Raw genomic sequence first — 115,343 nt, 5'->3', positions numbered from 1 at the left:
AGCCCGCTTTATTGTCGCAAGCCCTATTGCAGGGCTGTATTTATATGCGCTTTATTATTACCAAGATGCGCCTCTCCCTTCGTTTAACCCTTTATTTATTAGCTATATTATTGGGGCCAGCATAGTGCAAATTATTGCCACGGGGCTCATGGTGAAGTTGTTTAAAATGAACAATTTTGCAGTAGGCGCCGGCCTTGCTAAAAGCGAAGCGCTAATGGCGGCGATATTAGGGTTACTATTTTTTGGTTCGGCGCTTTCATTTTTAGGTTGGATTGGTGTATTTATTGGCGCACTCGCTGTATTGCTATTAAGCGGCATTGCGAATGTGAAACATTTTAGCTTAAAAACCGCCTTAACAGGGCTTGCCTGCGGTACTTCGTTTGCGTTGTCATCGTCATGGATCCGCGAAGCGAGTTTAAGCTCGGGTATAGCTTTTCCTTATGCACCAGCGTGGGTTTTGTTACTGATTATTAGCTTGCAAACACTGATGTTATGTATATACATTGCTTTAAAAGAGCGCCATACCTTTAAAATGATTTATCAATATAAGAAAATGACAAGTGCAGTGAGTGTATTTAGCTGCTTAGGATCGGTCGGCTGGTTTAGTGCCATGAGCTTACAGCATGTCGCCTATGTAAAAACGCTCGGTCAAATAGAAGTGTTTTTTACCATGTTAATCTCGATTTTATGGCTAAAGCAGCCGCTAAAGCGCCAAGATAGTGCGGGGCTAGTGCTGATCGCAGTGGCTGCCATCTTGGTTATGCTGCCAAGTAGTTAAAAAAAGCGCAGGTATAAACCTGCGCTTGTTTTTTAATCTAACAATTAATGACTAATTTTTAAGGTGATGACACCACAAATAATCATTAACACACCAGCAATACGGCCAAACGTGGCTGCATCACCGTAAAATAATATACCCACTAAAAACGTACCAGCAGCACCAATACCCGTCCATACTGCGTACGACGTGCCCATAGATATTTGCTTTTGCGCCAACCACAACATAAAGCCGCTCGCGACCATAAACGCAATGGCAATCGCTATGCCCTGCCAACGAGTTTCAGGGGTTTGAGAAATTTTTAACCCTATAGGCCAGCCAATCTCAAGTAACCCAGCAATAATTAAATACATCCACGCCATTAAATATCTCTCTTTTTCAATATCACTTCATACAAATCGTGACGGCGGTCTTTTAAGTTACGCACGGTACCTTCACTGTGAAGAATTTTTAACTTATCCATATCTAAGTCGCTAAATAATAACATTTCTGTATTGGTGGTGGCTTCATTTAGTGTGGCATCGTGCGGAAATGAAAAGTCCGATGGGGTTAGTACCGCCGACTGTGAAAACTGCACATCTAAGCTTTCTACTTCAGGTAAGTTACCCACAGAGCCTGCAATAACCACATAACATTCGTTTTCAATGGCACGTGCTTGGGCACAATGGCGTACACGCAAGTAACTATTTTTAGTGTCAGTCCAAAATGGCACAAATAAAATATCCAAACCTTGGGTGGCCAAAATACGTGACAACTCAGGAAATTCGACATCATAACAAATTTGAATACCTACACGGCCTGCATCTGTATCGAATACAGCAATTTTATCACCGCCTTGGATCACCCAATCGTTTTGTTCATGCGGGGTAATATGAATTTTACGTTGCTCGTCTATTTTACCGCTGCGATGGCATAAATAACTAACGTTATATATTTTATCGTCTTCGGCAAGCGGCATTGAACCGGTAATAATGTTGGCGTTGTATTCTATCGCCATACGCGACATGGCGTTTTTAAAGGTCTCTGTGTATTCGGCTAAATACCGAATTGCCTCGGTTTGATTGCTTTGCTCGGTTAATCCCATCAGTGGCGCATTAAAAAACTCAGGGAATAAAATAAAATCGCTTTTGTAATCAGATACCGTATCAACAAAGTATTCAACTTGCTTAAGCATTTCTTCAACCGATTCAACACAGCGCATTTGCCACTGCACAGCCCCTACCCGTACGATTGATTTAGTTGACTCAATAACGGTGTCGGTTGGCTCATACATAATGTTATTCCACTCAAGTAATGTGGCATAACCTACTGATTCTTGATCCTCTGGAAGGTACTTTTTAAGTAAACGCTTTACCTGAAAATCGTTAGCCAATTGAAAGCTCAATATAGGATCGTATATCTCTTTTTGATCGACCTTAGCAATGTATTCCATCGGGGTCATTTCACTGCTGTGATTGTAATAACGCGGAATACGCCCACCCGCTAAAATAGCGCGTAAATTATACTGACGGCACAATTCTTTTCGCGCATCATATAAACGGCGTCCTAAACGCATGCCACGGTATTGCTCACTAATAGCAACATCCAAACCGTATAAAGCATCCCCTGTGGTGTCGCTAAATACACGGTCGTGGCCATCGGCAATATCTTCATAGGTATGCGGGTTTGAAAAACGTGCATAATCCACTTGGACACTCAGCGCTAAACCCACCAGCACGCCATCATCAACAATACCAATTTGCCCTTCAGGGAACTGATCGATGAGTCTAAAAATAGTATGGCTTGGCCATGCTCCGCCTAGGTCGGGGTAAGCTTCGTCCATCAAGGTTTTAATTTGTGGGTATTGTTCTCGGGTTAAGTTACAAATTTCAAGATGGGTTTTTTCTGCCGACATACGCAACTCCTTGGGGCATGTAAGAATCAAAAAAGCTGAACACATGCTCAGCTTTATTAGGTTTATGCGTTTTTATTCGCGCTTTGCGCTACTTTAAACTGCGATAAAAAAGTGTGGTTACGCGCTCTTTAGGTAACCAATTTGCATATTCAAGGCCAAGTTCTGATAATGGATCGGCTTTGAGGACTTGCTCTAAACTGGCATCGTTTTGCATAGCATTAAGCATAACATCTTTCGCTTTTTGTACCAGCTTACGATACGTCATTAGCCCTGAACGGTCGCTTATCGGGCCATGCCCTGGAATAACGGTTGTTTTTTCATCAATTTGTTTAATCACATCATCAACCGCCGCTAAAACACCATTAACACTACCGCCACTATCTACATCAACAAAAGGTAAGCTTCCAAAGTTAAAATATATATCGCCCATGTGCACTATGTTGTCGTTACTAAAAAAGATAACCGAGTCGCCATCTGTGTGTGCATTTGAGTAGTGCACAACATGCGCATGCTCATTGTTAAAGTGCAGTTTTAAATCATGGCCAAAACTAATACGCGGTAAGTAATCAGAACCCTCACCATGTTTTTCTTTTAAGCGTTTGTGCACATTGTCGTGAGCAATCACATGTGCGCCCGCTTTGGCAAAGTTCTCGTTACCCCCAGTATGGTCACCATGATGGTGTGTGTTAATTACAAACTCGGCACTGCCTGGCTTTAATTCGCTAATGGTTTTTTTAATATCGTCGGAAAGCTTGGCAAACTGATCGTCAATAATATAAATACCATCATCCCCCACGCTTGCGGCAATGTTACCGCCTTGGCCAAATAACACGTAAACATGTTCACTTAATTGTGTAGCCGTAACAGGGTTTTCATCCGCAAATGCATGATTGCTTAACAGTAAACTGGTGATTAATGCCGGTAGTAATTTTTTCATTTTTGTTTTCCTATAATTGCTTTATCTGGGTTATAAAACGTTATTACTACTTATTTAGCTCACTTTGCATCCAAGGCTAGTCGTTCATTGGTGTAATTTCAATTTGATGCATTAATGCTTGCGGTAATAATGGCGTGTGCTTACCTTTTAGATATTCATCAAAGCCAGCTCGGTAAAATTCAGAAAGTGGGTGCCCTGATTGCCCACCCGGAATCGTTAAAATAGCATTCTTTAAGTGCCCAGGCTGAACAATAAAACGCTGTGATGCGCCAAAACTACGTTTTTGCACCGCTGGCATATAACTGTCACCAAACCCGGGCGCTGTTGGCATGTTAAGTAACTTACTTAGTATGGGCATTTGTTTAGCAAACGGGTGCTCAATCGCTAATTCGTTTACTTTTCCCCACTGCCAGTTTTGTATGTTATTACCAAACCGTGATGTTAACTGCGTGAGTGTTTGCTCAAAGGCACCCTGTAATTGCTGCTCCCAATTAGTAAACTGCGGATTAACCCAACTTGTTGGCTGAGCCTTTATTAACTGCCAAACAGCAGGCTCTAAATCACGTTTCACATATTTTAATGTGCCATCTTGCTGGTTGAGTGTTGTCTCAATACTGCTAAATAGAATATTAATCAGTTCATCACGATACGTCTTTACTAAGGTATACCCTATTGATTGCGGGCAAGCGCATTGCTGCCAGTTTTCGAGGGCATTTATGTGATCTTTATAGCGCGTGGGCTGCTTTTTTAACTGCTCAAGCAATAAGGCATGCCAAGGCATTAAAAATCGTGCTTGGTTATCTAACTGCAACTGATAAAAATCACTTTCATTAAAGCGTTGTTTTTCAAATAACCTATCACGAATTTGCGTTGCACGGGCTCCAAGCGCATAGCCGCCATTACCAAAACGGACGTTATCATCAACAGATACCACTCGAGAATTACCTGTCCATAATCGCCCGTTTTCAGGATTTTTAATAAAAGGTCGATCGATTTCGTTTTGCTGCCAAAGCGCAGAGTAATCTTCTTCTTTTACGGCTAATTCATTGGGTGTTGTTCGCGCAGGTATGCCGCCCATATTTTTCCATGCTGCATTTCCTTGGTCATCGACCACCAGCAGGTTTTGCACAGGAATGCCTACGTCACTTGCAATATCAAGCGCATCATCAACAGTCTGTGCTTGCTCAAGCTGTAATAGCTGCATATTAACGGCGTATGGTTGATGTGCAGCCCAGCTCAGTGCGTAAGGCTTTTCATTGATGTATTTTACCGGACCATATTCACTGAGCGTAAGGGAGTAACTTTCTACTTTGCCACTGGGTAATGCAATGGACTCATCTACTTGCCACATTTTGCTATCGCTATTAAGCGCAATCCAATCGGCGGTATCTAAATACCCGTTGGTAAACCCCCATGCAACGTTGTTATTTGTGCCTACTACAATCGCCGGCGCTCCCGGAAGCGAGACACCCGTTACCTGCATGGGTTTATTATTTAATGAATAGTTTAATTGGGCTCGATACCAAATAACCGGCACAGCCATTGATAAATGCATATCATCAGAGAGCATCGCAGCCTGAGTGTTGGTTAAATTTGAGGTGACAGCCCAATTATTACTACCCACTTCCAAGTTAGCGGTAATGGGTTTAATCGCGGTGATTGGTTGCGATAAAAGTTCGGGGATTGGGTTATGCAAAAGAGCGAGCTGACTGCCATCCAATGCGGCTTGATATTGACTAGGCTGAGTTAAAAAACTTACCATTTCAGCCCCGTACTGCTGCTCTATTTGAATTAAAGCTTGGTCGCGCTCAAATGTAGATGACTGTAAATCAAGGTACATGCTAAAAATAACTAGTAAACTGTCTTCACTTTGCCAAGGCTTTTGCTCAGCCCCCGTGAGTAAATATTCAAAACTTGGGTACCCTACTTGTGCAAGGCCTTCATTTACACCTTGGGCATAACTGCGTAGCAGCTGTTTGTCGGCCTTCGGGAGGGTTTTTAAAATAGCTTGGCTGCGTTTACGTAATTGGTGAAAACGCATTTTTTTATCAAGCCCAAGCGCGGCTTCACCAAATAGCTCGCTTAGCTCACCTGCGGCATTACGTCTAAGTAAATCCATTTGAAAAAAGCGGTCTTGCCCGTGAGCATAACCTAAGCCATAGGCAGCATCGTGGCGAGTTGCTGCAGTAATAACAGCTTGGCCAAGCGTATCACGAGCGACTTTAACGGGCTGTGTCACTGCATCGCTTCGGCCTTTGCCATCAAGGGTAGGTAAACTTAGAGTCAACACGCCGTAAACAATTGCAGTACTGGCGAGCGCTAAAATCACAACAATTAATAGCAACCGTTTGATTACTTTAAACATAAACATACCCTTCAACTTTTTCAATAAACTATTATTAGCATATATTCATATTCATTCTATTAAAAACACTACGAAAAGCGGGTAAAGGGTGAAATAAACATCAAAATCCACGATAATACACAGTTCATGTATTGTGCAGACCTAGTTGAGATCAAAATGACTGAAAAAACATTTATTAAAGGTAAAGACCGCGATTTAGAATCGTCTATCTCTACCATGCAAAACAAGCTAAAAGCGCTAAATATTAATATTGAAGAAGCGCTGTGGCTTAACCCTGTAGCAAACTGTTATTCAGTTCATATAAAAGATAGCGACTGCGGTGTGATGTTTACTAATGGTAAAGGTGCCACTGATAAAGCCTCTATCGCCTCTGCGCTAGGTGAATATTTTGAGCGTTTAAGCTGTAACTACTTTTTTGCTGATTTTTACTTAGGCGAAGAATTTGCCAATGATGACTTTACTCATTATCCAAACGAGAAATGGTTTAAAGTTGAAAACGATGAAATACCACAGGGTATTATGGATGAAAGCTTATGGGATTATTTTGACCCAGAGCGTGAATTAACCGCATCACACCTTTATGACTTTAACTCTGGCAATTTTGAACGTGGTATTTGTTCTGTACCGTACACTCGTCAGCGCGACAACCAAGACATTTATATTCCGGTGAATGTGATTGGTAATATTTTTGTTTCTAATGGCATGAGTGCCGGTAATACTAAATTTGAAGCCCGTGTTCAGGGGTTATCTGAAGTATTTGAGCGCGCTATTAAAAACCGCATTATTGCCGAAGGTATCAGCTTACCAATCGTGCCTGAAGAGGTGGTAAAACAATACCCTAAAATTCATGAAGCCTGTGAAGAGCTGCGTAGCCATGGCTTCCATTTACGCATTGCGGATGCATCACTAGGCGGTAAATATCCAGTAATGAGCGTCACGCTTATAAACCCTGTTGATGGGTCAGTATTTGCTTCTTTTGGTGCTCACCCTTCATTTGAAGTAGCGCTAGAGCGTACCGTTACCGAATTACTGCAAGGTCGTCGCCTAGATCAACTTGACGTATTCCAACCTGCTACATTTGATAACGACGAAGTCGCTACTCCTGAGAACATTGAACTGCACTTTATTGATTCAAGCGGTTTAATTTCACATGACTTTTTCCGCTCTGAAGCAGATTTTGAATTTGTACATTGGGACTTTAGTGGTTCAACTGAGCAAGAATACAACTTCTGTACTGATTTAATTCATAGCATGGGTCACGATATCTATATTATGGATTACACCCACTTAAACGTGTATGCATGTCGTATTTTAGTTCCTGGTATGTCAGACATTTATCCTGTAGATGAGCTAATTTGGCGCAACAATAATGAAGGCGCTAAATTCCGCGAAGACTTCTTATCGCTTGATCAGTACGATAGCAAACAATGGATGGAAATTTACGACAACCTCGAAGAAGCAGGCCACAGCGATATTATTCGCGCAGCTGAATTCATTGGCTTAGCAACCGACGCCGATACACCTTGGCACACACTACGCATTGGTGAGCTTAAAGCACATTTATGCTTAGCGGCGGGTAATGAAGAAGCTATTGACTGGGTTGATTGGATTTTGCATACCGGCCAAGTAAACGACGAAGCGATGCGTCACTTTCGTTGCTTAAAAGCAATCCTTGAAATTAAATATGATGACGAGCGCGAATATGCAAGTTATCAAGATGCATTAGGTTTAATGTTTGGTAGCGACAATGTTACGCTTGCTATTGAAATTGCTGAAGGTCGTAAATTATTTAACGGCTTAACTTTCCCAGGCTTATCGCTTGAGGGCTTTAAAAAGCATGCAGCACTTCTTGATGGTTACCGCAAATTACACGTTGCAAAGCAACAACATTGGGCGCGCGAAATTAGCGACTCATAACCACACCTAAACTACTAATCATAAAAATAAAATGGCGCACTTTTAACTGCGCCATTTTTATTTCTTCGATAAATTGACTATAGTTAGCCAGTCTTGATTAACAACTTAATTACATTCTATGTCCCCGCAGCGCAAAAACAAACGCACCCGAATTAATAACGCTAAGCTGGCTTTTTTATTATCGCTGGTGTTGATAATCACTATCAGCTTGGTGCTTGATCACGTCAATTATCACCGTGAGAAAGATGCTTATCGATTACGCACTCTGTCGCAGGTAAGTACCTATAGAGCACAACTTGAAGCTGTATTAGTGTCTAATATTCAACTCATTCGTGGCTTAGCTATTGCTGTTGCCGCTGAGCCAAACTTAGATCAAACTCGCTTTGAACAAATTGCAGCTCCCCTTTTTGAAACCTCAAATGAGCTACGTAACATTGGCGCGGCGCCAGACATGGTAATAAAAATGACCCATCCGATTAAAGGTAACGAAAAAGCGATAGGCCTTAATTTTTTGGAAAATAAAGCACAGCGCGAAGATGCCATTAAAGCAAGAGACACGAATACGATCGTGATGGCAGGTCCACTTCAGCTTATCCAAGGCAACGAAGCTTTGATTGCGCGCGTACCAGTATACTTGCCAGAAAATAACGCCTTTTGGGGATTGCTCTCAGTGGTACTCGATATAGAAAAAGTTTATGAAAATTCGGGGATCATTGAACTACAGCAAAATTATAATATAGCAATACAAGGACGTAATGGATTAGGTAAGCAAGGTGGTTTTTTTTTCGGTGACCCCTCTATTACTGATCAAGACCCTCTAGAATTTACTTTAAACTTTCAAGGAGGTGTTTGGCAGCTTTATGTTATACCCAAGCAAGGCTGGCAACCAGTGAGTTCTTCGGTCTGGCCTTTACGGTTCATTATTTTAACCGTGTTAGGCTTGCTCATTTCTGCCTTTTTGTTTTATCTAAAAATACTCAACCGTGAACAAGAAAGCGAAAGAATGCTTGAGGTGATGAGTAATTTAGCACAAGTCGGTGCATGGTCGTTTAACTTAGAAAAAAAACACGTGTTTTGGTCAGATATGACTAAAAAAATACTTGAATACCCATTAGATGAGCAACCAAAATGGTCAGAAAATTTAAACTATTTTAAAGAAGGTGAAAGTAGAGAAAAAATCGCTAAACTGGTTGAAAGAGCAATTAAGCATGGTGAAAGTTACGAAACTGAGCTTGAAGTGATCAATGCAAATGGTCAGCCTGTATGGGCACTTGTTCACGGTGAAGCTGAACATAAAAATGGCCGTTGTGTAAGAATATTTGGTTCATTACAAAATATTGATGCCCGTAAAAAAGTAGAATTAGAAAATCGTAAAATTGCTCGTTTTAACGAAACCTTGGCCTCCTTAACGGTGAGTGATGAAATATTAAATGGCAAACTAAGCCAATCTAAAGAATTAATCACGCAGTCTATTTGCCAAGCCCTTGAGGTAAACTGCGCCAGTATAAAATTGTTTAACCAACAAAGAACCCAGCTAATTCAATTTGCGAGTTTTAATCGTTCAGGTAGCGAAAATAATATTCCGTGGCTGCAAGAAACTATTCCTGACTTTTTTACCGCAATAGAACGAAAAGCGATATTTTGTGTTGATAATGCTCAACAACATCCCTACTTAGCCCCCATCAAAGAAAGCTACCTTCAACCGTTTTCAGTCAAGGCGATGCTGTGTGTTCTTATTCCTGCAAGCAGTGGCTCTATTGGAATAGTATGTGCTGAGCAAGATATAGTTAGAACATGGAGCCATAATGAAGAAAGCTTTTTAATTGCTGTAGGGGCTTTAATTGGCAGCCTTTACGCTAGCCAACAACGTATAGAAACAGAGGCACAACTAGTCAGGGCAAAAGAAGCCGCAGAACAAGCTGTGATTGCAAAAAGTGAGTTTTTAGCCAGTATGAGCCATGAAATTCGCACACCCATGAATGGGGTGTTGGGAATGCTTAATATTGTTAAAGCAACCCAATTAGATCAACAACAAAAGCGTCATATTAAACTTGCGCAATCATCTGCAGAGTCATTATTAGAAATTATTAATGATATTTTAGACTTTTCTAAAATAGAGGCTGGCAAGTTAGACATTGAAAATATTCAATTTAATTTACCTCACTTACTGGGTGAAGTGGTTGAGTCATTTGCATTAAGAGCCGAGCAAAATAACACCACGTTAATTTTGGATGCAACACATATCACTAGCAGCGAATTTATTAGCGATCCAAATAGATTACGTCAAATTTTAAGTAACTTAATTGGTAATGCCGTTAAATTCACCCAAAACGGTGAAATATTGATAACCGCTAAAATTGCCCACACACTTGACGCCACAGTTTTAGAATGTGCAATCGCTGACTCAGGTATAGGAATCAGCGCAGAAAAACAGCCCCATTTATTTGATTCATTTACTCAAGCAGACACATCAACCACACGCCAATATGGTGGCACAGGCCTGGGTCTTGCTATTGTCAAGCAGCTGTGTGAGCTCATGGGTGGCGAAGTGAATGTGAGCAGTACACCAAATAAAGGCAGTACATTTTCCTTTTTTATAAAGATAACCCCTCAATTAGTTCAACAGCACGAAGCATATCAAGCAATTAAAAATAAGCGTATTTGGGTTATTGATGATTGCTTACTTAATACCACTATTGCCAAAAAACAATTAACTCGCTGGGGGGCTAAGGTCAGCACGATCTGCGATTACCTGTCTATAAGTGCCTACATTAATAGCCATGAAGATACCCCACCAAACATTGTGCTTGTTGACAGTGCTTTATTTGAACCATTATACGAAGCTCAAGCACTCGCACTTAAGCAGTTTTTAACAAAAAGTAATAGCCATTTAATTATTATGGCTCCCATGAGTTATACAAATAAAAGTGCCACATTTTTAACCGAAGAAACCCTCGTATTTAAACCACTCACCCCTTTTGATTTACAAAATGCGCTGACTGCAAAAAGCTCTATCGAGCAAACACACGTTGGTACACAACTAAAGTCGCTTGCTGCCACTGAGGTTATGACAGATACACTGGCGGCGCATGTTTTATTAGTAGAAGATAATAAAATTAACCAAGTTGTTACCGCTGCTTTTTTAAAACAGTTGAACGTGACATTTGAGATTGCTGAAAATGGTGCTGAGGCAATTGAAAAGTTGAATCAAAACCCAGCTAACACTTATCAATTAATATTAATGGATTGCCAAATGCCTACGATGGATGGCTATCAAGCAACTATTGCCATCAGAGAAGGCAAAGCAGGCAAGGTAAATAAAAACATAACAATAATAGCGCTTACCGCAAACGCAATGCAGGGTGATAAAGACAAATGTTTGGCCACTGGTATGGATGACTATTTAACTAAACCCCTCAATGCCACAACTCTTCATTCTAAGCTCCAGCAATGGCTTACAAGCAAATAACAGTGTAAGCTAAAAATAGGATTTATTAGGTGAGATAAGGTATGCAATTGCAATTATCAATGGAGCAACAACGCGTTATTGGTTGTTTATTAGAAAAACAAAGCACAACACCTGAGCACTACCCTTTATCGTTAAATGCATTAACAAATGCCTGTAATCAAAAATCGAATCGCGCGCCAGTTGTTAATTATACAGAAGAGCAAGTTCAAATAACCGTTGATGAGTTAATCAGTATGCGATTAGTCACTGTAAATGAAGGGCTGTCTGGGCGAGTTAATAAATACGATCATCGTTTTTGTAATACTGAGTTTAGTCACCTGCAATTTGATCTACAGCAAAGGGCGATTATTTGTTTATTATTATTGCGAGGCGCACAAACACCTGGCGAATTAAAAACACGTTGTAGCCGCCTTGCCGACTTTGCTCGTATTGATGATGTTGAAAAGTCACTTGAACAACTAATTCAAAGCAATCATGTTAAAAAGATGCCGCGCGAATCAGGTAAACGGGATTGTCGATATATTCATTTATTTGCAGATCAATCATCTGTGAACGAGGCTTCACTTGAGGCACAAACACACACTGATGATATAAAAAACACTGAGCTAAATGACTTACTTGCAGAAATTGATGAGCTAAAAGCCCAGCTTAAACAAATAAAAGCTCACTTAGGGCTTTAATTCATAAATATGAAATCACATAATAGTTGTTCTATATAGAGCGTAAAAATTATTTAACTAAAGGAGCGGGCCATGCGCGCCGAGATTATGGCTGAAATGAAAGTTCAGCCTTCGATTGATGTAAACGCTGAAATTAAACGCCGAGTGGATTTTATTAAAGCACGTTTAAAAGCGGCATATTCAACCTCACTTGTACTAGGGATCAGTGGTGGTGTAGATTCAACGACCTGTGGCCGTTTGTGTCAACTTGCTATTGATGAGCTTAACCAAGAACACCCTGACACTCATTATCAATTTATTGCTGTACGCCTACCTTATGGCGTTCAAGCTGATGAAAGTGAAGCGCAAATGGCGGTTGATTTCATTAAGCCGAGCACCCGCATGACGGTAAACATTAAACCCGCAACCGATGCACTGCATGAGCAGACAATGGCAACTCTCGCGGGTACCGAACAAACACTCCCTTCGCAAGATAAAATCGATTTTATTAAAGGTAATGTCAAAGCTCGCCAACGCATGATTGCGCAATATGAAATAGCCGGCTTTTGCCAAGGCTTAGTGGTCGGTACCGATCATAGTGCTGAAAATATTACTGGTTTTTACACTAAATTTGGTGATGGTGCATGCGATTTGGCTCCTTTATTTGGCCTATCAAAACGCCAAGTTCGTGCATTAGCAACCACATTGGGTGCGCCTGCGTTTTTAGTTGAGAAAGCACCAACAGCGGATTTAGAAAGTGATAGACCAGGACTAACAGACGAAGAAGCACTTGGCTTAAGTTATGAAGAAATTGATGACTTTTTAGAAGGTAAAGCAGTTTCAAGTTATGTAGAAGAAACGCTAATTGCAATTTACCAGCGCACGCAACATAAGCGCCAGCCTATTCCAACAATATACGATGCTTTTTAAATCAATATTATGAGCGTGATTTAACTGATCGAGCCGCTTGTATTTTACGTAAACATGACGTGAAAATAAGTGGCTTAAATTTTTAAACGTTAACCTTAACGCTTGCCAACAGAGAGTTTTATATTTTATGACCCCCCCTATTTTGATTACTGGTGCAGCACAACGTATAGGGCTTGCGCTGGCAAAGCACTTTATAGCCCAAGGGCAAGCGGTCATTATTACTTATCGGACCCGTCATGAGGCTGTTGATTCGTTGGAACAGCAAGGGGTTACCTGCCTTTATGCTGACTTTAGTACTGATGAGGGCATTAATACTTTTATTACGTTGCTTAAATCACACACTGACTCACTCAGGGCAGTTATTCATAATGCATCAAGCTGGGACTGTGAAGCTAACAACCCTCACTTTGAGCAGCTATTTGACAATATGATGCGCATTCATGCAAAAACACCGTACTTGGTAAACTTACATTGCGCAGATTTACTATTAAATTATCAGGCGTCGCATGCTAAACCCGCTGACATTATTCATTTGACTGATTATGTAGTGGAAACAGGCAGTCCAAAGCATCTTGCTTATGCGGCCAGTAAAGCCGCACTGGATAACTTAACTAAATCATTTAGCGCTAAATACGCACCTAACATAAAAGTGAATTCAGTCGCGCCATCATTAATTATTTTTAACCAACATGATGATGAGCAGTACCGCGCTAAAACTTTAAAAAAATCATTAATGGGTATCGAACCTGGATGCCAAGAAATTATCAATAGTATAGACCTACTACTGAACAGCCATTACATCACAGGGCGTGCTTTACCTGTTGATGGTGGTCGCCATCTTAAGTAAGTCATCTAATAAAACTGAGAAACTTATGCATAACGAATTAAAAGAAAGCTATCAAAAAATTATAACTGCTGTAGGTGAAGACGCTGAACGTGAAGGGTTACTTGATACCCCAAAACGCGCTGCAAAAGCGATGGAGTACCTTACTCAAGGATATCGTCAAACGCTTAACGAAATCACGAACAATGCGGTATTCACCTCTGACGCTGACGACATGGTATTGATACAAGATATCGAGCTTTACTCTATGTGTGAACATCATTTACTCCCTTTTATTGGCCGCTGTCATATTGCTTATATCCCTGATGGCAAAGTATTAGGCTTATCTAAGTTTGCGCGTATTGTTGATATGTTTTCGCGCCGTTTTCAAATTCAAGAACAGCTTACCCATCAAATTGCAAAAGCGGTTGAGGAAGTAACTGGTGCAAAAGGTGTGGGTGTAATTGTTGAAGCAAAACACATGTGTATGATGATGCGTGGTGTAGAAAAGCAAAACTCAAGCATGCGTACCTCGGTAATGCTAGGAAACTTTAGAGCCGATCCGAAAACACGTAATGAGTTTTTACAGCTGATCAAAGGATAATGTATGGCAAACGCAATTATTAATGTGACTAATTTACGACTACGCACATTTATAGGTTTTAATCCTGATGAGCGTGAAAAAAAACAAGATGTGGTCATTAACCTTGAAATTCACTACCCTGCTGATCAAGCTTGTGAAACAGATGAAGTAGACCAAGCACTTAACTACAAAGTGATTACTAAAGAGGTGATTAGCTTAGTAGAGCAAGGACACTTTTTATTGTTAGAAAAACTAGTTGCTGAAATTCTTGCTGTTTGCCACTCACACCCAAGTGTTAATTATGCTAAGGCTCGAGTAGATAAACCTCATGCGTTGCGCTTTGCCGATTCGGTTTCTTTAACCCTCGACTGGCACAAATAATCCAACGGCAAGGGCTATTACCGCTAAATAACGTAACCCCTTGCCGAGCGTTACCAGCACTAAAAATGTAGTAAAGCGAACTTTAAACACGCCGCCAATAACGGTTAGTGGGTCGCCAACGATGGGCAGCCAAGCAAATAACAGGCTATAAACACCATATTTATTAAACTGCTGTTGTGCTTTTTTAAGCCCTTTTTCAGATACTGGAAACCATTTTTTATCTTTAAAACGCATTGCCTGCGTCCCTAACCAATAGTTAACACAACTGCCCAGTACATTACCCAAGGTTGCTGCAAACCAAATCAGCCATAAGTTAGTATTGCCTTGCATGATCATGCCACTCATCAATACTTCAGACGAGCTAGGTAATAACGTGGCAGATATAAATGCTGTAAAAAATAATGTTATATAGAGCATTTTTTCCTTATGACTAAAAACTAAACCCAGCAATTAGCTGGGTTTGACGATTTTTTTTACTTAAAACCAAAGCGCTGAATAATAAAAACAGTTATTTTATCAAATTTAAGCTAAGGGGATAATTAAACTCTTTGCCATCATTGGCTTTCACGCTTGCGATAACCACCATCACAAATGAAAAAATAGCCACCATAGGTAACAGTAGTAAACCAACCGCTGCAAAAATTAGTAAAAAACAAACAAAATAAGCTATAGCCATAGTAATTTGAAAATTAAGGGCTTTTTTTCCATGTATATCAACAATTGGCATTTCATCTTTTTTAATTAACCAGATAATAAGAGGGCCGAGTACCGACCCAAATGGCACAATAAACCCCGCTAATGCACTTAAATGACATAGCATTGCCCAGGTGCGGTCATCTTTATTGACGACTTTAATCTCTTGATTTTGTTCCATTACACTCTCCCTTCTCGTTTTTATTTTGCGCTAAAATGATATTCACACTCATTAGCCACCTTAATGTAAATGCTTATTTATCCAATGCAAAGCATTTGTGTATATTTAAAAATAAAAAAGCGCAGCAAATAGCTGCGCTTATTGATATTGCCAGACCAGTTACTTATTCACACCCGCTAAATCAAGCATAAAAGCATAATTTAAGGCAGTATCTTCTAAGCGTTTGAAGCGACCTGATGCACCTCCGTGCCCTGCTTCCATATCGATTTTAAACAGTAGCTTATTATCATCTGTTTTGTAATCTCGCAGCTTAGCCACCCACTTTGCAGGCTCAAAATATTGTACCTGCGAATCATGTAAACCAGTAGTAACTAACATATTTGGGTAATCTTGCTTACTGACCTGATCATAAGGTGAATACGATAACATATACTCATAGTATTCTTTCTCGTTAGGGTTACCCCACTCACCGTATTCGTTGGTTGTAAGTGGAATACTTGCATCAAGCATCGTGGTCACTACATCAACAAATGGAACTGCAGCCACCATACCTTTATACAACTCAGGAGCTTGGTTTGCCACTGCCCCCATTAACAAGCCACCCGCACTGCCACCTTGAGCAAATATTTTATCTTTTGCACCATACTTTTGCTCAACCAATGCCTTGGTAACATCTACAAAGTCGTTAAAGGTGTTCTTTTTAGTCAGTAGTTTACCGTCCTCATACCAAGGGCGACCTAGCATTTGTGAACCACGAATATGCGCAATGGCAAATACAAAACCCCGATCGAGCAAACTTAAGCGAGCGCTAGAAAAGGTAGGATCCATGGTCGCGCCATACGAGCCATAACCATATTGTAGCAGCGGATTAGTCCCCTCTTTTTTAAACATGTCTTTGCGATAGACTAGGCTTACCGGTACTTTAATACCATCTCGTGCAGTGACAAAAATTCGCTCTGATGCGTAATTATCTGCACTAAAATCACCGAGTACTTTTTGTTGTTTAAGTAATGTTTTATTGCCAGTAGCTAAATTAACATCATACGATGAAGCGGGTGTTGTCATACTGGTATAATACACACGTAATGTATCGCTATTTAAATCATTGTTACCGTAGGTGCTAATTGTATAAGCACTGTCGTTAAAACTAAGCGGTATCTCTTTACCCGTGGTTAAGTTACGAGCAATAATAGTCGACTGACCCATTTCACGCTGCTGATACACTAAGTAGTCGTTAAATAAGTCGATGCCTTCTAATTTTATATTATCGCGAGCGGGGATCACCGTTTGCCAATTTGCTTTATCACCGGCTTTATCAATATCAACTTTCATAAGCTGAAAGTTAACCGCATTTAAATTAGTGACAATGTAGTAAGTATTACCCAGCTTAGAAATTCCATACTCCAGATCCGCTTCACGTTCAATCAAGCGTTTTGGCATAGCCTTAACATCATCAGCACTTAAAACCGATACACCTGACGCAGTTGTACTGCTGTGCCAAATATAAATTTCTGAATCGTCTTTGCTTTTGCTTATACCAGTGTAATAGCTTGTGTCTGTTTCTTCGTAAACCAGCTCATCATCGCTTTGTGGGGTACCAAGTGTATGACGATAAACTTGATAACCTAGTAAAGTTTGTAAATCTTTTTTTATGTAATAAAGCGTTTTGTTGTCGTTTGCCCAAACAACACTGCCATTCGTACCTTTAAGCGTATCTTCGAGTAATTTACCAGTGCTTAAGTCTTTTATTTTTATATCATAAATACGACGACTTACGGTATCTTCACCATATGCCATTAAATTGCCGTTTGGACTTACATCTAAACCACTTACGGCATAATAATCATGTTCCTTAGCTAGCTCGTTTACATCTAAAATAACCTGCTGGTCAGTGCCTGCAAAATCACTACTACGTACATAAGTTGCGTATTCGTTATCACCGCGAGTTTGTGATGAATAATAATAGTTACCGTTTTTAACTGGCACTGAATCATCGTCTTTTTGAATTCGCCCTTTTAGCTCTTCAAATAACCTAGTTTGTAACGTTTTTGTGTGCGCAAGCATTGCATCTGTATAAGCATTTTCAGCCTCAAGGTAACTAAGTACCTCAGGATCTTTTCGCTCATCATCACGCATCCAATAATAATTATCGATACGCGTGTCGCCATGGACTGTCATTTTATGCGGTACTTTCTTCGCAATAGGCGGCATTACCGCGATTTGAGATACAGACTGTTCAGTAGGCGTGTTTTGTTTAACTTCAGGCGCTTTGTTACATCCACCTAAAATAGCTAAGGAAATAAAAGTAAGAACAAATGGGGTATGTTTCATTGATTGGAATCTCTGTAAGTTTTATTTTTATTAAATATACCTAATATTTAATAACACGGAGATTTAGTTTGTGAAGCTATGTAAAAAGGGAGCCGAAGCTCCCTTTAAATAACATTTAAGTTAATACACTACTTTTGCTTACGACGACGCATAAAGGCAAACGGCGCTACAAGTAATGTTAACCAAGCTAACGAACCTGAAGAGCTTTTCTTAGTAGGCTCTGGAGTAACAACTACAGGTGGTACTACTTTAGTAACGGTTATTGTTACCATTGCAGGCTCTGACACATTACCACGAACATCAATCGCAACAACTTCCATTTCTGCAGATGTATCACCCGCTAATAAAGTGGTATCTGCAACCACAATTTGACCTTCTGCATCAACAGCAAGACCAAGGTTTGTATTAGATTGAACATAGTACTCTGAAATAGCTAAGTCTAAGTCTGATTCTTCAATAGTAAGCGCACCTACTACAGTTCCATCAGCTGCATCTTCAGAAACACTAAACTCACCACCAACCAGCGTTGGAGCTTCAACGTCTGGTAACTCTAGGTCTTCAGCTGCCATTACTTTAATAATGTTAGTACCTGAACCTTGCGATAATGCAAACGGGCCCGCTTGCAGAAACAACCGCTTTCTCACCAGGTTTAAGTGAAGAAATTGCTTCACCTGTCTCATAAGAGGTCATTTCAACTGCTGGTTGTACGCCAAATACTGTTGAACCTGTTACGCTGTCTGTTTCACTGTAAACACCAGTTTGGTAACTAGGGTAGCCTACCGATACTTTGAAGTTCATTTGCTCACCAAGAAGCGAAGCATCAATATTCATTAACTCTGAACAACCTGAGAAAGTAACTGTGTCTTCTCCTGCAGCATGGAAAAGCGGCGTACCCCATTGCCATGCATCATTACCAGCGCCATCAGTTGTACCAATTAATGTGCGGCTACGACCTGGGAATGCAGTTGTGCGACCACGGTCATTTAAGTTTTGCATGAACTGATCAGATACACCGTCATTGTTGGTATCTATTTCAATTCTATAACCCGCTTGGAAAGTATGAGTTAACGGATCTCGTAGTTGTATTGATGACGTAATATAAATTCCTGAATCACAGAAATCTGCATTGAATGCAGAGAATGTAGTAGACAGGATATTAAATTCAGCATCTTCAACTGATTTTTCTGTCCCCATTGCAACAATACTTTCAGCTTGTGGAGAAATTTCAGTTTGACCTGTATTTTCAATAACCAATGCCATTTCATTGTTAACAATTTCAGGTGAGTAGCTCAACTGAGTCGCAGCTTTTGGCATTGCATGATAAACAACATGTAAATCGTGATCGCCATCTGTAGATGCATCATCAAATACTAACGCACCATCAAACTCTACTGATGTTAATGCAGCACTTCTTGCTGCAATATCCTCTTCACTGAATGGATTTTCTAATTCCCATGCAGGTAATTTACTTGGATCAACCGTCATTGTAATATCAAAGTTAATCGCTTGACCTGCCGGTACTGTTATAGATTCAGGGAAATCCCAACTAACTGCGCCCGTATCAATATCATTTTGGTAGCGCGCTTCTGTGCGAAGATTATAAGTTTTTGCATCTGCAGAGAAGTTCTTAACTGTTACTGTTTTAGTAATTGAACCTGTTTCCGCTAAACTTACTAAACCATAAGATAGTGCAGCTTGTTTTGTGTCAAACTCACTATTATGGACCCATGCAGCAACTGGCAAGTTAGCCGCCTTAGTCACATCAACTAAACCAGCACCTATCATACTAATTGGCGCAAGCTCTGAATCAGGATTAATAGCTAGAGGCTCATTTGTTACGTTTAAGTTTGCTGCATTCATGATTGTTGCTTTAATCTCAAACGCATTACGCTCAGGATGCGCTTCACGGATCATTGCAACAGCGCCTGCTGTAATTGGGCCAGAGAAAGATGTGCCTGAAACAGGGTTTGTGCCTGTTTGCGTGCCTGCTGCTGCTACATCAATGCTCGTACCTGGCGCTGTAATTTCTGGTTTTAATAACCCATCCATAGAAGGACCACGAGATGAGAATGTTGCAACCGCACCTGCCGTTGTTTTAATTTCAACGCTAATATCAAATGTTGCAGGGCCGCCAGCTGCTAATTGTGCTTTTAAAGCAGCGCCTGCAGCAAAATTAATACCTACGTTTTTAATAGTTACGTCCGCATCAGAACCACCCATAGGTGCTGGGGTACCATCGTCGGTATTATTCGCGATCATTACAAACTCGGCACCATTTGCTTGTGCATTCAATACTTTTTGCGTAAAGGCACATGCACCACGGTCGATTAATACTGCTTTGCCTGTAAAGTCAACATCTGCAGCAAATTCAGTACAACCATCCTGGTTTGTATCAGGATAAACTAATTCAATATCTGCACCTGAAATAGCAAAATCTTCTTGAGGACCAAAACCTGATGCCTGGATATTACCTTCAACGCCAGCAACAGTACCTGATGCCACACCGATTTCAGTTGTTGGGTGAGTCATAGCGCCAACAGATAGTGCGTTAGGTGTAGTACTTGGACCACCAACACGGAACGGATTATCACCATCGTTACCAGCAGAAATAACCATATTCACACCTAAATCAACTGCACGTTGAACTAAGTACTGTGTACCACCACCCGTGTAAGTGTCACCAAATTCACCACCAAGAGACATATTCATTACATCAACACGGTCTGAAATATCGCCATCACCGTTAGGATCCATTGCAGCTTCTAGAGCAGCCGCTTGCGCATCGCCAGGACAACCGCCGCCACATACTGAGTAAGCGTAAAGTTCAACGTCAGGCGCAATACCATTTACAGAGTTTGCAGATGATGTACCGTGATTAGTTGGATCACCCGTTGATGGCGAGTTAGCGGCATCATTTTCAATAGGGTCGGCATCATCACGTATAAAGTCGTAACCACCTTGTACAATGCCTTGTGGCCATGCAACTGATGTTGGATCTGCCTGTGCGGCTAGGTAAGCTTCAACAGTGCCTGCGCCACCGAAAGCAGCATGAGTGTAATCGATACCCGTATCAAGTACAGCAACACGCTGACCTTTACCACTTGCAATACCATCAGTAATTAACGGCTTGGCATTAATATATTCTGAACTGGCTGCAACATGTAACTCACGATCGAACATTGGTAAAACTCTAGCAACACGATCATCTTTTGCAATTTTTGCTAACGCTTCAGGGGTTGCTTGAACAATTAACGTTGGCGCTAAAATTTTAGTTTTGCCAATTACCTTAGCATTAAAATCTAGGCTGCTAAGCTCAAGCGCCATTATGTCCTGTAGCTGCTCAACCTGAGCAGTTACTTCACGGTTAGATGATACTTGGTAGGTTCCAGCAGCAACTGCATCAACTGAGGTTTTTGCTTTTAAAACAATCATGTGGGCTGAAGGCGCTTTTTTATCAGCTGCCAATTCTTTTATTTGCTCTACTTGCTTGTTAGTCATTGTAGTATTTGGCAAAGTCGCAGCATTGGCAAATGTTGCCACAAATGCACCCGATACAGCTGTCGCGATTGCTGTTCTTTTAATTATATTATTAGACATCGTTTCCCCTAGGATAGTTTATGTATTATTGTATTTACTAGTTTCAATTCCATTGATTGATAACTACGAATATAAAGCGTCAGCCTTTGCGTCTGCAACAGCATTGCTACATTAAAATTACACAAAAAAACAACCACCTTGAAAAATCACCATAAAACATTGATTTAAAAGGAAAACAAAACACATTCAGTTTGTAAAAAATTGTAAACAAAAAGATTTAAATAGAGAGATAAATGAATAACGATGTAATTAATATTTTAACTATGGCCAAAGTCATTCAAACAGCCGTTGCCCCTGTTTTTTTAATTACAGGTATTGCGGCAACACTTGGGGTGCTATCCAACCGTTTGGCACGTATTACAGACAGAGCCAGGCAGTTAGAGCGAAAATTAAAAGTTAGCACCGATGAAGAATTTAACTTGTCTCTAACTACAGAGCTTAGAGCGCTTCTTAAGCGCTCCCGCTGCATACATATTGCCTTTAGTTTAAGTGTATTAAGTGCATTATTAGTCTGTGCTGTGGTTATGCTGTTATTTTTATCGCACATACAATCGATTAATTTAGGCGTCACTATTGGTAGTTGTTTTGTTGGTGCAATGGCATTGCTAATATGTGCATTTATGTCATTACTTGGCGAGGTATTTTTAGCAACCCGCAGTATGCGTCGAGGAATGATATTTGCTGATATTGATATAAACGACTAAAGGCATTGCTTTAACTTGAATTAAAGCGTTAGCTAATATACAAATACAATCAAATAACCGTCAAAGGAGTAGAGTAAAGTGAAATTGAAGCAAGTATTTATCGGGGCATTACTATCTACATGTGCACTTAGTGTATCTGCAAATTCTGCGTTTAAAGAGCCTAGTGATGCAATTGAGTATCGCCAAGCTGCATTTTCTATGATTTCAGTTCAAATAGGCGATATGGGTGCTATGCTTAAGGGTAAAATTCCTTTTGATGCAGAGCAATTCAAACAGCGTGCAAATAACGCGGCGGCATTATCTAAAATGCCTTGGGAGGCATTTTACGCAGGCACTGAAAAAGGCGATACATCAGCACTTCCTGCGGTATGGTCTGAAAACGATACTTTTATGAAAAAAGCGACAGCGTTTCAGCAATATGCTGATGAACTTGCTGTAGCAGCTCAAACAGGTGACAAAGCGGTCATTGGTAAAGCATTTGGTGCATGGGCTAAAGGCTGTAAAGATTGCCATAAGCAATTCAAAGACTAATAAACACTGTGTATTAAACAATAAAAATGGCGCTGTATTAGCGCCATTTTTTTAACTAAGCAGATAACTTAAAGGCTCACTTCCCCAAGTACTCATAATTAAAACCAGTAATAGTAAAAATAAAACCCATGCAATCCATGGTGACTTTGTCTCAGGCTCTGAGCTTTGTGTTGCCAGTGCTTTATTACCGGTGATCATAGCTTTTACCAAAGGCTTGCCTTTTATTTTATAAGCAATAATAGCCACAACATGCAAAATAATCGCATAAAATAAAATATCAAAATTGATATGATGCAGCCAGTTAGCGAAATCAATCGTATCACTCGATACATACTGCGCTAACGGGCCATCAGTTAAAATACCATCACTGCTCATTAAACCACTAACCAGCTGCGTAATAATCAGTATAAAAAATAATAACACCATATAACTGCCTGGTGCAGAATGGCCCACATCATTTGTTTTTTTGCCACTAAAAGAAGCAAGCACCGATTTAGGAGAATGCAGTAATGCCGATATTCTTGCCGTTTTACTGCCTATGAGACCCCATATAATCCGCGTTGAAATAAGCGCTAAAGTAAAAAAGCCAACCACAAAATGTAGCTCTATCATGCCCTCTTCAGCACTAAAATAAAGCGCAGCAATACTCAATACTAATAACCAATGAAAGCTTCTTAAAAAGCCATCCCACACTTTTACCTTGAACATTGCACCTTCCCTAAAAAACAGTATCATCTAAAACGCTAACTATTTTAGCATCTTAATCTTAAGGTATCCCGATGAGTCTTTCTACTATTACACAGAGTAAAACACATGCAGTCCATTAAAAAACCGATACTAAAAGGCTTTTTAGATATGCTGCCATTATGTTTAGCCGTTATTCCTTGGGGTATTTTATGTGGCTCGTTGGCAATACAAAATGGCTTTACTCCTTTTGAAACTCAAGCTATGTCGCTATTGGTATTTGCTGGCTCGGCTCAACTGGTTGCTATTGAGTTAATGGCTGGTAATACCCCTCTGTTAACCATTTTATTTACCACATTTATTATTAGCTCTCGTCATTTTTTATATGGCTTGGCGGTTCGTCACAAAGTGATTGAGCAACCTATGCGTTGGCGCCTTCCAGTCAGCTTTGTATTAACCGATGAACTATTTGCTTTTTCGCATCATCCTCGCGCCTACCAGACTAAAACGCGCCTAATTTACGCGCTCAGCGCAGGCTTTAGCTTTTACATTGCTTGGAATATTTGGACACTGTTCGGTATTTTAGCCGGTACTATACTCCCTGATCTCACCAATTTAGGACTCGACTTTGCGATTGCTGCAACCTTTATTGCTTTGGTTATCCCAGGAGTTAAAAATTTAGCCACACTTATCACTGTCATTGTTGCAGGGATCTGTGCCACTTTATTAAAAAGCACAGGCTTTGAGCTGTGGTTGGTATGCTCAGCACTACTCGCGATGAGTGCAGGTTACGTTGTAACTAGAATAGTAAAAAATAAGGACACTAAATCATGATGACGACTATTTTACTTATGGCATGTATTACCTTTTTTACCCGTTATTTATTCTTACATCGCGCGCTACCATTTAAAGTAGGGCCTAAAATGCAGCAGTTTTTGAGCTTCAGTGCACCTGCGGTTCTAACAGCGATTTGGGTGCCTATTGTATTTATAAATGATGGTGGCATTAATCTAAATTGGCAAAATCCTTATTTAAGCGCAGCGATTGTAGCCATTATAGTTGCTTACAAAACACATAATATTTACCTAACCACACTTGCTGGTATGGGGTTATTTTTGATTTTAAATTAACAGTAACGCCATAGCAGTGTTCACTATTTCGACTTTGTTAATCACCAAGCAAAGGTTAGACTATGCCAAATAAACAAATAATAGCTTAATAATATGCACCCATTTCATCAACTAAGTGCAACTAGCCTGCAAGGCCAACCTATCGATTTTCAAGAGTTTGTAGGTAAAGTTGTGTTAATAGTAAATACTGCAAGTGAGTGTGGATTCACTTATCAATATAAGTCATTGCAAGCATTACACGAAAAGTATGCCTGCCAAGGTTTAGTCATTATAGGTTTCCCGTGTAACCAATTTGGCCAGCAAGAACCCGGAGACGCGAATCAAATAGCGCAAGGTTGCTTAATCAATTACGGAGTTAGTTTTTTAATCTCAGAAAAAGTGAACGTTAATGGTCAGCATACACATCCGGTTTTTCGCTATTTAAAATCTGTATTACCGGGGTTGTTAACACGAAAAATTAAGTGGAATTTCACAAAATTTTTGATTAATTCAGATGGCTCACCGATTAAGCGCTACGCGCCCTTTACTAAACCTGAAAAACTAGAAAAAGTAATTGAAAAAGCATTGCTCGCAGCTAAAGTGTGAGGCATAAAAATTATAAAGAGGCATAAAGCCTCTTTATTACCAACCCACAGAGCTTTAAATGCTACCTAAGTAGCAGTTAAAAGCTAATATGTCGGCACTGATTTGTACTAGCGACAACCTAATCAATATAATCGTTTAAGTCATCTTCACCTAGGTTTTTACGCAAGCGTTTTTGCTCAAGGTAATCCTCTAACTTTCTTTTCACCTTTTGCTTTTTCTTGTCGTGTTGATTACGCCCGACCATTTCGTATTCGTCTTCAACAAAATCATCATCTAGCGCATCGTAACTAAATGTCTTACCCACAACCCACTCCATAAAGTGTTTGAGACCAATTACGGATTCTTGTATCGCGATAATTGGTGAAATTAAAATGTTCAACGCAAATTCATTGTACAAATTTCCGTCAAAATAAAGCCACATCGCTATCCTAAATAGTCTCTGTGTCAGTATTGTGAATAAATAGCGCTAAATTTGAATTGTGGAAAGTGAGAGTTTTTTATCGTATCGATAAATTTTATTTATTAGCATTTAATTGTTGGTTATTTTGACCAAATTTTAGCTTTTTCAATGACTTTACTTTCAACTTCAAAGCAGCTTAAAAATCACAAACCACTGTTTTTAAACACTAAAAACTATTGGCACCAAACTTGTTATAAGTTAATTATCATCAGCAAAAAACAGAGAATAAACATGAAAGAATTATTATTAGTTAGCGCAATTATGTGCGCCCCCGTCGCCATGGCTCATAACGATAACAGCTCTTCAATTTCATTTAGTAACGACGAATGTAACGTTGTATTTAAGAACGATGTGCGCATCAAACCTAATGAGTTAGAAATTGTTAAAGCCAATAATCAGCGCATGCTATTTACCGCTGAAGGTGAGCTGTCTATCAATGGCGAGCAAGTAGCATTAAATAGTGCACAGCGCCAAGCACTGACCAACTACACAGATAATTTACGCGTGCAATTACCTGAAGTGGCCAATATTGCCCTTGAAGGGGTTAAAATTGCAGGTGTTGCATTAGAAGAAGTCGCCAATGCATTTAATATTGATGGCCTCGATAACATTGCAACCTTGATGGACGATATTCAACAAGAAGTAGAGGGTACCTTTTACCAACAAGGTACATTTGTCATGGGCCAGCAAAGCTTCACTCAGTTTGGTGAAAACTTTGAACAGCAGTTTGAACAACAAATAGAAACTGCCGTTGAGTCGGCCGTAATGCAATCAATGGGCAGTATTTTAGTAGCATTAGGCTCTGAGCTAATGGGTTCAGGTGGCGACATGCAAGCCTTTGAAGAGCGCATGGAAAATATGGGCGCACAAATAGAAGAAAAAGTAGAGATCCATGCAAAAAAACTTGAACAGCGTGCAAATACACTGTGTGGTGACTTTATTGAAATCGCACAACAAGAAACTCAACTTGCTGCGCAAGTGCCTGCATTAAAAGGCTACGAGTTATTTACTATAAAACAGCACTAACTGCTCAGCATTTTAATTAATCTCCCTTTGCGGCATTTGCTTTTAAGCTATGCCGCATTTTGCGTTTTTACCCCACCAGTCCCATTTAACTCAAATAATAGACTGTTGAGTGGATCTGCTCTTGCTGTGCAGAGGCATTTTGTGGCTTCATAGTAAAATACAAACCAAAGTATAATCTTCACTTCGCTCTAGATCACATAGAATGCCGTTCGAGCTGATGATTGTAAGCCCAAATTGCAACATATTAAAAACACCCCTTTTTAAGTTTCAAATTCTGAGGCGGTGCGATCCCCAGTTAGACGCGTTTTAAAACGCAACTAACTCCAAAGTGCCTAGTAACCTAGGCACTTTTTTTATAATTTAAAAGCCTAGCAACACTCTTTTTTATCGTTTATTTTAATGCTCTTCTCGGATAAATAATTAACTACCTATAAATAGCATGTTAAATCTTTGAACGAAGTAAAACCCACCCCAAAAATACAAAATAATTTAATCTGAATAACTATTCAAAACAATCTATTTATAAACATATTAAAATAAAAAAAACTGAAAAAAACCCCATAAAAAAGTGATGTAGCACAAAAATATAATGAATAAATATACAAAATCAAAACAAACGCCATTAAATAGCAAATCAAAAAAAACACTTTCAGATTAAAAAAACTAATACTTCACCAGCAATTTTTATCGCTTTATTTTTAACCAACCTATGGGCAAAATGCACACGTTTTCAACAGACACAACCTTGGAGCGAATACAATGAACCCAATTAATACATTAAACCAAACAGCCACAACTTACGTTGCAGTTAAACCAACTAATCGCAAAGCGAGAATGTTAGCTAAACTTAACCGTTACGGAAAAAAATTAGCACTTGGCGGTGCAATTCAATACAAATAGTCACCCAACCATGATTTTTGTATTGTTGCAGCAAACACCCAACCACTAAATGAAGTTTCTTCTTTAGCTCCATCTGTTTGCTGCCAGCTCCCTCTTCATAGCTAAAAATCATCTTTAATTTTCATAATTTACAAAAAAAACCTCATTTACGCTCACTTTTTAAGCAAACGATCTTTTTGCTATTTACACAGGCAACTCACCTAAGTATTATCCTGCATCACGACGTGGAGAGATGGCAGAGTGGTCGAATGCACCGGTCTTGAAAACCGGCAGGGGTTTATAGCCCCTCTAGGGTTCAAATCCCTATCTCTCCACCACTTAATTGTATTAATTGGTTTTTTCCGATTGATAACACGCTAAATAATGCGTCGGAGAGGTGTCCGAGTGGCCGAAGGAGCTCCCCTGCTAAGGGAGTATAGAGTTTGTAGCTCTATCGAGGGTTCGAATCCCTCCCTCTCCACCATTACTGATTACAAGCCACTTAATTGTGGTTTTTTTGTGCCCAAAAATAAGCTTTGCTGCTAATTGGGAGGGTGAGAGCCCTCGACTGGGTTCGATAAAGTGTCTGGAACAGTTTAGGCCGCTGCAAGCGTCGCGTAGCGATTGATTACAGGGCTGTAAGCAAGTCTATCCCTCCCTCTCCACCATTACTGATTACAAGCCACTTAATTGTGGTTTTTTGTGCCTAAATTTTAATAGCCTCTATTAATTTGCACTTTTTATAACGCAGTCGCAAGCGTATGCTAATAAATTAAACAAATTGTATGGTGTCACAACTTAGTGCATTATAAATGGTACTTTAAACCAGCTTAGGTTTAACCATGGCGAAGCTAATATTACTACTGTATTGTTTGGGTGCCTGTGCTGTTAGCATGGCAAATGAAGTGACGGTTTATAAATGCACCATTAAAGGAGTGCCTACTTTTAGTCAAACTCCTTGCGCTGAAGACGCTCAAGTGATCACGCTTAGAAACGTCAACATCATGCAAACAAATACGCCACAATCTGAGAACACACCAGTTGCCGATACTTCTGTTGACGATTATCTAGCGGTGCAACAAATAGAGCGTGATATTGTGCAGCTTGAGCTTAAGATTAAACAATACCAACAAGAATACGCACAAAAAAAACAGCAAATCGATTACATGACCCAAGATAAAGCAAATCGCTTAGGGGCCAGCTCAATTGCGAATGCCATTACCACTGAAACGGCGGCACTTAAGCAGCGATTTGACCCACAAATCAAGCAAGCACAACAACAAATAGAAGCACTCACTCAAAAAAAACAGCAGCTTAGTCAGCAACCTTAAGTATGTGCTTCACAAGATCAATAAATGTTTGTATCTCTGACTTTGTATTATATATGTGAGGTGAAACACGGATGCCGAGTTTACGCACATCAACACTTATTTTTGCAGCCTCTAATGCCGTTAATACACTTTGCTGATGCTCAGAAAACTGCAAAATAGCGGTGCCACTACATTGCTCTTTAGCGCTAGGTGACATTAAAAAAGCGCCCAATAGCTGCTGAATTAACTCAAGTAACATCAAGTTGTGCGATCTCACTTGTTCAACGCCAAATTCAACAATATATTCAATACTATGAGCGGCAATAATATAAGGAAGTACCGAGGGCGTACCGCCCCAAAACCTTAGTGTTTTAGCGTTATATTGAAAATGCGCAATATCAAACTCGAATGGGTTTTGATGTGAAAACCAGCCAACATCTTTTGGTTCACATTGTGTTATTTGCTTTGGATTTACCCATAAATAAGCAGCTCCTGGCCCTCCGCATAGCCACTTCACACTTGAACCAATCATAAAGTCGGCATTTAACGCCGTTAGGTCTATAGGAATAACCCCTGCCGATTGCGCCACATCAATTATTGAGAGTGTATTCGTGACTTTACTCAGCGCCACAATATCGTTTATGGGAGCTTGTACACCCGTATTAGAATAAACATGGCTGACAAACACACCATCAATCTCTGGAGTTAAATATCGCTGCCATACCTGTCTATCACTCAAGTCTTCATGCTCAGGGATGTAGCGTATTTTTGCACATTCAGGCAATGCTTTTTGCATTACAAACCCCATACTGGGAAAGTCAGCCTGTGCCATTAATACCGTACACTGTGGTTTATTAAATACGGGGTGTGACATAACCAATTTAGTTAAACCACTGGATAAATTAACCTGAGGACAAAATTGCTCACTAGGCGCATTAAACAACTGCCCTAATGCCTCAGTAAATCTTTCAATGGCGGGTAACCACTGTTGCCATGGCTCTTTTACACTTTCTTGCCAAGGAGTAAAAAAATGTTCAGTGGCATTTTCTAAGCTCGTTTTTAATGGGCGGCCAACAGAGTGGCTTAGTAAATAACAACCCTGTGGCATACAAAAATCATTTTTAGCCATATTAATTAATCCACTGTTTTAGCGTGTTTAAATCATCAAAGCGCGTATTTATGTCGTCACGCTTTGCCGCGGCACGCCTATCTCTTAACTTAGCTAATGAATCAAGCAGTACCGGTAGAGGAGGTCCACTGGCAGTGACTTTACTCATATGCTGTTGTTGCATGTGCTGTGATGGCTGAGCAATAAACTTTTCCACCAACTGATTATGATGACCGATAGCGGTGTCGCCATGTAATTTACACACTTGAATAAATAGTTTGCCGTGCTTTTGAAACCACTTTGTATTTTTATATTGTTCGGCCTCTAAAAAATCATCCATTAGGCTTTGCATACGCATGGCTTCACGAAGTATTTGTTGATCCTCTGGCATCATATATAAAAATTTATCCACCAGCATTTGCGAGTAACTCGGCTCATTGGCACTGCAAAGCCCTAGCAGCATATCAATAACATTAATACCGGCAAAGTCTCCCGCATTTGCACCACGGTAAACCTCTTTACCTACCCTGTAAGGCTTGTAATATGGGCGTACACAATTAAAAAAACGTTCGGTGTCTAGCTGAGTGTATAAGGCGTTATTCGACGCTATTACATCCATTAATGCCGTTTTAACCACCTCAAGTAGTTCAGCCGTGACAGGGTGTGAAATGCCTAATGGCAGTATTTTTAATAAAGCATCACTCGCACGTTTATACGCTAAAATACCTTGGGTGTTGTAATCTAAAAAAAGGGCTTCATCATCAAGATTTGTAAACCGTTTATAGGTGCCATTAATGGCTTTATTATGCGTAGTTAGATGCGCAGTAGCAAAACGAGGGGTTACTCCAATAGAAGCACCAATATGCATAGCAAGCGCCGATGCTTCAACTAATGGTGAGGTTGTTTCTCTGCTCGGCTCTGTGATCTCATGCCTGCGACAAGCGGCCATGAACAAGCCCACATTACCAAGTAAATCAAATGCGCTATCAAATCCTTCGTCGGTATTACCTTCGGCTAATAAGTCGCTGATCAACGCATTACCTTGCTCCTTTAGTGCCAGCTTTAAGCTATCACCAACCCCCTCAACATTAGCCTTATCTGCTTGCTGCCAATACAACTCCTCTAATTGAGAGTTTAGGGCAACAAACTCAGACCTAATCCAATTATCAAATTTAGCTGTGTAAGAACTCATGACTACATCCTGTTATTATTATGTCTTAATGCTAACAAAAACCCCTGAGGGTAAAACGTCAAAAAAAATAGTAAAAACACCTTTAGTTAGCAATAATCACTACCAACATTAAAATAATTAATAAGATCTCATAGTCATGTTAGATAAAAAAGATCAGCAGTTACTGGTTGCCTTACAATCGCATGCCCGCATGTCGGTTTCTGAATTAGCCAATACCATTAACCTATCAGACACCCCTACTCTTAGGCGTATCAAAAAGCTTGAGCAGGAACATGTAATTACGGGCTATCACGCTGCAATTAACCCTAAGTCGCTCAACCTTAATGTGCTGGTTTATGCTTTCGTGCGACTAAGTCAAAACTCGGTGAGTGCGGCACAGCAATTTGAGCTGCATGTAGAAAAACTTCCCCATGTACTTGAGTGCTCTGTGATCTCAGGTAGCCACGATTATTTACTGAAAATTATTTCTCAGGATTTAGAAAGCTATGAGCAGTTTGTAAAGCACCAGCTGGGGAGCTTAAGCTGCATCGCCAATATAGAGTCAACGGTAGTACTCAAACAATCATTTAGTAAAAAGCAGCTACCACTTTAAAAATAATACTATTTACTGTCGATTCGCTATACTAAAATATCATTATAAAAATAATATTTAACAAGGATGCATGTGAAGATTTTTGGTTCAACATCCAATTCTTTTGTTTTTTACATATCGTTTGCGGTTGCTTACTTTATAACTGGTAATTTATTAACTAATTTTGCCTTTCAATCACAAGTCATCCCTATCTGGCTCCCTGCAGGTATTGCCCTAGTTGGCTGTTTTATCTGGTGGTGGCGCTTTATCCCTGCATTATTTATTGCCTCTGTCTCCTTTAATTTAAGTACCAGTGATAACGTTATCTCTGATCAAGTTTTAATTGGCAATACATTAGAGCAGGTGTTACTAATCGGCTTTGGCGCTGTGCTGCAAGGGATGATTGGCGCAGCTATTTTAAAATACTGGCTAGGTCATCCGCTGTTCTTAAAGAAACGCCAATCAATAATATATTTTATTTTTATCGTTGGTATTGTTGTTAGCCTAATATCGGCCAATATTGGCGTCTATGCTTTAAGTCAGTTTAACCCTGCTCACAGCATTGATAATCATTGGAGAAATGTTACTTTTTGGTGGCTTGGTGATTCTCTAGGCGTGCTGATCGCAACCCCCTTTTTATTAGCGTTATTACAACCTAAATTTAAACGCCATGATGTTACCCCATTACCTACTATCGCAGTATGCTCGGTATTATTCATCTCAGTAGCCTTAACCACTAAGCTATATAACCAAGAGACTTATTCAAATTCAATACAAATTGCCAAGCGCGAAACATCTATTATTGAAAACAGTTTGCTGAGCAATTTAAACCTCAGCCAAATAACCGTACAAAGCCTTGCAAGCCAAATACAATCAACGCCAACTTTAAGCAGGCAAGAGTTTAATAGCTACAGTGCCCAACTATTGGCTGAGCATTCATTTATTAAAGCATTTTCATGGAATCGTAAAATTGATCCCGCTCAGGTCAGTGACTTTAACAAACAGCTTAATGAAATTTATAACGCATACAACTTTGATCCAAGCATTAAAGGGGCACCATTATCAAACAATGACCCATTGGTGGTTATTACCTATATTGCCCCTTTTGCAGAAAACCAATCAGCGATAGGTTTTAATCTTAATTCTCGAAAAGATCGCCGTGAAACTTTGCTCGACCCACGTATCAAAATTCGCCCGATAGGGACTAAAATAATTCAATTAGTTCAAACACAGCAATCTGAACCCGCGTATTTATTATTTGCTCCCGTGTATCAACAAAATAATGAGGTTGCCTCAATTAAAGGTTACGCAACAGGTGTATTTTTAGTAAAAAACATACTTGCTCAGTCGCTTACGCAAGCACAAAATAAAATGTTTAATATCGCTATTTATGAAGCCAATGCTATCAATCCGTTTTATTCAAATGCCGAAAATATTCCAACCAAAAGCAATAAGCTTACAACTATCAAAATTGATTTTGCAGGGCAAACATGGTTCGTTGATTTAACCATTAAAGATGAATTTCTACCGCATCAAACTAATAACATGACACTCTTTTTGCTTATTTTACAGGTCATTGTAAGCTCACTCATTTTACTGATATTACTGCTGTTTAATAACCAGCACCTTGCACTCTCACGCTTGGTAGCAGAGCGTACACGCTCGCTGGTTAAGGCTAAAAAACAATCTGATTTAGCAAATCAAGCTAAAAGCCGATTTTTAGCAAATATGAGTCATGAAATTCGCACTCCGCTTAATGCCGTGATTGGCTTTTCCACTCTAGCTAAAAATGAAGATAGTCCTGAAATTCTTTCTGATTATTTAAATAAAATTAATTTAGCGTCTAAATCATTGTTAAGTTTAATAAATGATGTACTCGATATCTCTAAAATTGAATCACAAAAGCTCACCTTAGAAGTCGCTCCTTTTGATTTGAATGCGCTTCTTGCTCGGATCAGTAGTATGTTCGAGCAAAGCGCAGAACAAAAAGGCATTCTCTGGAAAGTTGATAACCAATTACCAACCGACATTTGGTTTGAAGGTGATGTTATGCGAATTGAGCAAATTTTATTAAACCTATGTAGTAACGCCATTAAGTTTACCCATGAAGGTGAAGTAAGTGTTAGCGCATACAGCAAGGAGATCACCAATAGACGTCGTCAAATTACCTTGACTATTAAGGACTCGGGCATCGGTATTGCGCTATCAGAGCAAAGTAAGTTATTTGATGCGTTCACCCAAGCTGATAGCTCAACATCACGTAAATTTGGTGGGACAGGGCTTGGTTTAGCAATCGCAAAAGAACTTAGCTTATTAATGTCTGGAGATATCAGCGTACAAAGCGAGCCAGGTAAGGGCTCTACTTTTACTCTGTCTGTCGAGTTAAATACATGTGCAGCACAACAAGTAACGTCAAAGCACACACACCAGCATGTTAATTTAAGTAAACTAAAAATACTGGTTGCAGAAGATAACAGCGTCAATCAATTAGTCATAAAAGCAATGCTTAGCTCTTTAGGGATTACACCATCACTAGTAGAAAATGGCGAATTAGCAGTAGAACAAGTTAAAGTAAATGACTTCGATTTAGTATTAATGGATTGCCAGATGCCGATTATGGACGGTTACCAAGCCACCGCCTTGATACGTCAAATGAAAAGTACTGAGCAATTACCAATTATTGCCTTAACTGCTGATGTAATGCCTGAAGATAAAGCCAATGCCTTAGCAATTGGTTTTAACGAACATCTTGCAAAACCTCTCGAACTCGATAAGCTCATACAGTGCCTATCTCAATATATTGCGCCAGATAAACCATAAAGATTTATCGAAAATAGAAAACCAAATATGGCTGTCGCACTATTACCAAAATTAATCAGCAACCCACTTAAAAAATAGTAGGCAAAGCATTATGAGCCACTTTTCACATCAATGGTTTAATAGCATCAACCAAATTGACGCAACACAATGGCATTATTTTTTTGGTAATGACCCTTTTACTCAACACGCTTTTTTATATGCACTTGAGCAAAGCCAATGTGTAAGCGCAAAAACAGGTTGGCAGCCTCACCACTTAGCCGTTTATGAAGACGATAAACTAGTTGCCCTTGCCCCTGGCTACTTAAAAGCGCACTCCTACGGTGAATATGTATTTGACTGGGCATGGGCTGAAGCTTATGAAAAAAATGGCTTAGATTATTACCCTAAATGGCTGTGCTGTATTCCCTTTAGTCCGATTGAGGGTCAAAGAATACGTATTATGCATAGCAATCCAAAGTTAGTGTATGAGTATATAACAAAGCAACTTAATACCCACTGCGCAAAACAAGCCTGGTCAGGCTGGCATGTAAACTTTTGCGATAAAGCACAAGCCTCACAGCTAAATGATGCAGGTGCCATGCTGAGAACCGGGGTACAGTTTCAGTGGTTTAATAATAGCTTTAAAGATTTTGACGATTTTTTAAAAACCTTTAATGCCCGTAAGCGCAAAGCAGTAAAAAAAGAACGCGCTAAAATATCACAGCAAAATATCACCATTGAATGGCTGCAAGGTGAGCAAATCACCACAACAGTGATGCAGCTTTTTTGTGAGTTTTATCAACGTACTTATTTAAAACGTTCAGGCCATTTAGGCTACTTAAACAGCGATTTTTTTAGCTTGCTACACGCCTTAATGGCTGAAAAATTGCTCATTATGCTAGCCAAAAAAGACCATAAAGTGATTGCCGCCACATTAAGTTTAATTGGTGACAATACCCTTTATGGGCGTTATTGGGGAGCAAGCGAAGAGGTTGATTCTCTTCACTTTGAGCTGTGTTACTACCAAGGAATTGAATATGCGATTAAGCATAATATTCACTGTTTTAATGCCGGTGCTCAGGGTGAGCATAAAATAGCACGCGGCTTTCAACCCATCACTACTTATTCTGCTCATCATATTATTCACCCCGATTTTAATCATGCTATTGCAGATTACTTAAAACGCGAACGCCAACATATCGATATTTATAAACAACAATGCAGCACTTTATTGCCGTTTAAAAATGAGTAACTGATTATTTGCAGGCATCGCAGTATCGCTAAGTAACTTAAGCCCAGATTGCACTGCAAGTTGCTCAACCGCTTCGAAATCACGAATACCACTAAGCGGATCGCGACTTTGCAATAAACTATTAAATTCATCATTACTGGGGCTGGTAAACTCCCCTTTATATTTGAAAGGGCCATATACACACACCACCCCTTGCTGGTTTAAGTGCTGATTTACTCCAGCAAAAAAACGCGTAATTAACTCCCAGCTCACTATGTGAAAAGTGTTAGCAGTATATATCGCATCCACTTTATTTACTGGCCAAGGATCGTTTAAATCAAGCAATAAAGGCGGATGCAAGTTTGCCAGTTGCACCTCATCATGCCATAACTTTATTCCTTGATGATTAACCTCTCGATCACTGGTATACCATTGTAAATGTGGCAATTTTTTGGCAAAGAAAACGCTATGCTGACCCGTCCCCGAGCCTATCTCAAGTACTGATGCTGCATTTTGCAATGCAGGCTGCAAAGCCTTAAGTATATGATTTTTATTATTTTCGCAGGCTTGTGAAAACGGTTTGGTCATACTGATGCACCTAAATTGCAAATGAATGCACAATAGTAAAACAAATTTCAACTATTCTGTCGTGAGTAAATTGACCAAAATAATAAAATAACTTTAATTTCAATATGTTAAATTATATTTACCGAGCTGGTACGCTATATGCTTTTATTAAATTACTCACTTAATGAGTACTAAACGACAAAAGGATAACATTATGTATATTTCACCCTATACCGCCGTAGACGCTGTAATGGCAATTACCGATAAAAGCTTAGATAAAACGAGTCATGAAACAGATTGTAGAGCAACGGTTATCGACTTACTTTCTCATGTAAAACATACTCAAAAGGCACAAAACAAACATGAAACAGACCAAATATTTATTCTTGGCTACAATTAAAGTTCTGTTTAGCCTTATAACTGGCTGTTTATATAAATACATTATTTAAGTCGACTTAAAATCCGTTTAAGTCGACTTTTTAGTTTTAATCCCACTTGTTAACTTGCCTTGACGCCCTCTACTTTTTAGCTATACCGTTGTAAATAGCAATAACAGCACCATATCTTTTTTTATAGCGTAGTTTAATGTCATATATTCTCTTTTTTAGGAGTACTAATGAGTAACTTTAGAACAGAATCAGATAGCATGGGCACACTCGACGTACCCGTTAACGCACTTTATAAAGCACAAACCCAACGCGCCATTAATAACTTTACGATTAGCAACCTCACCATGCCACAGCAATTTATTATTGCTTTAGCGTATATAAAACAAGCCGCAGCATTAACCAATTTAAAGCTGGGCCATTTAGATAAAACAAAAGCAAATGCAATCGAGCATGCCTGCCAAGAAATTATTGATGGTCAGCATTATGAGCATTTCCCCGTTGATATTTTTCAAACGGGATCAGGTACCAGCTCAAATATGAATGCCAACGAAGTTATTGCAAGTTTGGCTTCAAAACATGCTAATCAACCTATTCACCCTAACGACGATGTGAATATGGGACAAAGCTCGAATGATGTTATTCCCACTGCAATCGCCTTAAGCAGTGCTATCAGTGTTGATAAAAAATTACTGCCAGCACTAGCAAACTTAGCCGGCGCCTTAGAGCAAAAAAAAGCAGACATCGGTCATATAGTTAAAACTGGGCGCACTCATTTAATGGATGCAATGCCAGTGACCTTTGAGCAAACACTCAGCGCATGGCAATCGCAGGTAAAGCACGCAGCCAGCGGTATTGAGCATGCACTAATACGTGTTTGTGAACTGGCCCAGGGGGGAACAGCGGTCGGCACAGGTATTAATGCCGACCCACAATTTGCCGCTCTATTTGCCAAACAGCTAAGTGAAACAGTAGGGATTAACTTTATCCCCAGTGATAACTTTTTTTATAATATTGGATCGCAAGATGCCATTGTGGCTTTATCAGGGCAGCTGAAAGTCTATGCCGTTGCGCAAATGAAAATAGCCAACGATCTACGTTGGATGAATTCAGGGCCGCTTGCGGGACTTGGTGAAATAGAGCTTGAAGCATTGCAGCCTGGTTCATCCATTATGCCTGGCAAAGTGAACCCGGTGATCCCAGAAGCCGCTGCAATGGCTAGTGCGCAAGTCATCGGTAACGACGCCACAATTACCGTAGCAGGCCAAGCTGGCAACTTTGAGCTTAACGTAATGCTACCCGTGATTGCTTATAATATCCTGCAAAGTACAGAGATACTTGCTAACAGTGCGCAAGCACTAGCGGATAAAGCCATAACTAGCTTTAAAGTTAATCAAGCACAGATTGATAAAGCGCTGACTAAAAATCCTATTTTAGTTACTGCACTCAACCCAGTTATTGGCTATGAAAAAGCAGCAAAAATTGCCAAACAAGCTTACCAGCAAGCAAAGCCAATTATTGATATCGCCGAGCAAGAGACAGACCTATCTCGCTCAGAATTAGAGGCATTACTGAATCCAGCTAAATTAACCCAAGGTGGGTTAATGTAAAAACGCCATTAATGGCGCTTTAATATATTGATAGTAGAGTTTTTATTGCCGTAATAAATGCACCGTGTATGATAGTGATGAATAATTCATCACTATCAGGAACGATTATGCGTACTCCATTACTCGCTCTACTACTACCGCTTTGCTTAACAGCTTGCTTAGAAAGCACCTCAAATGAAACTGAGCAAACTAAAACCAATACGGTAGAAAACACGTCTACGCCGATACCACAACAAAAACTACCACAAGCGAATAGAGAAAATAAAATAGCACAGCAACTACCGGTTGATGCTGCAAAGGAAGTGTCGCTTGATGATATTAAAACAGCAAAAAATAAATTAAATAACCTCATAGCAGATAAACAATGTTCAACTAGTTCACAGTGTAAAGTCAGTGCTGTTGGTAGCCGTGCCTGTGGTGGACCAAGTGATTACATTGTGTACTCTACACAAAGCGCACCCCAAGAGCAGGTTTCAGCCCTAAGCGATACTATCACTCAATTAGAAAGTACCTATAATGTGCAAAAAGGCATGATGAGTATTTGCCAACATTTAACTGCGCCAAGCACTCAGTGTGTTGAAAATAAATGTGTTAAACTTGAAGGCTCTGCGGTAAGTGTATTTTAAGGATTAGATTATGAGTTGTTTGTCATCCGTAATTAAGCTATCAGCTACCTGTGTTGTTATGACTATGCTGCTTAGCAGTTGCAGTAGTGCACTAACATCAAGCAAAGCTCAAAACGCGAGTGAATCTGTTTTAAATACTCAACTTAATGAGCTTACAAGTAATAAAAGCTGTACAGCCAGCTATCAATGTTAGGTGTTTGCTCGCGTGTCTGTGGGGGGCCGAGTAAGTATGTTGTGTACTCAACATTAAATCACTCTCAAGAACAAGCAGAGCAATTAGCGCAAAAAATCACTGAGCAAGAACAACTAGATAATGCAATGCTTGAGTTCAAAGACTGTTCACCAGTGTTAGAAGTCCACTCTTTATGTATTGATAATCAATGTAAAACAGTTAACTACCAGTAGCAGTTCGTTTCGGTGTTAATCTAATAGTGGTATTAACACCGAAATAACCACCACCATGAAAATACACACACCTGCCTTAAAAATGTATTCCAGTGGCATTTTTTTCTGTACCCAGTAAGCATATATAAAACGCACGAAGTAGCTTGCCGCCGTGCCAAATAAAGCAAACATGAGTAAGTAGGCAATCAATAAGATATTCACAGCGGCACTTTTTTAGAAAATAATAGCCCCAGTGTAAGTATTTTACATAAAGAAGGCAAAAGGGTTACTTAGTCTTTTTTGTATGCTCAATGAGTAACTCTGCTACCTGTTGCTTTACCGCTCTTTTATCATCTACTGCCACTTCAAACCGGCTAGCCAATTGCGCTATTTCGTCATCATTTAAATTAAACGATAGTCGTTGCCGTGTTTTTTTAGACTTTACATCAAGACCTAAAATTTTACGGATCATATCTGAGGGAGTGAGCTCTTGATCGATAGCTTGTTTTTTTATCGACTTTTGTACCTCACTACTCAAATCAAATGCCATTTGCGTGGCGCGCACAGCTTGCTCTTGGCGCAACCACTTGTCTTTAGCATCACTCACTGAGCATCTCCAGGAAACAAATCAACAATATCGCTAATTGGGCGAGTTAACGTCAGTGAGACTTCTGTTTCACCTCCCTCCCAAATCTCTATATTAACGCTATGCCCTTCATCAGGAGAGGCTAAGCAAATCATTTCGCATGGTTCACCACCTTCTTGCTCATAGCGAGGCAGCGTTTGGCCACGAAAGTCTTTATTATGAAAATAACAAACATAAGGCGATTCACTTTGCTGATAGCTTTTCGCTAAAAATTGCATAAAACGCTCAGGGGTATTTTGTACCGTGATATGTGTTAATGACTCTTCATCAAAAATACGCGCAAATTCATCAAGACCAAAGATCTCTTCAACTTCATCACGCTGAATTTTTATAGAGAAGTTTGCCCACTGTTCACCATCATTTTGCTCTATTTGTAAAAACACCACTTGGCCAGTGTTAGTTTCAAGTACAAATTCAGTATCACTGCTGTGTTGGTACTGATACGTTTGCACATCAATAACGCGCAACGTTTGACCTTTAAGCCATGAAGGATAAGCAAACGAATCAATGACAGTAAACATGTCGCCTTTTTTAAGGTCACTCGCATGATTAAGCTGACGTTCTGGCTTTTTTTTAGATTTGAAAAAATTAAACATATAAGGTGCCTCTGTAAGCAAAAAAGGTAACGGAGCGAAACTCGGTTACCTTTTTGATATGGTTCTAAATGTTAACTATTTTGCTTCGCTTTAATGCGCGCTAAAATATCAGCACTTTTTGGATTCGTATCACCAATACCTGCTTCAGCCATTTTAGCTTTTAAATCGTCGCCATTAACATCTGCTTCTAGAGACTTTGCAGCACCTAATTGATCAGTACGGTCTTGTTGGCGTTGCTTAATACGCTCAAGCGACTGACGCGCCGATGTCATTGATGAATTATTAGTATTAAGCGTGCTATTTACAGCCATTGTCGCTTGTTGAACGCTTTCTGTGGTTTTAACCATAGTAAGCTGACGCTGGTTTTCTTTAATTGATTTTTCAGCATCTTTAACTTGCTGCTTCAATGTCACTATGTGATTAGTAAAGCCCGCTAATACTTGCTCGTGTTCGGCTTTCTCAGCTTCAAAGTCACCAATTTTTTCTGCAATTTCTAATGCTAATGCTTCATTCCCTTTTTCAAGGGCTTGACCTGCATACGCTTCGTGCTCAGCAATTGATGCATCTACTGCGCTAATTTTACGCTTAGTTTGCATCTCTTTAGCCATTACTTCTGTCAGGCTTTTTTTAGCACGATTCAGTGCATTTTGTGCATCGGCAATTTCTTGTTCAAAAATACGAATACCATTGGCATCAACAATTGCTTCGCCTGCTTCACGTGCGCCGCCACGTACTGCTGTAAATAATTTTTTTAAAATACTCATAATCTTAACTCCACTAACTAGCTACTAATCGTTTAAATATAAGGTCACGGCTTCTAGTGCATCTATAGCGTTATCAGCTAATGTCACTAGTTCGTGGGTAACATCATCTAGAGATGAATTTACCGACAGTGCACCAAAAATCGCGTATTTATTATCGATCTTAGCAAATGCACTCAGTGGAATTGGCACGTTTAAACGCAGTAATGTTTCGTTTAACTCGTTGCGTAATTCACTTTTTACTTCATCTTCGTCAAACAAGTAGCTAATACATAGTAATTGCTCTTGTGTTTGAGTAACAAAAATTGGAAGCTCGTCATTTCCATCAACAATGACTTGTAAAACATCTTGCTCACCTGGATTGGCAATCAAGAAAGACTCAAAGTTAGCACCCTCGGTTTCAAAAGACGCTAATTTTATTGAAAGTTCATTTAATTCCATGTCTCTGCCTTTTCGTCATATGACATATTATGTCTGAGTTAAGATTCGCATGGTCGACATATTATGTCAACCATGTTTTATTAATTTTTATACAATTCACTTTCTATTTGCCAAGCTGCTCGGTAGTAATCATATAAGCGACCAGAACCTAACCTATTGACTTCAATATCGTTCACTTGTTCAAAATAGTTATTAGGAAATGCAAAACTCGCTAATAAATATTTTTTACTAATCCACCGAGATGGCACTGGCATATCAGTTATATTGCTAATACGGGCACTAGGTGATTGCCCCATTTTAGTCGCAATAGTCCATCCCCATTGACCAAACGAAGGAATGTTTTGCTGATATTGCTCTACATAATCAAAACCTGCGGCTTTCACCGTTTTAGCAATACTTAAAAATGCCTTTTTCGCATGATAAGGCGATGTTGACTGTACCGCCATAGCACCATCAGGCGCTAATAATTGGCGTACATGATTATAAAAGTAATCGCTGTACATCTTATTAAGATCAGGGTGATTAGGGTCTGGCAAATCAATTAAAATAGTATCGAACTGCTTTGACTGATCCAGTAACTTTTCGACTTCTAAAAATGCATCGCCCACAATAATATTTGCTCGCGGGTCATGCATCGATTCATTATTGAGTGCTACCAACCGCTGTTTAATCTCTTCTGGCGGTGTGAATTTATCGTCTTCATGGCCAAATAAATTCAGTAGCTGGCCATCTAAATCAATTAGTGTGACTTCTTTGACTGGCCACTTTAATACATCACGCATGGCTAATCCGTCACCGCCACCAATAATCAAAACACGGTCATGACGATTAGATGCGAGCATTGCAGGATAAACAAGCATTGAGTGATATATTTGCTCATCAATGCTTGAGAACTGCAAACGACCATTTAAATATAGATCAGTAATTGGCTGAGGCTGATTTTTACTTAAACGCTCTGTTAGCACCACATGTTGATACTTAGTCGCCTGAGAGTAAATAACTTTATCTTTGTATAGTACGTTACTTAGGTTATCCATCCAGCTACTACCAAACTGCAAAATAAAAGCGAATAACACCAGCAGTAATATATGGCAAACCAATAACAACTTAGCAAAGCGTACATAGCTATGGTAACGCCATAAAAAGGCAAGTCCGGCAATAATATTAAATAGCGCTGTCCAAGCGGCGGCTTGCATTATTGGCATCGCGAGCATAATACTCACCCAAATTGCCGCGCCAATACCAGCGCCAATATAGTCAGCCCCATATATAGTGCCGGCGTTATTTTCTAAAAAACGTCCATAAATATGCTGGCGAATACGCGCAATAAGCGGTATTTCCATACCAATAAATAGCCCTAATATTAAGCCAAATACATAAGGTAAAAAGCGAGACCACTCTTGCAGCTTTTGAAACACGTAACCATTAAGAATGACGTCAGGTGGAATATTAAAAATACTTGATAATAAATGAGGGAGGGAATAACTCACGGCAATAATGCTGGCAATGGCTAATATACAGCCCATACCTATGAGCGCAATAATACTCTCTAGCCAAGCAAATGCGGTGAAGGCATCTTTAAACCAACGCGCTAAAAATGCACCCATCCCCATAGCTACAATCATAGTGCCTATCATGGCGTAAATTGCACTCTCAACTGAGCCGAGTACTCGGCCAGCGTAATGAGAAAGTAAGTATTCATAAATAAGGCCGCATCCTGCGAGTACGGCCATAACAGTGATCAGTAAAATATCATGCCCAAGTAATTTAAATTTACTTGGGGAAGCTTGAGTTGATGACACGTGATTATGCACCCAGTAGTGTGGCCATAGTGATCCCGACAGCAAATGACACAGCTGCAGAAATAGCGGCAACACCCACATTCTTTTGACGATTCACTTCATCTGAAATATTACAGCCAGCAAGAATGATTTTAATCGTCAGTAAGTGCAGTAAAATGAAAGCAACCAAACAAACAACGGCGCTTAGCGCCCAGTAAAGTAAACTCGCATTAATATTGTCAGCAGCATAAGGAGCAATGCCTGTTGCAGCAGTAATGGCTAATGCACTCCCAATTAAAAAGCCTGCATAACGAACACCTACTGCTAAATTACCATCAATAATAGCCTGTTGTAGGCAGTCGCCACTTTTGTTGGTACGCTTAAATAGCTGCACGCGATATTGGCTTACTAAAAGTAACACCACACTACCAATGACAAACGCAGCAATAACAATAGGAATGCCATGCCAACCTTCAGTAGCAACCCACAATAGTGCAGAGCGGATAACCACTGCAACACTTACTACATGGCCAAAATCAATAATTGACGCAGTAACGTTACCTTTGACTATTTCGTTATGTAAGCTCACTTTACGCAGCGCCACTTTATCTTGAAAAAAGTGACCCAGCTTTATAAGCAGAATTGCTAATGCACCATAGCCAAGCATTAACAAAGCTTCTTTTTGTAACGTAGCAGCAAACGCACCACTACTCACGCCCGTTAATACAATCGCAAGTGCGACTAAACCAGCGGCAAAGCTTATTCCAAATGCAAAGTTATCGCGCTCAGTAATTTCGTCATTGGCGTGTAAATTAGATACCCAACCTTTAATATACTTTAAACTCACAAATAGTAAGATGATAATTGCAAAGTCCACAGACAGTGCTTGCAAAGACCACATAGTTATTCCATTAAATTCATACATATTATTCTAACTCCAACGTTATTCTTTACTTACCACGACTTACGCCGCGCGAGGTTCTGCTACTGCTGTTACGAACCGATCCTGAATTATTGCTATAACTACTCGCTCTTGAGTAACTGCTGCGACTTTTAGGCGGCGTATAACTGCTGCGACTCAAACCTGATGCACCTGTTTTTTTACTCGCATAAGGACTAGTGAACTGCTTGCCTTGGCGTTGGTAAGATTGTCGTGTACGTATTTCTAATGCACTTTGGGCTTTTATTTGTTTAGGGCTTGAGTAACGAGTACGACCATAGTCATTGTAGTAACTATACTTACGGCGTTTACTCCAACTTCCGTATTCAACTCGGTCAAAAACATCACCCAAAATACGGTACATGCCGTACCATTGCCAAAAGCTAATACCACTACTATTCGTTTGCCAATTACCATAGTTAGGATTACCTACCATTTGGTTACCGACCCCTTCGCCTTCAGCTTTTTGGCTTATAGCACCAACTCGTGCCAAAGAACCATTCGACATATCCGCAAGCATATTAATAGGATCGGTTAAGGCATCAGAAAATAACGTTGGCTTGGCGGCTTCACGCAATAAATCAATATTGTATAAAGTGTCTTCGTAAGGAGGAATTAAGTAATTACCCTTAATATCATCAAGGCGTTGGGTTAAGCCACTATAAAGGGCTCCCTGGCGTGTGGCATCAAGGCTAACTACATCAACAACCTTACTGAGTTCAGGTTGCTGTTGTTTAAGGATACGACTGTATTCTTTAAGAATAATCGCATTACGTATACTACCATTATCAAGTGCTTTACCAAGCTGAGTAAGCTCGACATCGGCCTTTTTAATGGACTCTTGAATTGTTTGTTGTAGCTGTTCTTCTTTAGATTGACAACCAATCAGTGCTGTAAACAAACAAAACAGGCTGAGAAGTTTCCAAGCTTTTATATTCGACATTCATGTCACCTGATTTACTAAATTATCCTAGATAGTTTTACACAGGACAGTTATTAAACCAACAATGAAATTGCAACAAGATGATAATTTAGGGACTAGTTTAAAGGTACAAGGAGAATAACTGAGATCAGTAAAGGGAGAATGCTGATGGTAATACTTCAAAACTGAGGGCTTTAGGCTTAACACTGACTTGGATTTGGAGTACGTATACTACTTTGCAGCGACAGCGCATTAGTATGTCGTGGAATTGGGTCTGTTCAATTCTCTTCCTTTAACCTAATACCTTTCACCTCGAACCTGCATTTTCACTTTCCTGCATACGTAAAAAAACCCGCTACATCACTGTAACGGGTTTCTCTTATTTGGAGCCTGGTAATGTCCTACTTTCACATAGCAAATGCTACACTATCATCGGCGCTGTTTCGTTTCACTACTGAGTTCGGCATGGGGTCAGGTGGGTCCAAAACGCTATTGTCACCAAGCAAATATGGTGTAAGTTCGATTTAATCGAGCTTACTAAAATTTGGAATTCTGATAATAAAAGTCTTCAAGTATCTACTTTAGTTATATTAACTTCTTGCTTAAACTGTCGCATAAAACGCGTTTGGCGTTGTATGGTTAAGCCTCACGGGTAATTAGTACAAGTTAGCTTAATGGCTCACACCACTTCCACATCTTGCCTATCAACGTTGTCGTCTTCAACGGCCCTTCAGAGACTTTAAAAGTCTAGTGAGAACTCATCTCGAGGCCTGCTTCGCGCTTAGATGCTTTCAGCGCTTATCAGTTCCGAACGTAGCTACCGGGCAATGCCATTGGCATGACAACCCGAACACCAGCGGTTCGTTCACTCCGGTCCTCTCGTACTAGGAGCAACCCCTCTCAATTCTCAAACGCCCACGGCAGATAGGGACCGAACTGTCTCACGACGTTCTAAACCCAGCTCGCGTACCACTTTAAATGGCGAACAGCCATACCCTTGGGACCGACTTCAGCCCCAGGATGTGATGAGCCGACATCGAGGTGCCAAACACCGCCGTCGATATGAACTCTTGGGCGGTATCAGCCTGTTATCCCCGGAGTACCTTTTATCCGTTGAGCGATGGCCCTTCCATTCAGAACCACCGGATCACTATGACCTACTTTCGTACCTGCTCGACGTGTCTGTCTCGCAGTTAAGCTGGCTTCTACCATTACACTAACCGTACGATGTCCGACCGTACTTAGCCAACCTTCGTGCTCCTCCGTTACTCTTTGGGAGGAGACCGCCCCAGTCAAACTACCCACCAGGCACTGTCCGTAACCCCGATTCAGGGGCCAACGTTAGAACATCAAAACTACAAGGGTGGTATTTCAAGGACGACTCCAACAAAACTAGCGTCTCATCTTCAAAGTCTCCCACCTATCCTACACATGTAGGTTCAATGTTCAGTGCCAAGCTGTAGTAAAGGTTCACGGGGTCTTTCCGTCTAGCCGCGGGTACACAGCATCTTCACTGCGATTTCAATTTCACTGAGTCTCGGGTGGAGACAGCGTGGCCATGGTTACACCATTCGTGCAGGTCGGAACTTACCCGACAAGGAATTTCGCTACCTTAGGACCGTTATAGTTACGGCCGCCGTTTACCGGGGCTTCGATCAAGAGCTTCTCCGAAGATAACCCCATCAATTAACCTTCCGGCACCGGGCAGGTGTCACACCGTATACGTCATCTTGCGATTTTGCACAGTGCTGTGTTTTTAATAAACAGTCCCAGCCACCTGGTCACTGCGGCTCCCGTCCGCTTAGAGAGCAAGTCTCATCACAGATAGGAGCGTACCTTCTCCCGAAGTTACGGTACGATTTTGCCTAGTTCCTTCACCCGAGTTCTCTCAAGCGCCTTAGTATTCTCTACCTGACCACCTGTGTCGGTTTGGGGTACGATTCGGTATAATCTGAAGCTTAGAGGCTTTTCCTGGAAGTATGGCATCAGCAACTTCGTCACCTTGGTGACTCGTCTCGTGTCTCAGCCTAACAGCAACCCGGATTTACCTAAGTCACTAGCCTACACACTTTCACATGGACTACCATCGCCATGCTTGCTTAGCCTGCTCCGTCCCCCCATCGCAATTATACCAAGTACGGAAATATTAATCCGTTTCCCATCGACTACGCCTTTCGGCCTCGCCTTAGGGGTCGACTTACCCTACCCTGATTAACATGGGATAGGAACCCTTGGTCTTCCGGCGTGCGGGTTTTTCACCCGCATTATCGTTACTCATGTCAGCATTCGCACTTCTGATACCTCCAGCAAACCTCCCGGTTCACCTTCAACGGCTTACAGAACGCTCCCCTACCACTCAAAATAAATTTTGAATCCGCAGCTTCGGTGCATAGTTTAGCCCCGTTACATCTTCCGCGCAGACCGACTCGACCAGTGAGCTATTACGCTTTCTTTAAAGGATGGCTGCTTCTAAGCCAACCTCCTGGCTGTCTGGGCCTTTCCACATCGTTTCCCACTTAACTATGACTTTGGGACCTTAGCTGGCGGTCTGGGTTGTTTCCCTCTTCACGACGGACGTTAGCACCCGCCGTGTGTCTCCCGGATAGTACTTTACGGTATTCGGAGTTTGCAAAGGGTTGGTAAGTCGGGATGACCCCCTAGCCTTAACAGTGCTCTACCCCCGTAAGTATTCGTCCGAGGCTCTACCTAAATAGATTTCGGGGAGAACCAGCTATCTCCCGGTTTGATTAGCCTTTCACTCCTAACCACAGGTCATCCCCTAACTTTTCAACGTTAGTGGGTTCGGTCCTCCAGTTGATGTTACTCAACCTTCAACCTGCCCATGGCTAGATCACCGGGTTTCGGGTCTATACCTTGCAACTATTCGCCCAGTTAAGACTCGGTTTCCCTACGGCTACCCTAATCGGTTAACCTCGCTACAAAATATAAGTCGCTGACCCATTATACAAAAGGTACGCAGTCACAGAACAAGTCTGCTCCTACTGCTTGTACGTACACGGTTTCAGGTTCTATTTCACTCCCCTCACAGGGGTTCTTTTCGCCTTTCCCTCACGGTACTGGTTCACTATCGGTCAGTTGGGAGTATTTAGCCTTAGATGATGGTCCACCTATATTCAGTCAAAGTTTCACGTGCTCCGACCTACTCGATTTCACTTAAGATGCGTTTTCATGTACGGGACTATCACCCTGTATCGTGGCACTTTCCAGAGCCTTCCATTAACACATAATAAGCTTAAGGGCTGTTCCGATTTCGCTCGCCGCTACTCTCGGAATCTCGGTTGATTTCTTTTCCTACGGGTACTTAGATGTTTCAGTTCTCCGCGTTCGCCTCGTTAACCTATGTATTCAGTTAACGATACCTGCAAGCAGGTGGGTTTCCCCATTCGGAAATCCTAGTCTCAAGCGCTTTTTACTAGCTTGACTAGGCTTATCGCAAGTTAATACGTCCTTCATCGCCTCCAACTGCCAAGGCATCCACCGTGTACGCTTAGTCACTTAACCATACAACCCAAACGGGTCTTTGTTATGTGACAGTTTAACTTCGCCAGAAGTTAATATTGAATACTAAAGTAGATACCAATTAACTATTCTATTGAATAATTAATGGCATTTTTTACTTTTGAAAACTCTGTACAAATAACATTGTTATTTATACGAATTTTATTATCAGCTTTTCCAAATTTTTAAAGAGCAGAGAATCAAAAACTTCTCAAAATTAAACACACTCTATTCTCAGGTGATTGTGCCACCCGATAAAAGAATATTTATTTTTAAGAAGTAAAGTGGTGGAGCTAAGCAGGATCGAACTGCTGACCTCCTGCGTGCAAGGCAGGCGCTCTCCCAGCTGAGCTATAGCCCCACATATGCTGGTCTTACTGTTTGTATACCGACTTTGTTTCCAGACAAGACATGGTACAACGACGTTTAGTTCACTAAACGAGGCGTGCCATAACGTAGTATGGGAGCAAAGTGGTGGGTCTGAGTAGATTTGAACTACCGACCTCACCCTTATCAGGGGTGCGCTCTAACCAGCTGAGCTACAGACCCAAACAATAAGTGTTGTTCTCTTTACAATTAACAATCATCTGTGTGGACACTACGAACAAATAAGTTCTAAATCGTATAAGGAGGTGATCCAGCCCCAGGTTCCCCTAGGGCTACCTTGTTACGACTTCACCCCAGTCATGAATCACTCCGTGGTAAACGTCCTCCCGAGGGTTAGACTATCTACTTCTGGAGCAACCCACTCCCATGGTGTGACGGGCGGTGTGTACAAGGCCCGGGAACGTATTCACCGCGTCATTCTGATACGCGATTACTAGCGATTCCGACTTCATGGAGTCGAGTTGCAGACTCCAATCCGGACTACGACGCACTTTAAGTGATTCGCTTACTCTCGCGAGTTCGCAGCACTCTGTATGCGCCATTGTAGCACGTGTGTAGCCCTACACGTAAGGGCCATGATGACTTGACGTCGTCCCCACCTTCCTCCGGTTTATCACCGGCAGTCTCCTTAGAGTTCTCAGCATTACCTGCTAGCAACTAAGGATAGGGGTTGCGCTCGTTGCGGGACTTAACCCAACATCTCACAACACGAGCTGACGACAGCCATGCAGCACCTGTATCAGAGTTCCCGAAGGCACCAAACCATCTCTGGTAAGTTCTCTGTATGTCAAGTGTAGGTAAGGTTCTTCGCGTTGCATCGAATTAAACCACATGCTCCACCGCTTGTGCGGGCCCCCGTCAATTCATTTGAGTTTTAACCTTGCGGCCGTACTCCCCAGGCGGTCTACTTAATGCGTTAGCTTTGAAAAACAGAACCGAGGTTCCGAGCTTCTAGTAGACATCGTTTACGGCGTGGACTACCAGGGTATCTAATCCTGTTTGCTCCCCACGCTTTCGTACATGAGCGTCAGTGTTGACCCAGGTGGCTGCCTTCGCCATCGGTATTCCTTCAGATCTCTACGCATTTCACCGCTACACCTGAAATTCTACCACCCTCTATCACACTCTAGTTTGCCAGTTCGAAATGCAGTTCCCAGGTTGAGCCCGGGGCTTTCACATCTCGCTTAACAAACCGCCTGCGTACGCTTTACGCCCAGTAATTCCGATTAACGCTCGCACCCTCCGTATTACCGCGGCTGCTGGCACGGAGTTAGCCGGTGCTTCTTCTGTCAGTAACGTCACAGGATGCAGGTATTAACTACATCCCTTTCCTCCTGACTGAAAGTGCTTTACAACCCGAAGGCCTTCTTCACACACGCGGCATGGCTGCATCAGGCTTGCGCCCATTGTGCAATATTCCCCACTGCTGCCTCCCGTAGGAGTCTGGGCCGTGTCTCAGTCCCAGTGTGGCTGATCATCCTCTCAAACCAGCTAGGGATCGTCGCCTTGGTGAGCCATTACCTCACCAACTAGCTAATCCCACTTGGGCCAATCTAAAGGCGAGAGCCGAAGCCCCCTTTGGTCCGTAGACATTATGCGGTATTAGCAGTCGTTTCCAACTGTTGTCCCCCACCTCAAGGCATGTTCCCAAGCATTACTCACCCGTCCGCCGCTCGTCATCTTCTAGCAAGCTAGAAATGTTACCGCTCGACTTGCATGTGTTAGGCCTGCCGCCAGCGTTCAATCTGAGCCATGATCAAACTCTTCAATTAAAAAGTTTTATGTCTTTCGACAGCTCAATGAATTCTGAATTTATTTAATATCTTTCGATATTGAATTGACTGTGCTGCAATTCCTACCTAAATAGTTATTGCTGTTGGTCACTCAGTTTCAATTGAGACTCTAAATTTGTTTGCCTCACTTAGTAAACTAAGCTTGGCTGTTAGAACTCAATCTGTACGAGTGCCCACACAGATGATTGCTTTATATTGTTAAAGAACGTTGCGACGTTGTCGCTAGGGATGCGTATAATACATCCTTTATTTTTCGAGTCAACACTTAATTTTAAACTTTCTTACGATGATTTAAACTTAAGTTTTATTTAACTCTCTGAGTAGTTCGTGCCTCGCTATGCGTTGGCGTTCCCCGTCTCAGTGGGGTCGCATTATAGGGAGAACAGATTTTTACGCAAGTACTTTTTTAAAGAAAAACTAAAAAAACACACTGTTCGGTTAGTATCTGAGCGAAAGCAGGTGAAACTGGTAGTTTTATAATCAATATAGGCTTTGCTGGCACTAAAATAAGCGCTACTGTTACACTAATACTCTTAATATGTTTAATTTAAAGGTGCATGTATGGCAATACGTTCTTATAAAGGAATTACTCCTGCGTTTAATGAATCTGTTTATGTAGACGAGTCGTCTGTATTAGTCGGTGATATCACCCTAGGTGATGATAGTAGTGTATGGCCACTAGTTGCTGCCCGTGGTGATGTTAATCATATTCGTATCGGTAAGCGTACTAATATACAAGATGGCAGTGTTTTACACTTATCAAGAGCAACAAAGAGTAATCCAGATGGCTACCCACTTATTATTGGTGATGATGTAACCGTTGGTCATAAGGTAATGCTACATGGCTGCGTATTAGGTAACCGCATACTCGTGGGGATGGGCGCTATTATTATGGATAATGTGATTGTAGAAGATGAGGTTATTATTGGTGGCGGTGCTTTAGTACCCCCTAATAAGCGTTTAGAGTCTGGTTTTTTATATGTAGGTAGCCCAGCGAAACAAGCCCGCCCTTTAACAGAGCAAGAGCTGAGCTTTTTAAAAGTGTCTGCCGATAATTACGTGCAGCTTAAAGATGAATACTTAGCTGAAGACGCGAAATAACCACAGCTTTTTTACTTAATTAAGTAAACTCACTTCTATTTGCCCTGCCGAGTTATAGCTTTCGTCTTCGATTAGCTGCTCGGCACGCTCTTCATAATCAAATCGATATTGTTCAAAATAACGCGTTGCATGACTCTCATCGGCTAAATTTAAACTACTTACAGCAATCACACACTCAACTAGCATTCCGCTTACTTGTGCAAAAAAAACTAGCTGGTGAGTTGGCTCTCTAAATTCGAGTCGGTCTATAAACTGTATTGCTTGATTCATTTAAGTACTCCCTGCTTTAGTGCAATAACAACGGGAACAATGTCCGGCATTTTATTTCGCCATACATAATAAGCTTGTGCGGCTTGGCCTACTAGCATGCCACTACCGTCTAATAGCTTAGCCGCTTTGTTGTGTTCGCTGACCCAATTCATGAATAGCGTATTTTGCGTCGCATAAAACATATCGTAAGCCATTTCACATGCGCTTAAATACTTAGAATTTAGCGCAGGTAACTCGTTATTCATACTGCTCGAGGTTGAATTTATAACCAAGTGATAATCAACTTGAGGAAGGTCGTCAAAACCATACCCCGAAACATTGCCGTGCCCAGTAAAGAGCTTTGCCAATGTTTGAGCTTTATGTGCAGTGCGATTAACGATAATGATTTCTTCAGGCTGCTGCTCAAGTAAAGGTAAAATAACACCACGGGCAGCGCCACCTGCACCAATGATCAGCAGGCGTTTACCTGTAATTGTTATTTTATTCGCTAGTAAATCGTTCACAAAGCCTATGCCGTCGGTGTTATCACCGAGTAAGGTACCATCATCGCGCTTTTTAAGGGTGTTTACTGCGCCTGCAAGTTTAGCCACTGAGGTTAGTTCATCGGCTAAAGCAAAGGCCTGCTCTTTAAAAGGAACAGTGACATTTGCGCCTTTGCCCCCTTGTTCAAAAAAAGTCGCGACTGTTTTTTCAAATCCATCGATAGGTGCTAATATTGCGCGATAGTCGATTTGCTCTCCCAATGACTTAGCAAACTGCTGATGTATGCTGGGAGATTTTGAATGTTTGATTGGATTTCCAAAAACCGCATATTTGTCCATTTTAAACAACCTCTTTGCAGTTTTAGTACTGCCTATTAACGATGATAAAATTATGATTAAAAGACTCTTTTCAAGATCAAAGCCGTCTACAACCACTCAAGCGCCTACGCCAGAGAAAACCCCGTATGAAATCATCGGCGGAGAAGCGCCCACGCGTGCAATTGCCAATAGATTCTACGACATAATGACCAGCGATGAATACGCTAAACCGTTATATGATATGCATCCTCAACCATTAGATAGAATTCGCCAAGTATTTTTTGAGTTTTTATCCGGTTGGCTTGGTGGCCCAGACTTATTTGTAGAAAAACATGGCCATCCAATGCTGCGCAAACGTCATATGCCATTTCCTATTGATCAAGATTTACGTGATCAGTGGATGTATTGCATGAATAAAACCTTAGACATAGAAATTGATAACCCCGTTTTACGCGAAGGTTTACGCCAATCACTGGCACAGCTTGCCAGTCATATGATTAATCAGCATTAATCTATCCCGTTCTTCAATTGGGGATTATTTGCGCTAAGTCAAAACCCGCTTTTCTAAAATAAAGATAATACCCTATCAAATAGTTAGAAAAGCGTGGCGCGTGTGAAATCAATCCAACATAAAATTTATGCTTTGTTAGCATTTACCGGCATTATAGTACTCATAGCCAGTATTTTTAGTAGTGCGAGCCAACAGCGCACACTCGCACAAGATACGGTGGCAGAAAACATCAAGCTACTTGCCGATAACTATTTTGATTCAATAAACACCATGATGCTAACGGGTACTATGGCTAATCGAGAATTATTGAGCCAAAAGCTACGCAAACACCCTAATATTGAAGATGCTCATATTATTCGCTCCGATATAGTTAATAAACTGTATGGGGCCGGAAATAAAAACCAAACAGCGAGTAATAATAGCGAACGCGAAGCACTGCAGGGTAAAGAAAGTTTATTTATAGAGCAAAGCAATAATAATCGCAGTATGACCTACCTACGCCCGATGTATGCGAGCTCTGATTATAAAGGCACTAACTGCTTAGGCTGCCATCAAGCACAAGAAGGCGATGTGCTAGGCGTGGTAAAAATTAGCTATTCCTTAGCCGATATTGATAGCGAGGTAACTTACAACACCTTAATAACCACCAGCCTACTGTCTACTATTTTTATTATTGCCTTTGTGCTGCTAGGTATAGTGTTTAGAAAAATATTTATAGTGCGCCTTAAAAAGCTCGGCCATGCAATGCACTTAGCCACTACTAATAAAGATCTAACCTTACGCATTGAAGATAACGCCGAAGATGAACTCGGCTGGCTTGCCACCAGTTTTAACCAAATGATTGCTACGTTTAAAGATAACATTGCTCAGGTATCTCACTCTTCAAAAGTGCTTATTCATTCAGCAGAGAAAATTTATACTTCTGCCGATACTACTGAGCGCGCTATTTTAGAACAAAAGAAAAGTACCGACTCGGTGGCCGCAGCAATTAATGAGCTAGAAAGCTCTTCAAACGAGGTAAGAAACACCACTCATTTTGCTCAAGAAAAATCTGAGAACAGTAATGAGCTAGCACAGCAAAGCATGCAGGTTGCAGAGCAAACAGAGCTCAGCATTAATCAGTTAGCACAAGATGTACGCCAAGCGGCAGATCAAGTGAGACAACTGCAAGAGCAAACGCTTGAAGTGGGTAAAGTGCTTGAGGTGATCAGCAGTATCGCCGAGCAAACAAATTTATTAGCACTTAATGCAGCCATTGAAGCTGCCCGTGCAGGTGAAGCTGGAAGAGGATTTGCCGTTGTTGCTGATGAAGTACGAACTTTAGCAACCCGAACTCATGCCTCTACCGATGAAATACGCCGCACTATAGATAAGTTGCAATCAGAAGCAGCGCAAACAGTTAAAACCATGGGTGAGTCGTGTGCGGAGGCTGACAAAAGAGCGCAACAAGTACAACAAGTTGCACAGGCTTTAAAAGATATTTCTAGCCAAATGAATGAAATAAATGAGCTAAATATACAAATAGCCGATGCAACAGAGCAGCAAAATCTAGCCGCCGAAGAAATAAATAGAAGCGTTGTTGGTATCAGTGATAATGCAGAGCAATCGTTAGTAGATGCGGATGAAAATCAAAAAGTCAGTGAAGAGTTACTCAATTTAGCTCGCTCGTTAGATGAGCAGGTACGAAGCTTTAAACTAAAACAATAACTTTAAAAGCCAGTCAATAAGTAGTTTATTGACTGGCGGACAATTTCTAGCCTAGAGCTAACCAATCACGTGGCTTTAAGAAATCTTTATATAGTAATGCCTCTGCACTGTCTTCGGCTGGGGTATAGTTATATTCCCAACGTGCTAAGGGTGGCATCGACATTAAAATAGATTCAGTTCGGCCACCGCTTTGTAAGCCAAATAATGTGCCGCGGTCCCAGACTAAATTAAACTCAACATAACGACCACGGCGATATAATTGAAAGTCGCGTTGTTGTTCGGTGTACTTATCGTTTTTGCGACGCTCAATAATAGGAACGTAAGCATCTAAAAAGCCATTACCCACCGATTGCATAAATGCAAAGCTTTGCTCAAAACCTAACTCATTCAAATCGTCAAAAAATAAGCCGCCTACGCCACGGGTTTCATCTCGATGTTTTAAATAAAAGTATTCATCACACCATTTTTTATATTTTGGATATACATCATCGCCAAAAGGCTGACACACATCGTGCGCAACTTGGTGCCAATGCACTACATCTTCAAGTACAGGATAAAACGGGGTTAAATCAAAACCACCACCAAACCACCAAATCGGTTCTTCACCTTCTTTTTCGGCAATAAAAAAGCGTACATTGGCATGGCTTGTTGGTATATGCGGGTTTTTAGGGTGGATCACTAACGATACACCACACGCATGAAAGCTGCGCCCAGCAAGCTCAGGTCTATGGGCAGTGGCAGAGCCCGGCATAGAGGCACCAAATACATGCGAATAATTCACACCGCCTTGCTCAATCACATTACCATTGGTAATAACGCGAGTACGACCACCGCCGCCCTCTTCTCGCTGCCAGCTGTCTTCAACAAACTGTGCTTTCCCGTCGGCTGATTCTAAGCCTTGGCAAATGGTATCTTGCAAAGCCATAAAGTACGCTTTTACTTGTTTTAATAATTCGCTTTGCATCGTTAACCTCTGAATACATTGCCAGTCATGGCATCTTTAATGGTACTTGGTTGTGTATTACCACCTAATGGTTCATCAACATAAAAACTAACCTGCTCGCCAAACTGCTGCTGAGCTTCAACAATACTTGTTACCGTTGCTTGGCCGGTTAAATTAGCACTTGTTGATACCAGTGGTTTACCAAACTGTTGACATAAACGTTTAACTGTAGGGTGGTTAGTTACTCTTACTGCAATAGTATCAAACTGCCCAGTTAACCACTTTGGGGTAGACTTAGCTGCAGGCATCACAAAAGTGAGTGCGCCTGGCCAACTTGAAAAAATATCGGCACGTTTATCCATAGGCAGCTTAGCGTCATCGACGTATTTTAATAATTGCCCGTAATTGTCAGCAATTAAAATAAGCCCTTTTTCAACAGGGCGTTGTTTAATACTCAATAAACGTTCCACCGCCTGTTGATTGTCAGGATCGCAACCAAGGCCATAAACAGCTTCGGTTGGGTATAAAATAACATCGCCTTGTTCTAAGCTAGTTATTGCAGCAGATAAAGAAGGAAGGTCAGACAAAATTGTCTCCAGAGATATTTACGTTATTCAGTGGCAGCAAACTTATGCATACAGCTTTTTTGTGGGCATTGTAACACAATACCACTCGCGGTTTTTTTCTCAGTAACAACTGGCCAGTCACATGCTGGGCACGCTTGATCTACAGGTTTATGATTAAGCGTATATTTACAGCTTGGGTAACAGTCGCAAGAATAAAACACTTTCCCAAATTTATTGCTGCGTGAAACCAAGTGGCCTTTTTTACATTTAGGACAACTAATCACAGGCTCTTCACTTGGTGTATCGTCATGCTCACTGGCAATATAATGACATTCAGGGTAACCGGTACAGCCAATAAACATACCGTAGCGGCCATTTTTCACCACCAGCGGCTTACGACACTCTGGACACTCGCTGTCCTCAAGTATTTTGATTTCATTGCTATCATGATGTGCAAGCGGACGAATAAAATCGCACTTAGGGTAACTAGCGCAGCCTAAAAAATGCCCAGATTTGCTATTGCGAATGACGAGTTCTGAACCACATTGCGGGCATATCTCATATTCTTTTTCTAAGGCGTGTTTATTAGCCGAGAAAAGTGAATGATCGATTTTACTCATGTAAATCCTAGTGGTTGATGAATTTTCGCCTAATATACCCAAAACCCTTAAAGATACAAGCTATGGCAGTCGGTTTGTTAACGCTGAAAATAATAAAACACGCAATAATGATTAATGTAACACTTCACTGGGCTCATCAAAAATAAGATCTTCCATTTGCTCATACGCCTGCTGAGAATCAGGGGCGTTAAATAACACCATAAGAATTAACCATTTTAAATCTTCCAAAGTAATAGCTGAATTATCAAGCGCCGCTAAACGGTCCATCACCATTTCACGAGTGGTGCTATTAATGACGCCCGTTTGTTCAACAAACATTAAAAAGCCGCGACACTCGGTGTCGAGAACTTGGCACTCACTGTCGGTAAAAATACGCACTGCATGTTGTGGAGTGGCTAATAAATAAGGCGATTCATTGCTGTATTGTAATGCGGCAAGTTGATCTAACCAGTCAATGGCTTTGTTAATTTCGGGTTTGTTAAACCCAGCGCGGAGTAACTCATCGGTAAGTGTGCTTTGCTCAACAAATACATCGCCTTCGCTGTGAACATAGTTTTCAAATAAATACATGAGAATATCAAACATATTATCCTCCAGCGCTTAATTTAATATAGCCGTCTAATACACGTTCAATTTGATCGTCTAACTCTAAATCAAGCAATCGCGCTTGTAATTTATCAATTGGCCACTGTACTCGACGCATAATATCGTCCACACTGGTCACCTCAAAACCAATACTGTTAAGCACCTCACAATCTGAGGTTACAGCATCAGTTAACTCTTTATAGTTTAGACCAAAAGGGTATGAAAAGTTCATCTCATCAAGAATATCCGCGACGTTTTCTACCAGCTTAGCACCTTGTTTAATTAAAAAATGGCTTGCTTGTGCCAGCGGGTTTTTAATTGAGCCTGGCACCGCAAAAACGTCTTTATTTTGTTCAAGCGCATAACGTACGGTGATCAATGAGCCACTTTTAATTTCGGCTTCAACAATTAAAACGCCTAAAGAGAGTCCTGAAATAATACGATTACGTCGTGGAAAGTTATGCGCGTTGGCCGCGGTGCCCGGTAAAAACTCACTTACCAATAAACCCTGTGTTAATACTTGCTCTGTAAGTAACTTATGGCGTTTAGGGTAATAAACATCAACACCAGTCCCTAGTACGGCAATGGTTTTACCATTTCCTGCCAGCGCTCCTTTATGGGCAGCACCATCAATGCCACGCGCCATACCAGAGGTTACTGTTATGCCAGCAAGCGTTAGCTGATGTGCAAACTCTGCAGCAATTTCAAGTCCTGTGGTGGTTGCATTTCGACTGCCAACAATCGCAATTTGTGGAGAAGACAGTAAGCTGATATCGCCTTTACAAAAAAGTAATAATGGCGCACTGGCTATTTGTTTTAGGTGTTCTGGGTAGGTGGTATCAAAAATACTAATAACAATAATATGTTGCTGGCTAATAAGCTGTTCATAATGCGCAACTTGCTGCCAATTTGTATTAAGTAAATTACTTGCTTGGCTCGCTGTTAAGCCCAACATAACCAGCTGGGAATGCGATAAGGAAAACAGTGACTCTAAACTATGCTGTTTAGAGAGGGCTAATAGCGTTTTTATTCCAAGCCCTTTGCATAAGTAAAAGGCAAGCCAATGGCTTAGCTTGCCAAACGATTGCTCCATGCTCCCTCCTAGAACACCGACTCGCTACTTAATGAATTACTGCCAAATCTCCAATGCGAATTGGGTGCTGATTTTTAGTGATCAGCGCATAACTAACTTTGTCATACACTTTAAAAATAATCATTTCACCAACTTTCTCTGCTGGCATTTTCCAAGTAACGCTATCTTCATCGGTTTCTGAGCCAAATAATTCGCTAGTAGCCGATACCAATTTTTCTAAACGACTTGAATCTTCGGTATAACGCGGGCCTCTGGCACTATCAATCACCTTAGGTGACTGACGTTCAATATCCAGTACATGACCTACTTTAACTTGTTGCTCTGAACCTAAGTTTAGCACCACTACATCCATCGTGCTAAATTCTCTCACCTCGTGCGGAGAGGCAATCACTTGACCCTGCATTGGCTGTTCAGGACGATGCATCTCAAAATATACTGGCAGCATCTGCCCTTCCATTGCAGGTAATAAAAAGTCACCCTGTTTGATCTCACGTTTTACTGATTCAACTCTTACTGAGGCAGGTTCGCCATTGGCCGCATCACCTGTTCTAAACGCGCGAGCCATACCCACATAAGATGCTCTACTCGCCAACTCTTCACCGGTATTAGGGTCAGTATAAGGCGCACCTTTGTGATAAATAGCATATGCTTGATGACGTTTTAAGTTACCTTTTACATATAAAATATGGTCAATAGTTTGGGTTTTGGTATTTTCGTTGGCGCCCAAAATATAGGGCTTTTCTTTTATGGTATCGCTGTTAATAGCTTGCTCAAACGACAAATACGGTTTAATCAACGCAAGCGGTAAAGTTGTTATCGCATCTTTCCCTTTTGGCGTAATACGCCCCATAGGTGATAGCTTTCGATACGCTTTATTAATCACTAAACGCGGATTACCGTCTGTATCGTAAATTAATGCTAACGCATCTCCGGGGTAAATAAGGTGAGGGTTGTCTATTTGTGGGTTCATTTGCCATAGTTCAGGCCATAACCAAGGTTCGTTTAGATATATAGCTGAGATATCCCAAAGCGTGTCACCTTTTTTCACAACATACTGTTTAGGTGCATCTTTTTTTATAGTTAGTACATCTGCCAGCACAGGAAAAGTTGCACCTAATACAAGTATAATTGCAATTAATGGAGATTTCATTGAGCTTCCTCATAGTGTTTTTTCATTATTATTAACCAAAACCTGTTAAAGGGGAACGTGAATGGCTAAAATAAGAACATACAATACCCTAAATTCAAGCATAAGTGTAAAAGGTAACTATGGCTAGGTTAGAAGTTTTAAGATTTCCAGATGAACGTTTACGTACAATCGCAAAAGAAGTAACTGTTGTTGACGGTCAAGTGCGTGAAATTGTCAAAGATATGCTAGAAACCATGTACGATGAAAATGGTATTGGGCTTGCTGCTACACAGGTTGATATTCACCAGCGTATTGTGGTGATCGACGTATCAGAAGAGCGCAATGAACCACTCGTGCTTATCAATCCGCAAATTATCAAAAAAGATGGCTCAACCGTGAGCGAAGAAGGCTGTTTATCAGTTCCTCATTCGTATGCAAAAGTTGACCGTGCAGAAACCGTTACCGTAGCTGCACTCAACGAAGAAGGTAAAGAGTTTATTCTTGATGCTGACGAATTATTAGCGATTTGTATTCAGCATGAACTTGATCACCTTCAAGGTAAATTATTTATTGATTATTTATCTCCATTAAAGCGCCAACGCATTCGTAAAAAGCTTGAAAAAGAAGCGAAGTTTGCAGCGCAGTAATAAGCACCTTAGTAAATAATTAGGAAACTCAGTGACACAACCATTACGCATTATATTTGCCGGTACGCCGGACTTTGCTGCACGCCATCTGCAAGCACTCATCGATAGTGAACACCAAATAGTGGGCATTTACAGTCAACCAGATCGTCCAGCGGGTCGCGGAAAAAAACTAAAAGCCAGTGAAGTAAAAGCGCTTGCATTAGAACATGACCTACCCGTTTTTCAACCGCAATCACTCAAAACAGACGAAGCACTTGAAGAGCTAAGCAGCCTCAATGCCGATATCATGATTGTTGTTGCCTACGGTTTAATTTTACCTAAAGCCATTTTAGATGCCCCACGTTTAGGGTGTTTAAATGTACATGGTTCTATTTTACCGCGCTGGCGTGGCGCCGCGCCTATTCAACGTGCTATTTGGGCAGGCGATCAGCAAACCGGTGTAACCATAATGCAAATGGATGAAGGGCTAGATACCGGCGATATGCTGCATATTAGCCGCTGCCCTATTGATAGTACTGAAACCAGTGCAAGCTTATACGCTAAGCTTGCTGAACTGGGACCTGATGCATTAATCGACACCATAAATCGTTTAGCCAACGGGGACATAACGCCTGAGCCACAGAACGACGCCGATGCCAATTACGCTAAAAAGCTCTCAAAAGACGAAGCCAACATTGATTGGTCTATGGATGCCGAGCAAATCGAGCGTAACATTCGTGCCTTTAACCCATGGCCAGTATGCTTTACCCAAATGCGTGGTAATACGGTAAAAATATACCAAGCAAACGTGGTTGAACAGTCAGGCGCAGCTGGCACTGTATTAGCAAGTGATAAAAACGGTATCGTTGTGGCTTGTGGTAAACACGCTTTATCTATTAGCGAATTACAACCACAAGGCAAAAAGCCAATGGCAATTAATGATTTTTTAAACGGTCGTAGCGACTGGGTCACACCCGGCACCGTATTAGGCGAAAATAATGAGTAATGTAAGCAATGTCAGAGCGCTAGCCGCTGAAACTTTATATAACGTGGTTGATAAAGGCGCATCGCTTAATCAAGAACTCCCTTTCGCTAGCCAAGGCTTATCACCTAAAGATAAAGCCTTACTGCAGCAAATTTGCTATGGAGTATTACGTTACTTACCTAGCCTAGAAAATTATTGCCAGCATTTAGTAGAACAACCGCTTAAAGGCAAACGCCGTATTTTCCAGTTTTTGTTGTATGTGGGTATTTACCAACTACAACACATGCGTGTACCGCCGCATGCAGCAATTAGCGAAACCGTTAATGCGTTACAACAATTACGCGCTCTTGGCTTGAAAGGGCTTATTAACGCCATTTTACGAAGCTTTCAGCGCCAACAAACTGAGCTTGAAGAAAAAGCCAAACAAATTCCGGTGTGTTTATACAACCATCCAAACTGGTTTATAAAGCAAGTAAAAGAAGCCTACCCAGATAGCTGGGAAGACATTCTAGAAGCTAATCAGCAACAAGCGCCAATGTGGCTTCGAGTGAATCAATCGCAGTTTAGCACCCAAGAATATAGCGAAATGCTAACCGCTAACGATATTGAACATACTCTAAACCCTGATTTTATTGATGGCATTAAACTAAGCAAACCACGCGATGTGTTTTCACTTCCTGAGTTTGATACCGGTGCCTGTTCAGTACAAGATGCGGCAGCGCAGCTTGCTGCACGCTACCTAGACCCACAAAATGGTGATGCAATACTCGATGCCTGTGCAGCGCCTGGTGGTAAAACCTGCCATATTTTAGAGCTTGCCGATGCTGATGTGCTTGCGCTTGATAGCGATGCCACACGCCTAGAACGTGTTAAACAAAACCTAGAACGCATAGGTTTGGGCGCCGACTTACAATGTGGTGATGCATCGCAACCTCACACTTGGTGGGATGAAGAACAGTTTGATCGTATTTTGTTAGATGTACCCTGCTCTGCAACTGGCGTAATTCGTCGTCACCCAGATATTAAATGGTTACGTCGCGCATCCGACATTAACGATTTATCCACCCTCCAAGGCGATATACTCGACAGCATTTGGCCATTGTTAAAGCCAGGCGGTACATTGGTGTATGCAACTTGTTCGGTGCTTCCACAAGAAAACCAACAACAAGTTGCTAAGTTTTTAGCTAATAATGAAGACGCAGAGCATATTCCTTTGCACAGCGAAGACACTAAAACCATACCAGGCTTGCAGTTATTACCAGGCGAAAGTGACGGTTTTTACTACGCTAAATTAGTTAAAAAAACCTAGGCAACACATTTAGCTACTTCAGTTTAGAGGTAGCTAATACTTTGATGTAATTAGTATTAATAATATGGGCACATAATGAAAATAATCATACTCGGTGCTGGGCAAGTTGGCGGCACACTCGCAGAAAACCTAGTGGGTGAACAAAACGAAATAACCGTAGTTGATATCGACGGTAACCGCTTGCGCGAACTGCAAGATAAGTACGATTTACAAGGTGTTGCAGGCCATGGCGCTCACCCTGACGTGCTAAGTCGCGCAGGGGCTGAAGATGCCGATATGATTATTGCGGTGACCAGCTCAGATGAAGTTAACATGGTGGCATGCCAAGTTGCCTACAGTATTTTTAATACACCGACCAAAATAGCCCGTATTCGCTCTGAGCAGTATTTAAAATACCGCGAAAAACTATTCCATAATGATGACTTACCCGTCGATCATTATATTGCCCCAGAAGCACTCGTTACTAAGTATATTCGCCGCCTAATAGACTACCCTGGCGCATTACAAGTACTGCAATTTGCCGATGGCATGCTCTCTTTAGTGGCTGTAAAAGCCTACTATGGCGGCTTATTGGTAGGCTATGCCCTATCTACACTTAAGCAGCATATTCCTAATGTTGAAACTCGGGTAGCCGCTATTTACCGCCAAGGTAAAGCGATAAAACCCTTAGGCACCACCGTAATAGAAGCCGACGATGAAGTATTTTTTATTGCCGCAACCAAACACATTCGTGCGGTAATGAACGAGCTACAAAAGCTGGAACGCTCGTATAAAAAAATCATGATTGCCGGTGGCGGTAATATTGGTGCAGGTCTAGCCCGTTCACTGGAAAGAAACCACAGCGTTAAGTTACTAGAGCGAAGTAAAGAGCGTGGCGAACAGCTTTCTGAAATGCTCGACAACACCGTGGTATTTTGTGGTGATGCATCCGATCAGGAGCTGCTCTCTGAAGAACACATTGAACAGGTTGATGTGTTTATTGCCGTTACCAACGACGATGAAGTAAATATAATGTCGGCTATGCTCGCAAAACGCATGGGGGCACAAAAAACCATGGTACTTATTCAACGAGGCGCTTACGTTGATTTAGTACAGGGCGGCGAAATTGATATTGCGATTTCACCACAACAAGCGACTATTTCTGCATTGCTGACTCACGTGCGCCGTGGTGATATTGTAAACGTGTACTCACTACGTAAAGGAGCCGCAGAAGCCATAGAAGCGGTTGCCCATGGTGATGAAAATACCTCTAAAGTGGTAGGTCGCGCAATTGCCGATATTAAATTGCCAGCAGGTACCACAATAGGTGCAATTGTGCGAAATGACGATGTACTGATTGCCCATGACGATACAATTATTTTGTCAGGCGATCATGTAATCATGTTCTTAATTGATAAAAAGCACATTAACGTGGTTGAAAAGTTATTCCAAGTTAGCGCAATCTTTTTATAATTAATTCCTCCTTTTTATTCACAACCCGCTTGTAAGTAAAAAGGAGAACACCCAAACCTAAATGAAAATCATTATCAAAAGCATTTACTAATAAAGGAAAATCCATTAGTCTCTTCTTGCTCGATTATCAAGCAGCGACATCTACTGATGTGAAAAGTTAATTTCACGTTTTTAAATAAAAATGGATTTCAAATGATACACCTACTCTCAAAGAAAAATTATCCCGTAACTCATTACACTCTGGTTGGCCTTTTACTTTCAACAGTTTCAACTCAAACGCTCGCCCACACTAGCGAAGGTATCGAAAGGTTAACCGTAATCGGAGAGCAAGCGAACGGCTATAAAGTTAATTCCATGAGCTCTGCAACAGGTCTTGAGCTATCACATTTGCAAACGCCGCAATCAACGATAGCGATAACCAGCGACTTCATGGCAGACCAACAACTAAATACCGCAATTGAAGCTATAACCAGTGTGACAGGCATAAATGCTCGAGAAGCAGATAATGGTAAGTTTTCTATTTCAGCCCGAGGTATTAGTGTCACCAGCATACTTTATGATGGCATAGCGACCACCTATGACACCCGCTTTAATTATGGAGATAACCTAACCGATACCGCAATTTATGAGCGTATCGAAATAGTTAGAGGGGCAACGGGGTTAATGCTGGGCGCGGGTAACCCTTCGGCAGCAATTAATTTGATACGTAAACGCCCAACTGTAAACACTCAAGTAAATCTTACTGCTTCATTAGGCTCATGGGACAACTACCGCGCGATGGTGGATGTGTCGGGAAGCATAAATAATAGTGAAAGTATAAGAGGACGAGCTGTTGTTGCTTATCAAGATAGACACTCATATCAAGATCGCTTTTCGCAAACCAGTCAAACATTATATGGCATTATTGAGGCAGATCTTTCTAACAATACTTTGTTGACGCTTGCTGTTGATAATCAATCGACAACTCCTAAAGGAACAATGTCAGGTGGTTTGCCTATTTTTTATAGTGATGGCTCCCGCACTGCTTATGACAGAGGTGTTTCAACAGCTCAAGATTGGGCCTCTTCTCGAACCGATGCACTTAATGCGTTTATTCGCCTAGAGCATTACTTTAACGCTAACTGGCAGCTAACCGCTAATTATGTTTATGGTGATAACGACCTAGACTATGATGTGTTTTGGGTAAAAGGAGAGCCCGATCCTATAAACAACACTGGAATGAAACCCGGCTCTATAAACTATATTGATGCAAACAGAACGCAGGATACCTATGAGGTTGAACTCAATGGTCGGTTTAATTGGCTGGGCCAAAGTCACCAACTGCTATTTGGTTATAATACCCAAGAGCAACAGTTTTCGACCCCTTATTATGCTAGTCAACAAAGTGACTATGTTATCGGCGATTTCACTGACTCTAGTTATAGCATTGCAAAACCAAATTGGCAGTCAGAAGCGGCTTACGGCTCTTATGGCACAACTAAACAAGATGCACTTTATGTTGCTGCACAACTAAATATAACCGATGCCTTGTCTTTAATTGTTGGAAGCCGGTTAAATCAATGGCAAACCAATCAAGATAATTTTGGTCGCATGCATGATTATAAAATAAATGATGAACTAACTAATTATTTTGGAGCAACTTATGAACTAACACAGAGTTGGGCTTTGTATGCTAATTACACTGATATTTTTACACCACAAAGTCGAATTGATAAAAATGGACATTATTTAAGCCCTATTGAAGGTAAGAATTATGAACTTGGCATAAAAGCTTCTGTACTTGATGAACGTTTAGACATATCCCTTTCTGGATTTAAAATTTATCAAGATAATGTAGGCGAGTACACGGGAGATACCATTGCAGAAACACTTCAGGCCATCTACAAGCCCATTGACGGCACATTAACTCAGGGCTACGAGCTAGAAATCAACGGAAAATTAACCGACAACTGGAACGCTTATTTTGGCTATACCCATAGTAAAGGCGAAAAACCGGATAATACGGTATTAAATACCACCAACCCAAAAGATCAATTTAAACTTTTTACTAGCTATCAACTCTCAGGTGCATTAGACAATCTAAAAGTGGGTGGTGGCTATCGCTGGCAAAGCAATAGCTATGATGAAGTTAAAAACCCTGTTTATGGCGCTGTTGAGGTAAACCAGCCTAGTTATGGTATTGCCAGCCTAATGGCGAATTATCAAATGAATAAGCAATTATCTGTTAGCCTAAATATCGATAACTTATTTGATAAGCATTATTACAGTCAAATTGGGTTCTATAACCAATATCGTTATGGCAAGCCAAGAAGCTTCTCTCTCCAACTTAAATATAGTCTCTAACAAGTATAAAAAAGCCGCTGACTATTCAGCGGCTTTAGTGGAGTATGATGGGGTAATACTTATTGTACTCTTGCAAACTCTTCTTTAGAAAGTTCACCATTTCCGTCAGTATCTAAGTCATCAAAAATATTCATTAGTTGTTTATTAGACGCAGCTTCCTGCTGACTAATTACACCGTCGCCATTACTATCAAAAGAGGCAAAGTCTACCGCAGCATAAGCTGCTGATGATGACGCTAATACTAAAATCGCAAGTGTTGTGTTTAATGCTTTCATAATAAGTCTCCTATAAGAGGGAAATCCTTTTCTGAGATCCCTGTGCAATGAAAAAAGCCAAAAATTAAAAGTTTGCAAACTCAGCTTTAGAAAGCTCACCATTACCGTCAGTATCAAGCTCAGTAAATGCGGCTGTTAAATCAGCGTTTACAGCCGCTTCGCTTTGACTAATAGCGCCGTTACCATCAGTATCAAGCATGTCAAAGTCGCTTGCTGCAAAAGCAGCTGATGAAGAAGCAAGAGCGATAAGTGCGAATGTTTTATGTAATGTTTTCATAATTTAATCCTTCAAAATGTAATGCAATGGTCTATCAAAAAATTGTGTCTGGCTATCACAGTCCTTGTTATTCTCTTTCATAGGCTTCCTTGCCTATTTAGGTTGCCTTTGGCAACTCAGAATATACTTAGCCTTGTCTTATGCTTTCGAAAATTCTTCTTTTGATAGCTCACCGTTTTGGTCAGTATCAAGCTCTGAGAACATGCTCATAAGTTTTGCATCAACCGATGCTTCGCTTTGGCTAATAGCGCCGTTACCGTCAGTATCTAGTGTGTCAAAGTCGCTCGCTGCAAAGGCAGCTGATGAAGAAGCAAGAGCGATAAGTGTAAATGTTTTGTGTAATGTTTTCATAATGAGTATTCCTTAAAATCGTTTAAATTATGGGGGAGCTTTTAACTCCCAAAACTTTAATAGCTTAGGGTTATGCTTTAGAGAACTCTTCTTTTGATAGCTCACCGTTTTGGTCTGTATCAAGCTCTGAAAACATGCTCATTAGTTTTGCATCAACTGATGCTTCGCTTTGACTGATCGCGCCGTTGCCGTCAACGTCTAGCGTGTCAAAGTCGCTTGCTGCAAAGGCAGCTGATGAAGAAGCCAATGCGATAAGTGCTAAAGTTTTATTAATGCTTTTCATAATCTATCTTCCTTCAAACAAAGTTTATGTTTTATGCGATTAAGTGTTTTACTTTAAATCACGTTTCGTTCTATACAGCCTGACTATTACAACTTCGATGCCAATAATATAAAAACTATAATTTTCAATAAATTAACCTGCAACTAGCTGAAAATGGCGCTATTTAACTCGTTATTTTGTTGCTTTTTAGCAACAGTAGATGAGGCAATAAAATTAAAACAATAAAAATCAAAGAGTTGAGTTTAAGGAAAGCCCCACACAGTCGATGAGCAATCGCTAAAAAAGAGGATTAAATAAACAAAAAGGAAGGTGAGTTAAGTTTAATTTTGTTATAAACAAAAAATTAGAATAAAAAAACATATTTAACTAATTGTTTTTAATAAATTTATAAAATAAATTTGAAATGGATTTTAAAAATAACAACAACACATGGCTATTTGTTGCAAAAGAGCGAAAATGTTAGAGCTTGTTGATATTTTAGAATTGTAAAATGTTCAGCGTCGAAAGATAACAGGCCTTATACAATTTCAAATTCAAGTGCACTAGGGTCAATGAAGTGATCTCCCATCAGGGTTTTCATTTGCTCTTCACTGGCAAATAATCGAATTCCGCAATATATACCTTTAGCATGTTTTTTCACGCTGCATATTTGCCCTTCGTGCTTTGTATCTTCATCAAACACTACAATACAACGCATATCTTTAATGTCGTCAATTTCTTGGGTTGTTTTAATATCAAACATAACACCCGTTAACGAAATATCTTTTATAACGCCTTCAAAGGAGGGACGATCATCCGATAATTTTAACTTGGCAGGAAACAGCGTCGGTATACGCGCTTGCGAGCGCAGCTCAAATAACTGTACTTGTGATGGATAGTCGATAAACAATAACTTAGCCGGGTGAGATGCTACAGACATAAGCTGCTGACGAAACGCTAGTACATGCCCACCACTGCCCTCTATAAGCGCTCTTACCACCACCATCACACCATCGCGTAAATAATCACTTGCCATGGGGAGCCGTTTTGCATTGGGGTAATTTAAAATAATAAACTTTTTTTCTAATAAGCCTATAAACTCTGTTTTTACGCGTCGGCTACTGGTTGGTGTCAGTATTTCTAAATCGACCATGCCACCTGTGACGATTTGGCTTAACTTTTCCAAATTGGTTTTTTGCATAGTTCTTTCCTAATATTTAAAACGTTATCCACGCCAAAATGTTGGGGTGAATAGCACTAATAGTGTAAATATCTCTAAACGACCAAATACCATTGCCACGGTTAATATCCATTTTGCAGTATCGGTAATAGCGCCATAATGAGAAGCAACATCACCTAAACCAGGCCCAAGGTTATTTAAACACGCTGCCGTTGCTGAGAATGCCGTTATATTGTCTAACCCGGTGCCCATTAACGCTAACATAATAATAATAAAGACTAATGCATAAGCCGAGAAAAAACCCCATACTGCTTCAACTACTTTATCTGGTAGCGCCTTTCGTCCTAACTTTATAGAGTATATAGCTCGAGGATGCACTAAGCGGTTTAGCTCTCGCACCCCTTGTAGATAAAGTAAAAACACGCGCACTACTTTCATACCGCCGCCAGTTGAACCAGCACAGCCACCAATAAAACTAGAGAATATTAATAAAATAGGTAAAAACAAAGGCCAAGCAGAAAAGTTATCTGTGGCAAATCCTGCGGTGCTGCTCATAGATACAGCTTGAAACAATGCCTGATCGAGGGTTTCATCGCCATTGGCATAAACATCGTGAGATGAAAGTACCGTGAAACAAATCACCACCAGCGCGAGCTGAATACATAGAAACACTTTGAATTCAGGGTCACGAATGTAGACACTAATATTACGACTCGCTACAGCAGCATAATGCAGTGAAAAGTTAATGGCCGCGATAATTAAAAAGAACACACAAATAAAGTTAATTACTGGGCTATCAAAATGCCCCATTGAAGCGTCATAAGTAGAAAAACCACCAATAGCCACCGTAGAAAAAGCATGGCAAATTGCATCAAACCAATTCATGCCAGCGCTCCAATACGCCAAAGTACATGCAAGGGTAATAGACACATAAATATACCAAAGGTGTTTAGCAGTGTCGGCTATACGCGGGGTCATTTTGGAATCTTTTACGGGGCCTGGAATCTCAGCCCGATACAACTGCATACCACCTACGCCAAGCATTGGCAGGATTGCTACCGCTAATACAATGATCCCCATACCACCAAACCACTGTAATTGTTGGCGATAAAACAATACCGATTTAGGCAGATACTCTATGCCTGTCAGTACGGTAGCTCCTGTAGTGGTTAAGCCAGAAAAGGCTTCAAACACGGCATCGGCTAAAGAGAGATTGGGTTCTTGTAAAAATACCAGCGGTAAGGAGGCAAACGCGCCGAGTACCAGCCAAAATAAAACCACGATTAAAAAGCCTTCGCGGGCTTTTAAATCGCCATGCTCATGCCTATTTGGGTAATAAGCCATTAAGCCAATAACAACACTGAATATAAAGGCTAAAACAAACGGCACCCCTCCACCATCTTTATAAATTAAAGACACTAGCGCTGGTGGCACCATAGTAATACTGAATAGCGCAACCAATTGGCCAAGAATTTTTATGATGGTACGAAATTGCATTGAGCGTATCGCTTTTTTATTAGTAAATTAAAATAACTACTGTATGACTCGAAAATTTAATGTTTAACCATTAAATGGGATGAATGTAAGACTATTACTCTTTGATTGTTAACTCAACTGCGCCGTGGCTTAAATCAAAAATATCTTTGATGGCTTGCTGCGCTTGGCGACTATCAATGGTAATAGTCCACTCAATATTTGCAGTAAACTGCTTTTCAATATTAAGTACCTGAAAGTTCGTTTTTAAATGTTGCTCTATCGCCCCTTGCATACTGTATTCACTAAAGCCCACCAGCTCAGCACTCGGCACTTTCACCACGGTTTGTAGTTTTGCTAAGGCATTATTGAGTGAACCACCATAAGCACGCACCAGCCCACCCGTACCGAGCTTTATACCTCCAAAGTAACGTGTTACCACAGCGGTCACTTCACCTAAGCCTGAGCCCACTAACACATTGAGCATGGGTTTACCGGCGGTGCCATTGGGCTCCCCGTCATCAGAAAAACCATAAACATGGCTGCCCCCTGGGTTACCTGCAACATGTGCCCAGCAATTGTGGCGTGCATCGCTGTATTTTTCTTCAATATTTTTAATAAAGGCTTTCGCAGCATTTAGATCGGGCGTGTGACCTATGTGAACGATAAAGGTACTTTTTTTAATTTCTTCTTGATGAAATACAGCTTCGGCTGGGTATTTATATTCAGACATAGCACTTACTTAGGCTTTAATTAAAAAAGTGGGGCCAAAAGGCCCCTTTGTATCCGTTTATTTTAGCGCGTATTGGCTAACTCGTCTTTAATAAGGATTTAGTCGAGTAATAAATTACGCGTCATATTTTCTAGGCTATCTTCGTGAACAATAATATTGTCCTCGATACGAATACCGCCAAAAGATTTAAACGCTTCGACCTTTTCCCAGTTAATAAACTGCTTATTGTCTGTTTGTGCTAAATCACCCAATAAAGAGTCAATAAAGTACAAACCTGGCTCAATAGTAAACACTTGGTTTTTCTCAATTAAGCGAGTGCAGCGTAAAAATGGATGGCCTTCTGGTGGCGCTTGATGTGCCCCTGTTTCATCACGCATAAAACCACCCACATCGTGAACCTGTGCACCTAAATGATGCCCTAAGCCATGCGGGAAGAAAGTTGAGGTAATTTGACGCTCAACAATTTCCGCTGCCGGTAGTTTAACAATATTAAAATCACTTAATAGCTGAGCAATACGGTTATGACAATCAATATGCAGATCGCCATACAGTAAACCTGGCTTTAAGCTTTTTCCTAACTCAATTTGATGCGCTGTCATAGCGTTAACTAAGTCAGCAAACTCACCCTGCTTTTTGAAGTCGTAGGTACGGGTAATATCCGCAGCGTAACCATTAAAGTTAGCGCCCGCATCAATTAAAAATGAATTATGCGTTTGTGGTGCTTTTGGCTCAAAATGAGTGTAGTGCAAAATAGCGCAGTTTTCGTTAAGGGCCACAATATTACCATATGGCATTTCGTTTTCACTTTGACGCGTTGCCATTAAGTAGGCTTGCTGAATATCAAACTCACTACCACCATTAAAAAACGCATCACGCGCTGCTTTATGGCCATCAACCGCAATGCGATTAGCATTACGCAAACACTCAAGCTCATATTGCGTTTTATAAGCACGGTGGTAATGAATATAGTTAAGTACTGGCTCAGGGTTCATAATACTAAAGCCAAGTGCTTGTGCTACTTCGAGGTATTCACCAATGTAGGCAAATTTAGCTTTATCGTAAGGTAGTAGCTTTTCAACCTGATCAGGTTGTAATAATAATTCAATATCGAAGTATTCTGCCCAAAAATTTCTTGGCTCATCAGGTACTTTATGCCAAAAATCAATTGGGCGATAAAAAATAAGTTTTGGCTTATCGCTACCATTTACCACAATCCAGCAATGTGGATTATCAATAACCGGTAGCCACGCTTTAAAATGAGGGTTAACTTTAAACGGGTAATACATATCATCTAAAAATTGGCGCTTAGCTTGGCCTGAATGAATGACTAATCCTTCTAACCCTTCTTGCTCACAAATAGTACGTGTACGCTGTTGCAATGTTGCAATATGTTCGGCGTATAAAACGGCTAATTTTTCCATAATAAACCCATCTGTTAAATTTAACTTGCTTTGAGTCTACCACTTATACACAAAGCGCTCAAAAAGGAGGGATACTTACTGTGTAAATATCCCTCTGTGGTTGTAGATTTATTTTTACTATCCGCCCATCGTCATTTCTAATATGGGGGCTAGAAGGTTTCCCTCCCGACCAAGGCGAGTATGATAAACCTGCCGATAAGCAAATACATTTTTTACATAATCTCGGGTTTCTCTGTAAGGAATAAGTTCAACCCATAGCTCAGCCGGCATTGCCTCTTCAGGTATCCAGCGTTTAATACGATGGTACCCAGCGTTATAAGATGCTGTAGCTAGCACCTCATTGCCGTGGTTTTTCTTTTTTAAATACTGTAAATAACGAGTCCCAAGACGAATGTTGGTTTTTGGTTGATACAAACGACGATTAGAAACCGTGCCTTTATTAATATACTTTGCCGTACTTGGTAATAACTGCATTAACCCGCGTGCATTTGCATGAGAGCGCGCATCAGGTGCAAATGAGCTTTCGCGACGTGCAATGGCAATACTCCAAGTTAGGTCAATTTTGCTTCGCTTGCTATAACGCTCAAACATTTCTTGAAATGCAAAAGGGAAACGCAAATCCACATAATCCCATGCTTTTATTTTTGCTAGGGTGAATATAGTACTATCAAACCAATCCAGCTCGGCTGCAAGTACCGACGCAGCTAATTTTTCATCATCAGTTGAGGTATCAGTTAAATAATTCCACTCGCGTCGAGCGGCAGTAAAGCGCTCTAATTCATACAGGGCTTTGGCACGCTTAAAGCCCGGTGCGTTACTCACTCTTGTTACTAAAGCTTGATTTACATTAACGGGCAACTCATTTAAGTCAACCGGTATCCCCAAACGCGCAGCGGCTAAAAAACCGTAATAATCACGGTTAGCGGCCACTTTAGTCCAAATTGCCTTGGCTTTTTCATGATCTGCGCGTTTGTCATAACTATAAGCAAGCCAATACTGTTGCCCTAAGCTAAGATTTTCTTTACCTGTAAAAAATGCCGCAATTCCCTCCCAATCTTGGGTTTTGAGTAGATTAGCTAACTGCCATTGCATTAATTTACGATCTTGGCGCTCTTTAGGTACTTTATTTAAATAGAAGCTCGCTTGGCTATGGCCGCTCGACGCCAATGAAAGCGCAAAGGTATAATATACATCCGCTTTTTCATCATCAGTGTAATCAAATAACCCCTCAATTTTTTGCCACGCCTTTAATGCCAACTCTTTATCACGCCAAATTAAACGCTTAATACCATAAAGCGCTATTTCACCCTCTTTCACTGTTTTGCGCTTATAACGGTATAACCCCGCCGCTGCACTTGGGTCACGTCTTACTTTTGAGTATAAATCGGCTAAGTAGCGCTCATTGGCTGGCAACAATGTTTTTAAATAAGGCAGTAAACGATAAGACCCACCTTGTGCCGCTAAAGTGACCCGTTGCCAAACAACATCGGGCGTTAAATAACCATCTTGACGCCAGCGTTTAAAAAGGCCATCGCATTCACTGGGCTGCGACTCACCCACTGTCCATAAGTCGGTTACCTGATTGAGTATTGCTTTTTTAGGCGCACCAAGATCAAGCTGAAAAGTAAGGTGGGTACAAGTAAGCTCACTGTCAGAGGTTTCACGATAGTTTTTAATAAACGCTGCTTTTTGATTTCTGCGTTTTAAATAGTTTAACCATGCTTTACGCACTGGCCACTCTAATGGCGTATGTTCATAAATAGTGAGAAAATTTTCTATCTCTGTTTGGTGGGCTAAGCTGGGGTAACGTTCCCAATATGCTTTTTCAACATACGGTTTAAGCGGATGAGACAATGAATCTACCGCTTCTTTAAAATTTTGATAATTGCCATAGCGCGCCTGTTTTTCAGCGTCTAAAAATGCATCAATATCAGTTTTCGCATTGGCAGAGGTAAAAGAAAGAAATAGAGTCGCTGCCGCTACGCTTAATAAGTATTTTTTCATAATGTCCTTTAGGGCATGTAACCTTTAAGGCTGGCGAAGTGTGGCGAAGAGCAAGTAAACAACAGCACATACACAGCTGTACTATTTATTCTAATAAAACCCAAGCTATGAACACTAAGACAGCGCAATAAAATGAATAAAGAAAACTTTCAAACCCACCTTAGCACCAAACCAGCTATATTTTAACCAGACGTTTGTAACCAAGATAAATTTTTCGTTGCATTTTTAATTTAAAGCAAGCACACTGGTCTGAATATGAACTCATCGTACCAGTCTTAGTTCATCAACTAGGGAGAATAATAATGTTATATAAAAGCGATTCCTTTGAAGTTAGCTTCGTGAAGGAAAACATCGCCGAGTTTAAGTTTTGTGCTACAGGTTCTGTAAACACATTATCTCAACAAACTCTTTCAGATTGCGCGGCAGCATTAAAAGAATTAGCCGCTAACACTGATATTAAAGGCATGATTTTTACCAGTGATAAAGACCACTTTATTATTGGTGCCGATATCTTCGAATTTTTACCTACTTTTACTAAGCCTGAAGCAGAATTAGTAACGTGGATCAAAGATGCAACTGACGTTTTTGATGCAATTGAAGACTTACCATTCCCAACACTCAGTGCTGTAAACGGCTTGGCGCTTGGCGGCGGCTGTGAGTGGGCACTTGCTACCGATTATCGTGTTGCAAGTGACTCAGCAAAAATCGGTTTACCAGAAGTTAAATTAGGCATAATGCCTGGGTTTGGCGGTACAGTGCGTCTTCCGCGCATTATTGGTGCCGATAACGCGATGATGTGGATCACCACAGGTAACGAAAATCGCGCAGCTGATGCCCTTAAAGTAGGTGCATTTGACGCAGTAGTTAGTGCCAACAAACTACAAGAGTCAGGCATAGCAACATTAGAATTGGCGATTGCTGGCAAGCTAGATTGGCAAGCAAAACGCGCTATAAAATTACAACCGCTTAAATTAAACCGTGTTGAGCAAGGCATGAGCTTTGCAATGGCAGAAGGTATGGTTATGGGTAAAACCAAAGGCCACTATCCTGCTCCAGTTATGGCCGTTCGCACTATTAAAGCGGCAGCAAACTGCTCACGCGCCGAAGCAATGGCAATTGAAAATGCCAACTTTGCAAAGCTTGCTCGTACCAACGAAGCAGCCGCGCAAACAGGTATCTTTTTAGCGGATCAATACATTAAAGGTAAAGCACGTAAATTTGCTAAGCACAGCGATGTAGAAATTAAACAAGCTGCTGTTTTAGGCGCAGGTATTATGGGCGGCGGTATTGCATACCAATCTGCTTATAAAGGTACACCAATCATAATGAAAGATATCCAACAGGATGCACTTGATTTAGGTATGGGTGAAGCGTCTAAGCTATTAGGTGCAAAAGTTAAGCGCGGCCATATGCCGATGGAAAAAATGCTAGCAACGCTTAGCAAAATCAAACCAACGCTTAACGATGCAGACCTACAAAACGCCAACATTATTGTTGAAGCGGTAGTAGAGAACCCTAAAGTGAAGCAAGCCGTACTTGCTGATCTTGAAAAGAATATGCCAGAAGGCACTGTGCTCACGTCAAATACATCAACTATTTGTATTGACCTACTTGCAGAAGCACTTGAAAAACCAGAAAACTTCTGTGGTATGCACTTTTTCAACCCAGTACCAAAAATGCCATTAGTAGAAATTATCCGTGGTGCAAAAACCTCAGATAAAACTATTAATGCCGTGGTTGATTACGCACTTAAACTAGGTAAATCGCCGATTGTTGTTAACGATTGCCCAGGCTTTTTTGTAAACCGTGTTTTATTCCCTTACTTTGCAGGCTTTAGCAAATTAGTGGTTGAAGGCGCTAACTTTGCAAAAGTAGATAAAATCATGGAAAACGTATTTGGCTGGCCTATGGGTCCGGCTTACCTACTTGATGTAGTCGGTATTGATACGGCTTTCCATTGTACTGGCGTAATGGCAGACGGCTTCCCTGAACGTATGGCACGTGCAGAGAAAGATCCAGTGACTGTTTTTGCTAACGAAAAACGTTTTGGCCAAAAGAACAAAGCAGGTTTTTACAAGTACGAAACAGACCGTCGTGGTCGTCTTAAAAAATCGCATGACCAAACAGCGATTGAACTACTTGCACCAATTACAGACGCACCAAAAGAATTTGATAAACAAGAAATCATTGACCGTTGTATGATCCCAATGCTCAACGAAGTGCTACTTTGTTTACAAGAAGGCATTGTTGCTTCTCCTCAAGAAGCTGATATGGCACTTGTATACGGTGTTGGTTTCCCTCCATTTAGAGGCGGCGCGTTCCGTTACTTAGATCAAACAGGTTTAGCTAACTTTGTTGCAGCAGCAGACAAATACGCTCACCTAGGTGCGATTTACCAAGTATCAGAGCAAACTCGCAAGTGGGCTGAAGAAGGCCGTGTTTTCTATAAGGTGGAAGGTTAATATCATGAATAATCCAGTAATTGTAGATTGTATCCGCACACCAATGGGTCGCTCAAAAGGCGGCGTATTTAAAAACAAACGTGCGGAAGACTTAAGCGCTCATTTAATGAAAGGCTTATTAGAACGTAATCCAGCAGTTGACCCTGCGTCAATTGACGATATTTATTGGGGTTGTGTACAGCAAACTTTAGAGCAAGGCTTTAACGTTGCACGTAACGCATCTCTACTTGCAGGTATTCCACATTCAGTGCCAGCAACCACAGTTAACCGTTTATGTGGCTCATCAATGCAAGCATTGCATGACGCTGCTCGCGCTATTATGACTGGCGCTGGTGATACTTACCTAATTGGTGGTGTTGAACACATGGGCCACGTACCTATGACTCACGGTAACGACTTTCACCCTGGCCTAGCTACATCAATTGCACAAGCATCTGGCTCTATGGGTTTAACTGCTGAGTACCTTGCTACTATTCACGGTATTAGCCGTGAGCAACAAGATGAGTTTGCTTACCGCTCGCATCAACGTGCACATGCTGCAACAGTTGAAGGGCGTTTCCGCCGCGAAATTTTAGCAATGGAAGGTCACGATGCTGACGGTTCACTTATCCTTGTTGAAGATGATGAAGTAATTCGCCCTGAAACAACCGTTGAAGGTTTATCGCAGCTACGTCCAGTGTTTAACCCTGCTACGGGTTCTGTTACTGCGGGTACGTCTTCAGCACTTTCTGATGGCGCATCAGCGATGTTAGTGATGAGCGAAGAAAAAGCAAAAGAACTTGGCTTACCAATTCGTGCATATATTCGCGCGATGGCCGTTGCCGGTTGCGATCCATCAATCATGGGTTACGGCCCAGTACCAGCAAGTAAAAAAGCATTGGCACAAGCTGGTATTACTATTGATGACATCGATGTTGCTGAACTTAACGAAGCATTCGCAGCACAATCATTACCCGTACTTAAAGACTTAGGTTTAGCAGATGTGGTTGACGAAAAAGTGAATTTAAATGGCGGCGCTATCGCACTGGGTCACCCGCTGGGTTGTTCGGGTTCGCGTATCAGCACCTCACTTATTCACTTAATGGAAGACAAAAACGCAAAATACGGTTTAGCGACTATGTGTATTGGTTTAGGCCAAGGCATCGCAACTGTATTTGAACGTGTTCAAGACTAATTAGTGTTGAATATGTAAAACCAGCTTGGTGATTAAAAAGGCGAACTAGCGCAAGTTAGTTCGCCTTTTTTATGCCACCAGCTTTTGCAGGTTTAAAATGAATAATGTGATCGAGTACATTAAATTTATTTCAGATTATCTATTAATAAGTTGAGCTGTTTTGTTATACGTAAAATAGTTAACCAACAGCTTTATTTGCGCTAAACTACCCGACCTAACCAAGCCACGACTATTTTTACAGGTAATTTTTATGAGCTTTGATAACCCCGATCACCAATTAGATGCTATCGGCCTACGCTGCCCAGAACCTGTGATGATGATACGCGCTGCAATTCGCAAAATGAGCGATGGTGAAACACTGCTTATTATTGCCGACGACCCCTCAACTACCCGCGACATTCCCAGCTTTTGTACCTTTATGGATCACACGCTAGTGGCTAAAGAAGTTGAAGAATTACCGTATAGATATGTGGTGAAGAAAGGGTTGTAAAAATCATAGCTTTCCATACTTTTGAAGTGAAAAAAACTCGTAAAACTTTGAGTATGTAATTTTTATAGTGTATAAATACTTCATTAAGAGATTTTATCACGTGAATATATGCTTATCTATTTTAGTGCCGAGAATTTTAGATCAATAAATGATGCTGTTGAGCTCAACTTAAAAGCAGCTCCGAGATTAAGACGCCTTAAATCACACGTTCGTACACCTATTCCAAACAATGAAAAGTTAAAGGTTTTAAAAGGCAGCATTATATATGGCGCTAACGCTAGCGGTAAATCAAATATAATTAAAGCTATAGATTATGCTAAACGGTTAATCACTGGGAAAACTGAACTAACTTATTGCCCTAAATTGCGGAACTCTTATTTTGCCTTAAACGGTAATACGAGTAATGAAAGATCTTTCACATTTGAATTCACTTTTAACAAACGTTCATATGCATATTTTTTCAAAACTAAAGACGAAAAAATTTTAGAAGAAGAGCTGGTTTTAATCAATGGACAGAAAGAAATCATCATTTTTTATAGAAATGAAAATTCAGGTAAAGAAAAGTTTAATTCTGAATTTATAGAGAGTGGTTATCTAGGTAGTATTAGTAATAAGGAAAGTATCGAAGCTACTCTTGCAGAACTTAACTTTTTATATAAGTATACTCCCAAAAACACTTTATTTTTAGCAGAAGCATCTGAGAAATTCTTAGAGTCTTTTAACAATAAAGATCTTCGCCCAGATAATCCTATAGATATTTTTTTTCTACAACTGATTAACGCATTTTATTTTTTCAAAACATCGTTGATTACAATATTCCCAGAAACTAAATATTCAGGATCTCTACCTGAAATTAGGTCGGGAAACGGCCGCTATTTTGATTTGATCACGAAATTAGATACAGGCATAACAGATCTTACTGAGGTGGATGTTCCTTTAAGCGACTTTTCAAGTGACTTATTGAATGATATTGAAGAACAAATGAAAAGTGATTCAGACCCATTTACTTTCAAGTATGAGGGAGTTGAACATTTAGCTGAGTTTGATAAAGATAAGAACCAACTTAAAATAACTAAACTCGCTACGATACATAATGGGGGCGTTCAATTTGAGGTTGTTGATGAATCTGATGGAACCCAAAGATTATTAGACCTCATTCCAGCACTTCACAATGGCTCAGAATCTAAATTAGAAAGCTTATTAGATTTTACTTATATTATCGATGAGTTTGATCGTAGCCTCCACCCTATTATTTCCTATAGCTATATAGAAAATTTTTTAAACCAAAATAATAACGATCAAATTATAGCTACGACTCATGAAGCTGAGTTATTAGATAATGAGCTGTTAAGAAGAGATGAAGTTTGGTTTACTCAGAAAGAAAATGATGGCTCCACCAAGTTATATAGTTTAAATGATTATACAACTCGTCACGATAAAGATATTCATAAAGCATATTTAGACGGAGTCTTTGGTGGGATACCCAATATTGTTAGGAAATTTAAATAATGAGCTCAAGGAAGAGAAGTGGGAGTAGATATAGCAAAAAAATAGATATCCAATATTTTTTAGTTTCTTATGAGGGTGGTGAAGACGAAAGAAAGTATTTTGAGAGTATGAAGAACACTATAAGTAGGCAGTTTGAAAACTTAGTTTTCTTTATCCCAGTAGAGAAATCAGACGTACACCATAGCTCACCACAACATGTTTTAAAAGACTTAGAAAATAAAGCCAACCAGATGAACTATAAACTTAAAAGTGATAATGTTTATGGGTTCATAGCTTTTGATGTTGACCATTATTTCTCACAAGCTCATCAAAGAAGTACTAAAACAACGATTCAGGAAGCTAAGCAAAAAGGTGTATACTTAATAATTAGTAATCCAGCATTTGATGTATGGCCACTCCTTCATTATGAAAATATTGCTCTTCTAGATGAAAATACTAAAAAGCAACTCATTACAAACTCAAACCAGTTTTTAAAAAAAAGAATGAGAAAAACTTTAGATGATAATAACTCAGTTATTTCTGACTTAATCCCAAATACAGCTATCGCAATTGAAAATAATCATTCATTACAGTTTGACCTAACAGACCCTCCAAAAAATCTAGGTACTTCAATGCAGCAATTAATAGAATTAATTAAGCCATATTTAATAACAAGCTGAAAAGATCAGCTTGTTATCTTCCCTTATTTCTTCGTTATTGTCACTTGCGGCTCATCGTAGTCACTAAAATCAATGCTGACTATGTACGACCCTTTTATAGCTGGTGTGTAGCTAAAATAATTATAAATGGTATTACAGTCGGCGCGTGTTGATTGGCCGAGTGTTAGGCTTTGCCCTGATGGCTGTGAATCGCTGTAGCCACAGTTAAAGCCTTCACTAAAATCTGCATCCGCTATTTTGAATTCGTACACTTTGCCTGGGGTCGAAAACCTAACTTGGGCTTGGTAAAGCGCAGGCCCAACTTGTTTAAATTGATATTGAGGTTCGGCATCCCATAATGTGAAGTCCCCTCTTAAATAAATACTGCGATCCAATTCTTGCTGCGGTAACACATCGTTAATTGAAATTTGGCTGGTACAGGCACTCAATAGGCCCACTAAGGCTAACGTGAAAATGCGTTTCATTGGGAGCTTCATGATGAATCCTCTATTAACTAATATAAATAAAACACTAAAAAGCCAGCATTATGCTGGCTTTTTTAATAGCTGTTAGCTGTTATTTTTGTAATACAGAAATATCTGCAATTTCTAAAAATAACCCACTTAACTGACTTAAAAGCGCAAGGCGGTTTTGCTTAACCGCTTCATCGTCGGCCATAACCATGACATTGTCAAAAAAGTTATCAACACTGTCACGAATGCCTGCTAATTGGCTTAATGCCTCTTGGTAGTTTCCATCGCTGTACAGTGGTGCTAAATCAGTGGCAAATTTTGCAACTTGCGCAGCCAATACTTTTTCTGCGTCATCACTTAATAAGCTCTGATCAACATTACCTTGCGTTGTAATGTTGTTTTTAGCCAGAATGTTACTTACACGCTTATTAGCGGCTGCAAGCGACTCTGCGGCGTCTAACGTACGGAAATGGCTCACGGCTTTAACTCGGCGATCAAAATCAACAGGCTTCGTTGGACGGCGCGCAAGTACCGCTTGAATTACATCTACCTCAATGCCTTCATCTTGATACCAAGCACGGAAACGCCCTAGCATAAAGTCAAACACATCCGTTGATACATTTAGGTTAGTCAGCTTTTCACCAAACAAGGTTTGTGATTTAGCAACCAGGTCTAAAATATCAAGTGGTAGCTGCTTTTCTACCATGATACGTAATGCACCAATGGCCGCACGACGAAGTGCAAATGGGTCTTTATCACCTTTTGGTGCTTGGCCTATACCAAAAATACCCACCAGCGTGTCAAACTTATCTGCAATAGCCACTGCACAGCTGATCAAACTCGTTGGTAAGTTATCGCCGGCAAAGCGTGGCATGTACTGCTCGTTTTGCGCAACAGCGACATCTTCAGCTTCACCGTCATGACGTGCGTAATGCATTCCCATTACACCTTGTACGTCGGTAAATTCCATCACCATTTCGGTCATTAAATCGGTTTTACTTAATAAGCCAGCACGCGCTGCTAGTGCTTTATCTGCACCGAGTTGCTCTGCAATGTAACCTGCAAGTTCACTGATACGCTGTGACTTATCTTTAAGTGTGCCTAACTGCTTTTGGAATAAAACGCTGTCTAGCGACTCAAGTCGGCTTTCAAGTGTTTTCTTTTTATCTGTTTCAAAGAAGAACTGCGCATCAGCTAAACGCGGGCGCACTACTTTTTCGTTACCAGAAATAACCACACTTGGATCTTTACTTTCGATGTTAGAAACAAACAAAAACTTATTTAAAAGTTTGCCGTTTTGATCTAATAACGGAAAGTATTTTTGATCGTCTTTCATGGTGTAAATAAGCGCTTCGGCTGGCACATCTAAAAATGCTTCTTCAAATGTAGCTGTTAGCGTTACTGGCCATTCAACCAATGAAGTAACTTCTTCAAGTAAATCTTCATCCATAGCAACTACCGCATTAACTGCTTTTGCTGCGCCTTCTATTTGCGCACGAATTTGTGCTTTACGCTGTTCGTAGTCAGCTATCACGTAAGCTGATTTAAGTACGTCAAACACATCATCAGCATGGTTAATGCTAATTTTTTCTGGATGATGAAAACGATGGCCTTGCAGTTGATTGCTCACTTGCTTACCCAGTATCTCACCTTCTATTAGCTCACTACCCAGTAAAATAGTGACTGTATGCACAGGGCGAATAAATTGTGTTTTATTCGCGCCCCAACGCATTGGTTTAGGAATAGGTAATTTAGCAAGCGCTTTACTAATTGCATCAGCCATTAGTAATTTGGTTTCTTGCCCTGCAACTTTAGCAATGTGCAATAACCATGCGCCTTTATCTGTTTCTAGTGTTTGCGCATCTTTTACTTCAATCCCACAACCACGAGCCCAACCCATGGCTGCTTTGGTTGGTTTACCTTCAGCATCAAATGCTGCTTTAGTTGCAGGGCCACGTTTTTCAACTTCTTTGTCTTGTTGTTTAGCTTCGAGTGCTTTTACTTGTAAACCTAAACGACGAGGCGATGCATACCAGCTCACACCTTGGTGACCTAGTTCTAGGCTTTCTAATTCTGCTGTTAAGTTTGCAGCAAAGGCTTCGGCTAATTTTCGAAGTGATTTTGGTGGCAACTCTTCGGTGCCAATTTCTACTAATAAATTTTCTGCTGACATGCTTACTTATCCTTACAAAGCGGGAAACCAAGCGCTTCACGTGCATCGTAATAACTTTGTGCACACGCTTTTGATAATGCACGAACGCGTAAAATGTAACGTTGACGCTCGGTTACTGAAATAGCATGGCGTGCGTCTAATAAGTTAAATGCGTGCGATGCTTTCATTACTTGCTCGTAGGCAGGTAATGGTAAGTTTGCTTCAATTAGCTTTTGGCTCTCAGCTTCACATTTATCGAACTGTGCAAATAAGTCGGCTACGTTTGCATGTTCAAAATTATAAGTAGACTGCTCTACTTCGTTTTGATGGAATACATCACCGTAGGTTACGCGCCCTAATGGACCGTCTGCCCATACTAAGTCGTAAATGCTATCTACGCCTTGAATATACATTGCTAAACGCTCTAGGCCGTAGGTAATTTCACCTGTGACCGGTGAGCATTCTAAGCCGCCCACCTGCTGGAAGTAAGTAAACTGGGTTACCTCCATACCATTTAACCAAATTTCCCAGCCCAGTCCCCATGCACCCAGCGTTGGTGATTCCCAGTTATCTTCTACAAAGCGCACTTCGTGAGTGAGGGTATCAATACCCATCGCCGCTAAAGAGCCTAAATAAAGCTCTTGGATATTATCTGGAGATGGCTTTAACACAACTTGGAATTGGTAGTAATGTTGTAAGCGGTTTGGGTTTTCACCGTAACGACCATCGGTAGGACGACGACACGGTTGAACGTATGCGCTCGACATTGGCTCTGGGCCAATTGATTTTAAAAATGTTTGTGGGTGAAATGTCCCTGCGCCCACTTCCATGTCAAGTGGTTGAATAATGACACAGCCTTGCTGTGCCCAATAATCCTGTAAAGCCAGGATCAAACCTTGAAAGGTTTTAACGTCATATTTTTGCATATTTGGCTTTTTACTATCTGAGAAGTAGCGTGAAAATTACTCTCAGTATACCTTGTGTACACTCAGGTTTTAAGCAGTTTGTGCGTTTGAAAAAATAAAAAAGGAGCCTAAGGCTCCTTTTTTGTGATTACGATAATGTTTTATACGTCTAAGTTAACCACACGCAGTGCGTTCGTTTCAATAAACTCACGACGCGGCTCAACTTGATCGCCCATTAACGTAGCAAACAATTGATCCGCTGCAACAGCATCTTCAATCGTCACTTGCAACATACGGCGTGCGCTTGGATCCATGGTGGTTTCCCAAAGTTGATCTGGGTTCATTTCACCTAGTCCTTTATAGCGTTGAATGTAGATCCCACGCTTAGACTCTGCGATCAACCATTCCAATGCATCCACAAAGTTATCAACAGGTTTTGTTTTTTCACCACGTTGGATATATGCACCTTCTGTGATGATATTAGCAATATTTTTACCTGTTAGAGCAATGCGTTGGTAGTCTCTTGATGTAATAAAGTCATAATGAAGTACGTGCGCTTTATCCACACCATGCTGACGAATATTCACAACTGGATAATACAGGTTGCGCTCTGTATCGTGCTCAGTTCCGGCATGGAAAATAGTTGCATCTTCATCACGTTCAATTAAGTCATCAACCAGCTCTTTAGTCCAAGCAATTACCTTAGCTTCGTCTGAAAGGTCTTCTTTTTTCAGTTCACTTTGGTAAATCAAACGGTTCATAACCGTATTCGGATACTTACGCTTTAAGCGCTCGATAACTTTAACCGTGTTTTGATAATCGTGAACAATCGATTCTAATGCTTCACCATCAACCGCCTCTGCGCTATCACTGGTATACAATGCTGCATTGCTTAGCGCTAACGATGTAAGGTAATCAACTAATGCTGGATCATCTTTAATATAGCGCTCTTGCTTGCCTTTTTTCACTTTATAAAGTGGAGGCTGAGCAATATAAATGTAACCACGTTCAACAATTTCCGGCATTTGACGGTAAAAGAATGTTAGTAGCAAGGTACGAATGTGAGAACCATCCACGTCGGCATCGGTCATGATTATGATACGGTGGTAACGTAGTTTTTCAGGGTTATATTCGTCACGGCCAATACCACAACCTAGTGCAGTAATTAGCGTTGCCACTTCTTGCGAAGATAGCATTTTATCAAAACGTGCTTTTTCTACGTTTAAGATTTTACCTTTAAGCGGAAGAATCGCTTGATTCTTACGGTTACGACCCTGCTTGGCTGAACCGCCAGCTGAGTCACCCTCCACTATGTATAGTTCAGATTGAGCTGGATCTTTTTCTTGGCAATCAGCTAATTTACCTGGTAAACCAGCTAAGTCCATAGCGCCTTTACGACGTGTCATTTCACGTGCTTTACGCGCTGCTTCACGGGCGCGTGCTGCATCAATAATTTTGCCAACAACAATTTTTGCATCCAATGGGTTTTCCAATAAAAACTCAGTGAATTTTTCAGCCATTGCTTGCTCAACTGCCGACTTAACTTCGCTAGAAACTAGCTTGTCTTTTGTTTGCGATGAGAACTTTGGATCAGGTACTTTAACACTCACAACTGCAGTTAAGCCTTCACGCGCATCATCGCCCGTTGCATTACTGGTTGTTTTAGCTTTTTTGTTAAAGCCTTCTTTTTCCATGTAGTTATTAAGCGTACGCGTTAGCGCCGATCTAAAACCAGCTAAGTGAGTACCACCATCACGTTGAGGAATATTATTTGTGAAACAGTAAATGTTTTCTTGGAATGCATCATTCCACTGCATTGATACTTCTACACTAATACCATCTTCTTCACGTTCGTGAGTAAAATGGAATACCCCTTTATGCACTGGTGTTTTATTGCGGTTTAGGTATTCTACGAATGCTCTGATACCGCCTTCGTACTTAAAGTGGTCGCTTTTATTTTCCTCGCGTTCATCGCTTAATATGATACTTACACCTGAATTCAAAAACGACAACTCGCGTAAACGCTTTGCCAAAATATCATAATGAAAATCAAGGTTAGTGAACGTTTCGCCACTTGGCCAAAAACGAATTTCAGTACCATTTGTTTCAGAATCACCTATTACAGCTAGAGGTGCATCAGGTACACCCATAGTGTAAAACTGCTCATGAAGTTTACCTTCACGACGAATGGTTAGTTTTAACTTTTCTGATAATGCATTTACTACCGATACACCAACACCGTGTAAGCCACCTGATACTTTATAAGAGTTATCATCAAACTTACCACCGGCGTGTAGCACCGTCATAATTACTTCAGCTGCAGATACACCTTCTTCTTCATGTATAGAAGTAGGAATACCACGGCCGTTATCTCTTACAGATACCGAACCGTCTAAGTGAATAGTGACATAAATATCATCGCAGTGACCCGCCAAGGCCTCATCGATAGAGTTATCAACGACCTCAAACACCATGTGGTGTAAGCCCGTACCATCATCGGTGTCCCCTATATACATACCAGGACGCTTTCTTACTGCATCTAATCCTTTAAGTACTTTAATACTCGACGAATCATAATTCTCAGACATGGTTAATCCCACTTATCTTGTTATTAGGTTGCCATGTTTCACGTGGAACATTTTTAGTTCTCGTTGCATGGGTTCCACCACAGCAGAAATACTTTCAGATAAAATTGAAGAAATAAATATTTGAGAACTACAGTGAGTCAATAACTGGCCCACTTTCTCTTTTGTATCTTCGCTTAGTTCTGAAGGTAGATCATCTATTAGCAATATAGATTGCTTATCTGTCTCTGACTCAATTAAACTATTTTGCGTTACTTTTAACGCATACAACAATAACTTTAATTGCCCGCGTGAGAATACATTCTCAACACTGCTGCCAGCGACACTAAAACTAAAATCAGCCTTATGAGGGCCTTTACTTGTAAAGCCTTGGCGAGCATCTCGCTCAAAACATTGCTCTAACGCATCACAAAGAGATTCAGTCTCTTTCCAGCCCGCATTGAAGCTAATTTCTAAATCGCGTATTAGCGTTAATTCTGCACACATTTTATCAAAAAATTGCTGCTTAAACCTAGTTATATACGCGATTCTTAATTTATTTATTTGTTCTGCCAGTCTAACAAATTCTTTGTCCCAAAACTTGATTTGGTCAAAATAATTCTTAGGCTTAGATTTTAATAAGGCGTTGCGTTGTTTAAGCACTTTATTAAACGATTGCCATAAGAAAAAAAACTCATGTTCCACGTGGAACAAACCTAAGTCTAAAAACTTTCTGCGCTCCTTAGGCCCGCCAAAAAATAGTGAGTAGCTTTCTGGTGTTATTATTTGTACCGGCATTAACTGGGCAAGTTCAGATACTTTTCGACTCGCCTTACCTTGTATTTTTAAATTGGTTTCACCCGCTTGGGTTTTACTAATACCAATAGGGATAGATAAATCGTATAACGCTTTGCGGCCATGAATAACAAACTGATCTTGATGATGAGCTATGATGCTTTTATGTTTAGAGGTTCGAAAAGATTTGCCGTGAGAAAGGTAATAAATAGCCTCTAAAAGGCTGGTTTTTCCGCTGCCGTTTTCACCATAAATTATATTAACGCCATTAACTGGTTCTAGCGTCAATGCCTCAATATTACGAAAATATTTGAGGCTCAAATGACTTAAGCTCATTATGTATATATGATCTTATAAACGCATTGGCATAACAACGTACATAGCTTCTTCATCGCCGGCACCTTCTATAAGTGCACTGCTATTTGAATCGGCAAGCGTAAATAATACATCTTCGGTTTTTAATGTATTTAGTACATCTAATACGTAAGACACATTAAAGCCTATTTCTAGGTCATCACCCTCGTACATTATTTCAACCACTTCTTCAGCTTGCTCTTGCTCTGGGTTGTTGGCTGTAATTTTTAATAAACCGTTTGATAAATTTAAACGCACACCACGAAACTTTTCGTTCGATAAAATAGACACACGCTGAAACGCATTACGAAGCCATTCACGATTCGCAGTAATTACTTTATCGCCACCTCGAGGTAAAACACGACGGTAGTCAGGGAATCGACCATCAACTAATTTACTTGTAAAGGTAAATTCAATATCAATAATACGAATGTGGTTAGCACCAAACTGAATAGTGACTAACTCTTGGTCGGCCACCATTAAGCGCATAATTTCTTGCACGCCTTTGCGCGGTATAATTAATTGGCGCTGTGTATTTAATGACTGACCTAGTTGCTTTTGTGCAATCGCTAAACGGTGCCCATCAGTGGCAACTGTCTTTATATCGCTGTTATCAACTTCAAACGACATGCCGTTTAAATAATAACGCACATCTTGGTTTGCCATTGAAAAGTGCGTGCTTTCAAGTAATTTACGTAACTCTAAACGCGTTAGTTGAAATTCAACTTCACCATCCCACTGCTCTAAATTAGGAAAATCTTCAGCAGCTAAAGTGGTCAGTGAAAAACGACTTTTACCACTGGTTAAAAGTAGCTGATGGTCTTGCAAGCTTAAAGTAAGATCAGACCCATCCGGTAAACTTTTACAAATATCGAGTAACTTTTTAGCTGGTAATGTGAGTTTAGTATCGGCAACATCATCACCTACAAATACACTCGCCACTAATTCAATTTCAAGGTCGGTCCCTGTCATTGAAAGCTGGCCATTCTCTACCACGAGTAATACGTTAGATAAAATAGGTAACGTATGCTTACGCTCTATGGCACCCGATACTTGCACCAATGGTTTTAAAAATTGTTCTCTTGATATTGTTATTTGCATAATAAAGTCAGCCCTAAGATGACAATGTTCTTATTAAATTTTGGTAATCTTCTTTAATCTCGTGGCTTTCGTCACGTAGTGATTTAACTTTGCGACACGCGTGCAATACTGTTGTATGGTCGCGTCCACCAAAGGCATCCCCAATCTCAGGTAAGCTGTGATTAGTGAGTTCTTTAGAGAGTGCCATGGCAACTTGGCGAGGCCTTGCTATAGAGCGGCTACGGCGCTTAGACAGTAAATCAGACACACGTATTCTATAGTATTCTGCAACCGTACGTTGAATGTTATCTATGGTGACTAGTTTGTCTTGCAGCGCCAATAAATCACGCAGTGCTTCTTTTACAAAGTCGATAGAAATTGGGCGACCGGTAAAGTTTGCGTTAGCAATTACACGGTTTAATGCACCTTCAAGCTCACGTACGTTTGAGCGTAATTTTTTAGCAATAAAAAATGCCACTTCATGCGGTAAATTAATTTTACTTTGCTGGGCTTTTTTCATCAAAATGGCAACGCGTGTTTCAAGCTCTGGCGGCTCAATCGCGATAGTTAATCCCCAACCAAAACGAGATTTAAGGCGATCTTCAACCCCTTCTATCTCTTTAGGATAACGGTCAGAGGTTAAAATAATTTGCTGGTTACCTTCTAATAATGCATTAAAGGTATGAAAGAACTCTTCTTGTGAACGTTCTTTATTAGCAAAAAACTGAATGTCATCAATCATGAGTGCATCAACACTGCGGTAATAACGCTTAAATTCTTCAATCGCATTATTTTGCAGTGCTTTAACCATGTCTTGCACAAAGCGTTCTGAATGCATGTAGACAATTTTAGCATCTGGCTTATTGGCCATAATACCGTTGCCTACCGCGTGTAATAAATGCGTTTTACCTAAGCCCGTACCACCGTAAATAAAAACAGGGTTAAATGCAGAGCCAGGATTATCAGCTACCTGAGTGGCAGCCGCTTTTGCTAATTGGTTAGATTTACCCTCAACAAAACTGTCAAAGGTATAGTTTTCTTTAATATTTGATTTATAACCCGATTTAGGAGCGGGCTCAACAACTGGTTTTTGTTCTCGTGGTTGTTGTTTTACCGTTGCTTGCGTACTTGGTGCTGATTGTGTTTCAACTACCGGCGCAGCTTGTGCATTTAATAGCGGCTTGCTGCCTACATCAAAGCGTAACTCTGGTGCTTCTACACCACAAATTTCAACCAGTAACTCATTTATTCTATTTAGGTATTTTTCTCTTACCCAATCAAGTACGAAACGATTAGGCGCATAAATCGTCAAGGTATCTTCGGTACTTTCTGCTTGAAGTGGTCTGACCCACATACTAAATTGCTGCGAAGGCAATTCATCTTGCAATACATATAAACAACTTTGCCAAACCGACAGATACACAGTAAAACTCCCAGAGATATAATTTTTATTCCCGCACATCAATAATGATTCAAAAATCACACCTGTATTGCGTTTAAATGGCTCAATAAGCAGCCCAAGACCGACTATTATGAATGCACTTTATCCACAAGTAAAAGATTGATTTTTGTAAAATTGTTGATATCGATGTATAAATATAATAACAGACTGATTTAAATAGCTTTTTATTTTAAAGCTTGATTAGAGATCATAACAAAACTGGCAGCAGATCGCGACCACAATTTACGATCTAATTTACTTTTCCCATGCTTTTATTCACTTTTTATACAGGGGCTGTGGAAAACTTCTTATTTATGATGATCCTATCGGATCATGAAAATTGATCATAAATAAACATGCTTTACGCACTCTATTATGATTGACTTTTCGTCACTTCATCTATAATATCTCGCGCTCGCAATGGCACCTGTGCCAGGATCGCGACCTGCATAGGATGTTTTAACTTTAACCGATCGGATGAGATTGTTATGAAAAGAACTTTTCAACCTAGCGTTTTAAAACGCAAACGTACACACGGTTTCCGTGCTCGTATGGCAACTGTAAATGGCCGTAAAGTATTAGCTCGTCGCCGTGCTAAAGGCCGCAAAGTTCTTTCTGCTTAATTTATAAGTGGAAGACTTTAGCTTTGGCAGGGAGTTACGTCTATTAACTCCCTCGCATTACTCTCGCATATTTAACGAACCCGCTCGGGCTGCAACTCCTTTCTTTACCTTATTAGCAAAACCAAGTGACCAGTCTAAACCTAGGTTAGGCCTTACTGTTGCTAAAAAACGTGTAAAAAAGGCATGTCAACGAAACCGTATTAAACGTCTTGCTCGCGAAAGTTTTCGTTTAAACCAACATACTCTCGATAATATTGATATTGTGTTGATGGTAAAAAGTGGCATTGATGAACAGTCTAATGAAGAATTAACCAAACAACTAACAAAGTTGTGGCGTAAGATTAATGAACGCTGCAAACCTGGTGCCCCTAAACCGCCACCATTTAAAAAACGCCCAAACAAATCAGCTAAATCGACTAAACAAACCCAATAGCAATAGAATTACAGGGTTAATTAAGGTATCTTTAGCTCACCTTTTAATCATGCGTTTAAAATCTCATAGTGAGTCTTTAAATACATGGTATCTATTCACTAAACATAACGTAGGGGCATGTACAACATGAGGTTACTTAAACCACTTGCTGCGTTACCAACACGTTGTTTAGTTTTATTTATCCGCGGTTATCAAAAGTGGATTAGCCCGCTATTAGGTCCGCATTGTCGTTTTAATCCAACATGCTCTAGTTACGCTATTCAAGCAATAAATTTGCATGGATCGGTAAAAGGGAGTTGGTTAGCTGTTAAACGCATATTAAAATGCCATCCTTTACATTCAGGTGGAGACGACCCCGTTCCTGAAAAATTAACCCGTATTAACCACCAACACGAGAAATAAGAGCTGTTATGGAATCGCAACGCACGTTTTTATTCATCGGCCTAATGCTAGTGTCGTTTTTATTATTTCAAGAATGGAATAATGACTACAACACACCAAAAGCCGATCCTAGTGCCACTACACAAACACTAAAAGCAAACTCACCGGAATCAGATGATTATGTTCCAGCTTCATCAGACTCTGGTTTACCTGCTTCAACTACTTTAGCTAAACGCTCAGTCATTGATATTACAACTGACGTGTTCAAAGTTAAAATTGACACCAAAGGCGGTGACATTGTTGAAACAAACTTAATTAATTATAAAGAAACCAAAGGCAGTGATGTTCCTTACATGCTACTTGGTGAGTTTGATGGTAAACAATACTTTTCACAAAGTGGTTTAATAGGTTTAAATGGCCCAGATGCATCTGCAAATGGTCGTCCTACTTATCAATCAGAGCAAACCTCTTACACCTTAACAGGTGATGAGCTTCGCGTTCCACTGCAATTTACCGACAGCAACGGTGTAAGCTTTACTAAGACTTATGTATTCAAAAAGGGTCAGTATGATGTTGGCTTAGAATATAAAGTTAACAACACCACCAGCGCGCCTGTACAAGTACAGCTTTACACACAAATAAAGCGTACCGTACAAGAAAAAGGCAGCATGGTTGATCAAAACTATTTAGGGGCTGCATACGGTACAGATGAGGAACCATACGAAAAGTATAGTTTTTCAGATATGGCCGATAAAAACCTAAACATTAATACCCAAGGTGGTTACGTTGCCTTTATTCAGCATTACTTTGTAAGTGCTTGGGTACCAATGCAAGATCAAGCGAATACACTTTATAGTTTAATCACTAAAAGTAACGCAGCTATTATTGGTGTTAAAGACGAAGCGGTAAATGTTCAAGCTGGTAGTGAACAAGTACTTACTGCAACTTATTACATGGGCCCTAAAGAGTCAGATAAACTTGAAGCGATTCACACTGACCTAGACTTAACCGTTGATTACGGTTGGTTATGGTTTATCTCTCAGCCGTTATTTGTACTATTAAAATGGTTACACAGCATTTTAGGTAACTGGGGTGTAGCAATTATTGCCATCACTATTATCGTTAAAACATTAATGTATCCACTGACTAAAGCACAGTACACCTCAATGGCTAAAATGCGTGCGTTACAGCCTAAGATGAAAGCGCTAAAAGAAAAGTATGGCGATGATCGTCAAAAATTCGGCCAAGCGACCATGGAAATGTACCGTAAAGAAAAAGTAAACCCTATGGGTGGCTGTTTCCCTATTTTACTCCAAATGCCAATCTTCTTAGCCTTGTTCTATGTATTCTTAGAGTCTACAGAACTTCGTCACGCTGAATTTGTACTTTGGCTAACTGACCTTTCTGCAAAAGACCCATACTACGTATTACCAATCTTATTTGGTGCGAGTATGTTTATAACGCAAAAACTACAACCTATGACGGTTACCGATCCAATGCAGCAAAAAATGATGACCTTTATGCCGGTTATCTTCTCTGTGTTCTTCTTATGGTTCCCATCTGGTTTAGTACTTTACTGGTTAGTGTCTAACCTTATTTCTATTGTCCAGATGTTGATCATCTACCGTGGCATGGAAAAAAAAGGAATTAAAGTAAGGGGCGATTAAACTCCCTACTTATATAAAGGCGACTTAGGTCGCCTTTTTTATTGTCAATTTTTTATAACAGCATTCGCGAGTGCCTATTTGATAGGTTACAATACCGCCATTACGTTATTTAAGTTGGCAAATAAACCGCATGATCAATCACGATACAATTGCAGCACAAGCCACTGCCCCAGGCCGAGGCGGTGTTGGTATTATTCGCGTTTCAGGAAACCTAGCCAAACAGGTTGCTGAAAAAATAATAGGCAAAGTCCCTAAAGTTCGTTATGCCGACTATGTGCCATTTAACACCCTTGCAGGTCAGCAACTTGACCAAGGTATTGCGATTTACTTTGCTGGCCCAAACTCATTTACCGGTGAAGATGTACTCGAACTGCAAGGCCATGGTGGCCCTGTTGTCCTTGATATGCTACTTAAAGAAATAAGTAAAATAGACGGTGTACGTTTAGCAAAGCCTGGTGAATTCTCTGAGCGTGCGTTTATGAACGACAAGCTTGATTTAACTCAAGCAGAAGCAATCGCCGACTTAATTAATGCAACCAGTGAGCAAGCAGCTAAAAGCGCCCTACAGTCACTTCAAGGCCAATTCTCTAAGCACATAGAAACCCTAGTAGAAAAAGTCATTCACTTACGTATGTATGTGGAAGCAGCTATTGATTTTCCTGACGAAGAAATCGATTTTTTATCAGACGGAAAAGTGGGCGGTGATTTAAATGCCATTATTGAGCAGCTTAATGCCGTAACCAATCAAGCCAAACAAGGCAGCATAATGCGCGAGGGTATGCGCGTCGTAATTGCTGGTCGCCCTAATGCAGGTAAATCAAGCTTACTTAATGCATTAGCAGGACGAGAAGCGGCCATCGTAACAGAAATAGCCGGCACCACTCGAGACGTACTACGTGAGCATATACATATAGATGGTATGCCACTACATATAATCGACACCGCAGGCCTGCGTGAAAGCCCAGATCGCGTTGAACAAATAGGTATTGAACGAGCCTGGGATGAAATAAACCAAGCCGATCGGGTATTATTTATGCTTGATGGCACCGATACAACCGATACCGACCCTCATGCTATTTGGCCAGAATTTATGGCTAAGTTACCCCAAGGTATGGGCGTGACCGTGATCAGAAACAAAGCCGATTTATCAGGTGATGTAGTCGGTATGGATCAAAAGCAACAATATCCGGTCATCAGTTTAAGTGCTAAAAATGCTGACGGTATAGAACTTGTGCGTGAGCACTTAAAAGCCTGTATTGGTTTTGATGGGGCCACAGAGGGTGGATTTATGGCGCGTCGTCGTCACTTAGATGCCCTTGAGCATGCAGCCTACCACTTAGATACCGGTAAAACACAATTAGAAATGCATGTGGCCGGTGAAATTTTGGCTGAAGAACTGCGTTTAACGCAGCAGTATCTTAACGAAATAACTGGTGAATTTACCTCAGATGATCTACTTGGCAAAATATTTAGCTCGTTCTGTATCGGTAAATAGTCGAATTAATAAGTAACAATATAATTTATTAAGGGTGCTTAGGCGCCCTTTTCCATGCCTAATATTTACAATAACAACTCACCTAGCTGTGCTTTAATAATCCACTTTAAAAACCAAACAGACTACAAATACAGTTTAAGCTGCACTTATATCAGCCTCAATTCGCCTTTAATAATGTACATAAAAAATGTAACAACGCTAATAATCACAGCTATTAGCGGCTAAAACGTTTTCATTTATAGAACAAAATAACTGTAGTTATGCTTATTAAACACTCTAAAACTGAAGCTATAGCATTGGTTATCCATGTTTGAATAGGGGGAATTATCAAGTCATAAAATAAAACGTAACTAAAAAATACGTTTTGTTCGTCTACACCACCAGCAAAATTCAGTTAAATATTCACTTTAGATCACTCAAATTTATTTTTTTGCAGATCAGTTATCCACAATTGCGTGTTTTTTTGCCTCAGAGATAAATTAAACGTCTTTAAAATGGGGAAATAAGCTGTATTTAATTAAAAAAGGGCTGTTTATAAAAAATAATAATGGTTATTTAACCTGATCTGACTAAATAGATCATTTTTTAAAATTATTTTCGATCCCAATTTAAGGTTATCAACAAGCTTTATATCCACATTAAGATCAACAAGCATCTATACGTTTATTTTCAATCGCTGGTGGCAAATACTAAATATAAAATCAATGACTTAGCAATAAAACTGCAACTTTAATTGATAGTTAAGCAGAGCTTTCCCCAACCTTATCAACAACTTGATCAGAAGATTACATTTAAAGATATTTTGTTAAACCTTTAATTATCAGGTAGTTAAACAGTACATTTGAGTGAAGGCTTAAATAAGTACAAAAATAGTTATACAAAATAGCACTCTTAACTTTACTGTTATACTCACTGGGCTATCATAGGCGGCAATTAAAACTAATAGTGATCACAAATATTCATGAGTTCAGTAAATCTTATCGTTGGTAGTCAAATGGGATCCGCAGAATACGTTGCCGAGCAACTAAGCGATGCGCTTAATAGCCAAGGTATTAATACCCAACTACATGATCAACCTGAATTTAGTGAAATAGATCAGCAAAATACCATTTGGTTAATTTGTACATCAACCTATGGTGCGGGTGATTACCCAGAAAACCTTATTAACTTTGTTGATGAGTTATCTCAAGTTGATGATTTATCGCACTTAAAGTACACGGTCATCGCTTTAGGTGATACCAGTTATGACACGTATAACCTTGCAGGGCGTAATATAGATACGCTTTTAAGCCAAAAAGGCGCGATACAATTAGCACCGCGCTTAGAACTGAATATTCTTGATGAAGCACTTCCAGAAGATACGGCCTTAGCTTGGTTAGACTCGTGGATAGCAAAAACAGGTCTAAAATAGAAAGATCAAGTAAAAAGTTATAAATAAAGTTACCCACAATTTACTAATAATTTAAAAAATTTTGTGGATAAACACTGATTAAACTGCTTTTTTAACCATGCTTATCCATGGGATAAGATCGAGACTTGATCGGCCTGTGCATAACAGCCTGTTTTGATCAGAGCTTATTTGCCTGAAGATCCGATCATATTAACACCTTTAGATCCGATCTAATTATATGTTTTTAATCATGATCTAAAGCTTATCAACAGAAAACCCGATCAGTAGTAGTAATAGTATTAAAAGATCTCTTTAAAAGATCCTTTATATTATTAGAGATCACTTACTTAGATCTTGAGCACTGTTTAATCATTTATCTTCTGCTAATTTCTAGGTAGAATACGCTCCCTTTTGAAGTTTACTGGTTTGATTTAAGTAGGATCCCATTAATGATTTTTCACGAAAATTTTGACGTTATCGTAGTAGGTGGTGGACATGCTGGCACTGAAGCCGCATTGGCAGCTGCCCGTATGGGGATGAATACCCTGCTGCTGACTCACAATATGGATACCCTTGGTCAAATGTCTTGTAACCCAGCGATTGGTGGCATTGGCAAAGGCCACTTAGTTAAAGAAATTGATGCCCTGGGTGGCGCAATGGCTCAGGCTATTGACAAAGGCGGGATCCAATTCCGTACGCTTAATTCTTCTAAAGGCCCTGCTGTACGAGCTACTCGTGCTCAAGCGGATCGTGCTTTGTACAAAGCGGCTATTCAGAACACACTTCAAAACCAAGAAAACTTAAAGATTTTTCAACAATCATGTGATGATCTTATCGTTGAAAACAACCGTGTAACCGGTGTCGTTACCCAAATGGGTCTGCGTTTCAGTGCTCCTAGTGTAGTACTAACCGTAGGCACATTCTTAGGTGGCCAAATTCATATCGGTCTTGAAAACTTTAAAGGTGGCCGTGCAGGCGATCCACCTTCAATTGCATTGGCTGATCGTTTACGCGAACTTCCATTTAGAGTGGATCGTTTAAAAACCGGCACACCACCACGTATTGATGCACGCACTGTTGATTTTTCTAAAATGCAAGAACAACCAGGTGATGCACCAACACCGGTATTCTCATTTATGGGTAAACAAAGTGATCACCCACAACAAATTCCGTGTTACATCACTTACACAAATGAAAAAACACATGATGTTATTCGCAAAAACTTACATCGCTCACCTATGTACTCAGGTGTTATCGAAGGAATAGGCCCACGTTACTGTCCGTCTATTGAAGATAAAATTGTCCGTTTTGCTGATAAAGATAAGCACCAGATATTTGTAGAGCCAGAAGGCTTAACGTCATACGAGTTATATCCTAACGGTATTTCAACCAGCTTACCGTTCGATGTGCAGTTAGAAATTGTGCAATCGATCACCGGATTTGAAAATGCACATATCTGTCGTCCTGGCTATGCTATTGAGTATGACTTTTTTGATCCGCGCGACTTAAAACAATCATTAGAAACTAAATTTATTGATGGTTTATTTTTTGCTGGTCAGATTAATGGTACTACCGGTTACGAAGAAGCGGGCGCACAAGGTCTGATCGCAGGTATGAATGCAGCCTTACAAGTACAAGGTAAAGAATCGTGGACGCCACGTCGTGATGAAGCTTATGTTGGTGTATTAATTGACGACTTAGCAACACTGGGTACAAAAGAACCGTACCGCATGTTTACTAGCCGTGCTGAATACCGTTTGTTACTACGTGAAGACAACGCTGATATACGTTTAACTGAAAAAGGCCGTGAATTAGGTTTAGTTAACGATGAACGTTGGCAAGCATTCAACGAAAAAATGGAAGTGATCGCTAAAGAAAAACAGCGTATTAAAGATACCTGGATCCATAAAGATCATGCGGTTGTTGATCAAGTAAATGAATTACTTAAAACTCCACTTGTACGTGAAGCCAGCTTAGAAGAATTATTACGCCGACCTGAAGTGCGTTATAACGACTTGATGGCCATTGAAGGACTCGGATCTGAGTTTACCAATAAGGCCGCTTTAGAGCAGGTTGAAATTCATACGAAGTACGCAGGTTACATTGCACGCCAGCAAGATGAGATCAATAAGCAGCTTCGTCATGAAGAAACAATTTTACCAAAAGAGTTTGATTATAAAACCGTCTCTGGTTTATCAAATGAAGTTGTTGCTAAGCTAATTGATGCTCGTCCAGACACTATTGGTCAAGCTTCGCGTATTTCTGGTATCACCCCAGCGGCGATTTCGCTATTATTAGTGTATCTGAAGAAGCAAGGCTTGTTGCGCAAAACTGCGTAACAGTAAAGGTACATTGTGTTACAGCAACAATTAACAACTTTGTTAGCGCAAACTGATATTGCGCTAACACAAAAACAACAGCAGCAACTTGTTCGCTATGTCGAATTACTCGATAAGTGGAATAAAGCCTATAATTTAACCTCAGTACGTTTACCTCAAGAAATGATGGTTAAACATATAATGGATAGCTTAGTTGTTGCGCCTCACTTGACCGGTCATCATTATATTGATGTTGGCACAGGTCCTGGTTTACCGGGCATAGTGTTAGCTATTGCCTTACCCGATACGCAGTTTGTATTATTAGATAGTTTAGGCAAACGTGTACGTTTTTTAATGCATGTTAAACATGAGCTTGGCCTTGATAATGTGACCCCTGTGCAGTCAAGAGTTGAAGAATATCAACCAAGTGTTAAATTAGATGGCGTACTAAGTCGTGCATTTGCATCGTTACAAGATATGATTGACTGGTGTTCGCACTTAATCGATCATTCAGGTAAGTTCATTGCACTTAAAGGGGTATTTCCAAGTGAGGAATTAGACTCACTCCCTGCTGATGTTAAGTTTGAGCAAAAAATTGCATTAGAAGTACCCGATTTAGATGCACAACGACATTTAATAATTCTTTCTAAAGACTAGGGATCAGAGACACTGTGGCAAAAGTCATCGCATTAGCAAATCAAAAAGGCGGAGTAGGTAAAACGACCACTGCCGTTAATCTCGCTGCATCTATGGCTGCAACGAAACGTAAAGTGCTGTTAATAGATCTCGATCCGCAAGGCAATGCGACCATGGGCAGTGGCGTCGACAAATATGGTGACGTCCCTACTATCTATGATTTACTCATAGAAGATAAGCCTATTGATGAGGTGATTATTAAAGAAACCTCAGGCGAGTATCATATGATTGCTGCAAACGGCGATGTGACCGCTGCAGAAGTTAAATTGATGGAATTATTTGCTCGCGAAGTACGCTTACGCAATGCACTTGAAAAAATTCAGGAGCAGTACGAGTTTATTTTTATAGACTGCCCGCCTTCTTTAAATATGCTAACCGTTAATGCCATGGCTGCTGCCGATTCTATTTTAGTGCCTATGCAATGTGAATATTATGCATTGGAAGGATTAACTGCATTAATGGATACGATTACGCAACTTGCTAAGTTAGTTAATCCTAACTTACAGATAGAAGGCATACTTCGTACTATGTACGATCCGCGTAATCGATTAGCAAATGATGTATCAGAACAATTAAAACAACATTTTGGCGATAAAGTATACCGTACGGTGATCCCACGTAATGTTCGACTTGCAGAAGCCCCTAGTTTTGGCGCACCGGCAATGTACTACGATCGAGCATCAAGTGGTGCGAAAGCGTATTTAGCTCTCGCGGGTGAAATGCTGCGCAGAAAAGAAAAAACAACTCCTGTTGTCGCCTAACTTTGAGGTAAAAAATAACATGTCTGCTAAAAAACGAGGTTTAGGCCGAGGACTCGATGCACTTTTAAGTTCATCTAAACCTGCACCAAGCGAAAGCAAGGAACACGACAGCGCCAATGTAACAAACGCAGTTGAAAATGCGGCACAGCCTAGCAACAGTGAATTACAAAAACTACCTATCGAATTTTTACACTCAGGGAAATACCAACCTCGTAAAGACATGTCTGAAGAGGCACTTGAAGAACTTGCCAGTTCAATTCGTTCACAAGGGATAATTCAACCGATTGTTGTACGCCCAGTTGCGCATAACAGTTATGAAATTATTGCCGGTGAACGTCGTTGGCGCGCTGCTCAAATTGCCAAGCTTGAGTTTGTACCGTGTATTATTAAAGATGTACCCGATGAAGCGGCCGTTGCCATTGCCCTAATTGAAAATATTCAGCGTGAAGACTTAAACGCCATGGAAGAAGCGATAGCGCTTAATCGCTTGCTTAATGAGTTTGAGTTAACGCATCAACAGGTGGCTGATGCCGTTGGTAAATCGCGTACTACCGTGACTAACTTATTACGCTTGAACAACCTCAATAACGATGTAAAGATTTTGTTAGAGCATGGTGACATTGAAATGGGCCACGCACGTTGCTTGTTAGCACTTGAAGGTGAAGTGCAATCAGATGCAGCCCGTTTAGCTGTTGCAAAGGCATTGACCGTTCGCGAAACAGAAAAACTAGTACGCTCTATTTTAGAGCCAGCTCCAGCAAAAGAAGTAATAGAAAAAGACCCAGATGTTAAACAGTTAGAGCAACAGCTTGCTGATAACTTAGGGGCAAAAGTAGAAATAAATTACAACAAAAAAGGCAAAGGGAAGTTGGTTATTTCTTACACTAATCTTGACGAGTTAGACGGTATTTTAAACCGTATCAATCAAGACTATTCCCACCATTAATTCATTGGATGTCTAAAAAGGGGCATTTACAGCGATTTTGTGTTACAAAGCACCTACTCAAGTTGCAAAACTGGCAGGATTAAGTATAATTTCGCCAGTTTTCATACCCTGACAATTAGAGCGTCATAAAGGTTAATTAAAAGTGACTAATAAGTTAGCAGGCCCGTATAGGCTTGCCGCGTTAAAATTAATTTGCCTTCAGGGATTTGTGGCCCTTTTAGCTGCACTAATAATTTTTATAGGTTGGGAAACCAATGCCGCACTTTCAGCGCTAGCTGGTGGTGCAGTCGCAGTACTTCCTAACTTTGTATTTGCGCTTTATGCATTCAGATATATGGGTGCAAGTCGTGCAAATCAAGCGTATGCCTCGTTAAAACGCGGCAACGGATTGAAATTTATGCTAACAATCGTTTTGTTTGCACTAATGCTAAAGCTTTATCCGGTAGTTTTATTACCTTTCTTTTGTGCTTATGTATTGGTGTTGTTTACAGGATTGTTTACACCCGTTTTTTTTAAACATTAACTTTTGGGATATAACATGGCTGCAGAAGAAGTTACTCTATCTAGCCATATTCAGCACCACTTAACCAATGCTAAGATGTGCTCGACCGACGCTGGTCTTGCCTTCAATAAAGCATGTACGGATAGTGGCTTCTGGACATGGCATGTAGATACCCTCGCATGGTCTATCGGACTAGGTCTAATTTTTTTATGGATCTTCCGTAGTGCCGCAAAAAAATCAACACTGGGTGTACCTGGAAAACTTCAATGTTTCATTGAAATGGTTGTTGAGTTCGTTGGCGACAACGTACGCGATACCTTCCACGGTAAAAGTAAGCTAATTGCACCATTAGCATTAACAATATTCGTGTGGATATTCTTAATGAACTTAATGGATTTAATCCCTGTTGACTTCCTACCAGCATTTGCCGGCTTTGTTGGCGAAACTGCATTCGGTATGGATTCACACGACGTATACATGAAAATTGTACCAACAACCGATATCAACATGACAGCAGCACTTGCGCTGGGCGTGTTTATTCTAATGATTGGTTACTCAATTAAAATCAAAGGTATCGGCGGTTTTATTAAAGAACTAACACTTCACCCGTTTAGTTCAAACAATACAGCTATGCAGATTCTTTTAATTCCATTCAACCTATTACTAGAGCTTATCGCATTGGTTTCTAAGCCGTTTTCACTGGCTCTGCGTTTGTTCGGTAACTTATATGCAGGTGAATTAATCTTCATCCTTATCGGTGCAATAGGTTTAATGCAACTACCGTTGCACTTTGTGTGGGCTGTATTCCATATCTTGGTAATTGTATTGCAAGCATTCGTATTCATGATGCTTACAATCGTATACCTAAGCATGGCAAGTTCGGATAATCACTAATTTATAACTTTTAATTTTTACTTTTAATTACAATTGAAACTTTGGAGAAAAAAATGGAACTAGTATTAGGTCTTAAGTACATCGCAGTAGCTTTACTTATCGGCTTCGGTGCAATCGGTACAGCAATCGGTTTTGGTAACATGGGCGGTAAATTCCTTGAAGCATGTGCGCGTCAACCTGAGCTTGCACCATCGCTACAAGTTAAAATGTTTATCCTTGCTGGTCTAATCGATGCTGTAGCAATGATTGGTGTTGGTATCGCGATGGTATTGTTGTTCGTACTTTAATTTTATTTTTTGAACAGCTTACTATTTAAGGAGGAGCGGTTGTGAACTTAAACGCCACTCTTATCGGTGAATTAATTGCGTTTACGGTGTTCGTATTATTTTGTATGAAATACGTATGGCCACCACTAAACGGTGCAATTGAAGCTCGCCAGAAGAAAATCGAAGATGGTTTAGCTGCCTCTGATAGAGCCGAAAAAGACTTAGAACTTGCGCAACACAAAGCTGCAGAACAGCTTAAAGATGCAAAGGCTCAAGCGGCTGATATCATTGAACAAGCTAAAAAGCGTGCCACGCTAATCGTTGACGAAGAAACTGTTCGTGGTCAACAAGAGCGTGAAAAAATTATTGCTCAAGGGCACTCTGAAATCGAAGCAGAGCGTAACCGTGTGACAGAAGAGCTACGTAAGAAAGTAGCAACTCTGGCTGTGGTTGGCGCAGAAAGAATTTTAGAGCGCGAAATCAATCAAGCCGCACATAGTGACATCGTTGAAAAACTTGTCGCTGAGCTGTAATTAGGAGGGTATGAGCATGTCTGAATTGACTACTATCGCTCGCCCATACGCTAAAGCGGCTTTTGAACTTGCCGTTGAAAAAGGCACCATTGAAAGTTGGAATGACATGTTGTTCTTTGCTGGCCACGTTGCCAGCAATGAACAGGCATCAACCATTTTAGCTGGATTGCCTACTGCTACTGCACAAGCTGAGTTATTTATTAACTTATGTGGTGAGCAGCTCAACGAACAAGGTCAGAACCTAGTTAAGGTGATGGCTGAAAATGGACGTTTGATTGCACTACCTGAAGTTGCTCATTTATTTTCTGCTTTAAAAGCAGACTATGACAAAGAAATCGATATTGACGTGATTTCGGCAACGCCTCTTGCTGCAGCGCAGCAAGAATCATTGGTAGCGGCACTTGAAAAACGTTTCGCACGCAAAGTTAAGCTGAATTGTAGTGAAGACGCTACAGTTGTTGGCGGTCTTATTATCAAGGCGGGTGACACTGTAATTGACGGCTCTTTACGCGGTAAATTAAATCGCTTAGCCACAACACTACAATCGTAATTGGGAAAAAGAGCATGCAACTTAATTCCACTGAAATTTCAGATCTGATCAAACAACGTATTGAGAAGTTCGAAGTTGTAAGTGAAGCTCGTAACGAAGGTACAATTGTATCTGTTACTGACGGTATCATTCGCATCCACGGTCTAGCTGACTGTATGCAAGGTGAGATGATTGAGCTTCCTGGCAACCGTTATGCTATCGCACTAAACCTTGAGCGCGACTCAATTGGTGCAGTAGTAATGGGTCCTTACGCTGACCTTACAGAAGGCGTAAAAGTATACACAACTGGTCGTATCTTAGAAGTGCCTGTTGGTGCGGGTCTACTTGGTCGTGTTGTAAACACGCTAGGTGCTCCTATCGATGGTAAAGGCGCTTTAGATAACGACGGTTTTGAACCTGTAGAAAAAATTGCACCAGGTGTAATCGAGCGTCAATCAGTAGATGAGCCAGTACAAACTGGTTACAAATCTATCGATGCAATGATTCCAGTTGGTCGTGGTCAGCGTGAGCTTGTTATCGGTGACCGCCAAACAGGTAAAACTGCACTAGCAATCGATGCAATCATCAACCAAAAAGACACAGGCGTTAAGTGTGTGTACGTAGCGGTTGGTCAAAAAGCATCTACTATTGCTAACGTAGTACGTAAATTAGAAGAGCACGGAGCACTTGCAAATACTATCGTAGTTGTAGCATCTGCTTCTGAATCTGCGGCACTTCAGTACTTAGCACCGTTCTCGGGCTGTACTATGGGTGAATACTTCCGTGACCGTGGTGAAAACGCATTAATCGTATATGATGATTTATCTAAGCAAGCTGTTGCTTACCGTCAAATCTCATTGCTACTTAAGCGTCCACCAGGCCGTGAAGCATACCCAGGTGACGTATTCTACCTTCACTCGCGTCTTTTAGAGCGTGCATCACGTGTAAACACGGATTACGTTGAAAAATTCACTAACGGTGAAGTGAAAGGTAAAACAGGTTCATTGACGGCATTGCCTATCATTGAAACTCAAGGCGGCGACGTTTCTGCGTTCGTACCGACAAACGTTATCTCTATCACCGATGGTCAGATCTTCTTAGAAACTGACTTATTCAACTCAGGTATCCGTCCGGCTGTAAATGCTGGTATCTCGGTATCGCGTGTTGGTGGTGCTGCACAAACTAAAATCGTTAAGAAACTAGGTGGCGGTATCCGTCTAGCCCTAGCTCAGTACCGTGAATTAGCTGCGTTCTCGCAGTTCGCGTCTGACCTTGATGATGCTACTCGTGCTCAACTTGAGCATGGTGAGCGTGTAACAGAGCTAATGAAGCAGAAACAGTACGCGCCAATGTCTGTTGCTGAAATGTCTTTGTCGTTATTCGCAGCTGAGAAAGGTTACTTAAAAGACATCGAAATCGCTAAAATTATGGATTTCGAAGCGGCTTTACTTTCTTACGCAAATAGCACATACGCAGAGCTTATGGCTCAAATCAATGAAACTGGTAACTACAACGCCGAGATCGAAGCGCAGCTTAAAGAACTTCTAGAGAAGTTCAAGTCTACGCAAACTTGGTAATTTAGTTATTAATGGTGTGCTTTATATTCCAAAGCACACCTTGATTCGGAGAGAGAGTCATGGCCAGCGGAAAAGAGATTAAAAGCAAGATCGGCAGTATTAAAAATACTCAAAAGATCACTAGCGCAATGGAAATGGTTGCTGCGTCTAAAATGAAAAAGGCGCAAGAACGAGTGGCTTCAAGCCGTCCATACGCTGAAAAATTACGTAAAGTGATTGGTCGTGTTGCTCAAGCAAATCTTGATTTTACTCACCCGTTCTTAGAAGAACGTGAAGTAAAACGAGTTGGTTATATTGTTATCTCTACTGACCGTGGTCTGTGTGGCGGTTTAAACTCAAACGAGTTTAAAAAAGTCGCATTAGAGATTAAAGCGTGGAAAGAAAAAGGCGTAGATGCTGATTTTGCTACCTTAGGTAGTAAAGCAGCTGGCTTCTTTCAACGTTTTGGTGGTCAAGTGCTTGCTAAAAAAGCAGGTCTTGGAGATAAGCCTTCAGTACAGGATGTAATTGGTCCTGTAAAAGTAATGCTAGATGCATTCTCTGAAGGTAAAATTGACCGTTTATTCCTGGTATATAACAACTTTGTTAATACCATGAAGCAAGAGCCAATAGTAGATCAGTTACTCCCTTTGCCAAAAGCTGAAGAAGAAGTATCTACACATGCGTGGGATTACTTATATGAACCAAACCCAGAGGCTATTTTAGAGTCTTTGTTAGTACGTTTCATTGAGTCTCAAGTATACCAAGGTGTAGTTGAAAACGCTGCCTCTGAACAGGCTGCCCGCATGGTTGCAATGAAAGCTGCAACTGATAATGCCGGTGACCTTATGGATGAGTTACAGCTTGTATATAACAAAGCTCGCCAAGCAGCAATCACACAAGAAATTAGTGAGATTTGTTCTGGTTCAGCAGCAGTTTAATGCTTCAGGCAAAGATTAACGAGAGGAATAGACATGAGTTTAGGTAAGGTCGTCCAAATTATCGGCGCCGTTGTGGATATCGAATTTCCACAAGACAGCGTGCCAGCCGTATATGACGCGCTAAAAGTAACAGATGGCGATTTAGCTGGTTTGACTTTAGAAGTTCAACAGCAGCTAGGTGGCGGTGTGGTACGTACTATCGCACTAGGTACTACAGACGGTTTACGTCGTGGTGCTGCAGTAGCAAACACAGGCGAAGCAATTCAAGTTCCAGTTGGTACTAAGACCCTAGGTCGTATCATGAACGTACTTGGTGAGCCAATTGATGAAGCAGGTCCAATCGGTGAAGACGAGCGTATGTCTATCCACCGTGCAGCTCCTACTTACGAAGAGCAATCAAGCTCAGTAGAACTTTTAGAAACGGGTATCAAGGTAATCGACCTTGTATGTCCATTCGCTAAAGGTGGTAAAGTTGGTTTATTCGGTGGTGCCGGTGTTGGTAAAACCGTAAACATGATGGAGCTTATCCGTAACATCGCAATCGAGCACAGCGGCTACTCAGTATTCGCAGGTGTTGGTGAGCGTACTCGTGAGGGTAACGATTTCTACCATGAAATGAACGATTCAAACGTACTTGATAAAGTATCGCTTGTATACGGTCAGATGAACGAGCCACCGGGTAACCGTTTACGCGTAGCGTTAACAGGTCTTACTATGGCTGAGAAGTTCCGTGACGAAGGTCGCGACGTACTTTTCTTCGTAGATAACATCTACCGTTACACACTTGCGGGTACAGAAGTATCAGCGCTTCTTGGTCGTATGCCATCAGCGGTAGGTTACCAGCCTACACTTGCTGAAGAAATGGGTGTACTTCAAGAGCGTATCGCATCTACTAAGACAGGTTCAATTACTTCAATCCAAGCGGTATACGTACCTGCGGATGATTTAACGGATCCATCTCCAGCAACAACGTTTGCTCACTTAGATGCAACAGTGGTACTTTCACGTGATATCGCATCACTAGGTATCTACCCAGCGGTAGACCCTCTTGATTCATCTTCACGTCAGCTTGATCCACAAGTAATAGGTGAAGAGCACTACGGTGTAGCGCGCGGCGTTCAAACAGTTCTTCAGCGTTACAAAGAGCTTAAAGACATCATCGCGATTCTAGGTATGGACGAGCTTTCTGACGAAGATAAGCAACTTGTATCTCGTGCACGTAAAATCCAGCGTTTCCTATCTCAGCCATTCTTCGTGGCAGAGGTATTTACAGGTGCGCCAGGTAAATACGTTTCACTTAAAGACACAATTGCAGGCTTCAAAGGTATCTTAAACGGTGAGTTTGATGATATGCCAGAGCAAGCGTTCTACATGGTTGGCTCTATCGAAGAAGCTCAAGAAAAAGCCAAAAGCATGTAATTAGGAGGGTAGTATGGCAGCTATGACTGTACATCTTGATGTAGTAAGTGCTGAAGAGAAATTATTTTCTGGTTTAGTAGAATCTATTCAAGTATCTGGTAGTGAAGGTGAGTTAGGTGTTAACGCCGGTCACGCCCCACTACTAACTGCCCTTAAACCTGGTATGGTACGTTTAGTTAAGCAATTTGGTGAAGAAGAACTCATCTATATTGCTGGCGGTACACTAGAAGTTCAACCGAACATAGTGACCGTACTTGCTGATACAGCTGTTCGTGGTGAAGACCTAGACGAAAAAGCTGCAGAGCAAGCTAAGCGTGACGCTGAAGCCCAAATGGCAAAAGGCGCATCTGCTGAACTTGATTACAATCAAGCAGCAATGCAACTAGCTGAAGCAATTGCTCAGCTACGCATTATTCAGCAATTACGTAAAAAGTAAGCCTATCTGGTTTTTAAAAGCCCACTTTATGTGGGCTTTTTTGTGCTTGATGATAAATCCCGTGGCTATTTGTAAATAAATTAATCGTAATGGCTAATATCTCTTCATTATTACTTATATCTACGCAAGATCCTCGTTACAATAACCCTATTCTATTAGGTGTTATTTTGCTTAAGTTAAGATTCAGTAGTTATTGCTTAGCCTACTGAGTATTTGCACATGATGTGACTTACGTAATCTACTTTGCAGCACACTTATTCTATCAAGCTAAAACAACGGAAAAAGGAAATTGTTTTAATGGCTCTAACAACAGTAATTCTTGCAGCGGGTAAAGGTACTCGTATGCGCTCTGCTCTGCCTAAGGTACTGCATAAAGTGGCAGGTAAACCTATGGTGCAACACGTTATCGATAATGCCAATGCGCTAGGTGCTACATCGACTAACTTAGTTTATGGTCATGGCGGCGAACTATTACAACAACAGTTAGCCGATAATAACGTAAACTGGGTGCTACAAGCTGAGCAACTAGGCACAGGCCACGCAGTGGCACAAGCAAGCCCACATATAAATGACGACGACGCTGTACTGGTTTTATACGGTGACGTACCTTTAACGAAACAATCTACACTTGAGCGCTTATTAGCCGCGACACCTAAAAATGGTTTAGCAGTATTAACCGTTAATTTAGCAAATCCAAATGGCTACGGGCGCATGCTACGTGTTGATGGTAAGTTAGTGGGTATTGTTGAGCAAAAAGATGCTACCGCAGAGCAGTTACTTATTAACGAAGTAAACACCGGTATTATGGCGGTAAATGGTAAGCTTTTAAAAACATGGTTAGGTAACCTATCTAACAATAATGCTCAAGGCGAATACTACCTCACAGATATAGTTGCAATGGCGCATAGTGAAGGTGTAGAAATTACATCAGCACAGCCTGATCATCCAATGGAAGTTGAAGGTGCAAATAACCGCGTACAACTTGCAGGCCTTGAGCGTGCTTATCAAGCATGGCAAGCAGAAGAGCTCATGCTAAATGGGGCGACCCTTGCTGACCCTGCTCGCATAGATGTACGTGGCGACGTGAAAACAGGTGAAGATGTCCTCATCGATATCAACGTTATTTTTGAAGGCAATGTAACGCTTGGTAATAATGTACAAATTGGCCCTAACTGCGTACTTAAAAATTGCAGCATCGGCGATAATGTTGTTATTAAAGCCAATACATTGATTGAAGATGCATCAGTTGCGGCTAAATGTACACTCGGTCCATACGCCCGCCTTCGCCCAGGTGCAATAATGGAAGAAGACTCGCACATTGGCAACTTTGTCGAAATGAAAAAAACCCGTTTAGGTAAAGGCTCTAAAGCAAACCACTTAAGTTACTTAGGTGATGCTGAAATTGGCGAGAAAGTGAATATTGGCGCAGGCACGATCACTTGTAACTACGATGGTGTGAATAAAGCGAAAACCGTTATTGGCGATAATGCCTTTATTGGCTCTAACTCATCACTGGTTGCTCCTGTAAATATTGGTGCTACAGCAACTGTAGGTGCAGGTTCTGTGATCACCAATACTGTCGCGGATGATCAGTTAGCCGTAGCACGTGGCAAGCAACGCAATTTAGATGGTTGGAAACGCCCAGTTAAAAAATAGTAATGGCCATTACTTATTAAATATTTAAAGCGAGTTTTATAACTCGCTTTTTTATTGCCTAAATATAATTCAAATAAAAATGCCATATTGCTGTCATCCCTGTGTGTTGATATTTAACTAATACAACACTAAGGAAAACAATAATGTTAAACAAATCAATAATAGCCCTTTCTTTGCTATCACTATTAACTGGTTGCTCACTAGATGGTGATGACGGCCAAGATGGCGCACAGGGTGTACAAGGTACAGCGGGTAATAATGGCGAAAACGGCACTAATGCAAATTCAGCTTTAAATATAAATCTTATTGGCCGCGCGGTCCTCAATGCACAAAGCCCAGAGGGGGCAGCTGAAATAGTCGCCTACCAAGCCTCTAAAAAATGGATTTATGCCATTAATAGCTCTGGCGATGAGGCTGTTGTGAATATCATTCCTGCCGATACGTTCGACACCGCAGCATTAGTAAAAGATAACGAAGGTATTGTAACCGCGACCAACTTAGCCTCTGCCATTACGCTCTCACTAAATGAAAATACGCCTGGCGATGCAAACAGCATAGCTATCGATGCAAATAACCAATTATTAGCGGTAGCAATGGCTGCTACAAACGTGGGCGAAGCTGGCCAAATAGCGTTTTACAATATTGGCGGAGATACACCAGTATTTATTAAAAATGTAACAGTAGGTGCCCTACCCGACATGGTGGCATTTAGTCATGATGGTGCAAAAGTGGTGGTCGCTAATGAAGGTGAACCTAATGGCGACTATAGTATCGATCCTGAAGGCAGTATTAGCATTATCGATATCACTAACGGCACTATTGCCGATACCGCTATGAGCATCAACTTTCAAGATTACAATAATCAGCAAGCAGAATTAGAAGCGCAGGGCTTAGTGTTTGCCAATCCTACTGGACGTACTATTAATGGTAATTTAATAAATACCACCGTCGCTATGGATTTAGAGCCAGAATATGTGAGTATTTCCAAGGATAATAAATACGCCTATGTCTCTATTCAAGAAAATAACGCTCTAGCCATCATCAACCTTGAAGATAATTCCCTTGAGCTAAAAGGACTCGGTTTTAAAGATTGGTCAAACTTACAATTTGACGCTTCAGACAAAGACGGTGGTGTTAATTTTAAATCATACCCTGGTTTATATGGCATGTATCAGCCAGATACAATTGCAAGTTTTAGCTGGAAAGGAGCCAACTTTATTGTATCTGCCAATGAGGGTGATGCACGCGAATACTTTTTTGATGCCAGCGATGAAGCTGATTGTATAGCCAAGGGTGGCCTTGATTATGACGCTAAAGATGGGTGTTTGGGATATATAGATGAAAGCCGCGTAGAAGATCTAACGCTCGCAGCTAACTTCGATTACTTAAATAACGATGATAACGACATTGGTCGTTTAAAAGTTACAACAGTAAAAGGTGATAAAAATAACGATGGCCAATACGAATCGCTTTATGCTTATGGCGCACGGTCATTTACCATTTGGGATAGCAATGGGCTGGTGGTGTTTGACTCAGGCGATCAAATTGCACGAGTAACCGCTTCTGTTCATGGTAACGCGTTTAATAATAACGAAGATGAAAACAAAGGCGATACACGCTCAGATGATAAAGGGGCAGAACCCGAAGCGCTAACATTAGGTGAGGTTGGCGATAGGTTGTTTGCTTTTGTTGGCTTAGAGCGTATGGGCGGAATAATGGTGTTTGATATAACCAACCCTTACGATGTGAAATTTCAAGACTACTTTTATAATCGTGGTTTAGAACCAAGTACAGATATAAGTGGCGATCTCGCTCCTGAAGGAATGACATTTGTTCCTGCAGCGCAAAGTGCAACAAACGAAGCACTGCTTATAGTCGGTAATGAAATCTCAGGTTCAATTGCCGTATGGGAAATAACAACTCAGTAATTAGTAAAGTTTTAAGAAAAAGCGATATAGCGGTTAGCTATAAATCGCTTTTACTTTCTCCTCTTTTAATAACCATGCCTTTTCTGAATGCTTTTTAATCAAAAACACCTCTGTAGTCCTTTGTTTGTATGGTTATTGTACTAAATTGAAATTAATTTAATAAAACTAAAATAAAGCATTGACCCTCTCCAGAATATCCCTATAATGCGCATCCACTGACCCGGTAGGCAGCAATGAAAAGCGCTGAACAAACGGTAAGTAAGTCGAGTAAAACTTAGCTTTTAAATCTTTTAAAAGAAACTAAAAATTAAGTGTTGACAAAAAAACAGGAAAGCGTAATATGCGCAGCCCTAGCGAGATAAAGTTAAACGCTTTAACCGCAACGTTCTTTAACAATATAAAGCAATCATCTGTGTGGGCACTCGTACAGATTGAGTTCTAACAGCCAAGCTACTTCGTTCTTTATTGAGCAAGTAACGAGGCAAACAAATTTAGAGTCTCAATGTGATTTCTCGAAAGAGAAACTGAGTGACCAACAGAATAGTTACTTTTAGTAATTATTCAGCACAGTCAATTCAATATCGAAAGATATTAAATAAATTCAGAATTCATTGAGCTGTCGAAAGACATAAAACTTTTTAATTGAAGAGTTTGATCATGGCTCAGATTGAACGCTGGCGGCAGGCCTAACACATGCAAGTCGAGCGGAAACGAAGAGTAGCTTGCTACTCTGGCGTCGAGCGGCGGACGGGTGAGTAATGCTTGGGAACATGCCTTGAGGTGGGGGACAACAGTTGGAAACGACTGCTAATACCGCATAATGTCTACGGACCAAAGGGGGCTTCGGCTCTCGCCTTTAGATTGGCCCAAGTGGGATTAGCTAGTTGGTGAGGTAATGGCTCACCAAGGCGACGATCCCTAGCTGGTTTGAGAGGATGATCAGCCACACTGGGACTGAGACACGGCCCAGACTCCTACGGGAGGCAGCAGTGGGGAATATTGCACAATGGGCGCAAGCCTGATGCAGCCATGCCGCGTGTGTGAAGAAGGCCTTCGGGTTGTAAAGCACTTTCAGTCAGGAGGAAAGGTTAGTAGTTAATACCTGCTAGCTGTGACGTTACTGACAGAAGAAGCACCGGCTAACTCCGTGCCAGCAGCCGCGGTAATACGGAGGGTGCGAGCGTTAATCGGAATTACTGGGCGTAAAGCGTACGCAGGCGGTTTGTTAAGCGAGATGTGAAAGCCCCGGGCTCAACCTGGGAACTGCATTTCGAACTGGCAAACTAGAGTGTGATAGAGGGTGGTAGAATTTCAGGTGTAGCGGTGAAATGCGTAGAGATCTGAAGGAATACCGATGGCGAAGGCAGCCACCTGGGTCAACACTGACGCTCATGTACGAAAGCGTGGGGAGCAAACAGGATTAGATACCCTGGTAGTCCACGCCGTAAACGATGTCTACTAGAAGCTCGGAACCTCGGTTCTGTTTTTCAAAGCTAACGCATTAAGTAGACCGCCTGGGGAGTACGGCCGCAAGGTTAAAACTCAAATGAATTGACGGGGGCCCGCACAAGCGGTGGAGCATGTGGTTTAATTCGATGCAACGCGAAGAACCTTACCTACACTTGACATACAGAGAACTTACCAGAGATGGTTTGGTGCCTTCGGGAACTCTGATACAGGTGCTGCATGGCTGTCGTCAGCTCGTGTTGTGAGATGTTGGGTTAAGTCCCGCAACGAGCGCAACCCCTATCCTTAGTTGCTAGCAGGTAATGCTGAGAACTCTAAGGAGACTGCCGGTGATAAACCGGAGGAAGGTGGGGACGACGTCAAGTCATCATGGCCCTTACGTGTAGGGCTACACACGTGCTACAATGGCGCATACAGAGTGCTGCGAACTCGCGAGAGTAAGCGAATCACTTAAAGTGCGTCGTAGTCCGGATTGGAGTCTGCAACTCGACTCCATGAAGTCGGAATCGCTAGTAATCGCGTATCAGAATGACGCGGTGAATACGTTCCCGGGCCTTGTACACACCGCCCGTCACACCATGGGAGTGGGTTGCTCCAGAAGTAGATAGTCTAACCCTCGGGAGGACGTTTACCACGGAGTGATTCATGACTGGGGTGAAGTCGTAACAAGGTAGCCCTAGGGGAACCTGGGGCTGGATCACCTCCTTATACGATTTAGAACTTATTTGTTCGCAGTGTCCACACAGATGATTGTTAGTTAGTTTTACCCTTTGGGTTAACTAATTAATATGCTCTTTAAAAATTTGGAAAAGCTGATAATAAAATTCGTATAAATAACACTGTTATTTGTACAGAGTTTTCAAAAGTAAAAAATGCCATTAATTATTCAAATAAATAATTAATTGGTATCTACTTTAGTATTCAATATTAACTTCTGGCGAAGTTAAACTGTCACATAACAAAGACCCGTTTGGGTTGTATGGTTAAGTGACTAAGCGTACACGGTGGATGCCTTGGCAGTTGGAGGCGATGAAGGACGTATTAACTTGCGATAAGCCTAGTCAAGCTAGTAAAAAGCGCTTGAGACTAGGATTTCCGAATGGGGAAACCCACCTGCTTGCAGGTATCGTTAACTGAATACATAGGTTAACGAGGCGAACGCGGAGAACTGAAACATCTAAGTACCCGTAGGAAAAGAAATCAACCGAGATTCCGAGAGTAGCGGCGAGCGAAATCGGAACAGCCCTTAAGCTTATTATGTGTTAATGGAAGGCTCTGGAAAGTGCCACGATACAGGGTGATAGTCCCGTACATGAAAACGCATCTTAAGTGAAATCGAGTAGGTC

The 115,343-nt window shown here is 40.8% G+C and carries 100 protein-coding genes, 4 tRNA genes, 5 rRNA genes and 2 pseudogenes (2 of these 111 only partly in view); 61 read left to right on the top strand and 50 right to left on the bottom strand.

From position 1 onward, the window contains the following. A protein-coding gene (locus tag LOC50_RS14065) for a DMT family transporter (RefSeq protein ID WP_250653392.1) crosses the window boundary here: on the top strand, positions 1 to 778 show its 3' portion. The gene continues 104 nt to the left of window position 1, outside the view; 778 of the gene's 882 nt are visible here — the last part of the coding sequence; its start codon lies beyond the left edge, outside the window; the stop codon is at positions 776 to 778. Between the two features lie 44 nt (positions 779 to 822). Here the strand turns inward: LOC50_RS14065 and LOC50_RS14060 are convergent, their stop codons facing one another. From LOC50_RS14060 to LOC50_RS14045, 4 genes are all read right to left on the bottom strand, one after another. Further along, positions 823 to 1,140 carry a DMT family transporter gene (locus tag LOC50_RS14060; RefSeq protein ID WP_010392612.1) on the bottom strand — a complete coding sequence of 106 codons (318 nt, stop codon included), beginning with the start codon at positions 1,138 to 1,140 and terminating at the stop codon, positions 823 to 825. Then, entirely contained in the window at positions 1,140 to 2,672 is a 1,533-nt protein-coding gene (locus LOC50_RS14055; RefSeq protein ID WP_069438758.1) for a bifunctional GNAT family N-acetyltransferase/carbon-nitrogen hydrolase family protein, read from the bottom strand. Before LOC50_RS14055 ends, LOC50_RS14060 begins: the two co-directional genes overlap by 1 nt. 88 nt (positions 2,673 to 2,760) lie before the next feature. Then, the gene (locus LOC50_RS14050) at positions 2,761 to 3,609 is read right to left on the bottom strand and encodes an MBL fold metallo-hydrolase (protein WP_036980826.1); all 849 of its coding nucleotides are present in this window, start codon (positions 3,607 to 3,609) and stop codon (positions 2,761 to 2,763) included. A gap of 76 nt (positions 3,610 to 3,685) precedes the next feature. Beyond that, a complete protein-coding gene (locus LOC50_RS14045) occupies positions 3,686 to 5,974 on the bottom strand; it encodes a penicillin acylase family protein (protein ID WP_250653391.1) in 2,289 nt (762 codons plus the stop codon). A gap of 156 nt (positions 5,975 to 6,130) precedes the next feature. Here LOC50_RS14045 and ycaO point away from each other — a divergent pair, with 156 nt between their 5' ends. The 7 genes from ycaO to folX all read left to right on the top strand — a co-directional run bounded on the left by ycaO (position 6,131) and on the right by folX (position 14,736). Continuing rightward, a complete protein-coding gene (gene ycaO, locus LOC50_RS14040; protein ID WP_036980823.1) occupies positions 6,131 to 7,891 on the top strand; it encodes a 30S ribosomal protein S12 methylthiotransferase accessory factor YcaO in 1,761 nt (586 codons plus the stop codon). A 118-nt stretch (positions 7,892 to 8,009) separates the two neighbouring features. Continuing rightward, positions 8,010 to 11,360 (top strand): ATP-binding protein, encoded by a 3,351-nt coding sequence (locus LOC50_RS14035; protein ID WP_250653390.1) that lies wholly within the window; start codon positions 8,010 to 8,012, stop codon positions 11,358 to 11,360. Positions 11,361 to 11,407: 47 nt separating this feature from the next. After that, entirely contained in the window at positions 11,408 to 12,040 is a 633-nt protein-coding gene (locus tag LOC50_RS14030; RefSeq protein ID WP_190276276.1) for a YceH family protein, read from the top strand. 72 nt (positions 12,041 to 12,112) lie between these two features. Further along, the gene (gene nadE, locus LOC50_RS14025; protein WP_036980816.1) at positions 12,113 to 12,949 is read left to right on the top strand and encodes an NAD(+) synthase; all 837 of its coding nucleotides are present in this window, start codon (positions 12,113 to 12,115) and stop codon (positions 12,947 to 12,949) included. Between the two features lie 127 nt (positions 12,950 to 13,076). Next, positions 13,077 to 13,796, top strand: a complete 720-nt coding sequence (gene folM / locus LOC50_RS14020) for a dihydromonapterin reductase (RefSeq protein ID WP_013463706.1) — start codon at positions 13,077 to 13,079, stop codon at positions 13,794 to 13,796. A 25-nt stretch (positions 13,797 to 13,821) separates the two neighbouring features. After that, positions 13,822 to 14,376 carry a GTP cyclohydrolase I FolE gene (gene folE, locus LOC50_RS14015; RefSeq protein ID WP_008108996.1) on the top strand — a complete coding sequence of 185 codons (555 nt, stop codon included), beginning with the start codon at positions 13,822 to 13,824 and terminating at the stop codon, positions 14,374 to 14,376. A gap of 3 nt (positions 14,377 to 14,379) precedes the next feature. Further along, positions 14,380 to 14,736, top strand: a complete 357-nt coding sequence (gene folX, locus LOC50_RS14010) for a dihydroneopterin triphosphate 2'-epimerase (RefSeq protein WP_013463705.1) — start codon at positions 14,380 to 14,382, stop codon at positions 14,734 to 14,736. Here the strand turns inward: folX and LOC50_RS14005 are convergent. From LOC50_RS14005 to LOC50_RS13990, 4 genes and pseudogenes are all read right to left on the bottom strand, one after another. Further along, positions 14,713 to 15,153, bottom strand: a complete 441-nt coding sequence (locus LOC50_RS14005) for a YqaA family protein (protein WP_250653389.1) — start codon at positions 15,151 to 15,153, stop codon at positions 14,713 to 14,715. The two genes, folX and LOC50_RS14005, sit on opposite strands and share 24 nt — an antisense overlap. A 91-nt stretch (positions 15,154 to 15,244) precedes the next feature. Beyond that, positions 15,245 to 15,610, bottom strand: a complete 366-nt coding sequence (locus LOC50_RS14000) for a DUF4870 domain-containing protein (protein ID WP_010392586.1) — start codon at positions 15,608 to 15,610, stop codon at positions 15,245 to 15,247. 159 nt (positions 15,611 to 15,769) lie between these two features. Then, a complete protein-coding gene (locus LOC50_RS13995) occupies positions 15,770 to 17,941 on the bottom strand; it encodes a S9 family peptidase (RefSeq protein WP_250653388.1) in 2,172 nt (723 codons plus the stop codon). Positions 17,942 to 18,069: 128 nt separating this feature from the next. Continuing rightward, positions 18,070 to 21,538 (bottom strand): annotated as a pseudogene (locus LOC50_RS13990) (S8 family serine peptidase). Between the two features lie 233 nt (positions 21,539 to 21,771). Here LOC50_RS13990 and LOC50_RS13985 point away from each other — a divergent pair. Both LOC50_RS13985 and LOC50_RS13980 read left to right on the top strand, forming a co-directional pair. Next, positions 21,772 to 22,242 carry a DUF2721 domain-containing protein gene (locus LOC50_RS13985; protein ID WP_008108981.1) on the top strand — a complete coding sequence of 157 codons (471 nt, stop codon included), beginning with the start codon at positions 21,772 to 21,774 and terminating at the stop codon, positions 22,240 to 22,242. Between the two features lie 78 nt (positions 22,243 to 22,320). Further along, positions 22,321 to 22,773: a c-type cytochrome gene (locus LOC50_RS13980; protein WP_013463699.1), complete on the top strand. Its 453-nt coding sequence runs from the start codon at positions 22,321 to 22,323 to the stop codon at positions 22,771 to 22,773. Positions 22,774 to 22,824: 51 nt separating this feature from the next. Here LOC50_RS13980 and LOC50_RS13975 read toward each other — a convergent pair whose 3' ends face one another. Next, positions 22,825 to 23,481, bottom strand: a complete 657-nt coding sequence (locus LOC50_RS13975; RefSeq protein ID WP_076922591.1) for a cytochrome b/b6 domain-containing protein — start codon at positions 23,479 to 23,481, stop codon at positions 22,825 to 22,827. 105 nt (positions 23,482 to 23,586) lie between these two features. Between LOC50_RS13975 and LOC50_RS13970 the strand changes: the two genes are divergently transcribed. From LOC50_RS13970 to LOC50_RS13960, 3 genes are all read left to right on the top strand, one after another. Next, on the top strand, positions 23,587 to 24,291 hold the full coding sequence (locus LOC50_RS13970) for an AzlC family ABC transporter permease (protein ID WP_076922590.1): 705 nt from the start codon (positions 23,587 to 23,589) through the stop codon (positions 24,289 to 24,291). Further along, positions 24,288 to 24,587, top strand: a complete 300-nt coding sequence (locus tag LOC50_RS13965; RefSeq protein WP_016900234.1) for an AzlD domain-containing protein — start codon at positions 24,288 to 24,290, stop codon at positions 24,585 to 24,587. Before LOC50_RS13970 ends, LOC50_RS13965 begins: the two co-directional genes overlap by 4 nt. Before the next feature lie 93 nt (positions 24,588 to 24,680). Continuing rightward, positions 24,681 to 25,172 carry a glutathione peroxidase gene (locus tag LOC50_RS13960; protein WP_250653387.1) on the top strand — a complete coding sequence of 164 codons (492 nt, stop codon included), beginning with the start codon at positions 24,681 to 24,683 and terminating at the stop codon, positions 25,170 to 25,172. 118 nt (positions 25,173 to 25,290) lie between these two features. On the opposite strand, the gene LOC50_RS13955 is transcribed toward LOC50_RS13960, so the two are convergent. Then, the gene (locus LOC50_RS13955; RefSeq protein ID WP_008108975.1) at positions 25,291 to 25,476 is read right to left on the bottom strand and encodes a PA3496 family putative envelope integrity protein; all 186 of its coding nucleotides are present in this window, start codon (positions 25,474 to 25,476) and stop codon (positions 25,291 to 25,293) included. Positions 25,477 to 25,863: 387 nt separating this feature from the next. Here LOC50_RS13955 and LOC50_RS13950 point away from each other — a divergent pair, with 387 nt between their 5' ends. The 5 genes from LOC50_RS13950 to LOC50_RS13930 all read left to right on the top strand — a co-directional run bounded on the left by LOC50_RS13950 (position 25,864) and on the right by LOC50_RS13930 (position 28,868). Beyond that, positions 25,864 to 26,658 carry a YggN family protein gene (locus LOC50_RS13950; protein ID WP_250653386.1) on the top strand — a complete coding sequence of 265 codons (795 nt, stop codon included), beginning with the start codon at positions 25,864 to 25,866 and terminating at the stop codon, positions 26,656 to 26,658. A 759-nt stretch (positions 26,659 to 27,417) separates the two neighbouring features. Next, the gene (locus LOC50_RS13945; RefSeq protein ID WP_250653385.1) at positions 27,418 to 27,558 is read left to right on the top strand and encodes a hypothetical protein; all 141 of its coding nucleotides are present in this window, start codon (positions 27,418 to 27,420) and stop codon (positions 27,556 to 27,558) included. Between the two features lie 226 nt (positions 27,559 to 27,784). After that, positions 27,785 to 27,875 (top strand) — tRNA-Ser (locus LOC50_RS13940). A gap of 53 nt (positions 27,876 to 27,928) precedes the next feature. Continuing rightward, a tRNA-Ser gene (locus tag LOC50_RS13935) sits at positions 27,929 to 28,021 on the top strand. 358 nt (positions 28,022 to 28,379) lie between these two features. Further along, positions 28,380 to 28,868 carry an RNA-binding protein gene (locus tag LOC50_RS13930; RefSeq protein ID WP_028834882.1) on the top strand — a complete coding sequence of 163 codons (489 nt, stop codon included), beginning with the start codon at positions 28,380 to 28,382 and terminating at the stop codon, positions 28,866 to 28,868. Here LOC50_RS13930 and LOC50_RS13925 read toward each other — a convergent pair. Both LOC50_RS13925 and LOC50_RS13920 read right to left on the bottom strand, forming a co-directional pair. Then, positions 28,852 to 29,976, bottom strand: a complete 1,125-nt coding sequence (locus tag LOC50_RS13925) for an aminotransferase class V-fold PLP-dependent enzyme (protein ID WP_250653384.1) — start codon at positions 29,974 to 29,976, stop codon at positions 28,852 to 28,854. The genes LOC50_RS13930 and LOC50_RS13925 overlap by 17 nt on opposite strands. A 1-nt stretch (position 29,977) precedes the next feature. Then, entirely contained in the window at positions 29,978 to 31,147 is a 1,170-nt protein-coding gene (locus LOC50_RS13920) for a PrnB family protein (protein WP_138627393.1), read from the bottom strand. A gap of 136 nt (positions 31,148 to 31,283) precedes the next feature. On the opposite strand from LOC50_RS13920, the gene LOC50_RS13915 reads away from it, so the two are divergent. From LOC50_RS13915 to LOC50_RS13905, 3 genes are all read left to right on the top strand, one after another. After that, positions 31,284 to 31,739: an Lrp/AsnC family transcriptional regulator gene (locus LOC50_RS13915; RefSeq protein ID WP_036980784.1), complete on the top strand. Its 456-nt coding sequence runs from the start codon at positions 31,284 to 31,286 to the stop codon at positions 31,737 to 31,739. A gap of 72 nt (positions 31,740 to 31,811) precedes the next feature. Continuing rightward, positions 31,812 to 34,538 (top strand): ATP-binding protein, encoded by a 2,727-nt coding sequence (locus LOC50_RS13910; RefSeq protein WP_250653383.1) that lies wholly within the window; start codon positions 31,812 to 31,814, stop codon positions 34,536 to 34,538. A gap of 91 nt (positions 34,539 to 34,629) precedes the next feature. Beyond that, complete coding sequence (locus LOC50_RS13905; RefSeq protein ID WP_250653382.1) at positions 34,630 to 35,769, top strand: GNAT family N-acetyltransferase; 1,140 nt, start codon at positions 34,630 to 34,632, stop codon at positions 35,767 to 35,769. Here LOC50_RS13905 and LOC50_RS13900 read toward each other — a convergent pair. After that, positions 35,746 to 36,336 (bottom strand): DUF938 domain-containing protein, encoded by a 591-nt coding sequence (locus tag LOC50_RS13900; protein WP_069438746.1) that lies wholly within the window; start codon positions 36,334 to 36,336, stop codon positions 35,746 to 35,748. The genes LOC50_RS13905 and LOC50_RS13900 overlap by 24 nt on opposite strands. A 193-nt stretch (positions 36,337 to 36,529) precedes the next feature. Between LOC50_RS13900 and LOC50_RS13895 the strand changes: the two genes are divergently transcribed. The 4 genes and pseudogenes from LOC50_RS13895 to LOC50_RS17515 all read left to right on the top strand — a co-directional run bounded on the left by LOC50_RS13895 (position 36,530) and on the right by LOC50_RS17515 (position 39,342). Continuing rightward, on the top strand, positions 36,530 to 36,715 hold the full coding sequence (locus LOC50_RS13895) for a hypothetical protein (protein WP_013463685.1): 186 nt from the start codon (positions 36,530 to 36,532) through the stop codon (positions 36,713 to 36,715). Between the two features lie 216 nt (positions 36,716 to 36,931). Beyond that, positions 36,932 to 38,311, top strand: coding sequence for a class II fumarate hydratase (locus LOC50_RS13890; RefSeq protein WP_250653381.1), 1,380 nt, complete (start codon positions 36,932 to 36,934; stop codon positions 38,309 to 38,311). Between the two features lie 107 nt (positions 38,312 to 38,418). Continuing rightward, positions 38,419 to 38,937 (top strand): hypothetical protein, encoded by a 519-nt coding sequence (locus tag LOC50_RS13885; RefSeq protein ID WP_175610069.1) that lies wholly within the window; start codon positions 38,419 to 38,421, stop codon positions 38,935 to 38,937. Between the two features lie 10 nt (positions 38,938 to 38,947). Continuing rightward, positions 38,948 to 39,342 (top strand): annotated as a pseudogene (locus LOC50_RS17515) (hypothetical protein). A 15-nt stretch (positions 39,343 to 39,357) separates the two neighbouring features. Here LOC50_RS17515 and LOC50_RS13875 read toward each other — a convergent pair. From LOC50_RS13875 to LOC50_RS13815, 13 genes are all read right to left on the bottom strand, one after another. Next, positions 39,358 to 39,543, bottom strand: coding sequence for a hypothetical protein (locus LOC50_RS13875; protein WP_008113278.1), 186 nt, complete (start codon positions 39,541 to 39,543; stop codon positions 39,358 to 39,360). 64 nt (positions 39,544 to 39,607) lie between these two features. After that, positions 39,608 to 39,928: a hypothetical protein gene (locus LOC50_RS13870; protein WP_008113280.1), complete on the bottom strand. Its 321-nt coding sequence runs from the start codon at positions 39,926 to 39,928 to the stop codon at positions 39,608 to 39,610. Beyond that, positions 39,925 to 40,563 carry a hypothetical protein gene (locus LOC50_RS13865; protein WP_013463680.1) on the bottom strand — a complete coding sequence of 213 codons (639 nt, stop codon included), beginning with the start codon at positions 40,561 to 40,563 and terminating at the stop codon, positions 39,925 to 39,927. Before LOC50_RS13865 ends, LOC50_RS13870 begins: the two co-directional genes overlap by 4 nt. Positions 40,564 to 40,634: 71 nt before the next feature. Next, entirely contained in the window at positions 40,635 to 41,327 is a 693-nt protein-coding gene (locus tag LOC50_RS13860; protein WP_036980772.1) for a PspA/IM30 family protein, read from the bottom strand. Between the two features lie 24 nt (positions 41,328 to 41,351). After that, complete coding sequence (locus LOC50_RS13855; protein WP_004335098.1) at positions 41,352 to 41,765, bottom strand: YjfI family protein; 414 nt, start codon at positions 41,763 to 41,765, stop codon at positions 41,352 to 41,354. Positions 41,766 to 41,845: 80 nt separating this feature from the next. Further along, positions 41,846 to 43,567 (bottom strand): polyamine aminopropyltransferase, encoded by a 1,722-nt coding sequence (locus tag LOC50_RS13850; protein ID WP_250653380.1) that lies wholly within the window; start codon positions 43,565 to 43,567, stop codon positions 41,846 to 41,848. 4 nt (positions 43,568 to 43,571) lie between these two features. After that, on the bottom strand, positions 43,572 to 44,471 hold the full coding sequence (locus LOC50_RS13845) for a DUF350 domain-containing protein (RefSeq protein ID WP_013463678.1): 900 nt from the start codon (positions 44,469 to 44,471) through the stop codon (positions 43,572 to 43,574). Positions 44,472 to 44,496: 25 nt separating this feature from the next. Beyond that, positions 44,497 to 45,429 carry a CHAD domain-containing protein gene (locus LOC50_RS13840; RefSeq protein WP_250653379.1) on the bottom strand — a complete coding sequence of 311 codons (933 nt, stop codon included), beginning with the start codon at positions 45,427 to 45,429 and terminating at the stop codon, positions 44,497 to 44,499. Between the two features lie 367 nt (positions 45,430 to 45,796). Further along, positions 45,797 to 45,911 (bottom strand): 5S ribosomal RNA (gene rrf, locus LOC50_RS13835). 132 nt (positions 45,912 to 46,043) lie between these two features. Then, positions 46,044 to 48,930: ribosomal RNA gene (locus tag LOC50_RS13830) — 23S ribosomal RNA — on the bottom strand. Between the two features lie 282 nt (positions 48,931 to 49,212). Then, positions 49,213 to 49,288: transfer RNA gene (locus tag LOC50_RS13825), tRNA-Ala, on the bottom strand. Positions 49,289 to 49,399: 111 nt separating this feature from the next. Then, a tRNA-Ile gene (locus tag LOC50_RS13820) sits at positions 49,400 to 49,476 on the bottom strand. Between the two features lie 76 nt (positions 49,477 to 49,552). Continuing rightward, positions 49,553 to 51,086 (bottom strand): 16S ribosomal RNA (locus LOC50_RS13815). A 582-nt stretch (positions 51,087 to 51,668) separates the two neighbouring features. On the opposite strand from LOC50_RS13815, the gene LOC50_RS13810 reads away from it, so the two are divergent. Continuing rightward, a complete protein-coding gene (locus tag LOC50_RS13810; protein ID WP_138626115.1) occupies positions 51,669 to 52,208 on the top strand; it encodes a gamma carbonic anhydrase family protein in 540 nt (179 codons plus the stop codon). Positions 52,209 to 52,223: 15 nt separating this feature from the next. On the opposite strand, the gene LOC50_RS13805 is transcribed toward LOC50_RS13810, so the two are convergent. Both LOC50_RS13805 and aroE read right to left on the bottom strand, forming a co-directional pair. After that, complete coding sequence (locus LOC50_RS13805) at positions 52,224 to 52,478, bottom strand: DUF1488 family protein (protein WP_013463676.1); 255 nt, start codon at positions 52,476 to 52,478, stop codon at positions 52,224 to 52,226. Continuing rightward, the gene (gene aroE / locus LOC50_RS13800) at positions 52,475 to 53,299 is read right to left on the bottom strand and encodes a shikimate dehydrogenase (RefSeq protein WP_214553334.1); all 825 of its coding nucleotides are present in this window, start codon (positions 53,297 to 53,299) and stop codon (positions 52,475 to 52,477) included. Before aroE ends, LOC50_RS13805 begins: the two co-directional genes overlap by 4 nt. A 52-nt stretch (positions 53,300 to 53,351) precedes the next feature. On the opposite strand from aroE, the gene LOC50_RS13795 reads away from it, so the two are divergent. Then, the gene (locus LOC50_RS13795; protein WP_036983347.1) at positions 53,352 to 53,789 is read left to right on the top strand and encodes a group II truncated hemoglobin; all 438 of its coding nucleotides are present in this window, start codon (positions 53,352 to 53,354) and stop codon (positions 53,787 to 53,789) included. Between the two features lie 102 nt (positions 53,790 to 53,891). After that, positions 53,892 to 55,496, top strand: coding sequence for a methyl-accepting chemotaxis protein (locus LOC50_RS13790; protein WP_250653378.1), 1,605 nt, complete (start codon positions 53,892 to 53,894; stop codon positions 55,494 to 55,496). 46 nt (positions 55,497 to 55,542) lie between these two features. Here LOC50_RS13790 and hemF read toward each other — a convergent pair whose 3' ends face one another. From hemF to LOC50_RS13760, 6 genes are all read right to left on the bottom strand, one after another. Next, on the bottom strand, positions 55,543 to 56,460 hold the full coding sequence (hemF, locus tag LOC50_RS13785; protein ID WP_036980761.1) for an oxygen-dependent coproporphyrinogen oxidase: 918 nt from the start codon (positions 56,458 to 56,460) through the stop codon (positions 55,543 to 55,545). Positions 56,461 to 56,462: 2 nt separating this feature from the next. Then, the gene (gene tsaC / locus LOC50_RS13780) at positions 56,463 to 57,026 is read right to left on the bottom strand and encodes an L-threonylcarbamoyladenylate synthase type 1 TsaC (RefSeq protein WP_250653377.1); all 564 of its coding nucleotides are present in this window, start codon (positions 57,024 to 57,026) and stop codon (positions 56,463 to 56,465) included. A 23-nt stretch (positions 57,027 to 57,049) separates the two neighbouring features. Beyond that, positions 57,050 to 57,625, bottom strand: a complete 576-nt coding sequence (locus LOC50_RS13775) for a DNA topoisomerase family protein (protein ID WP_250653376.1) — start codon at positions 57,623 to 57,625, stop codon at positions 57,050 to 57,052. A 111-nt stretch (positions 57,626 to 57,736) separates the two neighbouring features. Next, a complete protein-coding gene (locus LOC50_RS13770; protein WP_036980756.1) occupies positions 57,737 to 58,210 on the bottom strand; it encodes a DUF494 family protein in 474 nt (157 codons plus the stop codon). Between the two features lies 1 nt (position 58,211). Further along, the gene (gene dprA, locus LOC50_RS13765; protein WP_250653375.1) at positions 58,212 to 59,303 is read right to left on the bottom strand and encodes a DNA-processing protein DprA; all 1,092 of its coding nucleotides are present in this window, start codon (positions 59,301 to 59,303) and stop codon (positions 58,212 to 58,214) included. A 28-nt stretch (positions 59,304 to 59,331) separates the two neighbouring features. Beyond that, a complete protein-coding gene (locus LOC50_RS13760) occupies positions 59,332 to 60,453 on the bottom strand; it encodes a LysM peptidoglycan-binding domain-containing protein (RefSeq protein WP_069438497.1) in 1,122 nt (373 codons plus the stop codon). Between the two features lie 119 nt (positions 60,454 to 60,572). Here LOC50_RS13760 and def point away from each other — a divergent pair, with 119 nt between their 5' ends. The 5 genes from def to LOC50_RS13735 all read left to right on the top strand — a co-directional run bounded on the left by def (position 60,573) and on the right by LOC50_RS13735 (position 67,147). Next, entirely contained in the window at positions 60,573 to 61,079 is a 507-nt protein-coding gene (def, locus tag LOC50_RS13755; RefSeq protein WP_250653374.1) for a peptide deformylase, read from the top strand. Between the two features lie 31 nt (positions 61,080 to 61,110). Beyond that, positions 61,111 to 62,064: a methionyl-tRNA formyltransferase gene (gene fmt, locus LOC50_RS13750; protein WP_250653373.1), complete on the top strand. Its 954-nt coding sequence runs from the start codon at positions 61,111 to 61,113 to the stop codon at positions 62,062 to 62,064. Then, a complete protein-coding gene (gene rsmB, locus LOC50_RS13745; RefSeq protein WP_036980750.1) occupies positions 62,057 to 63,352 on the top strand; it encodes a 16S rRNA (cytosine(967)-C(5))-methyltransferase RsmB in 1,296 nt (431 codons plus the stop codon). Before fmt ends, rsmB begins: the two co-directional genes overlap by 8 nt. A gap of 75 nt (positions 63,353 to 63,427) precedes the next feature. Then, positions 63,428 to 64,804: a Trk system potassium transporter TrkA gene (gene trkA, locus LOC50_RS13740; RefSeq protein ID WP_036980748.1), complete on the top strand. Its 1,377-nt coding sequence runs from the start codon at positions 63,428 to 63,430 to the stop codon at positions 64,802 to 64,804. A gap of 354 nt (positions 64,805 to 65,158) precedes the next feature. Continuing rightward, positions 65,159 to 67,147 (top strand): TonB-dependent siderophore receptor, encoded by a 1,989-nt coding sequence (locus tag LOC50_RS13735; protein WP_250653372.1) that lies wholly within the window; start codon positions 65,159 to 65,161, stop codon positions 67,145 to 67,147. Positions 67,148 to 67,206: 59 nt separating this feature from the next. Here the strand turns inward: LOC50_RS13735 and LOC50_RS13730 are convergent, their stop codons facing one another. The 9 genes from LOC50_RS13730 to LOC50_RS13690 form a co-directional block, all read right to left on the bottom strand. Then, positions 67,207 to 67,422 (bottom strand): EF-hand domain-containing protein, encoded by a 216-nt coding sequence (locus tag LOC50_RS13730; RefSeq protein WP_010392739.1) that lies wholly within the window; start codon positions 67,420 to 67,422, stop codon positions 67,207 to 67,209. Between the two features lie 64 nt (positions 67,423 to 67,486). Then, positions 67,487 to 67,699: an EF-hand domain-containing protein gene (locus LOC50_RS13725; protein WP_013463660.1), complete on the bottom strand. Its 213-nt coding sequence runs from the start codon at positions 67,697 to 67,699 to the stop codon at positions 67,487 to 67,489. Between the two features lie 138 nt (positions 67,700 to 67,837). Beyond that, positions 67,838 to 68,050, bottom strand: coding sequence for an EF-hand domain-containing protein (locus LOC50_RS13720; protein WP_250653371.1), 213 nt, complete (start codon positions 68,048 to 68,050; stop codon positions 67,838 to 67,840). A gap of 70 nt (positions 68,051 to 68,120) precedes the next feature. Further along, entirely contained in the window at positions 68,121 to 68,333 is a 213-nt protein-coding gene (locus LOC50_RS13715; RefSeq protein ID WP_008112941.1) for an EF-hand domain-containing protein, read from the bottom strand. A gap of 517 nt (positions 68,334 to 68,850) precedes the next feature. Beyond that, on the bottom strand, positions 68,851 to 69,513 hold the full coding sequence (locus tag LOC50_RS13710) for a flagellar brake domain-containing protein (protein ID WP_036980743.1): 663 nt from the start codon (positions 69,511 to 69,513) through the stop codon (positions 68,851 to 68,853). A 24-nt stretch (positions 69,514 to 69,537) separates the two neighbouring features. Beyond that, positions 69,538 to 70,989, bottom strand: coding sequence for a TrkH family potassium uptake protein (locus LOC50_RS13705; RefSeq protein ID WP_248474685.1), 1,452 nt, complete (start codon positions 70,987 to 70,989; stop codon positions 69,538 to 69,540). 94 nt (positions 70,990 to 71,083) lie between these two features. After that, entirely contained in the window at positions 71,084 to 71,698 is a 615-nt protein-coding gene (locus LOC50_RS13700) for a YigZ family protein (RefSeq protein ID WP_013463655.1), read from the bottom strand. A 98-nt stretch (positions 71,699 to 71,796) separates the two neighbouring features. Then, a complete protein-coding gene (gene pepQ / locus LOC50_RS13695; RefSeq protein ID WP_250653370.1) occupies positions 71,797 to 73,119 on the bottom strand; it encodes a Xaa-Pro dipeptidase in 1,323 nt (440 codons plus the stop codon). A gap of 117 nt (positions 73,120 to 73,236) precedes the next feature. Further along, positions 73,237 to 75,123, bottom strand: a complete 1,887-nt coding sequence (locus LOC50_RS13690) for a lytic transglycosylase domain-containing protein (protein WP_036980738.1) — start codon at positions 75,121 to 75,123, stop codon at positions 73,237 to 73,239. 302 nt (positions 75,124 to 75,425) lie between these two features. On the opposite strand from LOC50_RS13690, the gene fadB reads away from it, so the two are divergent. From fadB to LOC50_RS13665, 5 genes are all read left to right on the top strand, one after another. After that, entirely contained in the window at positions 75,426 to 77,585 is a 2,160-nt protein-coding gene (gene fadB, locus LOC50_RS13685; protein ID WP_250653369.1) for a fatty acid oxidation complex subunit alpha FadB, read from the top strand. A 4-nt stretch (positions 77,586 to 77,589) separates the two neighbouring features. Continuing rightward, positions 77,590 to 78,759 (top strand): acetyl-CoA C-acyltransferase FadA, encoded by a 1,170-nt coding sequence (gene fadA, locus LOC50_RS13680; RefSeq protein ID WP_013463651.1) that lies wholly within the window; start codon positions 77,590 to 77,592, stop codon positions 78,757 to 78,759. 250 nt (positions 78,760 to 79,009) lie between these two features. Further along, positions 79,010 to 79,249 carry a sulfurtransferase TusA gene (gene tusA / locus LOC50_RS13675; RefSeq protein WP_036980734.1) on the top strand — a complete coding sequence of 80 codons (240 nt, stop codon included), beginning with the start codon at positions 79,010 to 79,012 and terminating at the stop codon, positions 79,247 to 79,249. A gap of 108 nt (positions 79,250 to 79,357) precedes the next feature. After that, positions 79,358 to 80,758: an AAA family ATPase gene (locus tag LOC50_RS13670; RefSeq protein WP_250653368.1), complete on the top strand. Its 1,401-nt coding sequence runs from the start codon at positions 79,358 to 79,360 to the stop codon at positions 80,756 to 80,758. After that, positions 80,758 to 81,417 carry an RloB family protein gene (locus LOC50_RS13665; protein ID WP_250653367.1) on the top strand — a complete coding sequence of 220 codons (660 nt, stop codon included), beginning with the start codon at positions 80,758 to 80,760 and terminating at the stop codon, positions 81,415 to 81,417. Before LOC50_RS13670 ends, LOC50_RS13665 begins: the two co-directional genes overlap by 1 nt. Positions 81,418 to 81,440: 23 nt before the next feature. Here the strand turns inward: LOC50_RS13665 and LOC50_RS13660 are convergent, their stop codons facing one another. The 7 genes from LOC50_RS13660 to dnaA all read right to left on the bottom strand — a co-directional run bounded on the left by LOC50_RS13660 (position 81,441) and on the right by dnaA (position 91,142). After that, positions 81,441 to 81,893: an early set domain-containing protein gene (locus LOC50_RS13660; protein WP_024601485.1), complete on the bottom strand. Its 453-nt coding sequence runs from the start codon at positions 81,891 to 81,893 to the stop codon at positions 81,441 to 81,443. A gap of 79 nt (positions 81,894 to 81,972) precedes the next feature. Continuing rightward, a complete protein-coding gene (gene glyS, locus LOC50_RS13655) occupies positions 81,973 to 84,042 on the bottom strand; it encodes a glycine--tRNA ligase subunit beta (RefSeq protein ID WP_250653366.1) in 2,070 nt (689 codons plus the stop codon). Between the two features lie 2 nt (positions 84,043 to 84,044). Next, positions 84,045 to 84,947, bottom strand: coding sequence for a glycine--tRNA ligase subunit alpha (gene glyQ / locus LOC50_RS13650; protein ID WP_250653365.1), 903 nt, complete (start codon positions 84,945 to 84,947; stop codon positions 84,045 to 84,047). A gap of 140 nt (positions 84,948 to 85,087) precedes the next feature. Continuing rightward, positions 85,088 to 87,514, bottom strand: coding sequence for a DNA topoisomerase (ATP-hydrolyzing) subunit B (gene gyrB / locus LOC50_RS13645; RefSeq protein ID WP_036980730.1), 2,427 nt, complete (start codon positions 87,512 to 87,514; stop codon positions 85,088 to 85,090). 12 nt (positions 87,515 to 87,526) lie between these two features. Next, positions 87,527 to 88,621, bottom strand: coding sequence for a DNA replication/repair protein RecF (gene recF, locus LOC50_RS13640; RefSeq protein ID WP_250653364.1), 1,095 nt, complete (start codon positions 88,619 to 88,621; stop codon positions 87,527 to 87,529). A gap of 15 nt (positions 88,622 to 88,636) precedes the next feature. Then, positions 88,637 to 89,740 carry a DNA polymerase III subunit beta gene (dnaN, locus tag LOC50_RS13635; protein ID WP_036980725.1) on the bottom strand — a complete coding sequence of 368 codons (1,104 nt, stop codon included), beginning with the start codon at positions 89,738 to 89,740 and terminating at the stop codon, positions 88,637 to 88,639. 13 nt (positions 89,741 to 89,753) lie between these two features. After that, complete coding sequence (dnaA, locus tag LOC50_RS13630) at positions 89,754 to 91,142, bottom strand: chromosomal replication initiator protein DnaA (RefSeq protein WP_036980723.1); 1,389 nt, start codon at positions 91,140 to 91,142, stop codon at positions 89,754 to 89,756. Positions 91,143 to 91,648: 506 nt separating this feature from the next. Here dnaA and rpmH point away from each other — a divergent pair. The 23 genes from rpmH to LOC50_RS13515 form a co-directional block, all read left to right on the top strand. Then, positions 91,649 to 91,783 carry a 50S ribosomal protein L34 gene (rpmH, locus tag LOC50_RS13625; RefSeq protein WP_008112968.1) on the top strand — a complete coding sequence of 45 codons (135 nt, stop codon included), beginning with the start codon at positions 91,649 to 91,651 and terminating at the stop codon, positions 91,781 to 91,783. Positions 91,784 to 91,790: 7 nt separating this feature from the next. Further along, positions 91,791 to 92,216 carry a ribonuclease P protein component gene (rnpA, locus tag LOC50_RS13620; protein ID WP_008467046.1) on the top strand — a complete coding sequence of 142 codons (426 nt, stop codon included), beginning with the start codon at positions 91,791 to 91,793 and terminating at the stop codon, positions 92,214 to 92,216. Positions 92,217 to 92,342: 126 nt separating this feature from the next. Next, positions 92,343 to 92,618: a membrane protein insertion efficiency factor YidD gene (gene yidD, locus LOC50_RS13615; RefSeq protein ID WP_024601490.1), complete on the top strand. Its 276-nt coding sequence runs from the start codon at positions 92,343 to 92,345 to the stop codon at positions 92,616 to 92,618. A gap of 8 nt (positions 92,619 to 92,626) precedes the next feature. Next, the gene (gene yidC, locus LOC50_RS13610; RefSeq protein ID WP_036980721.1) at positions 92,627 to 94,264 is read left to right on the top strand and encodes a membrane protein insertase YidC; all 1,638 of its coding nucleotides are present in this window, start codon (positions 92,627 to 92,629) and stop codon (positions 94,262 to 94,264) included. 130 nt (positions 94,265 to 94,394) lie between these two features. Continuing rightward, positions 94,395 to 95,759, top strand: a complete 1,365-nt coding sequence (gene mnmE, locus LOC50_RS13605) for a tRNA uridine-5-carboxymethylaminomethyl(34) synthesis GTPase MnmE (RefSeq protein WP_138626202.1) — start codon at positions 94,395 to 94,397, stop codon at positions 95,757 to 95,759. Between the two features lie 961 nt (positions 95,760 to 96,720). Further along, positions 96,721 to 97,170: a flavodoxin domain-containing protein gene (locus LOC50_RS13600; RefSeq protein WP_024601476.1), complete on the top strand. Its 450-nt coding sequence runs from the start codon at positions 96,721 to 96,723 to the stop codon at positions 97,168 to 97,170. A 428-nt stretch (positions 97,171 to 97,598) separates the two neighbouring features. Continuing rightward, complete coding sequence (gene mnmG / locus LOC50_RS13595; RefSeq protein ID WP_013466270.1) at positions 97,599 to 99,488, top strand: tRNA uridine-5-carboxymethylaminomethyl(34) synthesis enzyme MnmG; 1,890 nt, start codon at positions 97,599 to 97,601, stop codon at positions 99,486 to 99,488. A 15-nt stretch (positions 99,489 to 99,503) separates the two neighbouring features. After that, positions 99,504 to 100,124 (top strand): 16S rRNA (guanine(527)-N(7))-methyltransferase RsmG, encoded by a 621-nt coding sequence (gene rsmG, locus LOC50_RS13590; RefSeq protein WP_214553068.1) that lies wholly within the window; start codon positions 99,504 to 99,506, stop codon positions 100,122 to 100,124. Positions 100,125 to 100,138: 14 nt separating this feature from the next. Beyond that, positions 100,139 to 100,924: a ParA family protein gene (locus LOC50_RS13585; protein ID WP_138626153.1), complete on the top strand. Its 786-nt coding sequence runs from the start codon at positions 100,139 to 100,141 to the stop codon at positions 100,922 to 100,924. 19 nt (positions 100,925 to 100,943) lie between these two features. Continuing rightward, complete coding sequence (locus LOC50_RS13580) at positions 100,944 to 101,870, top strand: ParB/RepB/Spo0J family partition protein (RefSeq protein WP_016900011.1); 927 nt, start codon at positions 100,944 to 100,946, stop codon at positions 101,868 to 101,870. A gap of 142 nt (positions 101,871 to 102,012) precedes the next feature. Continuing rightward, positions 102,013 to 102,393, top strand: coding sequence for an ATP synthase subunit I (locus tag LOC50_RS13575; protein WP_013466267.1), 381 nt, complete (start codon positions 102,013 to 102,015; stop codon positions 102,391 to 102,393). Between the two features lie 15 nt (positions 102,394 to 102,408). Beyond that, positions 102,409 to 103,266: a F0F1 ATP synthase subunit A gene (gene atpB, locus LOC50_RS13570; protein ID WP_036980705.1), complete on the top strand. Its 858-nt coding sequence runs from the start codon at positions 102,409 to 102,411 to the stop codon at positions 103,264 to 103,266. A 53-nt stretch (positions 103,267 to 103,319) separates the two neighbouring features. Then, entirely contained in the window at positions 103,320 to 103,553 is a 234-nt protein-coding gene (atpE, locus tag LOC50_RS13565; protein WP_004335261.1) for a F0F1 ATP synthase subunit C, read from the top strand. Positions 103,554 to 103,594: 41 nt separating this feature from the next. After that, positions 103,595 to 104,065 (top strand): F0F1 ATP synthase subunit B, encoded by a 471-nt coding sequence (gene atpF / locus LOC50_RS13560; RefSeq protein WP_036980703.1) that lies wholly within the window; start codon positions 103,595 to 103,597, stop codon positions 104,063 to 104,065. A 16-nt stretch (positions 104,066 to 104,081) separates the two neighbouring features. Then, a complete protein-coding gene (gene atpH / locus LOC50_RS13555; protein WP_016900009.1) occupies positions 104,082 to 104,615 on the top strand; it encodes a F0F1 ATP synthase subunit delta in 534 nt (177 codons plus the stop codon). A 14-nt stretch (positions 104,616 to 104,629) separates the two neighbouring features. Continuing rightward, positions 104,630 to 106,171, top strand: coding sequence for a F0F1 ATP synthase subunit alpha (atpA, locus tag LOC50_RS13550; RefSeq protein ID WP_013466263.1), 1,542 nt, complete (start codon positions 104,630 to 104,632; stop codon positions 106,169 to 106,171). A 59-nt stretch (positions 106,172 to 106,230) separates the two neighbouring features. After that, positions 106,231 to 107,091: a F0F1 ATP synthase subunit gamma gene (atpG, locus tag LOC50_RS13545; RefSeq protein ID WP_138626157.1), complete on the top strand. Its 861-nt coding sequence runs from the start codon at positions 106,231 to 106,233 to the stop codon at positions 107,089 to 107,091. 33 nt (positions 107,092 to 107,124) lie between these two features. Next, positions 107,125 to 108,510 (top strand): F0F1 ATP synthase subunit beta, encoded by a 1,386-nt coding sequence (atpD, locus tag LOC50_RS13540; protein WP_024601473.1) that lies wholly within the window; start codon positions 107,125 to 107,127, stop codon positions 108,508 to 108,510. 13 nt (positions 108,511 to 108,523) lie between these two features. Then, positions 108,524 to 108,946, top strand: a complete 423-nt coding sequence (locus LOC50_RS13535; protein ID WP_008464176.1) for a F0F1 ATP synthase subunit epsilon — start codon at positions 108,524 to 108,526, stop codon at positions 108,944 to 108,946. Between the two features lie 297 nt (positions 108,947 to 109,243). Then, positions 109,244 to 110,602 (top strand): bifunctional UDP-N-acetylglucosamine diphosphorylase/glucosamine-1-phosphate N-acetyltransferase GlmU, encoded by a 1,359-nt coding sequence (gene glmU, locus LOC50_RS13530; RefSeq protein WP_069438512.1) that lies wholly within the window; start codon positions 109,244 to 109,246, stop codon positions 110,600 to 110,602. A gap of 143 nt (positions 110,603 to 110,745) precedes the next feature. Beyond that, on the top strand, positions 110,746 to 112,530 hold the full coding sequence (locus tag LOC50_RS13525; protein WP_250653363.1) for a choice-of-anchor I family protein: 1,785 nt from the start codon (positions 110,746 to 110,748) through the stop codon (positions 112,528 to 112,530). A 639-nt stretch (positions 112,531 to 113,169) separates the two neighbouring features. Further along, positions 113,170 to 114,705: ribosomal RNA gene (locus LOC50_RS13520) — 16S ribosomal RNA — on the top strand. A 273-nt stretch (positions 114,706 to 114,978) separates the two neighbouring features. Continuing rightward, positions 114,979 to 115,343, top strand: a 23S ribosomal RNA gene (locus LOC50_RS13515) (it continues 2,522 nt past the right edge of the window).

The organism is Pseudoalteromonas sp. SCSIO 43095, from assembly GCF_023650455.1.
GTDB lineage: Bacteria > Pseudomonadota > Gammaproteobacteria > Enterobacterales > Alteromonadaceae > Pseudoalteromonas > Pseudoalteromonas tetraodonis.
This window is presented reverse-complemented; position numbering and strand designations above follow the sequence as displayed.

Coding starts and splice junctions, on each gene's coding strand:
- LOC50_RS14060 (WP_010392612.1), bottom strand. CDS start 1,140: ATGGCGTGGATGTATTTAATTATTGCTGGGTTACTTGAGATTGGCTGG.
- LOC50_RS14055 (WP_069438758.1), bottom strand. CDS start 2,672: ATGTCGGCAGAAAAAACCCATCTTGAAATTTGTAACTTAACCCGAGAA.
- LOC50_RS14050 (WP_036980826.1), bottom strand. CDS start 3,609: ATGAAAAAATTACTACCGGCATTAATCACCAGTTTACTGTTAAGCAAT.
- LOC50_RS14045 (WP_250653391.1), bottom strand. CDS start 5,974: ATGTTTAAAGTAATCAAACGGTTGCTATTAATTGTTGTGATTTTAGCG.
- ycaO (WP_036980823.1), top strand. CDS start 6,131: ATGACTGAAAAAACATTTATTAAAGGTAAAGACCGCGATTTAGAATCG.
- LOC50_RS14035 (WP_250653390.1), top strand. CDS start 8,010: ATGTCCCCGCAGCGCAAAAACAAACGCACCCGAATTAATAACGCTAAG.
- nadE (WP_036980816.1), top strand. CDS start 12,113: ATGCGCGCCGAGATTATGGCTGAAATGAAAGTTCAGCCTTCGATTGAT.
- folM (WP_013463706.1), top strand. CDS start 13,077: ATGACCCCCCCTATTTTGATTACTGGTGCAGCACAACGTATAGGGCTT.
- folE (WP_008108996.1), top strand. CDS start 13,822: ATGCATAACGAATTAAAAGAAAGCTATCAAAAAATTATAACTGCTGTA.
- folX (WP_013463705.1), top strand. CDS start 14,380: ATGGCAAACGCAATTATTAATGTGACTAATTTACGACTACGCACATTT.
- LOC50_RS14005 (WP_250653389.1), bottom strand. CDS start 15,153: ATGCTCTATATAACATTATTTTTTACAGCATTTATATCTGCCACGTTA.
- LOC50_RS14000 (WP_010392586.1), bottom strand. CDS start 15,610: ATGGAACAAAATCAAGAGATTAAAGTCGTCAATAAAGATGACCGCACC.
- LOC50_RS13995 (WP_250653388.1), bottom strand. CDS start 17,941: ATGAAACATACCCCATTTGTTCTTACTTTTATTTCCTTAGCTATTTTA.
- LOC50_RS13985 (WP_008108981.1), top strand. CDS start 21,772: ATGAATAACGATGTAATTAATATTTTAACTATGGCCAAAGTCATTCAA.
- LOC50_RS13975 (WP_076922591.1), bottom strand. CDS start 23,481: ATGTTCAAGGTAAAAGTGTGGGATGGCTTTTTAAGAAGCTTTCATTGG.
- LOC50_RS13970 (WP_076922590.1), top strand. CDS start 23,587: ATGCAGTCCATTAAAAAACCGATACTAAAAGGCTTTTTAGATATGCTG.
- LOC50_RS13965 (WP_016900234.1), top strand. CDS start 24,288: ATGATGACGACTATTTTACTTATGGCATGTATTACCTTTTTTACCCGT.
- LOC50_RS13960 (WP_250653387.1), top strand. CDS start 24,681: ATGCACCCATTTCATCAACTAAGTGCAACTAGCCTGCAAGGCCAACCT.
- LOC50_RS13950 (WP_250653386.1), top strand. CDS start 25,864: ATGAAAGAATTATTATTAGTTAGCGCAATTATGTGCGCCCCCGTCGCC.
- LOC50_RS13945 (WP_250653385.1), top strand. CDS start 27,418: ATGAACCCAATTAATACATTAAACCAAACAGCCACAACTTACGTTGCA.
- LOC50_RS13930 (WP_028834882.1), top strand. CDS start 28,380: ATGGCGAAGCTAATATTACTACTGTATTGTTTGGGTGCCTGTGCTGTT.
- LOC50_RS13925 (WP_250653384.1), bottom strand. CDS start 29,976: ATGGCTAAAAATGATTTTTGTATGCCACAGGGTTGTTATTTACTAAGC.
- LOC50_RS13920 (WP_138627393.1), bottom strand. CDS start 31,147: ATGAGTTCTTACACAGCTAAATTTGATAATTGGATTAGGTCTGAGTTT.
- LOC50_RS13915 (WP_036980784.1), top strand. CDS start 31,284: ATGTTAGATAAAAAAGATCAGCAGTTACTGGTTGCCTTACAATCGCAT.
- LOC50_RS13905 (WP_250653382.1), top strand. CDS start 34,630: ATGAGCCACTTTTCACATCAATGGTTTAATAGCATCAACCAAATTGAC.
- LOC50_RS13900 (WP_069438746.1), bottom strand. CDS start 36,336: ATGACCAAACCGTTTTCACAAGCCTGCGAAAATAATAAAAATCATATA.
- LOC50_RS13895 (WP_013463685.1), top strand. CDS start 36,530: ATGTATATTTCACCCTATACCGCCGTAGACGCTGTAATGGCAATTACC.
- LOC50_RS13890 (WP_250653381.1), top strand. CDS start 36,932: ATGAGTAACTTTAGAACAGAATCAGATAGCATGGGCACACTCGACGTA.
- LOC50_RS13885 (WP_175610069.1), top strand. CDS start 38,419: ATGCGTACTCCATTACTCGCTCTACTACTACCGCTTTGCTTAACAGCT.
- LOC50_RS13865 (WP_013463680.1), bottom strand. CDS start 40,563: ATGTTTAATTTTTTCAAATCTAAAAAAAAGCCAGAACGTCAGCTTAAT.
- LOC50_RS13860 (WP_036980772.1), bottom strand. CDS start 41,327: ATGAGTATTTTAAAAAAATTATTTACAGCAGTACGTGGCGGCGCACGT.
- LOC50_RS13855 (WP_004335098.1), bottom strand. CDS start 41,765: ATGGAATTAAATGAACTTTCAATAAAATTAGCGTCTTTTGAAACCGAG.
- LOC50_RS13845 (WP_013463678.1), bottom strand. CDS start 44,471: ATGTATGAATTTAATGGAATAACTATGTGGTCTTTGCAAGCACTGTCT.
- LOC50_RS13840 (WP_250653379.1), bottom strand. CDS start 45,429: ATGTCGAATATAAAAGCTTGGAAACTTCTCAGCCTGTTTTGTTTGTTT.
- LOC50_RS13810 (WP_138626115.1), top strand. CDS start 51,669: ATGGCAATACGTTCTTATAAAGGAATTACTCCTGCGTTTAATGAATCT.
- LOC50_RS13805 (WP_013463676.1), bottom strand. CDS start 52,478: ATGAATCAAGCAATACAGTTTATAGACCGACTCGAATTTAGAGAGCCA.
- aroE (WP_214553334.1), bottom strand. CDS start 53,299: ATGGACAAATATGCGGTTTTTGGAAATCCAATCAAACATTCAAAATCT.
- LOC50_RS13795 (WP_036983347.1), top strand. CDS start 53,352: ATGATTAAAAGACTCTTTTCAAGATCAAAGCCGTCTACAACCACTCAA.
- hemF (WP_036980761.1), bottom strand. CDS start 56,460: ATGCAAAGCGAATTATTAAAACAAGTAAAAGCGTACTTTATGGCTTTG.
- LOC50_RS13775 (WP_250653376.1), bottom strand. CDS start 57,625: ATGAGTAAAATCGATCATTCACTTTTCTCGGCTAATAAACACGCCTTA.
- LOC50_RS13770 (WP_036980756.1), bottom strand. CDS start 58,210: ATGTTTGATATTCTCATGTATTTATTTGAAAACTATGTTCACAGCGAA.
- dprA (WP_250653375.1), bottom strand. CDS start 59,303: ATGGAGCAATCGTTTGGCAAGCTAAGCCATTGGCTTGCCTTTTACTTA.
- LOC50_RS13760 (WP_069438497.1), bottom strand. CDS start 60,453: ATGAAATCTCCATTAATTGCAATTATACTTGTATTAGGTGCAACTTTT.
- def (WP_250653374.1), top strand. CDS start 60,573: ATGGCTAGGTTAGAAGTTTTAAGATTTCCAGATGAACGTTTACGTACA.
- rsmB (WP_036980750.1), top strand. CDS start 62,057: ATGAGTAATGTAAGCAATGTCAGAGCGCTAGCCGCTGAAACTTTATAT.
- trkA (WP_036980748.1), top strand. CDS start 63,428: ATGAAAATAATCATACTCGGTGCTGGGCAAGTTGGCGGCACACTCGCA.
- LOC50_RS13735 (WP_250653372.1), top strand. CDS start 65,159: ATGAGCTCTGCAACAGGTCTTGAGCTATCACATTTGCAAACGCCGCAA.
- LOC50_RS13730 (WP_010392739.1), bottom strand. CDS start 67,422: ATGAAAGCATTAAACACAACACTTGCGATTTTAGTATTAGCGTCATCA.
- LOC50_RS13725 (WP_013463660.1), bottom strand. CDS start 67,699: ATGAAAACATTACATAAAACATTCGCACTTATCGCTCTTGCTTCTTCA.
- LOC50_RS13720 (WP_250653371.1), bottom strand. CDS start 68,050: ATGAAAACATTACACAAAACATTTACACTTATCGCTCTTGCTTCTTCA.
- LOC50_RS13715 (WP_008112941.1), bottom strand. CDS start 68,333: ATGAAAAGCATTAATAAAACTTTAGCACTTATCGCATTGGCTTCTTCA.
- LOC50_RS13710 (WP_036980743.1), bottom strand. CDS start 69,513: ATGCAAAAAACCAATTTGGAAAAGTTAAGCCAAATCGTCACAGGTGGC.
- LOC50_RS13705 (WP_248474685.1), bottom strand. CDS start 70,989: ATGCAATTTCGTACCATCATAAAAATTCTTGGCCAATTGGTTGCGCTA.
- LOC50_RS13700 (WP_013463655.1), bottom strand. CDS start 71,698: ATGTCTGAATATAAATACCCAGCCGAAGCTGTATTTCATCAAGAAGAA.
- pepQ (WP_250653370.1), bottom strand. CDS start 73,119: ATGGAAAAATTAGCCGTTTTATACGCCGAACATATTGCAACATTGCAA.
- LOC50_RS13690 (WP_036980738.1), bottom strand. CDS start 75,123: ATGAAAAAATACTTATTAAGCGTAGCGGCAGCGACTCTATTTCTTTCT.
- fadB (WP_250653369.1), top strand. CDS start 75,426: ATGTTATATAAAAGCGATTCCTTTGAAGTTAGCTTCGTGAAGGAAAAC.
- fadA (WP_013463651.1), top strand. CDS start 77,590: ATGAATAATCCAGTAATTGTAGATTGTATCCGCACACCAATGGGTCGC.
- tusA (WP_036980734.1), top strand. CDS start 79,010: ATGAGCTTTGATAACCCCGATCACCAATTAGATGCTATCGGCCTACGC.
- LOC50_RS13670 (WP_250653368.1), top strand. CDS start 79,358: ATGCTTATCTATTTTAGTGCCGAGAATTTTAGATCAATAAATGATGCT.
- LOC50_RS13665 (WP_250653367.1), top strand. CDS start 80,758: ATGAGCTCAAGGAAGAGAAGTGGGAGTAGATATAGCAAAAAAATAGAT.
- LOC50_RS13660 (WP_024601485.1), bottom strand. CDS start 81,893: ATGAAGCTCCCAATGAAACGCATTTTCACGTTAGCCTTAGTGGGCCTA.
- glyS (WP_250653366.1), bottom strand. CDS start 84,042: ATGTCAGCAGAAAATTTATTAGTAGAAATTGGCACCGAAGAGTTGCCA.
- glyQ (WP_250653365.1), bottom strand. CDS start 84,947: ATGCAAAAATATGACGTTAAAACCTTTCAAGGTTTGATCCTGGCTTTA.
- gyrB (WP_036980730.1), bottom strand. CDS start 87,514: ATGTCTGAGAATTATGATTCGTCGAGTATTAAAGTACTTAAAGGATTA.
- recF (WP_250653364.1), bottom strand. CDS start 88,621: ATGAGCTTAAGTCATTTGAGCCTCAAATATTTTCGTAATATTGAGGCA.
- dnaN (WP_036980725.1), bottom strand. CDS start 89,740: ATGCAAATAACAATATCAAGAGAACAATTTTTAAAACCATTGGTGCAA.
- rpmH (WP_008112968.1), top strand. CDS start 91,649: ATGAAAAGAACTTTTCAACCTAGCGTTTTAAAACGCAAACGTACACAC.
- yidD (WP_024601490.1), top strand. CDS start 92,343: ATGAGGTTACTTAAACCACTTGCTGCGTTACCAACACGTTGTTTAGTT.
- yidC (WP_036980721.1), top strand. CDS start 92,627: ATGGAATCGCAACGCACGTTTTTATTCATCGGCCTAATGCTAGTGTCG.
- mnmE (WP_138626202.1), top strand. CDS start 94,395: ATGATCAATCACGATACAATTGCAGCACAAGCCACTGCCCCAGGCCGA.
- LOC50_RS13600 (WP_024601476.1), top strand. CDS start 96,721: ATGAGTTCAGTAAATCTTATCGTTGGTAGTCAAATGGGATCCGCAGAA.
- mnmG (WP_013466270.1), top strand. CDS start 97,599: ATGATTTTTCACGAAAATTTTGACGTTATCGTAGTAGGTGGTGGACAT.
- LOC50_RS13580 (WP_016900011.1), top strand. CDS start 100,944: ATGTCTGCTAAAAAACGAGGTTTAGGCCGAGGACTCGATGCACTTTTA.
- atpB (WP_036980705.1), top strand. CDS start 102,409: ATGGCTGCAGAAGAAGTTACTCTATCTAGCCATATTCAGCACCACTTA.
- atpE (WP_004335261.1), top strand. CDS start 103,320: ATGGAACTAGTATTAGGTCTTAAGTACATCGCAGTAGCTTTACTTATC.
- atpH (WP_016900009.1), top strand. CDS start 104,082: ATGTCTGAATTGACTACTATCGCTCGCCCATACGCTAAAGCGGCTTTT.
- atpA (WP_013466263.1), top strand. CDS start 104,630: ATGCAACTTAATTCCACTGAAATTTCAGATCTGATCAAACAACGTATT.
- atpG (WP_138626157.1), top strand. CDS start 106,231: ATGGCCAGCGGAAAAGAGATTAAAAGCAAGATCGGCAGTATTAAAAAT.
- atpD (WP_024601473.1), top strand. CDS start 107,125: ATGAGTTTAGGTAAGGTCGTCCAAATTATCGGCGCCGTTGTGGATATC.
- LOC50_RS13535 (WP_008464176.1), top strand. CDS start 108,524: ATGGCAGCTATGACTGTACATCTTGATGTAGTAAGTGCTGAAGAGAAA.
- glmU (WP_069438512.1), top strand. CDS start 109,244: ATGGCTCTAACAACAGTAATTCTTGCAGCGGGTAAAGGTACTCGTATG.
- LOC50_RS13525 (WP_250653363.1), top strand. CDS start 110,746: ATGTTAAACAAATCAATAATAGCCCTTTCTTTGCTATCACTATTAACT.